Below are 115343 nucleotides of genomic sequence, written 5' to 3' on the forward strand. Positions count from 1 at the left end.
GCAGATAATGCTTGTTTTGCAGCTTTTAACTTCGCTAACACATCGCCACCTAGCTGATCGGCTAATGTAACAGCTTCTTGCTTTGGTAAACTAGCTGTGTGACGATTATCTACATGCTGTTGTTGTTTTCGTTTTTTTCCCATTGCTTTCACCTTCTTACTTACATTAAGGGCGTTGAACAATTGTTGCTACTCCTTGTCCACCACCGATACATAGTGTAGCAAGGCCTGTTTTTACATCACGCTTCTCCATCTCATGAAGAAGTGTAACTAAAATGCGCGCCCCACTTGCACCAATTGGGTGACCAAGAGCAATCGCTCCCCCGTTTACATTTAGTTTATCATGATTGAATGCTAGTTCGCGATCTACAGCAATTGATTGTGCTGCAAATGCTTCATTCGCTTCAATTAAATCTACATCTTCTAAAGATACATTTGCCTTTGCTAATGCTTTTTTCACCGCTGTTACTGGACCAGTACCCATAATGGACGGATCGACGCCTGAGCTCGCATTTGCCGAAATTTGGGCCATTGGCTTAAGCCCTAACTCTAATGCCTTTGCTTTTGACATCACTACAACTGCTGCTGCACCATCGTTAATGCCGGAAGCATTAGCTGCCGTTACTGAGCCGTCCTTTTTAAATGCAGGACGGAGCTTTGATAAAGATTCTGCTGTCACGCCTGCACGCGGAAATTCATCTCGATCAAATATAACAGCGTCGCCTTTTCGTTGTGGAATTTCTACAGCAACGATTTCATCATTAAATTTACCAGCAGCAATAGCCGCTTCTGCACGTTGCTGAGAACGTGCTGCAAAAGTATCTTGCTCCTCACGTGTAATTTCATACGCATCACATAAATTTTCCGCCGTAATGCCCATATGATAATCATTAAATGCACACCATAAACCATCATGAATCATCGTATCCACGACTTTTTGATCGCCCATGCGGAAGCCTTCACGTGCATTTTTCAGTACATACGGTGCTTGGCTCATATTTTCAAAACCACCAGCAACAATAATATCAGCATCCCCTGCTACAATTGCTTGTGCTGCTAAATGTACTGCTTTTAAGCCTGAGCCACATACTTTATTAATTGTTAAAGCAGGCACTGTATTTGGTAATCCTGCTGCTATTGATGCTTGACGAGCCGGATTTTGTCCAAGTCCAGCAGATAAAACATTCCCCATAATGACTTCATCGACTTGTTCACCTGCTACGCCAGCGCGCGCTAATGCTTCTTTAATAACGATACTTCCAAGAGTTGTTGCTGGCACATCCTTTAATGTTCCTTGGAATGAACCGATTGCAGTACGCACGGCACTAACAATCACTACCTCGTTTGTCATAATCATTCTCCCCTTTTCCCCGTTCAAAAATCAACACTGCATGCATATGCTACTAGCAGATAACTATATTTTAACAAATGTTTTGACGATTTTCGATAACAGAAATAATCGCAGTATTTCACAAGTTGTTGTAAAATGTTGTCGTGTTTTAAACAAACGTAGTTGGGAACATTACTATTAAGAAACGTGCATTTCCCTTTTAAGGACAAATGCCTAGACATACAAAGAAAGAAGTCGTGGAGGTATTGAAGATGAAAAAGAAAATGCTTTTATTTTCAGGTATTACAACGACGCTCGCCGCTGCTGCAACAGGGTTGTTCGGCTTTGCGCTTTCCAATAAATTAATGTACATTCAACAAAAAGACCCTGAATTTATTCGTGAACGCGAAACAACTGCCAAACGTTTTGACGAAGCTTGGTACAATAAAAATTTTAAATGCGAATTAAATATTGACTCCCCCAATGGTTACTCCATTCGCGGTATTATGTTCCAACCTCTGCAAACCAATAATACAATGATTATTTGTCACGGCGTTACAGAAAATAAAATCAACTCAGTCAAATACGCACGTCTTTTTGAACGACTAGGATACAACTCCGTAATTTTTGACCATCGAAGACATGGGGACTCGGGTGGTAAAACAACAAGCTATGGCTACTATGAAAAAAATGACTTAGATGCTGTTGTAAAAACCGTCAAAGCGATGATTGGTGATAATGCTATCCTTGGTATTCATGGCGAATCAATGGGTGCGGCAACAATGCTGTTGTATGCGGGAACAGTTGAAGATGGGGCAGATTTTTATATTGCTGATTGTGCCTTTTCAGATTTTTCCATGTTACTTAAACAAATTGCCAAGACAGAATTTAAATATGGTTCAATAATTCCAATTCGCTTCGCCGATTTCTTTATACGACTACGTGATGGGTATTCATTTAAAAGTGTAACGCCTTCTGAAGCTGTATCACACATCGAAAAGCCCGTTCTCTTTATCCATAGTATTCCAGATACATTTATTCCTGCTTCCATGTCACTCGATTTATATAATAAAAAGACGGGACAGAAAAAATTAAAGCTTTTTGACAAAGGTGCACATGCTCAATCCTTTAATGAAAATATGGCTGAATACGAAGATCTAATACATGACTTTTTAGAAAGTTTTATTTATCAAAAAATTAATTACGATTCTTCCTCTTCCAATGTCATCCCTTTTCATCGTTAAATGAAAAACCTTGCAAAGCAAAATGTCCATCTACATAACGGACACTTTACAATTTGCAAGGTTTTTTATTATTCTGCAAAAACGATATGCCATTCATCACGTTTTGCCAAAAATTCTTTTGCAAGCGCTTTTGCACCTTCAAGACTATGGCTTGCTGCCCAGCCACATTGCACTTCATTACATGCTGGTACAGCCGTTGCATTCGTCACATCAGTAAATGTTTTTTCTAAAATCGTAAGTAAGTCGTCATAATCATTATGATTAATCAACGATACATAAAAGCCTGTTTGACAACCCATTGGACTGAAATCGACAATATGGTCGGAATAATTGCGAATAAGATCTGCCGATAAATGCTCTAAAGAATGGAGTGCTGGCATTTCCATATGCTCCTTATTAGGTTGTTTGAAGCGAATATCGTATTTATAAACTTCATCGCCACTTTGTCCTACTTTTACACCAGCTAAACGTACATAAGGTGCTTTTACCTTCGTATGGTCTAAATCAAAACTTTCCACATTTGTTTTTTCGCGTTCCATTGCTAACAGCTCCTTTTCTTACAATACTAACTATTATAACGGGTTTTCTATGAAATGTGTAAATTTTTAAAATAGAATGATAATTAAATAGAAGTCTTACACCATTTTTCTAATTAATAACAATCTAAATCTTCTCCTTTTTGAAAAAATATTTTCTTTCTTTTATTTATCGTTTATCTAATACCCTATTTATAAAAGGTTTTATTATGTAAAAAAATTTTTCTTCTCATTTGGCAAAAAAATTTTCTGTATTTACTAACTTTTCTTGTAATAGTAGTATCATAGCAGTTTCAACTTTCTAGATCGCTGAAACCAATGGATGCGGGGGAACCAAATTTTTTGGATGAACATTCAATCCAAGGGGTGAATCCTTGTTAAGGTAGGGCTACTCAAAGGCCCGAATCCGTCAGCTAACCTCGTAAGCGTTAAATGAGAAGGAAGATGGAGCTTGTACTATTTGAAAATGATGTATCTACAGGTCTTAGGGCTTTAAAATACTTATGATCAATACAACCTCCAAAACTCCCCATCATTACTTTTTAATGAATTAGAAAGCGTGATGAAACAATCGTCGGTATCGCCATTTATTATGTTAGAGATAATTGAAAACGGATTCAACGTCACTAATCTACTAGCGGAATGCCCCGATTACTAAGTAAAAACGGAGGAAACCGATATGACTACTCAACAAGAGAAAAAAGGCATCTTTTATGGTTGGTGGATTGTAGTGGCATGTGTCATGATTATGACATTTTTATATGCACCAATTATTAATTTAGTGTCACTTTATACTGTCCCAGTAACGGAAGAATTGGGAATTGGACGGACTGAATTTATGACGTATTACACGATCATGGCTTTAGTATCCATGATTTTTTGCCCAATTGCTGGAAAAGTAATGCGGAAAATGGACATTCGTCTTTATTTGACGATATTTACAACGCTCGGCACCCTTTCCTATGTAGGATTTTCATTTGCGACGACTGCGATGCACTTTTACTTATTCGCAGTGCTAATGGGGGCTTCTTTGGCTGGAGCTGCTCTTATTCCAGCACCAGTATTAATTACAAATTGGTTTAACGAAAAACGTGGATTATGTTTAGGGATTGCACTAGCAGGGAGTGGTCTTGGTGGTGTCATTCTTAGCCCTATTCTAAACTGGCTTATTACAGATTACGGTTGGAGAAGTGCTTACCTCATTACAGGCATTTCAATGTTTGTGTTAATCGTACCTATGGCGTTGTTTGTTATTCGACTTAAGCCTGCAGATAAAGGGCTTGTTCCACTAGGGGAAATAAAAAATAGTGCGACTCCTTCACAATTAGTAGATGGGCTTTCACAAAGAGAAGCACTTAAATCTGTATCATTTTGGGCACTTTGTGCGGCAATTGTTGTCGGTGGTGTTGTCGTCAATGGGATGATTATTAACCTTGCGCCTTATTTAAAGGATATTGGTGGCACACCTCAACATGCTGCGTTATTACTCTCTTTAGGTTCAGCAATGGTAATTATCGGAAAGTTATTAGTCGGTCGCTTATACGATAAATTGGGTACCATTACGACATTACTTATTATTTGTGGTTCTGGTTTAGTAAGCTTTTTATTTTTAATGAGAGGTGACCTATTAATACCTGGTATCCTGTATACGATATTTACGGGATTTGGTGCGACGGCCGTTACAGTTACACCTGCTTACTTAACTTCATCCCTATTTGGGGAAAAAGAATATAGCGCAAAATTCGGGATTGTGTCGTTATTCTCCTCACTAGGCGCTGCACTGACACCAATTGTTTCAGGGGCCATTTATAATATTAATCATTCCTATGGATTACTGTTAAATGTCTTAATTGTACTTTCAATCGTTTTATTTGGATTGTTTGTCATTGCCATTAAAACAAAACCTAAAGTTAATACGACTTCAGATATAGAATATTCATTAGACTAGAGAGGTGTATTCATATGACGAAACATGAAACATTACTAATGGCGGAACATTTTCAAGAAGAATTCATTCAGCATCGTAGACATCTACATCAACATCCAGAGATTGGATTCGAACTACCGAATACAGTCGCTTACGTTGAAAAAACATTACTTTCTATGGGTCTAACACCTCAAAAAGTTGGGCAAGCGGGGCTTGTTGTGACGATTGGTAATGGCAATGGGAAAACAATTTTACTAAGAGGCGATATGGACGCATTACCGATGGAGGAAAACACGGATTTACCGTTTAAATCGACAAATGGATTTGCTCATACTTGTGGCCATGACATCCATACGACGTTTATGCTCGGCGCTGCGAAGCTTTTAAAAGAGAAAGAAAAAGATATCAAAGGTACTGTCAAAATCACGTTCCAGCCCGCCGAGGAAATTGGTCTTGGTGCAAGGAATATGATAGAAAATGGCTTACTCGAACATCCAAAAGTCGATGCTGCCCTTGCCCTCCATGTCACGCCAGATTTAGAAGTAGGGAAATTTGGCTACAAACCAGGCATCGCCGCTTCATCATTAGATGGCTTCTTTCTAAAAGTGCAAGGTAAAGGTGGACACAGCTCTGAGCCGCAAAATGCCATTGATCCATTAATGATTGTCAATGCGATTTACAATCAAATGAATACACTAGTTAGCAAGGAAATCGATCCTAAAGAAAGAGCGGTCCTCGTTATCGGTAAAATGGGTGGCGGTACAGTAGCAAATATTATTCCAGATACAGCCCATTTAGAAGCCACACTACGCTCTTTCAAACCAGAAGTTAGGGATCATCTATTTAATCGAGTTCAAGAAATTATAGATGCGACAGTGAAAATGATGCGTGGAACATATGAATTAAAGACTATCTCTACCCCATCACTATATAATAATGAAACATTGTGCGAACAAATCGTACCTTTTGTACAAGAAATTGTTGGCGAAAATCATTTACAAGTGGACGCTGAACCATTAGCTGGCACAGAAGATTTCTCTTACATTAGCCAGCAAGTGCCAACAATGTTTATGTGGGCAGGCTCCAATGGGTTAGGTGACAACAACTACCCATTACACAACCCTAATATTATTTTAGACGAAGGTGTTATTCCATTAGGGGTAGCAGTCGTTGTGCATAGTGCGATTAGCTGGTTAAATCAAGCTTAAAACTATCAACTTTCAAAAGTGTAGAAGGTAGACAAACTCAAAATATTTGAGTTCATCTACCTTCTTTTTCTAAAATGGTCATTGTATTTCCATAGGATGAATAGATATGTTTAGGAGCAATACGACAACAAAGCTGATTGCGACTAGTATTGTCACCGCCTTCCATTGGATTTTAAAATCACTCTTTTTCAGTAACAACAATTGATTGATAAAATGAAGGAAAAAAACGATTAGCAACACTACAACAAACTGAAATAGATAATTCATTTTTGTCACTCCTATCTTGAAAAACTGTGCGAAACCCTCTAATGTCTAGTCTTTATTTATATCGGACGTTGCTATCTCTTCTCGACAGTTCTATCTAGCAATTTCCCAATCACGGTTCGCAGATGTTCCTAAATATTCATCAGAGTAATTAGATTCTATTTCTTGTTGCGGGAATTTCTTTAAATACCATTGTTTCATTAGCACATAGTAAATAATTGCCGATAGAGGGAAACCAACGAAATACATATAATCAATATAGACAATCGCGAGTACACTACTAATGAGCCAAGCAAGCATACCTGCCACGTTTACGCCTCTATGGAATGTAAATTGCCCCTCCTGCCTATACAAATCTTTGACATGTAAACGGCGCTTGCGAAGGATATAGTAATCACAAATAATAACACCTGCTACAGCCGACATAATGGCACCGGAGTACCCTAAGAAACGGAATAACTGCTCTAAAATAATCCAAGGTTGAAACAATGTGCCGATAATTCCCGCTAATATGACACCCCATGTATAGGACAAATGAATGCGCGCACCGGCATTGACAAATGTTAACGACGCCGGAATTAAATTAGAAGCAGTATTCGTTGACCATTGCGCCAATATAACGAGCAATAAGATCATCACCATCACCCAACCTGTTGCAATTTGTTGCACGACTTCAATCGGATTCCAGTTGCCAGTGGCTAAAAAACTAACGGCACCAATAATACCGATAAAGGTTTGGACAGTTGGTAACGCTAATAAGTGAGGAATATAATTATTTTTATTGCGCCGGAACCAATTGCGCTCATTGACTGGTGCTTTTACGTAGCGCGTAATATTCGGAATATCTACGGCAAGTAAAGACCAAAAGCCCATATTTGCCGCCATAATGAGCAACCAAGTCGTTTCAGCTGTACTTCCTTCATACGTAAAAATATTTAACCCCTCTTCAGTAGCAATGCTCGATATTTTCACAAAAATCCAAATCGAAATTAAAATAATGGAAGGCGCAGCAATAACAGCAAATCGATCGATTGCTTTAATACCAATGGCCGTATTCACGATTTGCACAGCTGCAAATACAACATACCAGACAAACCAAGAATCAAAGCCTGTTAAATCTGCTACGATATAGTTGATGGCTGTGGCCCCAAGATATGTTTGAATACCAAACCAAATACAAGCAACGATCCCCCTTATTAACGACGGTATATGTACACCTACTGTGCCAAAAGGTGCTCTTAAATAAGCCGCAAACGATAAACCATGTTCAATCCCAATATCCCCGGTTAAACTAGCAACAATGGCGATTAATACATTAGCAACAAAAATAGCGCCTGCTAATTGCCAGAGTGTCATTGATTCAATACCATTAGCGCCAATTTGGAATGTGGCAATAATAACCGCCATCCCCACCCAAATATTAAAAAATCCTAGTCCTGTAATGATGCGATGCCTTCTTAAAGTGGGCACGATATCCTTTGTGATTAATGTGTTACGTTTCATAAATCTTCCCCCTGATTAAAACTTTATTCGCTTGGATGAAAAATGGCTTTATTTAAATCTCTTAAGTAAGGTACTTCTCTTCGTTGTTGAATGACTCGTTGTAAATCAATTGTTGCGACGATGCATTCATCTTCCTGTACAGCTTCGACTAAAACTTTGCCTTGTGGATCAATAATTCTACTTTTCCCACCAAATTGCGTTGATTGTTTTTCAATTCCTGAACGATTGGCTGCAATAACGTAACAGCCGTTTTCGATTGCTCTTGCTTTACTCGCAGTATCCCAGATGTAGTAACGCTGTTCGCCAAATGCCGAAGGGTAGATAAGGACATTGGCGCCTTGTAACGTTAATATTCTTGCGCCTTCTGGAAACCCGATTTCATAGCAAATTTGTAAACCAATCTTCAAATCTTCTTGATGGATAACAGCTAGTGCATCGCCTCTATTAAATCTAAGATTTTCTTGATCCCAAAGATGTGTTTTTCGATATTTGCCCAATATGCCATTTTTCGCTATAACAAAAGCGGTATCAAATATTGTGCCTCCGATTTCACCCCGTTCTAAAATACAGCCAATAATCGTGACTTCGTGTTGAGTCGCCATACGCTGTAAAAACTCGGTCGTTTCCCCTGGAATCGTCTCAGCATATTGCCAATCTTGTTCTTCCACCCGATAACCTGTATTAAATAATTCGGGTAATACAATGAGTGTTGCCTGTTGTTCAAGTGCTTGTGCTATTAATGTTTGCGCTTTTTGTAAATTGCCTTCTTTATTGCCTAGTTCACAATTCATTTGAATAGCTGCTACTACATGCTTCAAAGTCATCACTCCCCTTTAGTAATTTTTAGATTGCCGATATCATTCAATAATCCTCCTTTCCGATATAAAATTTCGAAGCAAAAATCGTGCCAACTTTTCATCAATTGACATATTGTTAAAGATGCACTTATACTGCGAATTTTTTAAAGGGAAAAATGGAAACTTTGTACCGAAGTTATGCATTTTGGCATAGTAGTAATGCAAATTCGTGTTTGTACTGGTAGAATATCTTGAATCGCGGGTAAAACTCGGGGTATCGAGGGTAAAAGCTCCTAAATCGCTGATAAAACTCGTCCTATCGCCGATAGATGCATCTAAATCGCTGGTAAAACCTGTGATATCGCCGATAGAAGCTCATGAATCGCTGATAAAACTCATCGTATCGCCGATAGAATAACGTATAGCCTGCACTGAGCGGAAAGTGACCGACATAAGGCACACCATCAGCACAACAAAAAAGTGTTAGATTGATCGCAGTCAATCTAACACTTTTCCTCTAACTATAAAATTCAATCTATAAATTTCAAAAATCTGTTATTCCATATATTTTCATAAAAATCAATTGTCTCTTGTGCTGACATAAATGGGTTATTAAGCGTAGAAGTCGCTTTACGTACCATAAAGTTTTCGTATCCTAAGCCATGTGCAAATTTAATCGTTGCATCCATACAGTACTCAGTTTGGGCGCCGCAAAATTCAATACGCTGTACAGCTAATTCGTCTAACATCGTTTTTAAGTTTGTTTTGTAAAATGAATTGGCATGTTCTTTTCTAACCAAATAGTCTTGCTCTTGCACATCTAAGTCTGCATGAATCGCCCAAAGTTCCTCTTCAGGTACGAGTTCTTCATCACAATGCTGCACAAAAATAATCGGTTTTTGCAGTTCCCGGTAGCACGCAATTCGATTATTTACTTTCGTAAGTAAACTTGGTAGTTCAACCAAATGCTCTGCACTAAAACATACACCATTTTGTAAATCGATGACGATTAAAACATCTGCATTAGCTTTCATTATTTTGCCTCTTTCATATTTAATTTATTGTTTAGGGACGTTATTACTAATAAATTTTCAATTGCGCCAAACTCCTTCTTACTCGGTCGTAATCGGCGTAAGTATTTACACATTTTAAACGTCATTACCTGCCCATGCCTTAACGTTTTCAAATTGGGCATGCGGACAGCGTTTTTTTAATTCTTCAATAAACCCCATTTTATTCTCCGTTAAAATCTTAATACGGCCAAAGCTTGTAGATTCCACACATAGCTCAAGTCCAATATCAGATGGTGTAATGCGATAGCCCGTAAATTTATCTTTTGTCGGCGCAACTTTTCTTATCGTGTGATAAGGTACGCGTCTTTTGAAGGGCCCACCTTTTATTAATAAATACTCCTTATAGAAAATACATTGAAGCGAAGTGCCGTACCACCAAACAATACCTCCAGCAACAAGAAAGAGAACAACAATCAACAGTAAAATAGGTAATGGTAATTGTTTATACAATGAAAGCAATGGAATTGAACCCATGATGACAACGACTAAAAAGATACCGATTAACAAAACCATGTTTACCTTTGTGCGAAAAACCATTCGTCCCTCCCCCTTTCTCCTTCCATTATATAGCATGTTTATCGAATATTAAATTTGGCCATTTTCCTACTAATGGTAGATTGATTCACTTCTAATAATTTTGCCATATCAACAGTTGATTGACATGTTGCAAAAGCCATTTGCAATAATTCCATTTCGGCATATTCTACACATTTTTTTAAAGGCATGATGTCCTTTACGAGAACAGACTTCTCCTTTTTATTTTCGTTTAGTGCCATTGCTAGTGTTTCACTTGTTAGATAATCGGAGTCACTCATGACATAACATCGTTCAATGACGTTTTGTAATTCTCTAATATTTCCAGGCCAGTTGTACGTTGTTAACTTATGTGCAAAGCTTGTATTGAATGTTTTGGCTGAATAATATTTGTTATTTAAATTCGTTAAAAAATGACTTGCTAAAGGCAGTATATCTTCTTTGCGGTCACGTAACGGCGGTACATGAATGGGGATAACATTTAAGCGATAATATAAATCCTCTCTAAAATTTCCTTTTGTCACTTCTTCAGCAAGATTTCGATGGGTTGCTGCGATAAACCGAACATTAATAGGGATTGTTTTGGCGCTACCAATTCGCTGTAGCGTTTTTTCTTGAATGACGCGAAGTAATTTTATTTGGAGTGCAGGTGGCATATCGCCAATTTCATCTAACAACAACGTACCGTTATGTGCTAGTTCAAATAAGCCGATTTTGCCTTCTCTATTTGCGCCAGTAAATGCACCTTTTTCATAGCCAAACAACTCGGATTCTAATAAATTTTCTGGAATAGCACTACAATTGATTTTCAAAAAAGGCTTCGTTTTACGCTCGCTCATGTTATGAATATAATTGGCAAAAACCTCTTTGCCGACACCTGTCTCTCCTAAAATTAAGACGGTCGAATCTACTGCTGCCACTCGTTTGGCAAGCGCTACTACCGCTTCGAGTTTCTTACTTTGATAGATAAGCGGGCTTATTGATTGGCTATCCTGTTGGCTCAGTTCATGTTGATAGTTATGAATTATACTTGTCAAATGATGGATTTCTTGTTGTAAATTTTTTATATTTGTAATGTCTCTAGAAGCATTGATTACCCGCATAATTTCGCCCTGCTTATTTTTAATAGGCGTTCCGACAACTAATAGCCTTTTATTATTTTTTGTTTGTTGGACCGTCGAAATTTTCTTGTTGTTTTCTAACACTAATCTTGTAATCGAAGGTTGGTACACCCCCTCCCTTTCCAACTCTAAAACATTTTTCCCTATTAGCTGTTCTTCACTTACCCCCCATAGTTGTTTACAAGCTGCACTTACCCGTAATGTTTTTCCTTGATGGTCAGATATATAAAGAGCATCATAGGTACACTTAAATATCGCATTTAATCCTTCACTCTCTTCTTTGTAGCGTTCATATTCATGTTGGTACGGCCATGTTAAATTGATAGAAACTAGTATGTAATATTTATCTTTATCTACAATCCTTGAAAAGAAATATTGATAGCTTTTGCTGGCACAAATAATATATTTCATTAACGGAATATCAGTCGACATGGATTTTCTTAATAACGGAAGTAATTTCCTATGGTTGATTATTTGTCGATTAAATTGAATGGCTTGTTGTGCTTTGGTATTTAGCATTTTAATAGAAAAATTTTCGTCATAAATAATGGATGCCAATGGCAGCTTTTCGATCGTTTCGGCAGAAATTTTTATATTTCCTAGCATAGTACCTCTCCATTCTTTAATTTTTTCAGCATTATAACATAAGCCCTATGCATTTGTGCATATTTTCTAAATTTTTTAAAAACTATATTACAAGCTTTCTTTTTTTCGTTAGACTAATGATAAAAATTTATAAAGGGATGGATGTAAGATGCGAAAAGAGATTTTAGTTGCCTATGGCATTGACGTGGATGCTGTTGCAGGTTGGTTAGGGTCTTACGGTGGTGAAGATTCCCCTGATGATATTTCACGTGGTTTATTTGCTGGGGAAGTTGGTACGCCAAGACTGTTAGATTTATTCGATAAACATAATATTAAAACGACTTGGTTTATTCCTGGCCATTCAATTGAAACGTTCCCACGGGAAATGAAAGATGTTTTTGAACGAGGGCATGAAATTGGCGCACATGGCTACTCCCATGAAAATCCTATTGCCATGACACCGAAACAAGAAGAACAAGTATTACTTAAATCAATTCAACTTATTGAAGAATTAACAGGAAAAAAACCGACCGGCTATGTGGCACCTTGGTGGGAATTTTCCAATGTAACGAATGAATTATTAATTAAGCATGGCATACAATACGATCACAGTTTAATGCACAATGATTTTACACCGTATTATGTACGTGTCGGTGATAAATGGACAAAAATTGACTATAGTAAACAAGCAGAAGAATGGATGAAGCCGTTAGAACGAGGCAAAGAAACCGATTTAATTGAAATTCCCGCCAACTGGTATTTGGATGATTTACCGCCGATGATGTTTATTAAAAAATCACCAAACAGTCATGGCTTTGTGAATCCGCACGATATCGAACAAATGTGGAAAGATCAATTCGATTGGGTTTACGAAAATATGGATTATGCTGTCTTTACGATGACAATCCATCCAGATGTTAGTGGGCGTCCACAAGTACTCCAAATGCATCATCGCCTTATCACTTATATTAATTCCCACGAACATATTCGGTGGGTTACATTTAATGATATTGCAAACGATTTCGCAAAACGGTATCCGCGCACATAAGGAGCAAGTGTATGTGTATTTTTTGCGGTGATTTTATTGCAAATGTTCATTGGACGGAGTTCAACAATGCTGTTACATCAGAAATTATCGTAGGTGAATTACAACGTGTTCGACAGCAAGCGAGAATAGAGCGCGTTCATTTCATCAATAAAATTTTAGTTTTCTATCAGTTAAAACTAACGGATTGGAATGGCAGTAAATTTATTCTTAGCGATTTAAAAGGCACTACGTCCATCGTCCATGATTTAGGTTCGTTATGGGCGGAAGTAGAAAAACGGATTGGCTATGCCATTGACCCACTGAACACTAACTTAATGGAAAAAATCGAATTGAGTGATGATAGATGAAAGCAACAAAAAAAGCCGTGACAATTATTACTGGTAGCTTAGGGAGCGGTAAAACGACATTACTGCAAAACTTATTAACGCATTATCGACTAACGGAAAATATCGCTGTTATCGTCAATGAGTTTGGCAAAGTTGGCTTAGATCATTATTTACTAAGACAAGCAGAAGAAAAAACGACATTACTTCAAGGTGGTTGTATTTGTTGTCAAGCGCGTGAAGATTTAGCGGAAGAATTGCAAAATTACTTATTTCTCTATGAACAAGGGGGTATTAAGTTTGATCGCATTATTATTGAAACAACGGGCTTAGCAGATCCCGCTCCGATTTTATTTACGATTATGACACATCCCATTTTACAGCATCACTTTGTCGTAGATGGAGTTATTACGACCGTCGATGCGAAAAACGGAGCGATGCAAGTACGCAATCACGAAACAACTGTAAAGCAAATCTCAGCAGCTGATACGGTCGCACTAACAAAAATCGATTTAGTAACGCAGGAAGAACTGGATTTTATTCGTGCTGAAATCGTAAGGATTAACCCAAGCTGTACAATACTTAATGTGGAAAAGGGCGATGTAGAGCCATCGATTTTACATGTAGCAAGAAAATATTCTAGCAACGTGTTACCTCGTAACGATCAGCTAGCACCACATACTTTACAATCGCATATTCAATCGATTTCTTTTGCTTTTTTACAACCTTTAAATTGGAATAGTTTTGGTGTATGGCTGAGCTTATTGCTCTACGCAAGAGGCGAAAACATTCTGCGCGTTAAAGGACTACTCGATGTCGGTGAAGCAGGGCCAATCGTCTTAAATGGCGTACAGCATATTATTCACCCTCCTATCCATTTACATGAATGGCCAGAAAATACGCAAGTTTCATATATTGTGTTCATTATGAAAGATATTTCTACTGAGGTATTGCAACAATCATTATTATCCTTCCAAACATTTCTCGGTACAAAAGTCGATTTACTACATGTTCACTCCCTATAGAATCCAAGAAAAAACGTGCTTAGCTAAAAATTGCTACTTTTAGTTAAGCACGCTTACTGTATTAGCCATTTCACTGTTAACTTCAAAGTAGACATAACCTGCAAAACATCTGTTTCGCTTTTAAGTACCATCAATTTATATTCGTGCTTAATCTCTCTATTATTGTAGTGGCATCGTAATATGTCCCTGGAAACGCTTCATTATGTAATTTTTCAAATTGCAGAAAATGATCTTGCGTAAACGGAGTACTTTTTATGTCACTTGCTTTGTTAAAAGCGTGTTCTGTTATTCACAATAACCGATATGGGACGTTTTTTGTTTATTCATACCCGCTAAAAACTGCGATAATTCCTCAATATCTTGTACTTTTTCGATTGTTGCATACATTCCATTTCATCTCACTTTTTATGCTTTAGTTCCTCTTTTATTTCTTCTAAAATGTCGATGACTCGACTATTTTGTTTTTCAATATTTTTTAATCTTTTCTCTACGATATTTGATGAAAAAAACACAAGAAGTATAAGTGCGATGCCGATCATTATGTCCATATGTCCCCACCCTATATGCCAATTATATCCAATTTATAATTAGTAGACAAGAAAACGAAAAAAGCAACCAGTTTACTAAACCAGTTGCTCCTTAAAAATTCCAATTATTTCTGGAATTTGTTCATTTGAGTCATCATTTGGCGTACTTGCTTTTCAGACGGCGTACGACCCATTTGTGCCATCATCATTCGAATCATTTGTTCGTTAATTGGTGGGTTTTCTTTTAAATATTTCATCATAGCTTGACGTGCAAAGTAGAAACCAAGTGCTGCACCAGCTGCTAATGCGATAATTACAATAATAATCCAGCCCCATGTAGGCATACAACCAACCTCCTCCACTACAATATACCGAGAAAAAAACTCTCCACGCTCCATTATACACCAAATACTAGCGTGTTACTATATATTATAGTGAAAAATCCTAGTGCATTGTATACTTCATCGGCTTTAACCAACCACACTCATTATCTTGTTTATTAAAGGCAATAAAACGCTCACTCATTTTTGCTAGCATTTGAAATAAATCCAAATCAAGCATTCGCGAGCCTTCACAATAGACACAGATTTTACGATCTACTAAATAAATCGCCATCTTCCCTTTTATCGGATGCTCTAAAAATAAAGCATTCCGCGCCCGTTCTAAATGAGCATATTTAGAATCTAGCTGTGCTTCTAGCATTGCAGCAATTTCATCGAAGCGGACAGTTTCACATATATACGCGAGTTCTTTTAAGGATTTCTCATTGGCATCTTCACAGCCCTGCATCATTTCTAATAACTTACGCTCTCTGCCGAAAATAAACGTTAAATGCTCTTCTTTTATTTTATATATGGAATAGGTTCTCACCAGAAATCCCCCTTCGCTCAGTTTCTTTAACGTAAGTATAGCGGATTGAAACATGTTAATTTGTCAAACGAAGGAGGTAACCATCTTCTATTTTTGTCGAAAAGCTTCTAGTTTCAGCTTATAAAAAAATGGCTCAGCCTCAAGACCTAGATGAAAATCCATTTCCAGTCCGTTTTAGATGATCTTTCAAACAGGTAACATAAAGGTACAAACGAAAGGAGCTAAAACATATGAAAAAATTTCTTTTACTAACTGGAGGTATTATTGCAGCATGTGTTGCACTTGCCTTAATCGGCCCAATTACAGGCTTATTATTTTCAGGTGTACTCGTTGCACTAGGCATGCATTTCTACATTGGCAGTAAATCGACATTTGCAAAAATCATTTGGTTTACTGTTGGATTAATTGGTGTGCTTTCAGCTGTTTCTAATATTCCAGCAATGATTGGTCTTGCAGCAATCGCCATTATTTATGTTATCTATAAAAAATGGAATGGGGAAGACGTTAAAATCCCAACAGTGGAAGCGAAAGAAGAAGACCCGTTTACTAACTTTGAAAAAGAATGGTCAAATTTAACAAAATAAAAGGAGCGAATTACTAATGAACTTATTCCAACGTTTTAGATACACAATTGAGGCTGATTTACATCAAGTATTTGATAAAAAGGAACAAAAAAATCCTATCGCTATGTTAAATCAATATATTCGCGAGGCAGAGAAGCAAACAGAGCAAACAGGCAAATTATTAGAACGTCAAGGTAAGCTAAAAGAAAAAATGGAACTTGAGCTTAAACAAAATGCCGAATTACTAGCTAAACGTGAAGCGCAACTTCAATTAGCATTAGGTAGTGGCGAACAAGACTTAATCGATTTCGCATCTGACGAAGTAGCTGCTTATACAACTCGCAATCATACGTTGCAGGCGAGCATTGAGGCGAGCACGCAAGAATACTTTGAGCTAGAGCGTAAATTTGAAACAATGAAGCATAAAATTAAAGATATGAAAGTTCGTCAATTACAGCTAATGGGGAAAGAAAATGTTACGCGTGCGCACCATCAAATGGACGGTATGCTTGCCAACAACAATAAAGCTAATTTCGAGGATTTAGAATCTTATATCGATAAGCTTGCTTACCGTATCGACAAAGATCATGAGGTAACAACTTTTGAGGCACGCCTTGTCGCACTAGAAAAAAATTCAGCCGAAGCTACTTCACCCCTACTCATTGAAAAGAAATAACATGTTATAATGAAAAGAAATAAGGGATGCCTCAATTATTGAAGCATCCCATTTCTTTGAGCATAGGGGGAAGAAAAAGAGATAAAGGATAATGATTCATGAAAAAGAATAAAAAAAGGAAACGGTTTAATCTATTGATTACTATATGTATTTTTACTTTTCTTATACTTCTATTTATGACCTTCCTATTATGTAGTTATCGTTTTATCGCACAACAACACATTAAACAAAAAAGTAGTGAACTAATGGATAATGGCGGGATTAGTGAGCTAAAAGAAGTAAATGTAAATGGAGACAGACAGTTTCTATTAGTTGAAGGGAAAGATAAGAACAACCCATTTTGTTTATTTTTACATGGTGGTCCTGGCTCTCCTTTCCCATATGGCGTCAGCGCTCGAACATTGTATTCGGAAATAACCGATAACTGTGTGGCTGTGTATTATGATCAAAGAGGTTCAGGTAAAAGTTATAACAAGGAATTATCTATTTCTACAATGAACCTTCGTCAATTCACAGATGATGCAAATGTTATCGTTGATTATATTAGAGAAACCTATCATCAAGAAAAAATATTTGTCATTGGTCAATCATTTGGTACTGCTCATTATCCGAATGCCCTCGATGCTGATATAATAGCGAATGCCATTAAAACGATGGTAGAAGCACATGACTAGAATTCTAATATTTCTCGGAATTTAATTTAGTAGAAAGAAGGGTGACCCTCTTGCAAAACTTTACAACAAATAAACTGACATTTTGGGTACTATGCTTCTTTTTACTCGTTTTTGTAGAGCTCACAATTTTCAATAATGGTGGTGCTTTTTGTTTAATCATTGGGGCTATTTTGCTCTATTTAAGCTTTTCGAAAAACATCCGATTTTTAAAATGGACTGGGATTTTCTTTATCGCCATCTCCCTCTTTACGATGTGGAGTTTGCGACTATTTATCGTTATCTTGCTCTTATACATGCTCTATCAATACTTACAACGAGAAAATGAACCGAAAATCGTTACTTTAGAATTCTTAAAGCTACCAGCCAGCAAAAATGAACTATTTGGTACAATACCTGCACCTGTAGATGCCTATAAATGGCAAGATGTGCAAATTCAACGTCTTGCTGGTGACATTACGATTGATACAACCCAAACGATTTTACCTGCTGGCCAGAGTCTAGTTACTATTCGACAAGGCATTGGCAAAGTACAAATTTATGTTCCTTATGAAATTCCGTTTCGATTACACTACACGACGTTATTTGGAGATTTCACATGTCTACAAGGTAGTCCACAGCGGCTCATGAATGAAAGTATTGTGTTCTCAGATGGCAACCCTGAAGATGCAAAGCGTACCCTCGTTATTCATGTTGCTACATGGCTAGGAGATTTGGAGGTGCTACGTAAATGATTGCATTTCTTTCGCGAGTCTTTACTTTATTTTTTATATTAATTGGGGCAGCATTCGGCCTTCTCTTCGCTGTCTGGGGCGAACCAAATGAAGAAGTGTGGCAGCCTTTATGGCAACAAAACTATGATAATATCCCGTTAGGTGGCGTTATTTTAATAAGTCTATTTGCACTTAGTTTCATCATTTCATGCTGGATTAGTATGACAGCTCGAGCGCGCGAAGCACAAGCTACCCGCTTTGTGAAGGAATTAATCGAGCCTGATTTTGTACTTCCTAAAAAACAGGCACTACCGAAGCCACTAAAAAAAGCACTTGTGCAAACGAGCGAGCTAATTGATACACAACGAAAAAGCTTACAGCGTCTTTCCAATGAACGCGCTGAAGCGAACGATAAAGTCATCCAAGAGCGTATTATTGCTGAACGACAACGTCTTGCACGTGAACTGCACGACTCCGTTTCACAGCAATTATTTGCCGCTTCGATGTTACTTTCTGCCTTAACAGAAAGCAATGAAAATGCTAAAAGTTTAAAGCAAGTAGAAAAAGTTGTACAGCAGGCACAGCTTGAAATGCGCGCATTATTATTACATTTACGCCCTGTTGCCTTACACAATAAAACCCTTGCTCAAGGCTTAGAAGAATTAATTATTGAGCTTCAACAAAAAGTCTATTTTCATATTGAATATGAGCTAGAGGAAATATCTTTATCAAAGGCAGAGGAAGATCACTTATTCCGCATTGCGCAGGAAGCTTTATCAAATACGTTACGCCATTCAAAGGCAACAGAGGTTGAATTATTGCTTGTTGCACGAGATGATTTGGCGATTTTACGGATACAAGATAATGGCCTCGGCTTTGATGTGGAAGCAGACAAATCGACTTCCTATGGACTACAAAATATCGCCGAGCGAGCAGTTGAAATTGGCTGTACGTATAAAATTGTTTCTGTACCTGGAGAAGGTACGATTGTAGAGGTAAAAGTTCCCCTACAGAAGGAGGTTGTTGAAGTTGATACAAGTACTAATAGTGGATGACCATGAGATGGTCCGAATTGGCGTATCTGCCTACTTGTCAGCACAGCCTGATATTACGGTTGTTGGCGAAGCGGAAAATGGTATAGAGGCTGTAGAACGTGCCCTTGCCCTTCGCCCCGATATTATTTTAATGGACAATGTCATGCCTGTCATGACAGGCGCAGAAGCAACTGCCAAAATATTAGAAACATGGCCAGAAGCAAAAATCATGATGGTCACAAGCTTTTTAGATGATGATAAAGTTTATCCAGCTTTGGAGGCTGGTGCAATTAGCTATATTTTAAAAACATCCAACGCTAAGCAAATTGCTGACGCCATCCGTAAAACTATCGGCGGCCAGACGGTATTAGAGCCAGAAGTCACATCTAAAATGATGCACCGTATGCGCTACGGTTCGAACACACCGCTTTATGAGCAATTAACAGACCGAGAAATGGAAGTTCTTCTATTAATGGCAAAGGGCAAAGCAAATCAAGAAATCGCCGATGACTTATACATCGCATTAAAAACAGTGAAAACCCATGTCAGCAATATTTTAGCCAAATTAGATGTTCAAGATCGTACACAAGCCGTCGTCTACGCCTTCCAAAATGGTTTGGCAAAGTAATTGTAGTGCTGTTTTTGTGGCGATTTGAGTGCTTATAGTGGCGATTCATCTGGTTCTATCAGCAATTAAAGGATAACTGAACATTTGATTCAGCTATCCTTTTTTACATATAATTTAGAACAATAAATCCCGTACAACTTGTGCAATCAACAAAAGAAAGATAGCAGGCAGTGTAATTTGAAGCCATTTCACCTTAATATATTGCACCATTCTCATTCCTACATGAGAGCCCAAAATCGAACCAGCCGTAACTGGAATCGCAATCCCCCAATCGACAATGCCAAAAAGATAATAAAATACAAAAGCGCTCATACAACTGGAAAACATCACGAAACGTGTTAATTCAACTGCCTTTACATAGCTATGTTGCCTCTTAATAAAATACATAATATTCATTAATGCTGATCCTGGACCAAAACCACCATCATACATACTAATAAAAAATGGCGTGATGGATGATGGTCTTTTTTCCTGATCGCCTTCTGTAACGATCCCTAACTTTTTATTATTTTTTAGCACAATAAAAAAGGAAAAAGTAAGAATAATACAAGCCATAATATTCATTATTTGTTCGGACAATCGTGTTGCTAAAAATGCACCAGTAACTCCCCCAAAACATGCCATCAACATAAATGGCAATATCTCTTTGAGAGAAATGTCTTTTTTAAATAATAGTGTCAGGACATTTGTAAATGAAGAAATACCTGTTGCAAACTTATTCACTGCCACCGTAGCATGAATTGGTACACCAACTAATAACATAGCTGGGAGTAAGACAAAGCCCGCTGCCCCAAACATAACACCAATCATCGCAGCAATTATTCCGATAGAAAATAACATCAATCCATTTACTGAAAACCATTCATTTAAGAAAATTACCATTTCGCTCACCTCTCTTTCTAAATTACTGCTATAATTTACATAAAACAAATATATATTTTTTTCCTAATCATAAAAAAAATTTATAATATGGTGATAACAATGAATTTACATGCACTAAGAATTTTCACAAAAGTTGCAGATTTAGGGAGCATAACGGCTGCAGCAAATGAATTACGGTTAAGCCAACCTGCTGTGACAATCCAAATTCGTAATTTAGAAAAAGAGTTGGGTTTGCAGCTAACGAAAAGTAAAGGACGAGGAATTCAATTAACAGAAGAAGGGCGCTTTGTTTATGAACAAGGACAACGCTTGTTCCACTTAGAAGCCCAAATTGAAGATAAGCTGAAAGCATTTGTCGCAAAAGAAGAAAAAATTCATATTGCGACTTCTTACATTCCGATTAATTATGTCCTACCTGAATATATCGCAAATTACAAATTAATGTATCCTGGTGTAGAATTTTACGTATCATTAGGAAATGTAAAATCAGTGGAAGATAAAATTCGAAATTACGAAGCAGACTTCGGATTTGTTGTACAAAGTAATATAGGACACGAAGATCTTTATTTTGAAAAATTAATGGAGATCGAATTTGCATTTATAGCCCATCCATCACATCCATTAGCTAATCGAAGTGTCTCGTTAAGTGCATTATCCAAGGAAGAATTAATTTATCGCGAAGAAGGAAGTTCGACACGCGATTTATTAGAGGCTGTTTTTTATGCTCAAAATTGTCCATTGCCTAAGATTGGCTTACAGATGCAAGGGCTATTTGAATCTTTAAAAGCTGTAGAAGCTGGCTATGGTATTGTCCTCGCCCCACTTCTTAGCGTAACTAACAGCATAGAAACGAAGAAATTGGCCCCTATCTTTATAAAAAATGTAGAGATTAAGCAAAGTTTATTTATTTGTATTAGAAAAAGCGAATTGACAAACCCAAAATTTGTAAGTTATTTACAAGAACATTTTATATCGAAATAACAATAGATGCTATTCCGATACATTTTAAGGTCAAACAAAAAGTACACCACTATATACGTGGTGTACTTTTTGTTTACTTGTGCTTTCACTTTTATCACTGTTTTTTTACATCTTTTTTACTTATTTGTTTGTTTTAATCTATCTAATAAAGCAAATAAACTCCAATAACCATTTATTAAATCTTCATTTGTATTTCCATTCAAAGCAACGCCAAAAGTAGTACCTTTATAATAACCAATAAAATAATCTTGAGCGTGATTTTCAAATGTATTTTGGTAAGTGTGGTTAGGAATAATAAAAGCTGAAATAGCTTTGTCAGACTGCACAAATACAATAGGTATAGAGGAATCTAAATAAAATTGTGAATATTGTTCATCGGAAGCTTCTTGTAAATAATCTTTCGTAATCATAATAGCATCAAAAGAGTCTTCATTTTTTTTATGTAAATCCTGTAAAGTAATTTTTTTAAATTTTATACTTTTGTCTTTAATTAGTGTAGGAATTTCACCTACAATTCCAATTTCAATATTTATTATTTCAGGTTTTTTGACGATATTTACATCTTCTTTATTTGAACACCCAACTAATAAGAATAAAAAAAGTAAGAGAAAAAAAAGATTTTTAATCATTTACTATCACCTTTTACATTTTTTTATGCCTTATGATAAAATTTCTTTAAATAATATTATCATATTGAAAGGATTGAGAATATGAAAAAAATATTGTTATCGCTTTTAATAGTAGTTTCCATTTTTGGTTATCAACTGATGTTTTCAGGAAAAATCGCAAAAGCACAAGAGAGTTCGAGTTCAATTGAAATTATTGATGGGACATCTTTAAGTGAATCCGATTTAGACTCTATTCGTGAAAACGACGAATATATGATAGAACTTACATATGAACAGGCTTTAGAGAGAACGGCTGAAGTTTCTGGGAAGTCAATAGAAGAATTAAAAATGCAACACCCTCCTTATAGTTTCAGAACTCAAGCAGCTTGTGGTTGGATGGAAACAGCAACAACACTTTCTGTCAAAAGTTACAGACCACAACTAATTGTTATCGTTGAAACTTGTCGACACGGTTCTTTTGGCTGGGTAACTAAAAAACAACCTTTTTTGCAAGAGTTTAAAGCGGGTAGTAAATAATTTGACGGAACAATTAAAGTAGATTTGGATAACACAGGATATACTTATGTAGTAAATGGTTCATTCTATGATCACGGAACAGTAAGTCATACTGGTACTACAGGACTTGATGCAGTATTTACTGCAACTTATGCTGTATCTTATGCGAGCAATTGGTATGGAAGCCTTTATACTGGTCTTCAGTATAAAAGAATAATTAAATAAAATTCCGTAGCTTTTGCTACCCTCAGACTGTTGCTTTTTTCACTTTTTCAAAGACACTAAATATATTTTTTGACAAATTGAATATAGGTCATCAAGAACACTCTTTCAATTAAGCGGCTTGCTATGTACATGTAGCAAGCTTTTTTTATATTCATTGCTGCAAAAATTAGCACCTCCCGCAACGGAAATCAACAATGGTAGTCGACTTTATCAATATTTTAAATAAAAAAAGGACTGTAGACAATCTCGAAAATCTCCGAGTTTGTCTACAGTCTTGCCGCAGTGCTCCCTTAGAGCATTGCAGTTTTTTTTATGAAAGCTAATCTTATAGCGCTTTTACTTTCGCTACAACATTTTCTACTGTGAAACCGTATTTTTCCATTACTAATTCGCCTGGTGCAGAAGCGCCGAACTTGTCGATAGCAAGAACGTCTCCTTCGAAGCCAGTGTATTTATGCCAACCGAATGATGCACCCATTTCGATTGCAAGACGTTTAGTGACAGCTTTTGGAAGAACGGATTCTTTATATGCTGCATCTTGTTTTTCGAAGCGATCCATTGATGGCATTGACACAACTGCTACGTCCATACCGTCAGCTTTTAATGCTTTTTGTGCTTCAATTGCAAGTGAAACCTCTGAACCTGTAGCAATTAAAATGGCATCTGCCACTTCTTTAGAAGCAGGTGATACAGTGTAAGCTCCTTTTGTAACACCTTCACGAACTGTTTCGATTGACGCGTCAAGCACTGGTAAGTTTTGACGAGATAATACTAATACAGTTGGTGTGTTTTCAGAAGATACAGCAAGCTCCCATGCAACTGCAGATTCATTCGCATCTGCAGGGCGTACTACAGAAAGATTTGGCATTGCACGTAATGAAGCTAAATGTTCGATTGGTTCATGCGTCGGACCATCTTCCCCTACAGCAATTGAGTCATGTGTGAATACATATGTTACAGGAAGACCCATTAATGCAGAAAGACGAACAGCTGGACGAACGTAATCTGAGAATACGAAGAATGTTCCGCCAAAGACGTTTAGACCACCGTGAAGTGCCATACCGTTCATTGCTGCGCCCATTGCAAATTCACGCACACCGAACCAAATATTGCGACCAGCATAATCGTCTGCTGAGAAATCGCCTGCGCCTTTCATCGTTGTTTTGTTTGAGCCTGCAAGGTCTGCTGAACCACCGAAGAACGATGGTGTTTTCTTTGCAATCGCATTAATTGCATCACCTGAAGATGAACGTGTTGCTACAGATTTACCTGCTTCATATACTGGTAATTCTGCTGCAAAGTCTTCTGGTAGCTTACCATTCATTGCATTTTCGAATTGAGCTGCTAATTCAGGGAACTCCGCTTTGTATGCTTCAAATTTCGTATTCCATGCTGCTTCTGATTGTGCCCCTTGCACTTCAGCGGCTGCATTGAACGTATCGTATACTTCAGCAGGGATTTGGAATGGCTCATGTGCCCATTCGTATGCTGCTTTTGTTAATACAACTTCATCAGTACCTAGTGGCGCACCGTGAGAATCAGATTTACCTGATTTGTTTGGTGAACCGAAACCGATTACTGTTTTCACTTCAATCAGTGTTGGCTTGCCAGTAGATTTTTTCGCTTCCTCGATTGCTTTGTTCACAGCATCTACTTCTGTGCCATCAGCAACCTTTAAATAGTTCCAGCCATATGACTCAAAGCGTTTTTGTACGTTTTCAGAGAATGATTTTTCTAAATCACCATCTAATGAAATATCGTTTGAATCGTATAAGACGATCAATTTCTCAAGTTTTAAGTGACCAGCTAATGAAATGGCTTCAGCTGCAACACCTTCCATTAAGTCACCATCGCCACAAAGTGCAAATGTATAGTGATCGACAATATCATGTCCTTGTTTATTATAAGTAGCTGCTAAATGACGCTCTGCCATTGCCATACCAACCGACATAGCAATACCTTGTCCAAGAGGACCTGTAGTTGCCTCTACTCCAACAGTATGACCGTATTCTGGATGTCCTGGAGTTAATGAATCCCATTGACGGAAGTTTTGAATTTCTTCCATTGGAAGGCCGTAACCTCCAAGGTGAAGTAGGCTATATAAAAGCATAGAGCCGTGACCTGCTGAAAGTACGAAACGATCGCGGTTATACCACTTTGGATTAGCTGGATTGTGGCGAAGTTGTTTTGTCCAAAGCGTGTAAGCCATTGGCGCTGCCCCCATCGGTAAGCCTGGGTGACCTGAATTTGCTTTTTCAATTGCATCAATTGACAATGTTCGGATAGCATTAATCGCTAGTTGATCCGCATGTTGAGTCATTATGTTGTGACATCCTTTCTCGTCCTATATATTGTTCTACTACAGTTTAGTCAACATTGTCTTAGAAAACAATGCTTTTGTTATACTATTTAAGATTTATGTCATACTTTATCATCATTCTGTAACTTGCAATTAAAAATGTAAGAACGAACAACGAATATTATCTAGCTATAACAATAGAAAATTGACTTTTCTAGCGCTCGATTAAATGTGACATATTAATTTAAGAATTTATTTTTTTTCGCTTGTTTTACCTTTTCAGGTGTAACGTCATTACCTTCTTCATCAACAATTTTAACATTTTCAATCGTATCACGCATTGACGCTCTAAATGTATCTAAATATTCTTTGCGAAGAGAAGTGCGCTCTTTCGCCTCTTCCTCAGTTAAATTGCCTGCTTTCGCTTTTGCTGCTAATTCATTAATTCGGTTAATTTTTTCTTTTGATAACATTGTTACACACCTTTCAATACCTTTATTACTTCAGTATGCAAAGTATAGCATGGTTTCCCTTAAAATGCAGTTATACCAACCCTTAAAAACACTTCTTAGCCATAATTTACATGACTTCCAGATGTTAGTCGTGTATAACTAATTATACAAGGAAAAAAATATACAATTTACTGGAGGGAAATAAGGTGAACATTACAACTAAGCGATTACATATCCGCAAATTTGAATCACATGATTTACCAGCGGTTTATAGCTATATGTCCGATAAAACGGTAATGCACTACATGCCTGAAGGTGTTCTCTCTGAAGAGCAGGTACAAAAGTTTATAACTGATAATAGCGGAGAGCAAGCACAACATTTTGCTATTGTTTTACTTGATCAGCAACAAGTCATTGGTCATCTAGTTTTCCATCCCTACTTTGGCGAACATACATATGAAATTGGTTGGGTGTTGAATCCTGCCTTTTATCGTCAAGGCTATGCTTCAGAAGCAGCGCACGCCCTATTGGATTACGGGTTTACCAAAATGAAGCTTCATAGAATTATTGCAACATGCCAGCCCGAAAATATTGCCTCCTACCGTGTGATGGAGAAAATCGGTATGCGCCGTGAAGGATACTTTAAAAAATGTATTCCGTATGGTGACGATTGGTGGGATGAATACTATTACGCTATTTTACAAGATGAATGGCTAGCTTAAATGGAAAATTAATTCATACTATCTATCTTATTCAGGAGCGTTTTTACCCATAAAAAAAGACTAGCAGTGCAAATTAATTGCCCGCTAACCTTTCTTGATATTCTTGATATCGCCTATGTACGGTTGCTTTACTTACATCGAAGCCAAGACCTCTAAGTGTCGTAGCAATTTCCTCATAAGTAAAGCCCCGATTGCGAAGCTTCACAATTTCTTCTATCGGCACTTCCTTACGCTCCTGACCATTCGGATTGCCGCGATTGGAAAGGTTGTTTTCAGGACGATAGCCATTTTCTACTGCACGGCGCATGCCACGACGAATTTTCGCATTATGGATTTTACGTTGATATTCCTCAACAATCGCTAAAATTTCGAGCAACATCGTATCCATCTCATTTAATTGTACTGGCCCTGCATCACGCATGGAAAAAACATCTGTTTCAGTTTTTTGCAATAAATGAAGTACAGCCATTCGTGCATTACCACGCCCTAAACGTGTTTCATCCTGCACAAATAATGCATCTATTTCTTTTTCTTTAATAAAATCGAGCATTTCAAGCAATCCTTCGCGCTCAACATCATACCCACTATGCTTATCCAAAAAAACATTTTTCACATCGTAGCTTTGTTCTTTAGCATACCGCAGTAATTCCTCTTGTTGTCGCTCCAATGAAGAACTTTGTGTCTCTTTTTCGGTACTCACACGGCAGTAAATAACTGCCGTTTTTTGTTTATTCATCATCTTTCACTTCTCGCAATTTCAATTGAATTGGTGGGTATCTTATTGTCACCCACTACTGGGATAACGAGTGATTTTCCTGCAACTATTTTCACGCTATGTAATTCGTTCTCGGCTTTCACAAGTTTTATCCAGTCATCCGTACCCATTTTACCACGGTATTGCTCTGCTAACGACCATAAGCTATCGCCATGTTCGATATTAATTTCTGTGTAAGTAATGTCTCCAGGATCAGTTATCACAAGATAACCTGCAAAAAGTAAAAATGCGCCTAATAAAATTGAAATATGTGTATTTTTTTTAAACCAATTCATTCATCATAACCCCTTTTTAGAATGTTTGTTCGGAATGTATGTTCTTATGATAAAGCGAACAGACGTTTTTGTCAAACACTTTTCGAACCTATGTTTGCATAAGTGTTCGCATTCTGCTATACTATTTAGTAAGAAGATAGTAAGAAGAATGATATAAAAAAAGAGGTGAGCAATCATGAAAAAAGTTTCGAAAAGACAAGAGGATATACTAGCGTTTATCAAAGAAGAAGTACGTGCAAAAGGTTATCCGCCATCTGTACGTGAAATTGGTGAGGCAGTTGGACTTGCATCAAGTTCAACGGTTCATGGACATTTAGCTCGTTTAGAACAAAAGGGCTTTATTCGACGAGACCCTACTAAGCCACGTGCCATTGAAATTTTAGAGCCAGAAGATTCGATTCAAAAGCAAAGCGTCATCCACGTACCGCTTGTTGGTAAAGTGACAGCTGGATCACCGATTACAGCCATCGAAAATATCGACGAATATTTCCCTTTACCTGATATTTACGGTACTAGTGAAGATCAGCTATTTATGTTAGAAATTATGGGTGAATCGATGATCGAGGCGGGCATTTTCGATGGAGATTTAGTCATCGTTAAGCAAAAAGCAACAGCTGATAACGGTGATATTGTTGTCGCAATGACAGAAGAGGATGAGGCAACCGTTAAACGCTTCTTTAAGGAAAGAAATCATTTCCGCTTACAACCAGAAAACGCTACAATGGAACCAATAATTGTAGACCAAGTTTCAATTTTAGGACAAGTTGTCGGCTTATATCGCCGTGTACATTAAGGCATTCTCATACTTAGCAAACAAAAAAGAGAAGCACTCACGCTTCTCTTTTATATTTTAAGCTCTCACTAGTGAAGGCGGCAAAAAGCTTCTGTGCAGCTAAATCGCCTACAATTGCTTGTTCTTCAGGATGCCACTGTACTGCTAAACAAAACGGGTATTCTTCATGAACGAACGCTTCGATTAGACCATCGCTCGATTTTGCTGCAACGATTAGCTTTTCTGCTAATACATTTACAGCTTGATGATGAAAAGAATTCACAGCAATTTTTTCTTCCTCGATAATTGATTGTAACAACGTATCAGGTGTTATCTGCACATAATGTGTTGCTACACCGCGAGCTGCTTGTTGCGTATGTTTTAACAGCTTACTACTATGATATTCGCTATCAATATCTTGGTACAAAGTTCCACCTAGCGCAACATTAAGTATTTGCATGCCACGGCAAATCCCCAAAATCGGCATTTTCCTCGTAAAGGCTGCATGAATTAAAGCAAGCTCGACCTTGTCACGTTCTGGATGTATTTGTCCGAGCTTCGGTAATGGCTCAGCGCCAAATTCAAATGGATGAACATCATGCCCACCAGATAATAATAAGCCATCTGTTAGCGATAAAATTTGTGCTACATCCTCCTCTACCCCAAGTGGAATAATAAGCGGAATGCCACCAGCTTCAAAAACACTTTTGCTATAGGCTATATTCAATCTTGACGATAAATCATCCTCTGCAAATGCTGTAATACCAATAATCGGTTTCATCCATATACCCCCTTACCATAATCCTACATACCAATTAATAATGACATCCCCATAGAAATACACGATAACTGCCGCTAAAGCAATGGATGGTCCAAATGGAATCGGCGTTTTTCGCCCTTGTTGTCGTACTTTAAGCACGAAGATGCCGACAACCATACCAATTACCGCTGCTACAAATAATGTCAATAATGTATTTATTGTACCAAGTACAAGTCCAAGTAAAAAGAATAATTTAATATCGCCACCACCCATACCACCGCGTGATACAACAGCAATACAATATAATATGCCAAAGCCAACAACGGCACCTACGATACTATCCCACCAAGGTGTTACAGGCGATAACACTCGCCCAATAGCTAATAAAGGTAAAAAAAACAAAAGCACTTTATCAGGAATAAGCATATACGCTATATCCGAAACAACAAGGATTACTAATAATGAAATGAATACTATCGCTACGACAAACTCCTCACTAAAGCCCAGTTGCCAATATGAAAAGGCAAATAATACGCCTGTGAGCAACTCCATTAGCGGATAAATCCAGGAAATTTTTTGCCCACAACTCCGACATTTACCTGCTAAAAAAACATAAGACAAAACGGGCACTAAATCAATTGCGGTTAGTTGTCTTTGACAGCTTGTACAATGCGATGGCGGCTTAACAATTGACTCCTTTAGCGGCACACGTAAGCCTACAACATTAAAAAATGATCCAAAAACTAGTCCAAATACGAATACTAGTATTGTATAAGCCATTTCCATTTTTATTGCCTCCTAAACTAACATAGCGCCCATACGTTGGAGTATGCGCGCCATTACATCATTGTTCACCCTCATAATAGAAGGTTGTTACCTGAACGGTAGCTTTAATGGATGAATCTGCATCCTCCTCAAATACAACCTCTTCCCCAGTTAAGGTAATATCCAATGTGTCGATCTTCATCACACGTTCAATTTTTTCAATTTCCTTTAAAAATTCAAGCATTGTCTTCGTATCAATAGCGATGACATCAATACTAAATGTCACTAGCTTCAACTCTGCTGGTAATGATTCTTTAGCAATAGTAGAGGTTGGTAATGCATTATCCCCTTCTTCACTATCTGCTTGCTCGCTATTTTCAGTAGGTTGTTGTGCTGTGACCGCTTGCTCCTCATTTGCTGGCGAGTTTGGGTCAATAATCGAAGAGTCCATCACGAGGGAATCATAATTATTAAATTCTACAGCTTCAACCCGTGTTCCTGTTACTGCCTCTATTTCTTCGATATTTCGGATGACTCCTTCAATGGCACGGGTTTGAGGTACCTTTTTACGCAAAGATAGCACACTAGCACCCTGTGATTGCTGTACCGTATCTAATGCCGTAATTTGCTCCTGGATTGTTGCAATTTCTTGTTGCAGTGCACGAACGTCTCGATCCTTCGCCTCTACCTCTTCCAATTTAGGTGTTAATAGATAGTAATAGAGTGCAAATAACAGTGCTGCGACTAATGCGGTAAGCAGAAGAATCGCTGAGTTTTTGCTGCTTGTCATGATTCTCTACCTCCAGCCAAATAAATAAAATCAATTGCCAACGTGATGGTTACCGAATAACGCGGTATTTCCTGATATTTATCTTTCGAATTACTTTCGTTTTGCTCTCCAATCGATAACTCAAAATTTTCAATTGTTCCAACTTGAATATCCGTGAAATAAGGGCTTACGTTTAGTTTATCAAGATAGTTTGAAATAGCTGACATCGTTTCAAAATCTGCGGTAATTTCTATAGTTGTTTCACCAAATTTATAATTGCGTAAATATGTCTGTTCTGGCAACAACGCTTGCGTCTCATCAATTAAAGGTGTCACAGGATAAGAGACATGATGAACAAATTGCACCGATTGCTCAAGCGAGCCTGCGTTCATATTTCGTAAACCATCTAATTCGATTTGTAGCTGCTCTTGCTGTGACGTCAACTCTATTTCCTGTGCATTTAATGTCGCTACCTCGCCTCTCGCCTGAAAGTATTGAATTATCATGAATGCTAAAACGATACTAACGAGTACAATAATGACTATATATAACAGTATTGGGGCTGATTTCTGTTTTTCTAAATTCGGTAAGAGGTTTATTTCAGGTACCATCAGTGCACCTCCTTCAAAGCCAGCCCTATGAGACTCGCAAACTTCTCTGAAAATTGAGGGAATGATTTTTGCACCATGTCATCATTTAACACAGTAATTGGCATCGTAAAATTATTACTTAAAAACTCAGTAATCGTAGGCAATAAAGGATTATCGCCTAAAAGGAAAATATCATCTACACTTTTCTCACCTTTATGTAACGAGAATTTAAAAAAGTTCATAATACGATCAATTTCAAGAATTTGATCCGTTAGTGTTAATTGATAATTGTCTTGATCATCGATTAAATGAAATGAGTAGCTAAACTCTTCCTGTTCTTTTGGTTGCCATTTTGCTAAGTTTGTCTCAAACGATTGATAGCGTAAAAACTCTAGTTGCCCGTACGAATAAATGCTAATCGACAATTCGTTTATCGACCAATCGGCTATTAAATAAGTTCTGTCCATTTCAAGTAAATTCATATGCTCTAATAGACGAATATTACACAATGCTCGAATATCGGCAGCTTGCGGTTCTAGCGAAACATCGAGCAACAAGCCAATCGTTTTATTTACTTCTTCTGATGGAGCCGCAAATAACATCGCTTGTCCATCATTCGGTGTTGGATCATACACATCTATAAGGGGCTCGTGAAATGGTAAATGAATCGTTTGCCCAAGCTCCATTTCCGCGTAGCTTTTTAACTCTTTTGACTCCACATCATGCGGATGCTCAAAACTTTTTAGCAACACGGAAGTATCAGGCACAAAAATACGTGCATTTTGCTTTTTGCCTGCCCATTTAGCAACATGCGTTTTCATCATTTCAAACAATGCGATTTCATCATTAATGATGGAACCTTCGACTATTCCTTGCGCCAATGGCAACTCATAGCCCTTCCACTGCGATGGATCAGCACCTTTTGCCACAAGCGCACGCAAAACATAATCCTTTATCTCAATCGACACATGCGAATTTTTTTTCTTTTTAAACATGTGAAAAGATGCCTCCTTTTGACTGCATGAAGTGTCTAAACAATTAACCATCCATTTCCCAACCAGAAGCGCGGTAGGGCTACGCTTCTGAGTGAGTTGGGAGGGTTAGTAAGGGAAATTTAAGGTGTAGTACTACTTGATTTATGTGATATTTTTACCTCTTTACCATCAGGCTTTCCACTGTGATCATTTATATCTTTTAAAGTTGATCCTGCTGTAACTGAAATCTTAATTGAACCATTAGTTCCTGCTGCTTCTACAGTGTTTCCACCTGCGACATAGGTTACTGTAGCAGTTACTAATTTACCCTCTGATTCTAAATAACCCTCTGATTTTAATTTAGTAATATCAACAGTTTTGTTACTATCATCGGCTGGATTATCTGTGAAGTAAATATTTGCTGCATTCATTACATTAACTACGTCTGACTTTAATGCTTTTCCACGACTGTTATCAATAATGCTACCAATAGCAGGAATCGCAATGGCTGCAACAATCGCTAAAATCACGATTACAGCTAGTAACTCGATAAGTGTTAAACCTTTTTGGTTTTTTAATAGTTTTTTGTTCAGTAATTTTTTGAACATCGATGTGTTCCTCCTTTAATAATGTTTTATAATTAGTGCGAAAACACGTACACCCGAAACGACCCTAGCTTTTTTCTCCATCACCTCCTTTAAATCATCAATTGTTTACATACTTTCATAGAGTGCGAACATCGGTAGGAAGATTGCTGCTACAATTACACCAACTACCCCTGCTAAAACGAGAATCATTAATGGTTCGATTAACGATTTTAAAGTATCGACCGAGCGATCGACTTCGTCCTCATAAAAATCAGCTATTTTTTCTAACATGTAATCGAGGGAACCTGTTGTTTCACCGATCGATGTCATTTGAGTTACTAAAGGTGGAAATAGCCAGCTTTTTTCTAATGGCTCTGATAATGTACCACCCTTTTCAAGATTTTCCCGTGCCTCCAAAACAACCTTCCCTACTACTGGATTGCCTACAACTTTTTCAACAATCGTGAGTGCATGTAATATCGGCACAGCACTACTGAACAAAGATGATAATGTTCTCGTCATCCGAGCAATGACATTTTTTTGCATTAGTACACCAAAGACAGGGATTCGTAGTGCCACATAATTCACATTGTAATGAAAGAGCTTATTATGGTTATAGAAATACCTAAAGAGGAAGACTGCTAACAATAAAATACCAATCACTATATACCAAAATTCAACTAACCAATCTGACACGCTAACGACAATTACCGTTAATAATGGCATTTCTAAATCCATATCCTCAAAAGTTGCCATAAATGTGGGAACGATAAAAATCATTAAAAACATGCCTACTGCGATTGTTAGCACCGATAAAATAGCTGGATAAGTTAATGCTGATTGCACTTTTTTCTTTATTTTAAATTGCTTTTCTAACGTACCTGCTAGTCGCTCTAAAGTATCATCAACATTTCCCGTCGCCTCTCCAGAACGCATCATATTGACGAACATTACTGGAAAAACTTTTGGATGTTTGGCCGCAGCATCTGAAAATGAAGTACCGCTTCGAATGTCCTCTTCAACTTGCTCCAAAGCCTTTTTTAGCGGCTTACTTTTCGTTTGCACACCTAAAATATGTGTCGCTTCAACGATTGACACCCCAGCACGGATAAGCGTTGCATATTGACGACAATAAATAACGAAATCTTGATGCTTCACTTTGCCGCCGAAATTTAATTCTTTATGCAAAAGACTTTTTGACTCTTCTAGCTCTCGTGCATTAATACCTTGCGCACGTAATTTTTCGAGTGCTGCCTTTTTATTGATTGCATCAATAATTCCCTTTTTCTGTGTACCAGTTTTAGTACGTCCGCTATAGCGAAAAACGGTCACTGATACTCACCCGCATTCATATATGGTCTTGCATCCTCGAGTGAAATTTTCCCCATCGCAATTAACTGCTGCATCGAGGACTCCAATGTATGCATGCCGAGCGCACGGCTTGTCTGCATGACACTTGGAATTTGATGGACCTTTTCATTGCGGATTAAGTTCGCAATCGACGGTGCTTGTACTAAAATTTCAGTTGCTGCAACTCGTCCCTTTGCATCTTTTCGTATAAATAAACGCTGCGAAATAATACCTACTAACACATTGGCTAACTGTACACGAATTTGTCCTTGCTGATGTGGTGGAAAGACATCAATAATACGATCAATCGTTGTTGGCGCACTACTTGTATGCAATGTTGCCATCACTAAGTGACCTGTTTCAGCGGCTGTAATAGCAGTTGAGATCGTTTCATAGTCACGCATCTCACCGACTAATATCATGTCAGGGTCCTGACGTAGTGCAGCACGCAAACCATTGGCAAAGCTTTGTGTATCGACTCCTACTTCACGTTGATTGATGACCGATTTTTTATGTGTATGTAAATACTCAATTGGGTCTTCAAGTGTAATAATATGCTTTGATTTTGTTTCATTAATGTAGTCAATCATCGCCGCTAGTGTTGTCGATTTCCCAGAACCTGTAGGACCTGTTACTAAAATAAGTCCCTGTGGTTTTTCAGCAAGCTGATACAACACTTGAGGCATATTTAACGATTCAATGGACGGAATTTTTGCTTCTATTAAACGTGCCGCGATTGTCATTTCATTTCGTTGATGATAGGCATTTACACGAAAACGACATTTCCCGGGCAATGAATAGTTAAAATCTGTTTCACCTTTAGTATGAAATTCTTGTCGTTTATGTTCAGGTAAAATAGCTTCCACCATCGTTTGTAATTCTTCTGAAGTAAGCGGTTCAGTTCCGTAATGCTCCAACTGACCATGGATGCGATATACAGGAGGAATACCTTTTGTTAAATGTAAATCTGACGCCTTTTCCTCAAATGAACGTGTCAATAGCTCTTCTATATTTCTTGATGTTGTCATCATTCGGTTCACATCCTAGTCTGCATTTGCTACACGTAATACTTCAGAAGTTGTCGTTTGTCCTTCAACCACTTTTAACAATCCATCTGCTAGTAACGTGTAATAGCCTTCTTGTTTCATATAGTCGCGAATAGCACTATCTCCACTACGATTTAAAATCATCTCTTTAATCGTCCGATCGATTGGTAAAATTTCATGGATGGCCATACGCCCGCGATACCCAGTTTGGTTGCATGAAGGACAGCCCCTTCCACGTCTGCCATGTGTTACCCCTTCAATGCCGTTTTTCTGCATGATTTCTAATTCGTGATTTGTAAATGCATATGTTTCTCCACAATCACGACATACTTTACGTACTAACCGTTGTGCCATAATCCCGACTAATGATGACGATAGTAAAAACGGCTCTACCCCCATGTCCTGCAAACGTGAAATGGATTCTACTGCACTATTTGTATGCAATGTACTTAACACTAAATGCCCTGTTAAGGACGCACGCACAGCAATTTGCGCAGTCTCTAAATCTCGTATTTCACCAATCATTACTATATCTGGGTCTTGGCGCAAAATAGAACGTAATCCAGTGGCAAATGTTAGCCCAACTTCTTCTTTCACTTGGATTTGGTTAATGCCATCGAGCTGATATTCCACAGGATCTTCTACTGTAATAATATTGACGCCCTCTTCGTTCAAGTTACTTAAAGCAGCATACAGTGTAGAAGACTTACCTGAACCCGTAGGACCAGTGATAAGCATAATGCCATTCGGATGTGCAATCATTTTACGGAAAAATGCTTCGTTACGCTCTGTGAAGCCCAACTGATCTATTGAATTTGCGACATTGCTTAAATCCAAAATACGCATGACAACTTTTTCTCCATAAACAGTTGGTAGCGTAGAAAGTCGAATATCCACTGGCTTGAAATTGACATTTGTTTTAATACGTCCATCTTGTGGAATACGATTTTCTGTAATATTTAAGTTGCCCATAATTTTAATACGAGCTAAGACAATATTTTGCATATGCTTAGGCAAAGACCGTTCCGTTCTCAACACACCGTCTACACGATAACGAACCCGTAAATCCGTTTCCTGTGGGTCAAAGTGAATATCACTTGCACGCTGCGCAACACCATTTGCAATAATTTGATTGACGAGTCGCACAATCGGTGAATCTTCACGTTCGATTTCTACTTGTGTTTCTCCAGCAGTCGTCCCAATATCTTGCAATGCCGCTTCCATTGACTCCTGTAAATCATAATATTTCGTAAGTGTTCGATATAAATCATCTTTTGCAGCAATACTTGTTTCGATTTGACAGCCCGTTGCCATGCGGACCTCTTCAATTGCAAAATAGTCCATCGGGTCAGCCATCGCGATAAATAGTTTGTTTTTCTCCCGTCGAATCGGAATAATATTTGCACGTTTTGCTAGCTCCGCGGGCACAAGTTGAAGTAAATCAGGGCTTATTGAATATTGATTTAAATGAATATGTGGAATGCCTAATTGAAACTCTAGCACCTCGATTAATTGTTGCTCTGTTAAGATATTTTCTTTGATAAGAAAATCCCCTAACTTTTCTTCCTTTGTTTTCGTCGTAAGAGCATACTCTAGCTGCTCATTCGTAATAACTCCCGATTCAACTAGTAAATCTCCTAGACGTTTACGCCCTGTTCTTACAGCCATTTGCATATGCTCCTCTCATTAAGGACTTGTTTGTACAAAATTACCGCCTTTATCGTAGTAACCATAAACAATTTCAGGATCATTCGTAGTTACTGGCGTTGTTGTGTTTGATGAAGTGTTGTCATTTGTAGATGGAGGTTGTACAGGTGAATCTGCCAACCCATCCCCATCTAAATCCACCTGTAAATCCGCATCATTGGAAGTATTACTTGTTCCATCACTGACATCAGGTTGTCTAGAAGATTGAACGACAATTCGATTAATTGGTGCGTAGTAATCACGGCTCACCAATTCTTCCCTAGAAATGCCGTTTTCCACGATTGAACGGTACACTTCTACCCGCACACCTTCTTGTCCATTTTGAAGAATCTCTTCTTGCCCCATGGCTAAGTCTTTAGAATAACGAGTAATGATTCTCGGCTGTACGATTTTATCTTTACTTACACGAACTGTAATCTCTTTTTCTTTGGTTTGAGCTAATAATTCTACTTTTAATGTGTCATTTTCAATCATTAGTTTTAATTTAGTCGGTTGGGTAGCATAATTGATAAATTGCAAATCTTTATTTAATACACTATTGACTGCTGCATCCAAGCCTTGCTGTAAATAGTCCATCTTTTTGTCTTGTGCATGGCGCTCTAAAATCTCAAATTCTGTTTGTAGTACCGTATGATAAATTAAAGATGCTACAAAATTTACCCCTTCACTATTAGCTTCCTCTACTTTTTCTCCTAAAACGTTTAATAATGAGAACGGCTCATTTGGAGCAATAATGTAGTCATTTAACGTATTTACTAATGCTAAAACACCTTTTGCATTTGTCGGTATTTGCTCGATTGATAATGCCAATCGCTCTGCTTCCATAGAAGTTGTATCTGCAACGGTTGCTTCAATGCTATGTTTATTTAAATAAGATGCTTGCGCTATAACTTCATTTAAAGTCGTTTCTGCCTCCCATACCCCCATCGATTCAAGCTGCTTTATCAGCTGCTCGTCCCCTATGACTTGTAAAGGAAGATGAACTGTTCGTTTTCCTTCCCAGAAGGCAAACCAAGGCTTATCCGTTAATGTGCGATATTCAGCTACCGAGCTTGCGACGTCAAATACTAACATTTTTGGATCGACTGTTGCTGTGACACCTCCACCTTCAACAGTAATCGGTGTATCCTGCCAAACACGAATAGCTTCTTGTATAGCTACCTCCATCGCATCTTCATCTAAATTTTTTACTAGTACGCCCCCAATCGTGGAGCCATCACCTTTTGCTAGCGCACGATCTATGATTAGGTTCGGAAGCCATATAGCTAACAGCACAACTAAACCTACTATTATCGCACCCAACTTCAAATATAATTTCATAGCCTCACGACCTTTACTAATTTATTGAAAAAATGAATGTCTATTATATTACTAAAAATCATTACTATATATCTATATTTTTATAATACTACAAAATCTACCTGTTTGAATATATCTTTTAACCTAAAAATTGTCACATTTTTGTACATTTTATATACAAAGTGTGTAATTTCATTCATTTCATTATATTGTAAATGTGTTTTTTAACCTATATAATTAGGCTGAAACTACCTATCAATCTGTAACATAACGGAATTTTTGGATAAAGCACTCTTTAATCGAGGTGAGTAGATGAAAAGGATAAAATCTCAGCGAGGATTTTCTTTAATAGAAGTTGTGGCATCTATTGTATTAATATCTATTATTTTATTAAGCTTTGCTCAAATTTTCGTTCAAGCAAATAGTACAGCAAACATTAATAATGAAAAGTTAGTTGTTATTAATTTAGCCGATGCCTATTTAGAAAGGTTAAAGGCTACAGGACTTGAAGAAAAAAGGATTACTACACTAGAAGATTATTTTAAAGATTACCCGAAAACAGTAAAAATAATAGACGATTCGAAATCGCCTACCTATACAGTGAGCATTAAACCGTCAAACACGAATGTAATTTCGAATGCTATTACAACGGAAATTAATCAAAATAAAATTAATATAGTTGTAACAGTAACTTCAAGTAAAAAAATAAATAACAGAGTAATCTCAAGCACCACAGAGGGGTATGTTCAAATTGAAAAAAAATAAACTTGATGAATATGGTTTAACACTAATAGAAGTTTTAGTAACTATAGTATTGACGGTCACTATTGCCATTTTTTCTTTCTCATTTCTTACAAATAGTATAAACACCCAAAAAAAAATAATAATAGAAAACAACATTCGAGACGAAGCTGATTTAATCATGAGTAATCTTGTGAAAAACTTTTATACATTAAAAGAAAACGAAGTACGAAACACTGAGTTTGATGACATTAACAAAAAATATTTGATCTATACTTCAATACTTGAATCTTCCTGCTCAAAGCCAACATCAGTAGAATACAAAAATAATTGTTTAATCACAGGCTTTTCTCCCGCTACTGTAGATGGAAATACAATTATGAAATTGAACATAAAAAATCAAGAATACCTTGTTTCCAATCCCTATATAACGATCCACAAAGATTCATATATAAAGAGCAGCACCAGTACAAATAAGAAAGTAAGTTACCATATAAAATTAGCGCTACAATACGATAATAAAAAGTTTTCAAAAGTATATTATTTTGAAAACCAAATACAAAGTATTCCGGATATAAAAAATTAGTACAAGGAGTGCGCCAATGAGAAAACTACTCAGTAATCAAAATGGATACGCGTTATATATTGTTTTTTGCTTGATTATTATCGTCTCAATTTTAGGTATAAGTTTACAAGTAATTACAACTAGTGGCTACACTAAAAATCATAAAAGGGAAGAGGTCGTTCTTGCCCAAGATTTATCTACCAAAGGCATAGACTATATTCAAACGGAAATTGACACATATTTTAAACAAAAAATTGGCACTACTGGATTAACTATTTTAGAATTTGAACAAATCCTTAAAGACTCGCTCGAAGATCCAAGTAAGTCTAACTATCTATGCCCTAAAACCATCAATATTAAGGGGAAATTAGGGAATACGAATATATGTATTCAAAAAACCGAAAAATTTTCTGATAAACAAGAAGATCGTTTAAAACGAATCATTACTGTAAAAAGTGAAGGAATTACAAATAAGTCAAATCAACATAATATTAGTTATGCAAAAATTGTAGTTGGCTCTAGTTCAGTCCCAGAGCAACTTAACTATGCCATCTCGACAAATGCAGATGAAAAAGGAAATGGTGGGAATTTATTTCTATTTGGTGGTATTGATGTGCTAGGTGATATAAAAGCTGATGGAGATATTTACTTAAATAAATCTGCTTTTAGTGGCTATTTAAATAGTCCAACTTGGAGAGATAGTACGTTTGCAAAACTTACTGCTGCTGAAGGAAATTCATTTCCAAAGATAATTGTAAATCCTAAAAAAAATATTATCGAAATGAAAAAAAATATAACTGGTACTTCATTTGATAGTTTTATAAAAGCTCCATCTTTGAGCTATTTAAGTAATAACTATACTTTATTTAAAGTTAATGAAATGGATGCAAATGAACAAAGCAAACTTCAAAAATTATTTAAAGACTATAATCTTAGTGAGAAGAACAAACCTAGAGTTATTGTTCAAAATGTATTGCAAGATACAATAAATATTAAGGAGGAAGTGAACCCAAGCGGAAAAACGCTATTAAAAAGCTGCGATAAAAACACTGATGCCTGTAATACCATTACTATAAAAGGTGAAAAAAATAAAAATACAACTTATGGTAATAAAAAAGATTCCTATTATATTAAGGGAAATTTATTAATCGGTCCTTATGCTGGAACAGATAATTTAGAAAATAATCAAAGCAATTATTACAATATTACTTTACAAGGGAAATATTATGTTGAAGGTTATATTGATATTAAAGGTGCTAAATTATATGGCGATGCTACTTTTTACTCTTTAAAAGATATTGATATTACATCAAGTGTTATTAATGGCTACAACGGAGGTACCAATTTCTTCTTTGCAAATGACTTTATAAATATTTCAAATATTTCCTCCGAAACAGCTATTAATAATTACAGTAATATTGATGGTTTTTTCTATACGAAAGGTCATTTTTTAATGTATGGTTTTGGGTCTAATATTAAAATAAATGGAGGAATTTCTGCAAATAGAATTGTCCTAACCGCATTAAGGGGAAAAGCAAATACAGGGGATTTAACTTCTGAATCTAGATTACGTGTAAATTATGATTTCGAAATGATTAAAAAGTTTATCGAAACACGGGATCAAAATACAATAAAAATAACGACAACAACTGAACCAATGATACTAGAAAATTTCTAAGCTATTATTAATAAAAAATAAATCACAGGCAAACATCTTATGTTAGCCTGTGATTTTTCGTTATTTCCTCAACAACCGCCCCGACAGTAGCATGCCAATTCCACCAATTGCAATGAATAGCACTGCTCTTATTAATAAGTCTAGTGCCGATAAGTCGAAGAAGATAAGCTTTATAAATGCTATGGCAAGTATGGCAAAGCCAGAAAGTCGAAGTATTCGTAAGTGACGCACTGTGCCGAGCCATAATGACAGACTTGCCGACAAGAATAGTGTAACGGTTGTTAGTGCAACGCTAAGCTTCCAATCCATCAGGTCGTTGTAAGCTAGTTGGGACAATAGACCGCAAAGTGCAATCATTGTGAACGCTACACTTGCACTGACAATTAGGTCTAAATATTTCGGCATAAGCTGTTGATAAATTTGATAAATGCGCCCCTTCATCAGTAAATCAAGGATAATCGCTACAAATGCTGCAATATAGATTAATCTAGTACCAATATTTAGCCATTCAATCCCTTGTATATTATAAGGAATCACATTAAACATGAGCGTAACAAAAAGGAAAAACACACCGACGACTGGCGTTAATGCCCTACCTTTATATTTTTCTGGTAGTAATAGCGAGCCAACAAACAGGATGACGATGCCGATAGTCATCATATGTGGGAAATTGCTCACACTTGTAACATAAACACTATCAAGCTTAGCAATATAAGCAAGGAAGTATCCAGCGGTCATAACAGCTAAAATATCAGTCACGTATAAATCCTTCATAATCTTTTCAAAAGTATTTAATGTTTCCTTCTCACGTATTGTATATAGATAAATAATTAATAGGTATACGCCAGGCAGTATTAAGCTAATATGTTCAATGCTAAAAAACGGAGTCGGCTCGTGGACGATATAGCTTAAAATAAGTGCCATTGCAAACCCAAATGAACTGACGATCTTCATTAAACTTGCTCGTAGACGTAAGCTCATCATAACACCTGCAAATGTCATGAATGGTAAAAGTAAATCATCAACCTTTTCTGGTAAATTCATAATCAATACCGTATTACAAAGTGTAATAAATGCGAGTGTTACAGCACTATCAAATGCCTCCTGCCATTTTTGCTTATAGCTATAACCCGCTACAGTTACAAACAAAATACATAGTCCAAGCAGAATTATTTCATTATATTCAAGTCGACTACTGACAAGGTTCAGAAGTAATAAACTAAAGAGCCCTAAACTAAATTGTAGCCCAGCATGAATATGCTTCCATTTTGATTCCACATTATATAAGCGACACCAACTCGTATAAAAGATTGCAAGTGTAATGAGCAGTCCTATTGCAAAAATTACTCGATTGTCACTATTCATAAACGCTACAATACTTACTGCCATAATAGAGAAAAAGGTTGTGACATAGAGCGCAATTTTTTGCTTATGCTGAAGAATAACGAATTGCAGCATTGTAAATAGGATGATGACAAAAAATAATATAATGAACGCGCTAAAATCCATGTACTCTAGTAAATAAGGTAGTAACAACGAGGTAAAGGCTACAAATAAAGTTAGCACTTCATTTTTCTTTAGGTAGCTAATAGCTATCCCATAGACAATAAACACAAAGGCGATGAACAATGCTAAAGTTAAACCTAATACCTCGTATAAAATAGCACCAGCGGCAGTTGTTAAAATTCCTACGATAAATGCTCCACCGTATAAGGAAATAGTTACGGCTGGTGATGCCTTCTTTTTATGTTCTAAAACATAAGCTATAGCCCCTAATGCGATTGATAATAAATAAGCGAGGATGATTTTCACCTCGTTCGATAGGTAGCCATAATCACTAACTAGCTTGAGCCCCCATAACACGCCCAGCACTAAAATAACCATAAATACTTTCGGGAGCGCCCACATAATTTGCTCCTCAAATGAACGCTGTGGCTGAACATTTGTTTTCGGTATTTGTTTCGGTGTTGGTGTAGGCTTTGGTGTAGGCTTTGGTGTTGGTAATGCAGGTTGTACAGTGATGGATCGGTTCACATTTTTTACAGTTGTCTTTTGTTGTGGCTGTTGTTGCTTTAACACGTCCATTTCCTGTCGTAACGCTTCCATTTCCTTTTCAAGCTTAGCGATTCGCTGCTCCATTTCAAGCGACAAGTTAATCATCCCCCTAGCTATTAGAATTTTCTTACATTATATCATATTCATTCTATTGTAAAATTACACTTTTTACATGTAATGAAATGCTTATCTTGGTCTGCGATACATTAAAGCACGTTCACTATCACTGGTGCCACTTGTAGTCGGGTCCACAACAACCCCCATCAATACAAGAATCGATAACACTGTATTCAATATGGATGTTAGTTGCTCGCTCATCCCGCTAGTTAAATCAAAGCCGAACAAAGCTCCTACTTGTTGAGCGAGTAGTAGCAGCATGGAAAACAACGCTAATACAAACGGCTTATGCATAAATCGTACCTTCCAATTAATTCTCATATTTCCTCACCTCCCCCCTTCCTCACTACAGTATATGCGCCTTTACAATTTGGCACATATGCAAAAATATAGCTTTAGCAAGACGAATTTATGATTTCATCCCAATAAATTTGTCGTATCAATTTCTATCAATATAGTTACAGGTTTATCGGCGATTTGCCCGAGCTTATCAGCGATTTACATTGTTTTATCAGCGATTGGAACCAGTTAAACTTTGATTACAGCCATTTCTATGAACGAAAATATACAGCATGACATAATATAGAAATGAACTATAGAATAAAGGGTGATGACAAAAATGTCTTACAGTGAAAGACCTGAAGTGTGGGACGAAGAAGGAAGGGATATTGATCGTTGGGAAAATGACGGTGGTCGAAGTCATGTGATAAAATAAGGCATTTCCAGCCTACCACTTGTCTGCATTACAGAAGTACTGTAAATCTAAATGGGCTGTCATTTTTTTAGCTAGCCCATTTAGATTTGTTTCGAATATGTATGAATAAAAAAAAGAGATGAGCTATTGATAAATAGCGTCATCCCTTTATTTTTTTCTTATATGTCATGAATTCGTAAAATCTTCCCTTTTTGTGTTTAAGCAATTACTCCTGAAGACAGGAGGATTATCCACATTGAAAAGACAATACAAATGACCTTTATTTTAATTACTACGCGCGCCAGTAAGCAGAGAGAGCATTCTTCAATACTTTCTTTTCACCTTGTTCAAAAGACTCTAATATTAAATTTTTTTCAAATTCATTGATGTTTAAAAGCGATATTTTATTCTCTTTTAAAAGGTCTAAAATGTTACGGTTTTTTTGAAGATATTGAGTAATTTCTAACATGTCCTTCACCTCATCTAAATATATTGTTTGAATATTTCAACATTTTTTGTTGGATAAACTTCTTTTAATAAATCTAGTGCAAGATTAAGATATTTAGATTGCATTAGATGCACGTAAACGTGTAATCCAGAATCTACAATCTGCTGTTTAGTTATGCAAATCTTCGTACTTGCCTCCCTCTGCTGTCTATAATACAATCGCAATTCGTCAAATGCCGAATCTTCGAATTGTAATAGATATAGTAATGGCAAGGTTCTTTTTTTGACTTGTAAATCTCTTTGTGAATTTAATAAGTCGTGATAATCATTTTTTAATTGGGCAACAATTGCGATATAGTACGCACTCATTTCAAGCTTTGATGTATACTTTCCAGTCGCTAATACTGCTCCAAGGGTTGATGAAAGTGCGATTAATGAACCTGATTTCTTTTTAACAACATCTATATACATTTCTTCAGATGTTATCTCGTTCATTAAGTCATGATGCTGTCCGTCGACCGCTTGTAGTAAGTAATGGCAAAATAAACGGGTAACCTCTCTTTTATAAGGTATCTCAAGCTTTTCTAGCTCCAACAATACGATACTTACTATAGCTGTCGAAGCATTCAGCAATATGTTCCCATCTATTCCCCACTTTGATTCATCACCGTCTTCAATATCATCAACGATATCTGTAAAAAGAATCCATAATTCTAGCAGATTAAAAACTTCTTCTATCGATTTCGTTAATGTGCCACCATTCATTTGAAAATGCAATTTACTTAAATCACTGAAATCACCACCTTCATGTTGATCTAATAAGTCGTTTAAACAGCGATTAAACTCATCTGATAGTTGATAATTATCGACAATTATCTTTAATGATTGCTTCATTTCCTCCATCATTCACCCTACCAATTAATTATTTTATTGAGATTTCACCTTAAGTCTTCTAACGATTAAAATGGTCGGTTAACAAAGTACGATATCTAGGTAATGGACAACAGATTATACTTAGCATATAATTCTATTCCTCTCCCAATAACGTGAAAGCGCTTACTAAAGTGACCTAAAAAATACTAAACATGCATGAAATTGAACTTCCATATGTATCATTATTGTTAAACTAGCAGAATAAAAATAATGTGTCATCCATGTCCATCCTTTATGATGTTTCTACTTTTCCTACTAATAATTAGTATATCATATACCCTTAAAATGTAAATATATACATATTTTAAACTATTATCATTTTAAAACCAATTTATATTAAAATTATGTATTATAATACCAATTTTCTTCATTGAATTCATATTCATGTTATGAAGTACGTTCAAGTTATAGAATCATAAGTAGAAAGTCATAAAAACAGCGCTTCAACAAAATTGTTGAAACGCTTTTATTTATATTAAGTCTTCAATTAGTATGCACGTGCAAACCAAACTGTATGCTTTGCTTCTTTCCCACAATGGATGCAAGTGTCCTTTGTTACTGGTGGATTGAATGGGATATTACGTGTTGTGAATTTTGTCTCTTCTTTTACGTTTTCTTCACAAGCATCGTCTCCACACCAGCCTGCTAAAATCCAACCTGGAATTGTTTCATTTTGTTCAGATTGTGCTAAATGTTGCTTTAACTGCTCCATTGAATCAATATGTGTATGCGAATTGTTCGCACGGAAAGCTTTTGCTTTTTCGAACAGACGTGTTTGCATCGTTTCAAGCTCTGTTTCAATGCTTTCAACTATAGTTTCTAACGCTACAGAAACTTTCTCCTCTTCATCACGGGCTTTCATTAATCCTTGTTGATTTTCTAAGTCACGTGGTCCTAATTCAATACGTACTGGTACACCTTTTAGCTCCCACTCATTAAATTTATAGCCTGGCGATTGATCTGAGTCATCAAGGCGAACACGAATTCCTTTTGCTTTTAACGCTGCAAAAATTTCATCTAATTTCTCGATAATAGCAGGGTTCTTTTTCCATGGTCCAACAGGAATTAATACCACTTGCGTCGGTGCAATCTTTGGTGGTAAAACAAGACCTTGCTCATCGCCATGCACCATAATGACAGAGCCGATTAATCGTGTCGATGTACCCCAAGAAGTTGTATGGACATAAACATGTTTATTTTCTTTATTTAAATATTTAATATCAAATGCTTCAGCAAATTTTGTACCTAAGTAATGGGATGTACCTGCTTGAACAGCCTTTCCATCCTTCATCATTGCTTCAATAGAGAAAGTATCAACCGCTCCAGCAAAGCGTTCAGATGGTGTCTTTTGTCCATCATATACTGGAATTGCTAGTAATCCTTCTACAACTTCTTTATAAATCGCCAACATTTGCATTGTTTCTTTACGTGCATCTTCTTCATCAACATGAGCAGTATGGCCTTCTTGCCATAAAAATTCAGAAGTACGGATAAACGGAAGTGTTTTCTTTTCCCAACGGAATACATTTGCCCATTGATTAATTAAAACTGGAAGGTCACGATAACTTTTTATCCAATTTGAATACAAATGTCCAATCATTGTTTCAGAGGTTGGACGTAAAGCCAAGCGCTCCTCTAACTTCTCACCTGCCGCTTCTGTGACCCATGGAAGCTCTGGAGAAAATCCTTCGATATGATCCTTTTCCTTTTGAAAAAATGATTCTGGTATTAACATTGGGAAGTATGCATTACGGTGACCTGTTTCCTTAAAACGCTTATCCATCTCCGCTTGAATGTGCTCCCATAATTCATAGCCGTCCGGTTTAAAAGCAATACAACCACGAACTGGCGTGTAATCCATTAAATCTGCTTTTTGAATTGTCTCTACATACCATTTTGAAAAATCGTTTATTTTTTGAGCCATCTTCTTTTCCTCCTATGTTTTAACTAATAAAAAAAGCATAAAGCATCCTCATAAAGGACGTCTTTACGCTAATTGACGTGGTACCACCTTAGTTCGACTTAAATAGATAAGCCCTCTAAACGTTTGTAACGAAACGACTCGGTTAGTTGTTAACTGACATCTCCGTGGTAGGTTTCAATAAGAAGAGGTGATATAGCTCTCAGCCTAGGCTATATTATCTGTTTCACAATACTTATTTACTTGATCACATCATCGATTTATTATTTATACATTAATATACCAATTTGCTATATGTAATTCAATCATTACTATCAATCCATGTCCAATTATTACTCTACCAGCGAAGGAAATCCAGCTCGCATTTAATAAATTGGTCAAAGGCCATAGGGTACAGGATTCAGCTTAAAAATATCATAGATATGTCGTTACTCAACATGAATGATGTTTATACTGTAATAGACTTAAACAATTATAAGAGAAGGTGCTTGTATGAATCGTCAACAAACTGAACAATTATGGCGTGAAGAAAAATATCGTGTTATGTTTCATAGCCAAAAACATTACAATCAGCTTCGGCAAGCAATGCGCGATTTACTCCCCCATGAACAAATTGAACAATTAATCGAAGCAGCATTACAACAAACACCTACTGATGGCAGCATGCGCAATGCGTGCCAGCATATGTGGGGTTATTTCCGTAAAGTTGCCACAATAGAAGAAAAGCAACAATACGAGCAACTGCTCATCACTGGTAAAATAACGGCGCTTCTTTACTTTTTACAGCAATTAGCGATACAATATAACATTACATATTTACGAGAAAGTACTATTTTAAATATTACATTTCTCTAAAATGAACCTCTTAGGAGAACCGACATGAACAAAAATCAAGACACTACAGAAGTTATCTACCTATCGAATCCATCCGAACGTATAATGCATCCATTCTATCATAAACAAATCGTCTTTACAGGGGCCCTCTCCACGATGACACGTTCTGAAGCTGCAAAAAATGCGCGAGCTTATGGCGCAATAATGCAAGGAGCCGTAACAAAAGAGACAGATTTCCTTATCCTCGGCAAGAACCGACGAGAGAAAAGCACAAAACATTTAAAAGCCGAACGCTTAATTCAGCTTGGGCATGACATTCAAATTATTGCAGAAGATGATTTTATTTGGCTTATTTCAATGCAAAAATTTTAGCGCCTCCATACAAAAGCACGTTGACCCACCGCATCCCCGCGGTCAATCAACGTGCTTTTTAATGAAAAGAGTATGAATTATTATTTTTTCACTGCTGGTGCAGGATAGTCAAAGCCCTTTGTATCCACTTCGACCTTTTTCATTTTTTGTTCTTCTAACGGCTTATCTGACGCATCTCGATCAACTGCTACAATCTCATCTACCGTTTCCAAACCTTCAATGACTTTTCCAAAAGAAGCATAATCGCCATCAAGATGAGACGCTTCTTCAGTCATAATAAAAAATTGTGAACCCGCAGAATTTGGATTGTTATTCTCCCGTGCCATTGATATAACACCACGTTCATGTTTTAAATTATTTTCAAAGCCATTATTCGTAAATTCGCCCGCAATCGAATAATCAGGACCACCAGATCCATTTCCTGCAGGGTCGCCTCCTTGAATCATAAAGCCAGGAATTACGCGATGAAAAATAAGCCCATCATAAAAACCATCTTTTACTAAGGAAATAAAATTCGCAACTGTATTTGGCGCTACTTTAGGCTCTAGTTCGATCACAATTTTTTTATCATCATCCATTGTAATCGTTACAATTGGATTTTCCTTCACTTTAGATGCATATTCAACATTTTCTTCCGCTGTCTTCTCCTCTTTTGATGTTCCACAACCTGTCAGAACAAAAACGAGTGCCATAAGGCTAACGACAAAATACAATACTTTAGATCGTGCCAAAGCTTTTTCACTCCCTATCTAGTCAGTTAATTGAATTATATATCTATAAGATAATGACCGACAACTTTATCTTACAAATAGATATTAAAAACAGAGATTTCAGGTGGAACCATAAAACGAGCAGGGATTCTAGACGTGCCAATTCCTGTATTTACATAAAGCTGCATCCCTGTACTTTTGTTAATGGTATAAAAGCCATCATTATATTTTTCAGCCAATGCAGTAGTCTTTGTTTTTATAAATGGTATTTTAATTTGTCCGCCATGACTATGCCCTGCTAATATCAAATTAATAGACGTATCTTTTAGAAGGTCTGCCATATCTGGCTCATGCATAAGGACTATTTGGTAATCATAGTCAACATCCATTGTCGATAGTAATTGATCTGCGTCTGGATTGCCCAGCAAGCCATCATCCAATCCACCGATAAATAGCTTCTTACCATTTAATACAGTGACATTCACTCCACGATTACTTAATAGAGTAAAACCTGAATTCGTTAATAAATCTTCATATATTTTAAAAGCACCACCACCGTAATCACGGTTTCCCCACACTGCATATTTCCCGACCGTAGCCTTAAGCTTCGATAAACTTTCAGTTACTTCTTGTTTATGTTGAAACGCAGAAAAATTTTCGAATAAATCCCCTGTAAAAACAATAATATCAGGTGATAATTGATTAACCTTTTCGACTAACGCGTTCAATTGGTTTACCGTATAAGTTTCACTAACTTGAATATCGGAAAGTTGAACTACTTTCAATGCTTGTCCTTTGTTTTCATGTAAATCATATGTATGAACGACAAGTCTAGTTGGTTCAATTTTAAAAGCATATCCTACAAGTAACGCTATTAATACTATAAGTAATAAAACTATTTTCACAATCCTTTTAACACTCTTCATTCGAATGTAAATGCCCCTTTCAAACCGATAACCGTTTTTATAAAGGTGCGTATTATGTCCTTTTATGATAGCCGCAAAAGTATTCAATAAATAAAAAGAACGTGCACTACATAGATGCTCGTTCTTTGTTTTATTTTGATTCAAATTATTTAAACCACAACGTAAAACGAATATACGAGTCCACTAACACCACTTCATACTGTATATCATTTTTGGCTACGATGCTAGTACGACTCTAGCATTTTTGAAGATAATCTTTATTTCGATATGTCGATAAAAGAATCAGAATTTCCCGAAAGTCATAATATGAATCTGTTCCAGTGCAAAGCCAAAGAATTATTATATATGTAAAGGCACAGTTCGTAATTTAGTACATCTAGTAATGCTTCATTAGAAAAAGATTAATAGCCAGCTTTCAGCGAACTACCGTCAACTGGCTACAAAATACTTTTTTAAGAAAGTTCATAACGTGGTGTGATACAGAATTCTCCTGCAGCAGGTAGTACTTCTGTTGCACCTGTGGCAAATACACGAATCGTATCGAATCGTGAAATTGTAAAAGTAAAAGCACCACCAATTGGGATAGCAGTTTGTCTTACGACTGTACCACCAGTACCTGCAACAGGGTCAGCTCCTTTAACAAATTGTATTGTAAGTGGAAAGTTACCTATATTTTTTATAAACCCTGATGCGAAAATAACCTCGTTTGCATTAGTAGCGTAAATGATTTCAGCGCCAACTACATCGTCACCTGCAACTGTGAAACTATTACATACTTTATCTTGTACATATTTTTTAGGTTCACAACAACTGAAATTACCAACAATATTTCCATTAGAACCTTGACACATAAATTATATTCAACTCCTTACTCACCTGATTTATTCGTTCTCTATAGTAAATGCTTTATGTTCGAAAGAATTTAGACTACTGTAACGCTAAATTAAATAGATAAAAAGTAATTAAAAGCCCATAATTTTTTTTGAATTGCCTATTCTCTCAACTACTTCTGTATAAATAATTGACAGACGAATGCTCGAACATGGCCGTGACCACATTTATGGTAAAAACATAGTCTAGATAAGACTATTACTTTGAAGGGAGGAACAAGGGGAATCATGCAAAATGAGAAACCATCCGTTCATTGTGTAAAGGTATCTAAAATATATGATTGGGTTAATAATTCCACGGTTATAAAGTTAAGAGAAATGATTCAACTAGAGCAAAAAAAGTTTGATGATTATATTTGTTGTGATTTTTCGGTTCCGAGTGGACAATTGGAACGCACCATTTTATGGACAACATACGGCATTAATCAAATCGGTGGCTCTATTTGCATAAACTTTAAAAGCGGCTATGGTAATATTTTATCTGTATTTGTAAATGGTGAAAAACAAGCAGAAGTTAACGAAGGTAGTTCATTTTCAGCAACCTTTACACATCTTGACTCGATAGAAGTCCAATGTATTGGAAATACACCAAACTGCCATGGGGAATTTAAAATTATGTTCCATTATCATCCAGGCAATGATTACAAACTAAATTCACCGAGAGATATTAAGCAAACAATTTGTTATGTATCGGATTGTCATGGGAACCCTATTTCTTCTGATAGTGGTAGCACAATTACATGCAAAGAATTGACTTGTTCAGATAATAGAGAGTGCGTTCATGTTACAGATGAGCGAGGAGAAACTATTTTATTGCATATAGTCGATTTTTTAGTAGAAGGTTTTATTTGTGTTCAATTTATGAATAATCAAGGAGAAATTTGTTCTAAATGTATTTTTCCCTTTTCTGAGGTTGAAACAGTCGCTTTATGTGCACCTCCAGGGACAGAAATTAATTTTAAAGTTATCGATGTTAATTGTAGAACTCATATTATTCCATCATCATCATTTCATAATAAGACTAATTGCATAGAGTTAGTGATCATGCTATCCATTTGTCAAAGCATTTATTCTTTTAATAAGGTAATCATTGAACTTATCGCCGCTCTTTGTCAGCCACGTAAATGTACTGACTGTCATTTAGAAGTTCATGAAAGCGTTCCATAAGTAGGTTTTTTTAATTCCTATTTTGTGCTCTGTTCCTCCCTCACCATTTCCTCGATTTTTCTTTATATCCTATAATAGTAAAATTTAATATAACCGTTATTATCGTTAAATTCGAAAGTTAACAAAGAATATCCCTCTTGTTCAAACTAGTTGAGCAGAGGGATATTTATCGCTTAACGAATATTTCTTTTTAACATAACTGCCCCAATAGCTATAAGAGCTACAAAGGAGCAAACAATAAACATCATGGCATACGATGACAGTTGCACGACTATCCCCATAGCCAAGCTCCCAGCCGAAAATCCTAAATCATAGGTTGCAAGAAAGACTCCAAGCAATATATGTTTTTTCTTTTCTGGAATGGCAAACGATATGTAGGTCATAATTGTTGGATATAGCATGGCAGATGCTAACCCATTAAAAATAGCTGATAAATAAATGAAATTGCCGAGCTGCTCTCCAAAGGCTAGCATTGTTGTTCCAATAGTTGATGACAAAAGCACAAGGACAATGAAATACGGATGCCAATGTCCGTCAGAAGGAATCTGTTTACGCAAAATAAACCGACTTCCTACAACGACAAGTGCTTGGATAAATAAATAAACTGCTATATTACCAAGATTGAACTTCAACATATATAGAGGTAAAAACGTCGATATAGCACCAATTATTGTCGAACCTAATATGATTGTCATTGATGCAATAACAAGTCCTTTATTACTTGTCGATTGTTTTACTGCACTTAATAATTCTCGAAACGAAAAAGAAACCAATATCTTTTGTTGTTGTGGTAAAGGGGCACCAATAAGTAAAAGTAGCGGCAAAATCGCTAATAAAATGATACACCCTATTAAGTAGTTACCATTTAATTGTTGCCAAAGTAGTATTGCCACAACAGGGCCATAGAGAGAAGGCATAACCGTTGAAAGTGTATACATTGCCATGCCTTGTCCACGATCTTCATTTTTTAACATATCGCTTATACCTAGTTGCATCGACATTGAAAAAAAAGCGAGCACAACACCCTGCAACAAACGCACAACATAAATGCTATCAATGCCAAATAATACATAAAGCGTCAGTGTAACTGCATGCCCTACTAAAAGCCATTTCATCATCACTTTCACACTATACTTCGCTATCATCTGTCCTGCCCACGGTCTTAAAACCATACATACAAACATAGTGATGCCCATAATAAAGCCAATTTCACCTTCAGAAATACCACTTTTTTCTGCTTGCAATGGGAAAATAATTGTTAAAATGGAAGACGCCGTGAAAAATAACATAGATAATACATATAGTTGAAGCATTGCTACAGACAGTGGTGTAAAAGGACGATTCATTAAACTACTATTTTTACCTGTCATCCGATGTTACGCCTACCTTTTGCTTTATCTCCTTATGTTCTTTTTATATGATAATGATAATCATTTTCATTTAATGATATAGTAGTCTATTCTTTTTTTTTCGTCAATATTATTTTTTAATTGCTTTGGGAGTAGACAAAGCACCTCATTAAAGGCGCTATCAAGGTACATATTTACGTTTCATTTTCTTCTCTTATTTACTATTTTCCAAGATAAATAAAACAGTTTTGCCTCGTTTCTTTTCAATTTACAAACAAAGATCTATGTATTTAAAATTGATAAAAAAGTAGTTATGGGGTGGCGTAATGCATAACAGCAATAGTTCATTCATTGTAGCGTCAATAAATATTATCATTATATCTTTAGCCCAAATTTTTTATTGGACACTTCTAGAAGACTCAATAAATATGATGATTTATCAATTTTTATTTTTCCCTTTTACTTTAGTGCTGATTAATATAATTTTTTGGTTTAGCAAATTTAGACTACAGTTTTATCAACACGTCCTTTTTGCTTATGCTGCGTTCTTTAGTTCGATTATTATTACGTTTATTACCGTTCTATCAACTCCTGCTCAAGAATTGCCACCTGGCGAAATTGTATTATTTGCAGATGTGTTATTTGTTGTTATTACAATAACAATACAGATGATTATCTTGTTGTTATTAAATTCCATAGTTTATGTGGTTTATAGAATCTATCATTCTCGAAATAAAATTTTTAATTAAGGTTGATAATATGTCAATAATGTTCCTTTAGTATTAAAGGCATTAATACATAAAAAAAGCACCCAATAAAGCAAGATATGCTCCCAGGTGTAGGTATAAAAAAAATAAAATTTTGAGAGCATATCAATTGTGATAGTGAGGTACTTTCAAATTAGCCCCTCTTTACTTCCAAAAGGTTATTTACTTTTTCTTACATAGCAGTTGTATTTTTAATGGAGGACATCATTATTATTCGTAATTACAATATTTTCTTTATTAATAGTTGCACCAACAGAATCTTGTTTGAAAACATTGATGATTCCATCTACGACGTTTTGAATGATTTGGTTATCAAATGTTGACTCCGTGCGAAGCACAACGGAACATGCTATTTCTTGATTCTTTGTAGCGTCTACAGTTGATTCAGAGGTTGCCGATACTAGCACATCTTCACCTTTTAAACCTGTTTGTTCTGCTATGAGTGATTGTATATTTGCTTTTTTTTCGTCAAGCCACTTCATTGTTTCTTCATCGACTTTTTCCATAATGGATACCTTCATTTCACCATTTGGCAATATCTCAGTCAATTCACTTGTAACCTCGGGTTTTGGTTTTGGTTGTCCAATAAGATAGTACGATACAGCAAAAGTCACAGGAAGCATCGAAAATAGTATTGTTTTTTTAGATTTGCTATTCATCGATATCACACCTTCTTCATTTACTTGTTTTAATTAGTAAACTTCTAAAGTTCCTCCCAAAGGCTTTCAAAAATAACAAATTTGAAATATGTAATCGCCCCACCCTTTCTAACGATAGGATACTTAAATTTTCATCTATTTCAACCCCCTCCATTTATTTTTTAATAATTTATCAGAATTTTTTAGTTTTTTCAATTAAAAATAGAACATTTTTTTCATTGGATATTCCATCTATAAAAATATCAATTTCATCCAAATATCTCTCTTAAAAAAAACGATTTCTCCAGTAAATTTATCGAAAATTCCTAAGAAAATTTAATCAAATGTATAAGTTGATTTTGTTTCAAGAAGAGTCCTCAACGACAGGGGCCACTACTTTGACGCTCCCTGTTTCAGTAATCGCTACTCGATACCACTTCTCATCGTAAGCGCAAATAACCCCCAGTCTATAATAGGCAGGGGTTATTATTGAATAGCTTGTTCTAAAGTATTAAAAAATTCATCACTGTTTAGTATTTTAAAATATCTAGTATCGCTACTAAAACATATTTCTTTTTCGTCTTTGAATATATAAATGTAGTAATCCTTATTAGATTTTATTTTAACCCAATAATCGGCATCACTTAACATATATATATTGTTCGATATTTGTAAATGTAAGTTTTGTACAAGGTGGACAATTTGTTTTCGCTGTTCTTCGTCTTCTATAAAAACCGTTTCATAATCCTCTATATTCCCATTTATAATCCCTATTCCTAGCTTCATTTTTTCCGTGCTAAAATCCGCATCCTTAAATATGTCCGACACAGTATAAACTTTTTCAGCTTCCGCCTTAAGAGCAGCTTCTCTTATTTTATTTTCATAAATATCTAATCCCATTAAAGCAATACTGACTAAAACTACAAAAATGACTATGAAAATTGTACGTTTCCGCATAGAGTTCCTCCTCATTTTTATTTTTTTAAAATTATAACAAATTTCATATATTTTCACTCTACTTAACTATATATTCACATAATATTATCCTTTTTCTGTATAAGTGAATTTTGAACGTTGGATGTTCCTATTATAGTTGGCAAACAACAAAAAAAGACCGTTTTTACGGTCTTGTTTGGCTATGGTTTGTTTTAGTTAGACAAATCATTAAGAGTGATTATTTAATCGCCATTTATAAAAAACTTTCAGCAAATAATCGAAAGTCACAAATATTGTTATATATATACTACTTATTGAAACAGTTAAATAAATGCTATCGTTGAACATCGCTTTGCTATTAGACATGACCAAACTAAATATTAAAGAATAGGTCAATGCACAAAGTAAATGCTTAATATACATGACAATTATATTCTTAATTTTACTATAGTGTTCAATCAGGATAGATATCAGTACGGCTACAAGCATTGCAGGTCCAGTAAATGTAATACCATAAATACCAAATGATATGCTGTATGAGTAGCCAATAAATAGTGGAACAATAAATATTCCAATTACTAGTGTAACGGCTGCTGCAATCAATTTATTTCTCAACAACTTTTCCACACCCTTTAATCACTTTTTTGTTTCAAAATGCCAGAGTCATTGAATTTGATGACCATATGTACAAACTATTTATATTACAACATACAATTCATAGTATTGCGTTTATATTAATACAAAAATTATCAATTTGAAATCCTTTTAAATTACTTATATTTAAATTCCAAGTTCCTTTTTGGTAAATATATTTTTTATAATCGAATACATATAAAGGCTATGCTAAATCTTTCAAACCTATAGCATAGCCATTTCAAATTTAAATTGTACGTTTACTAAAGGAGTAACAGGAGTGGGAAAAATCCACGCCTTTTACGATAAAAAAGGTAATCGATTCCCTGTATAAAATAATGAGGTAGTCGAATTTATTCGACTACCTCATTATTATGTATATAACTTTGAACAAACGGGAAAAATTCAGAACTATCCTCCAAAATGTATTGCTTCATCATCTTGGGCCTTTCGATAATTCCAATTATATTTCTTTCATAGTCTAAAATTATTGTATAGGATTGATCTGAATTTGCTGATTTAAAGTAAATATAAGTATCCTCATTAAAAGCTGGTCTATTAGGAATTATTTTCTTTTTCATCAAGAAGCTATCTAGTATTGAGATAAATCGTTTTGTCTCCTCTTGTTCAATATAATGCGATTGTCTCATATCTGAAATCAAAACATTATTGATGCTCGCAATATCCAATGCTGGTACAGCCTCATTAAAAGTAATTAGTGGTCTAGTGTAAAACCATATTAGCCAAATCACAACTACTATCAACAAAAACCATATTTTTTTATTGCGAATATCCATCACCCTCCGTTCCTATTAACCTTATTTTCTACTTTTAATTATAACAAATCACTAACATTACATTAAATAGAAGTCTGAATATTATGCGATTTAATCTATATATTAAGAATGTGAACACTAGATTTCACCGCTTTCTACCACACACATGGATAGAATCCACCTTCACCTCAAGTGAATCTTTATTTACACCTCACCAACTCCTGGTCTCCCAACATATAAAATCCATGTAAATTTTGCGTGGGGTGTGCTATGGTAAATTATCGAGACAATTAGATAAAGGTGGAAAATTATGTTAGAGGTAAGCGATAGTAAGTTAGCACAATATGTTATGCATTATGTAAGTGAGAGTCTTGTTTTCGGGGAGGAAGCATTTTCGCAGCCAGAGGTTATGTTAGAAGCAGCATTTACACAATTAGCCTTTAACAAACTAGACTTTGAACAGCAATATGAATTTTTTCATGAATCCAATATTGGTTTAAATGAAGTATATACGTATGTCAAAGCCATTTTTGATGAGGAAGGTAGTTTCCTTGAACAGTCGAAGCATATTGCCACGCATTTACATAGTGCATCTGGGCATCCAAATATTAAAAGTGGTGAGTTGTTTATCGGCTTATTTGACAATTGTTTGATGTCGACAGAAGCCAAAAAAGTCATAGCCATTGTGAAAATTGAAGAAAAAGAAATGTTTTTAGATGTGAAAAATGAACAAAATAAAATGACTGTCAATGGCATTGACGGCATTAATGTAAAGAAAATCAATAATATGGCCGTCATTGTAGATATGGGGGCGGATGAAGCGCCAGTTGTCTTTATGAAAACGAAAAAGAAAGAAGATGTCGTTTACTGGCAAGAGCGTTTTTTAAAAGTGAAAGTAGCTGATGAGCATTATCATAAAACAAACTTAGCATTAACTGAATGTAAAAAGTATATTTTAAAAGAAGAGAGTTATACCAATCCCGAAAAGTTGGGTCTTTTAAACAAAACGCTCGATTATTTCCGTAGTGAAGAAGAATTTGAAGTAAACGACTATATTGAAACTGTATTTGAAGCAGTTGATTCAACGCAAAAAGATATTATCGTCAATTCAGTCAAGCCCTACGAAACAGTGATTTCTGAAAGTGCTATTGCAAAGGCTGAAAAAAGCTATAAACGGAAAATCAAACTGGATTCCGCAATAGAAATTCAGGTGAACGTCCGTGATATTGAGCAAATGGATGAGCTAATTGAAGTTGGCTATGATGAGGAAACGAATCGCAAATATTATAAGATCTATTTTAATGAAGAAGTGTAATGAAGGTGTTCTATTGACTGCAATCAATAGAACATTTTTTCATTTCTGTTGAAGTTCGCTTTGAGGGCCTTCCTTCCGAAGTCTTAGTGGAGATTCATAGGTTTTTAGTGGCGTTTTCCTCCGGTTTTATGGCGGTTTCTTTGATTTTAGTGACGATTCATAGGTTTCTAGCAAAAATAGCGAGAAATTATTAACAATAATTTTTTCACTTTGCTAAAATTAATGTTAAGTATACTAGTCTATAGGAGGTTTAAAAATGACAAGTAAGCAATTACGTTTATCCATCTTTTCACTTGTTTGCATTGTTTTTTTATCTTTCTACACAATGAATTTTTTTAAAACTACATCACTAGCTAAGGACCTATTGACAGAGATTGATTTCAATAAAGTCAATTCAGGTTTTGTTGTTGATGCTGCTAATGAAACAATACGCGATTTAAACGAGGAAAGTTTAACTACTATTTTATCCACTCTAAAAACAATTGAATTAGAGTGTGTTCAAAAACGCTCAGAAACCAGAGCTATTGATTATATAGTTTCACTTAGCGGTAGTGGCGGTGCATTTAAATTATATCTTTCAAATGACGGTTCTTTGTTCATTGATGGAAAGCTAGAAGAAACATATCAAGTTGTTGATAACCAAGTATTTAATGCATTATTACATTTAATAATGCATTAAAACTCAAAAACAGCATCTCCGATTATCTAATCGGTGGTGCTGTTTTTGAAATGAACAAATATTTATTAAAAACCAAAGGTCACAATAATTTTAATATCAATTCGATTTTCCATTATACATTAACCCGGGATACTTCCCCCAATGGTATTCCATTTAACAACAGAACCCTTACCAGATATAAGTGTTGACACTTCACCTGTCGCTGTTTTTCGGAATTCTAAATAAGGTAGTACAACTTCTACAGATGTGTAGTTAGAGTTATTTTTCATTATTGAAAAAAGTTCAATAATGTAATCTAAACCTGATGAAGCAGTCGAAGCAACCGATTCTCTATATGATGTAGTGGCTGACGTCAAAGCTCCCGAAAGAACTGCAAGAATCACTCCTGTTACTGTTGATTTAAATACAAAGCCTAAAGCTGTTGCACCTAAACCAATGATGCCAGATCTGAAATTTGCTGAATTAAGCTGACCTCTCCAATACCTAACAGTATTATTTTGAGCAATTATCATATTTTCTAATGTAGACTTTGAGACTGTAATCGTTCTAACGTATTCAGTTGTTGTGAAAGACATAGTACAACCTCCATTATTATAGTTTTTCAGTTAGCTGCTAACACACCATAAAGGGATTAACTATAATTTTTTAACAACCTAATAAAAAAATTATTTACTAAAATCAGATTCCAACCAATACTGTACTAACTATCCTGAAAATAATATGTATCCGCATATAAGTTCTTCTATTTATTAAGTAATAAAATTATCATTTCCCCTTAATCTCCTACTAAAAAAAAAGATTTTTCCTTCTAAATTAATCAAAAATTCCCTAACAAATTTAATCAAATGTATAAGTTGATTTTGATTTAAGAAAAGTCCTTTATATAAATAAAAAATCATGTAGAAATAGATCTAATTTTCTTTAGGTCCCCATTCCATGAAGCATAAAGGAGTTGGTTTTTTTGATTCAAAATCAGTTACTTAAAAACTTTTTAAAAAACCCTGAAATAAATCAGCTGTATCAAAGTTATTTAGAAAAGCCTACTACTTACAAGAAAGAAATGATTGAAAAAATATTTCAAATCCATGGTAGAAAGATTCAGCTGCTTAGTTATTTTTCAAAAACTTTAACTTTTGAGTCTCAAAAATTTGATAAAAAAATTCGTCATAACAATAAATTGAATCAATTGATATTAGATAAACACATCGATGACGGAGGGGGCAAATTACTTGATTTAATCGCAGATGAAAGAAACTATTATGATTCTGAATTCAATACACCTGTTGAATCTAGTGAATTAGAAATGATTTTTGAAGATAAACAGCTATACGAAATTGTTTCCACATTAAGCGCAAAGCAAAAAGAGATTCTATACTTACTTTTTGTAAAGGATAGGACTGAAGAAGAACTAGCTTTAGAGCTTGGTGTTTCCAAACAAGCTATTAATAAGGTTAAAAATCACGCATTACGCAAAATAAGAAAAGAGTATGAATCTGCAAATAGAAGAGATTTCAATACTAATTAAGTTGCAAAAAATTTATCAAGACGGTTGATAAATCACCTTAAACTCCCCTTTTAAAAGTGTTAGGTTGGCCAACCTAAACACTTTTATATTAGAAAATTTAAGGAGGAATTACATTATGGCTATAATTAGTTCTCGACGAGGTGCTACAACAACAATTACTGTAACGCCAGCAACTTTATTAAAAATGGAGCATGCATTACTTACTGGGGTATCACATTTAGAAACTAAATACCCAGAGCATGTAATGGCAGATGCTTACTATCTTACAAGTTCAGAAGTTTTAAATATCGTCTTTGGCGAGGCTTCTGCTAAAACAGTAGCCAATCGTACCGCCTTAATCTATTCAGATGGAATGAATGGTGTAAAAGAAGACCTTATTAGTAGGGCAAGAGATGGAGCTAGACAAATGAGCGCTATTCATAGAAAGGCACTTAATAGCGGATCTAAGAATCTGACACTTAAAATAACTTATTATGTAGCCTTTAACCTTCATACTGGCAGAACGGTTTTAAAATACATTGTTGCTGCAGAAGAATAATTTACTTAATTTCACAACATAAAAACCTGCCTATAATTGGCAGGTTTTTATGTTTGAGTTAGATTCTTTAAAGCATTAAAAAAATCATCTCCATTAAGGATGGTATAGTAATAAAGATATTCACTTTCACTTCCAGTTGAATCATCAAAATCTAGAAATCGAATTTGTTTTTCATTTTCAAATACATACAATGTATAATTTTTATTCAATTTAATATCTATAAGATACGCAGTTTTTTCTAATGACGTGAAACCTTTAATCTGTTTAAGTTGTAGGTTATTCAATTCATCGATGATTCTCTTTTTCTGAACTGGATTTTCTACTTTGATTGTATTAAAAGGTTCTTGTAAAGTTGCAACCACTGCTCCAATATACAAAGTTGCATTTTCATCACTGAAGTTCGCATCTTTCATTATATCTGAAACAGTATAAATTTTTTCAGCCTCAGCCTTAAGAGCAGCATCTCTTTTTTTATTTTCATATACATCCAATCCCATTAAAACTACACTGATTACACCGACAGCAATGATTAAGAAAATTCTACGTTTCCGCATAGAGTACCTCCTCATTTTATTTTTTAAAATTATATCAAATTCTATATATTTTCACTCTATTTAGCTTAAAATTCTTGTAAATTCATCCTTTTTCTCTATCAATAGAAAAAAGGATGTTTCGATTTTTTATCAAAACATACCCTCTCCATCACCAATTCTACTTTTCTATTTGTGTATCTTTCTCTTTATCCATAAGTTCAAAAAAGGAAGGAAGTTGTTTAATTTCCTTTCTTTTTATCGTTGAAAGCACCATTAAAATCAGTTCTTGCTCCAAATCCTTTCGATTTTGCCAATCTGTTTGTCTTAACACTGATTTAATTTTTGGTGTCAACAGTTCTATCACTTCTTGTTCAAATCTGCCATCCACCACTATCACCTCAGACCTTTTATAATTTTTTTCGAATCATAGAGATTTATCGACTACATATACCATCAATTTTTATGTTCGCCCCCCTCCCTCTTTTCTTTTTGCAATAATAACTGTACAGCTTGGGTGTTGTTATTGACCGCTTCAGTCAATAACGCTAAAGACTTATCAAATTTCCAAAAGACCAATAGAAATGCCACTATTGGAAAACCAACATTACTAATGAAATTTATTAATATTGATTGATCCATATTTATACCTCCTTTGTATATATAAAGGGGTCTTTACCTGTATTTTAGCAACTTTTAATATTAATAATTGATTGTACTTTCGACCATATAGAAAACTCTAAATAATCTCCCTTTCGGTCAAACTAAATTTCACTTATAGGTTGTTATTTGGGTTACAGTAGGGGTTACAGTAGGGGTTGCATTAGGTGTTATTAGTTTCCTGGCTTCAAGCCCGTCCCAATCACACCGAAATGGTATGATTCAAGGCCTTAAAGCACTTAATAATGCGGTGCAACGCTTTGAGAGTGAATGAGTTAATTCATACCGCTATAGGCTATAGTGAAACATTCGATGTTGAGTTAGTCTTTTTAGAAGCGAGTGACTGGGCAACACAACAGCAGCTTTTCAAAGGTGCAACAGGAGTAGGTAAAATCCACGCCTTTTACGATGAAAAAGGTAATCGAATCCCAGTATAAAATAATGAGGTAGTCGATTTTATTCGACTACCTCATTATTACTTAAATAACTTTTAACAAACGCAAATAGCTCAGAACTATCCTCAAGAATATATTGCTTCAACATCTTTGGCCTCTCGATAATTCCTATGATTTTTCTTTTATAATCTAAGATTATTGTATAGGATACTTCTGAATTTTTGGAATAAAAATAAATATAAGCATCCTCATTAAAAGCCGGTCTATTAGGAATTATTTTTTTTTTTCATAAAGAGGCTATTTAGTATCGAGATAAATTGTTCTGTTTCCTTTTGCTCAATATAAAACGACTCTCTCATATCTGAAATCAAAAGATTATTGATGCTCGCAATATCCAATGCTGGTACAGCCTCATTAAAAGTAATTAGTGGTCTAGTGTAAAACCATATTAGCCAAATCACAACTACTATCAACAAAATCCATATTTTTTTATTGCGAATATCCATCTTCCTACGTTCCTTCCAAAAGCTCATTTTCTCTTTTAAATGATATCAAAACCAAGCAATGCAATAATATTGAATCTGAATCTCTTCACGGATTTCTATCGGCGTTTTCCATGAGGTTACCGGCGATTCATAGGCTTCTATCGGCGATTTCATCAAGTTTACCGGCGATTTTCCCTGATTTATCGGGGATTCCCCCTGCCTTATCGGCGATTCATGAACTTTTATCGGCGATTTCCCCTGCTTTATCGGCGATTTACTTATCGCTGCCAGCTCTTCTGTATCTTCCGAATATAAACAATTTGCCCAATATGATAGGCGTTATGTGTCGTTACATTCCCCACTACTTGCCACCAGTTTGCATTAAAGTAGCCCTGAACTTGGCTTTCTAGTTGCTGTTCCGTTAATAATTCTTGCCAATGTAATAGCACTTCTAAAAGTTGTTGTTGCAGTTCTGAAAATGTTTTATTTTTTGGAATAGTAAACGTACTGTCATTACTTTCTACCGCCTGAACTGCATGTATACTCGTTTCTTTATATCTCGTTTGCCATGTCTCATTCCAATAGAGCAAATGTTGTACTATTTCAGCAATACTATTGCTCTCATCATTTACCTTCCAGGAAGCTTCTTCTTCTGTCAGATTTTTAATCGACTCTGTAAATGGGACGTACCAACTTGGATCGTTTGCATTCGCTAATAACTGATCAGATAAAACATCTTTTGGGTGAAACATTTCTCCCCACTCCTTTTCAAAACGTTAATTATTGTTAACATTCTCTTTAAAAGAGTATTTCCCTCTTTATAACCTTTCAACTTTGAGGGAACCCACAAAAAAAAGATGTTCAAAAAGGACCAACACCCTTTTGAACATCTGTAATTTATTTTAACGGAATCTTCAATTCAATATTTTCCCCAATAGGATTGAAGTAATAGTCTATTAATATTTTGGCTTTCCCATCGTAAGTATTAAAGGTCTCCGTTGCGTATAGATACTCATCATCATCTGAGTATGAGCCCCCTGCAAATTCTAACACCGTTCCATCTGCTTTTAGAGCATTCTGAAAGAACATATGGCGCTCGCGATTATCCCATTTCTTTGCAGCAGTTTTTAGACTTTGTTGCTCTATAGATATATCCCAATCTAAATAATCTGGTTTTGAGATTATTTTCTGTGTTCCAAAATCAACTTCAATAAAGTCCTCACCCTTTGGCACAGCTTGTACAGCGCCAATCATAACTGTCAATGACTCTGGATCATCGAAATAATTACTTTGCAAGTATACCGTGAATTTTCCATCAGAATTATTTCTGTATATTGATGAGCGATTTCTAACTGTTTCTCTACGCTCACCACTTTCCGTCATGACAGCAATATCTTCCAATGCTAATATTTGCATTGTATTTTCCTCGTCTACTTCAATATCCAGTGCCAATTTTAGTGGAGTACGGCGAATTTGTTTAATCGTAAGTTTCTGACCTTGGACATCTATAGTACGATTCGCATTAAAAACTTTTTCCTGTGCGATTTCATTTTGTAGTGAAAACGGTATAGTTATTTTAATGTTCCCTTTTTCTTTATCATTAAAATGAAAAATAGCTTTAAAATCCTTTGAAGTATAGGCGATTGGCTCTGAAAAACCAAACTCAACTGAAGAAGATATGTTTGTTTGATTACTTGCATTGTGCGTGAAGGAACAACCGCATTCAATTTCATCCTCTCCCTGGAACAATTGCACTTTCTCCAAAAATAATTCAAACGGAGCATTAGCATCATAGTACAGGACAAAACCCGAATGATCTGCAATTACGCCTTGCAATGTAAGCGATAGGTCATTTTTTGTCTGGGTCGCATTGATTTCTTCATAGTAATTATTATCCACAATATCCTTTATCCCTTTATCTCTGGCAACCGCTGAGACAATCGCTTGAAAGCCAGGTATTTTTGCAATTTGACTTGCAATTGTTGGCGATACACGAATAGAAAATAAAAGACTTAGACAACACAAAAATACGATGGCAACCGAAACAATGCGCTTCTTTTTTCTTTTTTCTCGCTTCACTTTACGAAACGTATCCATTCGAATTTGTTGAAGTTTGTCCTTTGGAACGTCAATCGGTAGTTTACTCATAACCAGTCCTCCTTTTCTCTTGCGAAGGTTCTAAGTTTTTTTAGAATGTGATGAAGCTTCGACTTTACAGTACCCTCAGGAATTTGATTGAGCTCGGCAATTTCTTTGTTTTTAAGTTGCTGGAAATATTTCATATAGACGAGTTGCTGCTCTGATAAGGTTAATTGCTCTAACAATTTCTCAATATCTGAGTAAATGGCCCATTCAAATAAGTGATATTCTTCAATTTGAATTGTTTGTTGGCGTTTACGTAAATGATCTTTACAACAATTGATTAAGACGCGCACGAGCCATGTTCTGGCATATTCGAGCTGTTGAACGGTATGCATTTTTTTTAGTGCCTTATAAACTAGCTCCTGCATTACGTCTAAGGCGTCTTGCTCATTTTTCATGTATGTAAAAGCCATGCGATATAAAATATCTTCATCCATTTCAATCAGAGAAAGTATCGCTTGATGATCGCCACGTATAGCACGCTGTGTAATTTCAAATTCCATCCTTTTCGCCTCCTTCCTTCATTAGACTGTAAAATACTTCATTTCGTTCAAAAATTTTAAAATATTTATAAACTATTATGTAAGATAAATAAACTGTTCGCTAAATAAAAAGAATCCATTTTAAATGGATTCTTTTTATTTAAAACACATTTATTATTTTAATTTCTTAATATCCTCAATGAGCATTTCAACATCTGCCTTTTTCGTTGCCCAGCTCGTACAAAATCTTACGACACTTTGCGTAGCATCGACCTGTTCCCAAAAGGAAAATGAATATTTCGTACCTAATTTAGTTAACACATCATTCGGTAAAATAGGGAACTGTTGATTTGTTGTGGAATCATATCTTAATACATAACCTTCTGCAACAAACGCTTCTCGTATCATCATTGCCATTTCCACAGCATGATTAGAAATCTCATAGTATAAGCCATCTTCAAATAACGTCTCAAATTGAATTCCTAACAATCTCCCTTTAGCGAGCATGCCGCCATTTTGCTTAATAAAATAGCGAAAATCTTTTTTAAGGTTTTCATTTATAATGACTACCGCTTCCCCAAACATTGCACCTACCTTTGTTCCACCAATATAGAAGACATCACAAAGTTGAGCAATATCTTCTAAGGATAGATCGCTATCTTTGGACACAAGACCATATCCTAATCGAGCTCCATCCATCATTAACGGCAAACTACATTGTCGGCAAACTTTGCTTAATTCCTCCAATTCGGATTTACTGTAAGTCGTCCCATTCTCGCTAGGATGAGATATGTAAACTAAGCCTGGCTGAACCATATGCTCATGCGTGACATCATTCCAATGTGCATCATATAATTCTTTTACTTGCTGTGCTGTAATTTTGCCATCATCACTCGGTAAAGTAAGTACTTTATGACCAGTAGCTTCAATCGCGCCTGTTTCATGTACTGCAATATGACCTGTAGTTGCTGCAACTGCACCTTGATGTGGACGCAAAATCGACGCGATAATTGTCGTATTCGTTTGTGTTCCACCAACTAAGAAGTGGACATCTGCATTTTCAACGCCACATGCTTTTCTAATATACCCTCTAGCTTTTTCGCAATGTTCATCCATTCCATAACCAGGTGTCTGCTCTTCATTCGTTTCAATTAGTCGGCTCAGTATTTGCTTATGAGCACCTTCTGCATAGTCACTTTCAAAACGTATCATTGATTGTTCCTCCAACATATTAAATTTCTCAATTTGTTCAACTGTATTTTCATTGAGTTGATGAAAAAAGAGCTGCCTAGGCAACTCAACGAATTACTACCTCTTTTTTATATAAAATTACTTTGCATTTATAACGTAAACTAGATGATCTGTCCAATGATTGTTCTCGAAGATGAAACCTTTCCTTGTACATTCATAAACCAGACCAACACTTTCTGCCAATTTTATAGACGCCACATTATCAATATTAATGTGAGCTTCTATTCGATGATAATTTAATTTTTCAAACGCTAGACCAATCCCAGCTTTTACAGCCTCTTTACCATAACCTTGTTTCCAAAATTGATTATGGATTGTGTAACCGAATCTAGCCCATTGAAATTCTCTTCTCATAATTGTCGAAAAATCTACAAAGCCAATATGAGCATTATCGTCTTTTCTAAACACGCCAAATATATAAACTTTGTCATCAACAGCCATTTGAAAATGTTCAGCCACTAAATCACGAAACCACTCTTTTGTACAAATGCTCATATCTATTTTACCTTCATCGTATTTATGCTGAGAAGGTAGACGATTTTCATATTGCGTAAGCCAAGATGAATAATCTTCCTCTTCTAATAATCGGATAATTAATCTATCTGTTTCAGTTCTTATCTTATTCAATTGAACACCTCATCTAATATTATTTCTAATAGATATATAAGTTCTGCTGAAATATGATAAATCCTTCTTCCCATATACTGCTCCTATAAGAGGCTTATTTATATAAGCTGAGCGTTGCTAAAATTTCCTTTGCGATTTCATCCAGTTCTTCCGCACGTTCCATTTTTGTAGGATTTTCGGCTACCTTCGATAAATAATCTTTAAATTGAACTTTTGACGCTACAGGCAATTTAATCACTAGAAAGTGGAGAAGAAACCACTTCCAATTGTCATCCTCTGACGATAATACAGCTTGCACATGGGGGACAATTTCCTCGGGGAAAGTTAATAGAATTTCTAATACACCAGGTGCAACTGGCCAGTTCATATCCTGCGTAAATACGAGAAGGTCCTGCAGTAAAGACATTTGTGTATCTCTATCCAGTTTTTTAATTTCTGCTACCTTATCAACATCGTATACGCTCCTTGGTAGAAAATCGTCATATCCTTTCAACTTTAGCACTCCTTTTTTAAATGGTAATCATGCTATCATATCAATATCATATTACTAAAGTGAAGTGTTCCGTATGCTACGATTCAAGTTGTACCGATTTGTGATACAATTCCATCATTTGTTGTTTCAGTCTTTTTTGCAAAGTATGAAAATAAATAACATCCACCTATTGCAATAATACTACCTATGCCTTGTAACCAACTCATATTTTCTCCCAATAGAAGAAAAGCTAAAATGGCAGTAAATATTGGATTAAAATTTAAGAAAACACCCGATGTTGTTGAGCCTAAATGGAGAACACACATATTCCAAAATAACATACATAATACCGTTGCTAATACACCTGTATAAAGAATTCCCAAAATGAAAGCAGTATTGATATCGGCAACAGTAAATCTTGGTACGCTTATCGGTAAAAGCATTATTAGGCCAAAAATAGCTGAGTATAAAGTAGACATCAAAGCCGATGTTTTAGTCATTGCCCACTTACTACAAATCGTATATAGTCCCCATATACATACTGCAGCAAGCATCCATAAATCACCTGTATTAAACTTTAATGATAGTAAGTAGTCTATTTTCCCTTTAGATAGTACAAGTAGGACGCCACAAAAGGAGATACTCATGGCAAAGAATTGTAGCATTGTTATTTTCTCTTTTAAAAATATTACTGAACAAATAGCAATGGAAATCATATTTAATGTTGATATTAAGCCAACATTTGTTGCGGTAGTCCGCTCTAATGCTAAAAACTGTAGAACATTAAATAGCACAACACCTGTTAACCCCATGAAAGCTAAAGGAAGTATTGCATTTTTGGGAGGCAAAATCTTTTTCTCTTTCCACCATACAATAGGCACAAGACAAAAGACAGCAATGAACCACCTTAAAGTCGTCAAGGTGATAGGTGAAGCATGTTCAACGAGCGTTTTACTAACAACAAAACTTCCAGCCCATAATAAACAAGTTAAAAGCAACAAGCCATAATACTTCTTCACCTTTTGTTCCCCCACTTTCAAACAGATTTATTCTTCTACAGGATTTTTAGGACCTTGCAATTCTAATTGGTAAAAATCCAAGTCAAGCCAACGATTAAATTTAAAACCTGCTTTTTTTATAGTTCCTGAATAGACAAAGCCAAAGTTTTTATGCATATCAATACTTTTTTCATTTTGAGCATCAATTCCAGCAATTAATGTCATGTATTCTCTTTCTGTTGCAATCGCAATTAATTCTGTAAGTAATGTCGTTCCAATACCTTTTTTTCTATAATTTTTATCTACATAAATAGAATGCTCAATCGAATATTTGTAAGCTGGCCATGCTCTAAAAGGGCCAAATGTCGCAAATCCTACCACTTTCTTCTCTAATTCGTATACTAGTATTGGATTGCCCTCTTGCATCTTTTGATCATACCAACTTTGTCTATTTTCAAGAGTTTGCGGTTTATACGTGTAGACAGCAGTCGTATGGACAATTGCATCATTATAAATGTTTAAAATGTCCATTAAATCATTTGGCATTGCTTCTCTTATCATGTTTTTCTTCCTTTCTTAAGCAATCAATTTGTATTGCTCCTTTTATATTAAAACTCTTTATATACAAGGTAAAATTGAACTTTTTAACTCCTTGCTATAGACTAAAGTTATAGCAAGAAAATCGAGAGTTGGTGAGGAAATGACATTTCAGCAATTTCGCTATCTTGTAGAGATAGCCAAACATAATTCAATTAGTAAAGCCGCTTCGGCACTTTACATAACACAGCCTAGTATTAGTAAATCAGTGCGTGATTTGGAGACTGAGCTAGGAATTACAATTCTAGACCGAACGAACAAAGGGGTTTTTTTTACAAAAGAAGGAACGGAATTATTGTTTTATGCAAAAATGCTACTTGAACAAACAGAGGCTGTTAAGCATCATTTTGATAAAGACAAAAAAATTGGTCTAACGAAGTTTTCCATTTCATCACAACATTATAGTTTTGCCATAGAGGCTGTTGCGAATTTAATGGAGCATTTGAATGAACGGAAATATGAGCTAGCAGTTCGGGAGGGGAAATCCACTGACGTTATTGATGACATATCTTCAAGCAGGAGCATTGTTGGTATTTTATCTGTAAGCGAATTAAATAAACACTTTTTTGAGCGCCATTTCATCTCAAAAGCATTAACGTTTACACCACTGGCTTCATTGAAGCAGCACGTCTTTTTACGCAAAGAACATCCTTTAGCTCATTATGAAACGATTACTTTTGAACAATTACGCGACTATCCTTATCTAAGCTATCAGCAGGATGATATGCTTTTACATTTTGCAGAAGAAACGCTCCATGTTAACAATATTGAAAAGCTCGTCTATGTGACAGATCGTGGCACGATGAATAACCTGCTCTCTAATACGAATGGCTACAACCTTGGAACAGGTTGCATTGTGAACAATTACATGAACCCTAACATCTTCTCGATTCCATTAGAAGAAAGTCAGCTCATTCAAGTTGGATATGTGAAACGAAATGATGTCTTTTTGCCAGAAGAGCTTCTCATTTATCTCGATTTTGTTAAATTAGCATTGGAAAAATCAATGCCTAAAGTAAATTAAAGCACTCTTTACGCTGAAAGAGCGCTTATGTATATAAATCTTTGCAAACGTAGCACCTATACTAATAAATCAATTAAACGGGGATGTTGAACAGGCATTACATCATCAGTAGCTTGTTAAAAATATTTTTCCATTAGCTTTTTTAGAAGATTCTACTGCATCTATTGCCTTGTTTAACTCTGATAAGTCATACGTCGAATCGACGGTCATTAAACGTAATTTTTTTTCATCGATTAGCTTTATTAAATGATTAAAAGTTTCTTGCCACTTACTTGTTGAGACACTTTTATTCCAATGCCGTAAATGAAACATATTTGCTTTCACTTTCGCTTGATTTACTATAGCTGCCCAGTTTACTTGTATCCCTGATAAAAGCCCAATGGTTAAAAACTGTCCATTTGGACGAACACTAAAAGCTAAATCATTACCATCCGCACCACCAATTGAATCAATTGCGGCATCTGCCCCCCTTCCGTTTGTTAATTCCATAACAGTATTAATTAAAGCACTTTTAGAGGTATCTATAACATAAGACGCGCCAAGTTGAAGTAATTCATCTGTATATTTATTACTTCTTGTCACAGCAATTAATTGAAAGCCTATAATCTTTGATAATTGAGCAAAAATATGTCCAATAGCAGAACCACCTGCATTCACTAATAAAACATCATCTGGTTTTAATTTTAACACTTCCGTACAAACTACCCATGCAGTAACTGGATTAATATACAGTTGGGCAGCTGTAAAATCATCAATTGAATTCGGTAAAGAAACGACAAAATCTGCTGATGTCTTTACAAATTCTTGCCATGTCCCTTCCCCTCGTAAAGGTAAAACTCGTTTACCAATAAGATTCTTTGAAACAATTGAACCTACATCTTCAACAATCCCAACTCCTTCATAACCAGGAATGCTAGGTAATGATATGCGATGAGCATACGACCCTCTAATTGGAATTAAATCAGAAGGATTGATAGGACGGGCAAGCATTCGTACAAGAACTTCATTATTAATTGGTGGTTCAATTGTTTTATAGTCAATGTTCAATACATCTTTGGGACAGCCAAATTCGCTAAATTTAATATATTTTGCTTTCATAGAATAATGCTCCTTACTAGTAAAATAATTAATTAAATTATAGCATTTCGAACTAAATCGCATTGACAGTATATTTTTTCGCAATCTTTATCTTGACCTAAATAGAAAGAACCTTATAAAAAATCCTCTCATCTGAAATGATATAGAGATGAGAGGATTTTTAAATTTAATAGTATGAAAGATTTGTTCAACTTATTATCAGTCTAATTTAACAGGTTATACTAGGGTGTTTTAGAGAATACTTTAAACCTTTGTCGTTTCATAGTCAAAACGGGTTAGTCTCTTCTCTTTCCGTACTTCTAATATTTGCGGTATAAAAATCCCTAATAAAATACACACAATTCCAAACCATCGCAAAGGAGAAACGACTTCATGAACAAGTGTAATAGAAGCGATAACCGCTGTTGGTAGTTCGACAGCTCCTAAAATGGTTCCAAGGCCTGTCCCTACTTTTGGTATACCAACAGAAAAACAAATGACAGGTATAACAACACCAAAAAAACCAAGTATTAATGCATATTTCCATAATCCTGCCTGCAGTGTACCATCAATCAAGTATGTCGGTGGGAAAACTAAACAAACAAAAAGAGTTGCACTCGTTGTCATAAGAAAGCTTTTTGAATAAATTGGTACTTCGGTGGAAACTCGTCCACTTGCAAAAATATAGAGTGAAAAGGTTATAGCTGCTAGTAATCCAAAGAGTATACCTTTCATCGATAATTGCTGTCCTAAACCTTCAAATATACCTCCAGCAAACAATGTTCCTACAAATAAAATGATAATTGAAATTACCTTTTCACGACTTGGAACAGTTTTATTTGCAATTGCTTCAATGAGAACGCCCATCCATGTGAATTGAAATAACAACACAATCGCAATAGAGGCGGGTAGTTCTTTTACAGAAAACCCGTAAAAAATGCTTGTTAAACTCATTGTGATCCCAACCGCTAACAGCGATAGTATATTTTTCAAAGATACTTTATGACGAGAAAAAATAATAACGAGCAATAATAGTCCAAACCAGCCAAATACATATTGTCCACCTAAAAGTTCAGGAAAGGTAAAGCCATTTGAAAATCCAACTTTTAGAATAGAAGATAGGACCCCATAGCTACAGGCACCTAATAAAACGACTAAAGAAAACTTCAATTTTTGCAAAAAAACCCCTCCAAAAAATAAAAAATCTCGTCGACTATAAATAGACGACGAGCGAATGAAACAGAGCTAAAACTCTACAAAATTCCGCCACTCACGAACTCGTGAGTGTTTGCTTATAAAATTAGGACTATTATATGAAAATATTATATAAGTGTCAACACTATTTGCGATTTTTTTGCAATTTAAATAGTATTTCTCAATAGCTTTAATAGCATTAACAAGTTTTATAAAACATTTATTTATTGGCAAATACAAAGTGCTTTATACCCAATAGACCGATAAGAAACACCTTAAATACTAGTACCTCTTTTAATAAAATATTTCCTTGAATCTTCTCTCATTTTTTCCGATAACGCTGAATCGAGTTCCTGATTCAACCAATCAAGTGTCTTTTTTTGAAGAAACAATCTCATTTGATTTTCTGCTTCTAACATAACCATGTTAATTGTACAAGTAGAGTTAGTTGTACACGATTGGCATTTCTCATCGTCTTGATACATCACATTATTTTTTAAGATATTTTTGCATTGAAAAATTGGCTTAATACCTTCGACTGCTCGAATGACATCCCAAAAAGAAATATTAGTTGGTTCCTTAGCCAGTTTATAACCCCCATTCACACCAGGAACCGAAATTACAATGCCAGCCTTTGATAATTTACTGAAAACTTTCGAAAAATAGGTTTCTGATAATCCTTGAAACTCTGCTAAATCTTTAATTCCAATTGTTTCTTTAAAAAATGCTGCAACTGAAGCACAGCAATTAGCGTCACAATTAGCTACTAAATAATGAAATTAAAAAGGGAAGAAAGCTTTATTTTCTGCTTCTTCCCTTTCTACTATTTATTTCCGAAAGACATTATCGTTCAACACACTTTTTCGATTATGGCTCTTGCAGGTTGTTTAGGGGATATTAATCTTGATAACAAGTGTCATAATCGCCTTTCATTAACAAACTTTTACAAGCCAATCCATTTTCGTGATAAATCTCTTTACCTACTTTTAATTTAATACTTCGATTTGAATTTGGAAAATCTGGGTCATCATTTATAATAGACAAGATATCCTCATCAAGCCATTTCATAGAAAAATTACTTTTTGCATCACTATAATAAATTGTATGTACATTATTGTTCTCACTATTGTTTTTAATTTCTACCCAGACATTCACTCCACCTGCTGCACCACCATATGGCTCGTAATAAGCATTGGCAGTATACTTTTCTGTTGGGGATACGACAGGGCCAGGTCCCTTTTGGACGAATTCTCGATCTATATCATTAAATGTAAAAAAATATGTTTCATATAGATAGATTGTAGATACTAAAGCCATCCCACATAGCATTGCCATCAGCATTTTTTTAGGAAAGGGTTTCTTTTTAATGACGGAAATTATGACATTCGTACAGAAAATGAAAAATAAAAGAATAGTAATAAATGCAATTAAGATACCAAATAAAATGAGTATAATAATTCTCCCTTTCTGAAAGTGAAGTACATGAAACTAAAATATTTTAAAGTAAATGTTCATTGAATGGTTATGTAATTTTTTTCAGAAAAAAACTATATATCTATCTATAAAGATGCAAATTGATCTGTTTTGGTTCCCACATAATTGTAATTAATAATAGCAGCTTTTCTTCGTGGTTTTTGAAAAGTTGTGCTATATTCAAAGTGTCAGGAGTGAGTGAATGAAAAAGTTTTTAACAATTACCGCGATAATGCTTGTTTTACTCGGAGCAGCTGGCTATGCTGTGTGGCATTTTGGGACAAATATCGCTTCCGAAAAAATAATCGAAAAAGTGGAATCTAATTTAGATGATGCAAATTTAGAAGAAGTAAAATCGTATATCGAGAATGATTCGATGGTTCAAGAAATTGTAAGTGAAGCAGCAACTACAAATCCAGAAACTCTCCCCTTCCAAACTAAGGAAGAGGCGACACGTGTGTTAATAAAAAAAGTAGGCATTAATCGTATACTTGAAATTCAGGAACAAGTGCAAAACGGATCTATTAGTAAGGATGAAGTATTATCTGAAATTGAAGGAAAACTATCTGAAGAAGAAATTTCTGCTTTAAAATATGTATTATATAAGGAATTGAATAAATAAACTTAGCCATTAATAATATAGACTCGATTCCCCTTTAGTGGAATCGAGTCCTTTTTTCCTTACATATTGACATCAAAGGCTACTACACAATGTTTAAATGCGTTGTTTTTCATACTCAAAGGGTTCTTCACACGAATAGATTTCATTGAAAAACCCCTTATACGGGATATCATCTTCCAAGCATTTTATGAGATATGACAGCCCCTCATCACACTCCCGCTCTTCGCCATTATTCTGCATTATTTCAAATCTATCTAGAATATTCTCCATAAGAGTTGCTTTTATAAATAAGGGTAATTGATCTACCATCGTATTACTAATATGAGTTTCGGAACGATATCCTTCAAGGACGATTTTAAAATAATCATCCATCATCAATATATTCTATATATTACCATATATACCTTTTTATTAAAATAGTTGTTTGACAAGTATCCATACTCCCATGAATAATGTAGCTTAGTAAATCTTAAAGCGTTTTTGTGTAATAATATCGCTTCCCCGTTAGCGGATAATGATTGAGGACAAATTCTTCTTGATAGCCTAGCTTGATATAAAAATCGGGTGCTTGAAAACTAAACGTATTTAGGAAAGCATATTTGCATCCTCTGTTCATAGCAATCTTCTCAGCTTTCATCATCAATTCGGTACCAATATGCTGTCCACGAAGTTCTTCACTTACCCATAAATACTCAACTTCCAACCAATTTCCATGTGTATCCCCAATCAAACCCGCAACCCTTTTCCCCTCTTCATCTTCTACAAATAGACCAATATCTCTTATTAGCTTTTCTTCAATACTTTCAAGATTGTATTTTAATAGTTCTTGAAAAATATATTCTTTTTCCTGTTTAGTCACATTATCTGATTCAATGTATTTCATTTTTCCGCCTCCTATTTGTGTGTCACTAATTGTTTAAAGTAGAAACTCTTTTTTAAAATACTTCTGCCTTTTTGCACCTGTTACAGCTTTCAATGCCAATAAACCTAATAATAAAAAGGCAAATGACCCCATTAATCCAACAGGACGGATGGCAGTCCATTCAGCAGCTAACCCTATTACAATTGTTAAAGCTACAATGCAACCCGCTTCAATGACACTAAAGATGCTGCCAAATCTCCCCATCATCTTCACAGGAACATGATTTTGGTAAAACGTCAAAAATCCTGTATTTGCAAATGTAACTGCAAACCCTATTATAAATACCCCTGTTGCTGCACTCATAAAGCCACTCGAACTATAAAGGACGACATAACCTATTGAGGTAAAAATAGTCCCCATACCAATTAATAAATTCACTGCAAGTTGTTTTGAAAATACTGAGTTAATAATTGATCCTATTATAATACCCGCTCCAAAGATACTTAATAAAAAGCCATAATTGGTGTCTGATATGGAAAGGATGCCTTTAGCAAACGCTGCCTCAAGGGAATCAATCGCAGTCATAAATATCGTAGTCCCACTAAATATTAAATATATTTTTGTGATATAGGTATCGTTCTTACTAAAATGATATACCATGCGAAAATCTTTTTTTATCAAGTCCCATGTAAATCTTTGCGCCTCTGTCTCGTTGAGTCTTGTATCAACATTCGGTAGCATCATAATTATGAATGCTGAAAAAAATAAAGCCACTGCATTAATATGAATGGCCGTATAAGGAGTCCCCATCCAAAACAAGATTCCAGCGATGACAGGGCCAATTAGTGAACCACATGAGTTAATAAAACTACGTAGCGCATTAAAACGTTGCCGATCGTTTTCTGGTATAAGTTTTGTCATATACACCATAGAAGTAGGCTGAAAAATAGCACTGCCCATATTAATGATAAAAGCTAGTACATAAACATAAATAAATGAAGGTAAAAACGGAATTAACGCAATACAAATTGCTCGAAAAATATCTAAACACATCATAAGTCGTCTTGTATTTATCCGATCAATTAAACTACCTGCCCAAGCATTCGAACATATTGTTGCAATGGGACCTAATATATATAAAATAGCAATTGCAAGTGGAGAACCTGTTTCATTCAATATAATTAAATTTAGTGCGATTAGGTACACCCATGCACCGACATTTGAAATGCCTATTCCCCCTAAAAGGATTAAAGGATATTTCCATCTGGACATCTTCACCACTCCATTTTTATTTTTAGTCAAACAAAATAAAAAAACTCACCCCCAAGATTTTCATCTTGGGGGCGAGTCATATCGCGGTGCCACCCCAGTTCATTTCTACATCGCTGTAGAAGTCTTATCGAGTACGGCATTGTGAAATAAAACACCTGCGATACTCTATCTCGTTAACGTGAGAATACGTTGCATCATCATTGCTTTAACAAACAAATCCAATGCACAGCTCCGAGGCTTGTTTCAACATATTTCCTATCCCTCCTTTTCAGCTTCCAGAGGTCTCTGTAGATAGTACGTATATTTACTCTTCTTTTCATAGCTTTTTATATGTAATTTTGTAAATCTTATACTATTTCAAATTAAAATTCAATACATACACGGCTTTTTGTTCATGCATCATTAAAACTATTCCATAGATTTTCATCAACGATAAAAAAACCTTCATGCGAACATGCTGCTAGTAAACATTGATCATCTTGATAAAACATCAAATCCTCTGGTAATTTTGGAGTAATCCAACCAAAAAGTGAGTTGCTTCGCTCCTTTAAAAATTGTGTCGTAACGTTATTTAAATGAAAATAAAAAACAAATGCTGTACTTTCACCAAGTATTGTTGTCTCCCACTGTCGTTGAATTTTCCTGTCGATAATTTGGTCTTTTATTTCTGCCATTATTTCATCGACAAAGGCTAGCCTCAGTTTTTCATCATCCATTAATTGTCTGTTCTCTACAAACGCAAAACGGTTACATCTCGTTGCAAGAAACTCAATAAGATGTTGGTATCGTTTCCCTTCAACTTTTTCTCTAATCATAATCAATAGTAAAACCTCCTCACTTCAATATCCAAATTATAGCATTGATACTATATCGTACGAATAGGATGTAAATAAAAAACAAGTTGCAGTAAAATTTGAATTATAAAAAGAACACAGCTTGGTTATGAAACATACCAAGCTGTGTTCTTTTTTAACTTTTACGGATCATAACAGTAGAGGTTACGTGAGACACAAATCACCAACTGTAGAGAGCGTAGTGATTAACATTACAAGTCTATCGGCTTGCCACCTGTCACCCCATAAATCTGACCGGTAATATAACTTCCTTCATCAGAAGCTAGAAGAACATATACCGGCGCAAGCTCCACTGGTTGTCCTGCACGACCGAGTGGCGTATTTTGCCCAAATTCAGGAATTTGTCCTTGCAATTGTCCATTATCTAATTGCAATGGCGTCCATATTGGTCCTGGCGCGACACCATTGACGCGCACACCCTTAGAAGCAAAGTATGTGGATAGCGATACCATAAAGTTGCTTATCGCACCTTTTGTAGCGGCATAATCCATTAAAGATGGGGACGGATCGAAAGATTGAACTGAGGTGGTGGTAATAATCGCACTTCCAGGTTCCAAATGTTCTTCAGCAGCTTTTACGGTCTCAAACATGCTGATGATGTTTACTTTGAAAGTGTCTTGCACTTGTTTGATTGTTAAATCACTTAGGGAAGGCTGTGCGATTTGTTGCGCAGCATTCAATACAAGCGTGTCCAATCCGCCAAAAGCTTCCACTGTTTTTGTAACAATCTCTGTCGCTGAGCCATCTTCTCGCAAGTCATATGGTAGCAGTAAGGCTTTTCTACCTGCTTTTTCAATGTATTCTTTGACTTCGTTAGCATCTTCCTCTTCGCCAGGGAAGAATTGGATGGCTACATTAGCTCCTTCACGTGCATAGGCAATGGCGGCGGCACGACCAATACCAGAATCGCCTCCAGTAATTAAGGCATTACGCCCTTCTAACCGATTGTATCCTTTATATGATTCTTCTCCACAGTCAGGTTTGGGTCTCATTTCATTTTGTAGCGCTGGAGTGTTCTGTTCTTGATCCGGGAATTTTCTCGTTTGAAATTTCTTACGTGGGTCTGTTAGATGTGGGTTTCCCATCAATTATCATCTCCTATTTTGTATAATTTTTAAATTGTCATAAAAAAATCGAAAACACTTTGTGAGCTTACACTCACCAAATCCTGTTACATTGTTTGAATACCCTGTGACTATTTACTTTAAACAGCTTCAGTTCTATTCCTCCCTATGCTTTAGCTATTTACTTATTCTTGCAAAAGAAAAAACACCTCATGTAAGCGAGCAGACTAGTCCATTTTGTAATGGATAGTTTGAACACTTACAGAAGGTGTTTTAAGTACCTCTATAATGATGTTTATAATGGTTAGACAAATGTTTGTGCTTATGCTTGTAACGCCTTAATTGCTTGAGCTACTTGCTCTTCTGTTAAATTGTGACGCACGATGTAGCGATTACGCTCATGCTTCGTACATTCGATTGTACAGCCACCTAAATGCTTTGCTTCATTTTCTTCAGATGCGATGATTTGCTTGTTACATTCAGGGTTTGCACAGTTAATGTAACGTTCACAAGGTTCACCGTCATAATGATCACGACCGATAATTACATGCTCTACTTGATTGATTGGCACTGTTAAACGCTCATCAAAGACGTACATTTGACCGTCCCATAATTGACCTTTCGCAACAGGGTCTTTTCCGTATGTTGCAACACCGCCATGTAATTGACCGACATTACCAAAGCCTTCACGTTTCATCCATCCTGAAAACTTCTCACAACGAATTCCACCCGTGCAATATGTTAAAACATTTTTCCCTTCGAAAAGCTCACGATTTTCACGTACCCATTCTGGTGTGTCACGGAAGTTTTCTACATCTGGTCGAATCGCGCCACGAAAATGGCCGACATCGTATTCATACGTGTTACGTACATCTAATACTACTGTATTTTCATCTTGCATTTCAGCAAGGAATTGTTCTGGTGACAGGTAGCGACCTGTTAATTCATGTGGGTTAACGTCTTCCTCTAAGCCTAAGTTTACTAACTCAGGACGTGGGCGTACGTGCATTTTTTTGAATGCATGGCCATCTGCCGCATCTATTTTGAAGACTATGCCCTCAAATAAAGCATCAGCTTGCATATTTGCCATGTATTGTTCTGTTTGCTCAATCGTACCTGAAACAGTACCGTTAATGCCCTCATTTGCTACTAAAATACGACCTTTTAAACCGATTTCATTACACATTGCTAAATGCGTTGTAGAAAATTCAGCTGGATCTTCAATCTTCGTGTAATGGTAATACAATAAAACTTGATAATTCATACTTTTCACCTATCATTTCATATATTTGCAGGATATACCTGATAGTCTCTTTTACGACCTATTAACCATAAATGATAATCACTTAATATGCTATCGGTAATTAGGCTGAAATGTGTATAATTACATTTTTTAATAATTCAGAAAGTCTGGGAGCGATTAAAATGCAATACATGCTTACGATACTCGATTTTAAAGTCGATGTTATTCTTTTTCACTAACCTCTAAAATTTTTAAACCCTCGGATGCTTCTGGCGCTTCAAAAAATTTTGTCACTTGTATAAACGTCGCTTCCGTATCAAAAACTGCTCTTTCAGGCTGTTCGTTACGTCTTTGTGCAATTTGACGTAAGCATTGCTCGTTATTTAAATTAAGAAAAATTAGTTGATGATTTGCATTGACCTCTGACGCGATATCCAAAAACCACTTTCGCTGTTTTTGCGTGTTACCTGGAAAATCCATCACTACATCCGTACCAACACTTAATATATTTTGGACATGCTTTTTCAATATCGGCTTGAGCTGTGCTGAAAATTTTAGATAGTCCTCAAATGAATTGATCTGATTGGGATAAAGAGATGACAGCCATTCGTCCTCAGATAACAGTACCGCATGTTTTTCTATAGCCAATTGTTTTGATTTAGTTGATTTCCCTGCCCCCATTTTTCCACAGAAAAAGTATAGATTTCCTAATTTTTTCATATTTTTATTCCTCCGAGCTTTTTTTATTTGTTGTTGCCCTACCTTGTAAAACTATAATTTACAAATGAGCCGATAGTTCAAAAACTTCATTCCTTTTTAAGCAACAGAAAAAAACGAATTCTAAAATCAAAATCCGTTCTTCATAAATTCTTATATTAACTCTAACATAATGTTTATATGTGACAACACATTGGTACAGAAGTGTTTAAGCTGTTAAGACGTTATCAAAAGCGTTCCATCGTTAAATCAGTATTTACTGAAACCCCAGCTTTATTTCCTTTAGCAGCTGAAATCATTAAAGAGGATGGTTTAGATCTTTCGGTTTCCCCTGCAATATATACGTTTTTTTGAGTTGTCCTACCAACACCATCAGTTATAACTTTTCCATCTTCATGAATATCACAGCCAAGCCTCTCAGCAAAATGATTTGGACGATAATAAGATGGGGCAACAAATCCACCTGTTCTTCTAATTGTTGCTCCTGTTTCAAACTCTATTTTTTGTAAGTAACCGTCATTTCCTATTAAGTCTTTTATCTTTTCCGATATCATTTTGATATTGTGTTTTTGCAACTCCATTGTACCTTCTTTAGATAATTGAGCTCCATTCGTTAAGACAACCAAATCTTGCGACCAATTATAAACTAACTTAGTCAAATGCAGTACATGCTCTTCTTTTTCCGCAATAACTACTAATGGCTTATCTTTCTGCTCCCAGCCATCACAATACGGACAACTGAATAGACTTTTCCCATAAAACCTTCTTATACTTGGAATAGTAAATATTTCTTGAATACCTGTGGCGAGTATTATTTTTTCAGAAACAAATTCCTCACTATTAGATGTTTTGACTATAAATCGCTCATTACCAAAATCCTTAATAATTTCATTCACTGTTGCAGTAAAATATGATACGGTCGGATAATTCTCCAACTCTTTTAACGCTGTTTCTTTAAACGCTTGTGGTTTTATCCCATCACGGGTAATAAATCCATGTGACGCTTGTGTCACACTATTCCTATTCGTGCTATTGTCAAATAATGCAATATTTCTTCTAGCCCTTCCTAAAGTTAAGCTAGCACTTAACCCAGAAGGACCCCCACCTATAATGATACAATCGAGGATATTCATTTTTTACCTCCGTATTGAATTGGTTTTATTGTGAATTGTTCTTTCATAATAGAACTACATTATTTCCCACATTATAGATTTCCATTCTTTACACCACTATTATAGGTTTTCTTGTTTTTATAACGAAGAAGTTTTGTTTATTCCACTATTCTGACCCGTTAGCTGAATGCACCAATTGTTGAACACAAGTGCTACTTAATGAATAAAACCAATCTTGAATTTTAAAATTAGCCATAAATGCTACCTTGAGATCTAAGAATGTCCACCATACTTCCACTAATTTTTATCTTTTTTTCTCTTTTAAGTTTGAAGAGGTTTAATAAAGGTTATTAAACACTATAGCGAAATATTTAAAATACAAAATAGGAGATGGACAGTATGAGTTTCATTTGGTTTTTAATAATTGGCGGGATTATCGGTTGGCTTGCAGGTATAATTTTAGGACGAGATATCCCTGGTGGAATTATTGGTAATATTATCGCAGGTATTATCGGTGCATGGATTGGCGGTATGCTTCTTGGTAGTTGGGGTCCTAAAATTTCTGATTTCTATATCTTCCCAGCACTCATTGGAGCAATTATACTAGTTTTCATTGTGAGCGTAATTTTGAAATCAATGCGTAAAGCATCGTAAGCTAAAAAGATTTTTTAGTTGCTATACGGTGAAGAGTGATTGTATTTATAATAAAAAAGGCGATCTTCCACAAACAAATCTGTGGAGGACCGCTTTTTTTATATTTATTTACTTAACAATCCTCGGCTCTCTGATTTAAGAAGAATAGCACAGTCTCTTCAATAATCAAGCACAATTAATGAAAATTGAATTAATTTTTTGGCGGAATATATTCTCCTGTTGTTACATTAAATCCTACTGCTGTCATTTCTGTTTGATCGCGATTCCAACCGATTACTAACATTAAGGAAATATTTGTCTCTGTATCTTTTCTCAGCATGAAATTGTAACCTTTTGCCCAATCCTTACCTGGATAAATATTGCCCATTTTTAATGCTTTTTTTAGTAATTCAGGTGAATCATATTTGATATCATTAACACCTATAAACTCCTTTTTAGGATAAGGGGAAGTACCTTCTGTTGTTAAATCATTTAGTCCATCTATTTCTCCATTATGGATAGTTACTAAAAAATATTTATTCGTGTCTGGCACTCCAAACGATATATTCCAATTTTTCCTTTTACCGTTTGCACCAATCCCCTTACCAGGTTTATCTAAATCTATATTGATCGCATCTAATAATTGCGCATTTTCATTCCATTTTATTGCTGAAGGATATGCTAATTCAATAGCTTGTTTTATTGATAATTCTTGGTGTTCACTGACTACTAACGTTTTTCCAGTTGATTGTGATGTACGAGCTGATACTTTCTCAATAGTACCTATTAAAGTTAATAATATTAAGACAGAAATAACTATTTTTTTCATTTTCTTAACCTCCTTTTTAGAGGTATTCTTTCCAAAGCTTTTTCAATTATCCTGCCTCTTTAATTTAAGTGTAATCCATCACTTTCTCGCGTTTTAATTGTGAAAACTTAAAATTCATTAAGTTTGTCTACTGTTTAAAAGTGCTCATTATTGACCACTATTCTCTGGTTTTAATGGTTTTGTAAAATGAAAATTTGATGTGCGATTTTTCTTCTTCGGGCGTTAATAAACGAATCACCTTTCCAACCTCTCCATTTTGCATTTCCCAAATAGAATTATGGTCATCAACAGCATTTGAAAAATCGCCTACCGACCATCTCTCCAGTATTTTTACATATGCATCCCCATTGTCGTAATTTTTCATATTGAGCTTTGCTATTTTTATATGCTTACCCTCGATTCTTCGCTTTTTTCAGTAAGACAACGTATAATAAAAGAAGCAGAAGAAGAATTCATTTTTCCTCTAGTTAAAAAAAGAGGTGCAATTACTTGAAACAGTTTGAAGCAACATTACCTGAGCATTATGAAACATTAAAAAAACAGGCCAATTATACATCTAGCTGGCGAGAGCGTTTAGAAGCAGTCGAAATATTATCGGCTTATCATCATGACAAAATCATAGATTTATTAAAAAATCGTATGCAGCATGATACTGTCCACAAAGTGCAATTAGCAGCCTATGAAGCACTTGTTGCGCTTGGCGAGGACGTAGAGAAACCATCACCTGCACGTTTTGATATTATCAAAGGAACAGACAAAATTTTCCTTCGAGTTAAAAAGAGCTTGCCGAAGGACCATACAGTGGCAGACTTTGCGGATAAACTAAAACGTATGCGTTTAGATGTCTTTGATGCGTATGAAGGCGACAAAGGTGTTCAATTTATGAGTTGGTTAGAAGAACGTTGGGCAAAACTGTAATCAATAGTATTACGATTTATAAAGGAAAGTCATTCTCTCCGCTTGTGGAGGGAATGACTTTTTCTTATTTTTCGCTGCGGCTAATCTTAATAAACTTACCTTTTCCGTTAGTTCAATAAATAGATAGATTTGAGTCTTTCAAGCTTTTTCAGCTAATTTGTATAAGATGTTTCATCAAATCACTTCGTTACTCTCTTCATATACATCTGAAAAAATTATATTAAAAATATACCTCTAAAACAGAGATTACCAATCCAATAATGCTATTAGAATTGCACTTTGAAATTGTCCTAAAAGTCATTGCCTTCGAATAAAATGCAAATACATCTGATAATTGGAGGCTATTTTATGGATTCTATAGTTACCTATATCTTTTTAGGTATATCAATGGCTGCAACGATTGGACCTGTTAAGTCTATCCTAATAAATACAGGTTTAAAAAATGGCTTTTTTCATGCATGGTTTTTTAGTCTAGGTGCCATAACGACCGATATTATCTATATGTTTATCGTATATTATGGAATTGGACAATTTATCAATTCCATCTGGCTAAAAACAATTCTTTGGTCTTTCGGCTGTTTTGTTCTTTTGTATACAGGAATCGAAAGTTTACTGTCGTTACATAAAATTGAAATAGATTCGAAAACGGGTAAAAGAACAAGACTGAGACACTCGATTATGTCTGGTTTTTTCATGTCTTTTTTGAATCCGTTAACCATCCTTTTTTGGCTGGGAATTTACGGCTCCATACTTGCAAAAACGTCTGATATTTCAACAGGGTATGAAATCATTTTAGTCAGTACTTCTATTTTAATTGGCATTATTTTTATAGATTTTATTTATTCTTTTTTATCCAGTGTCGCTCGAAAATTACTATCCATAAAGCTTTTGAAAACAGTCTCTTTTATCTCAGCCTTATTAATGATTGGTTTTGGAATCTACTTTGGCAAGCAAGCTTACCAAGCATTATTCCAATAAAGTCAACAACAGCGCATAAAATGAACACGAAAGGAAACCATACCTTAAAAAGAATATTAGACGAGGTGTGGTAATGGACAAAGAGAAGGTTAATGTTAGTGTCTGGTGTATTGTAAGTTTGACTTCCATTCCACTTATCATGACATTGGGAAATTCGATGCTTATTCCCGTGCTCCCAAAACTGGAAGATAAGGTCGGGATTACTTCATTTCAGTCCAGCATGATCATTACAAGCTATTCAGTCGCAGCGATTTTTCTTATCCCAGTAGCGGGCTATTTATCGGACCGCTTCGGCAGAAAAATAGTAATATTACCGAGCTTAATTTTAGCTTTAATCGGTGGTCTAATTGCTGGATTTGCTTCATGGAAAATGGATGACCCTTATACAATGATTATTGTGGGCAGAATTATTCAAGGAATAGGTGCTGCTGGTGCCATGCCAATTGTATTGCCTCTTGTAGGTGATCTTTATCAGGATGATGACGAAAAAATAAGCTCTACATTAGGGATAATTGAAACGTCTAACACGTTTGGGAAAGTGTTAAGCCCCATTCTAGGTTCAATATTTGCAGCTTTTTTATGGTTCCTTCCCTTCTTCTCCATTTCAGCGCTTAGTCTGATTTCGATTGTACTTATTTTTTTCTTCGTTAAAGCTCCGAAAGATGATGATGAACCATTGAAGTTCAAAGAGTTTTTACAAAATACTAAAAAAGTTTTCAAGGAGGAAGGAAAATGGTTGTATACCGTATTCCTTAACGGGATCCTTGTGATGCTCATATTATTTAGTATGCTATTTTTCTTGTCCGAAAACCTCGAAAAAGTTCATGATATAAAAGGTATTAAAAAAGGGTTTGTCTTGGCCATCCCGCTATTATTACTTTGTATAGCTTCATTTATATCCGGGCGGAAAATTAAAGGAAACCTTGGAAGAATTAAAAAAATAATCATTACCTCCTTAATCGCAATGTCTGTCGGTATTATCTTTGTTGGGTTTACAAGCAAAAAGCTGATTCTTTTATTAGTGATCACAAGTATAGTGGGGATTGCTATCGGTGCCCTATTACCTGCACTTGACACAATTATTACTGACAATATTAGAAAAGAATTAAGGGGAACAGTATCCTCTTTTTACAGTTCGGCACGATTTATAGGCGTTGCAGCTGGCCCTCCCATTATGTCACTAGTCATGAAAAACTATCTCAATGCAAGCTATATTACGGCAAGTGTATTGGGATTTATTCTCCTGTTCGTTGTCTTGAAGTATATCAAAGTAGAAGATATTGAAAAAACCAATAAAATGGCATAAAAATAAGGACCTGACAGCTATTGCAGCCAAAGTTCTTTTTTTGAATTCCAGAAAAGTGGCCGATTGTAGATGATTGTTTTTCAACTATCCTTCTGTAATTATGAACGATAAAAAATGCAGGTATACAGCTTAAGTGATTGCCTTTTATCACATAAGGTGACTTTTTCCATGTTTTATTTATTCAATTTTGTGGAATAGATTAAATGTGAACATAAATAGGAGGGATATATTATGACAGTCAAATTAACAGTAGAAAACGTCGTACAAGCGAAACAAGAAGTGGAGAAATTAGAAGCGCAAGGATATCTTCGAGATAACATTTACATCTTTGCACACTATGAAGATCGTGAAGATGATATTAACGAAGCACTGGGGACAGAAGAAGCTGGTATTAGCGAGCAAGGGTTCCTGACTTCTATGAAGAACTTGGTGAATTCCCGTGGAGATGAACTCCGCAATAAATTAGCTTCTGTTGGATTAAGTAAATCGGAAGCTGCTCACTACGAAGAGGAACTGGATACAGGTAAATTAGTCCTAGTTGCCAATAAGTAAAAACAAACCCAGGAATCCAATCCTGGGTTTGTTTTTCATTTTACAAGTCCTCCTCGTATTGCTAGAATTCTGTCTTCCAGACGGCCTTTCAAGAAATTGGAATAAAAACCCATCCTTCTTTATTGGAATATGGCCCTTTAATGAAAACGAGCGTTGATTCTTGCTACAGAATCGGATCCTTATATGGAAGACTTGATTTCAAGATAATACAATTACAATTTCAAAGTTTGTCTATCACCCGACAAACTGAATTAGACTAACTCGTAAAAAAAGCAGTGACGGACTAGGAACTCGAAAGACCTAGACTGCCGCTGCTTTTATTGTGCTAACGTAATCTTGTTAGCGTAATCTATTTTAGGTGACAAGGTCATCTAACCGTCTGGTAAACGAGACCTATGGCTCCAGAATCAAATGTCTTGTTTTCGATAAGTTTAAGATTGACCTTCTCCTTGAGACCTTGGAATAACGGCAACCCGCTGCCGACAAGGACGGGAGAAACCGTAATTTTATACTCATCAATTAAATCAAACTGCATAAGGTAGTGTGCGAATCTAGGACTTCCTAGGATGACCATATCCTTGCCTGGCTGCTGTTTGAGGTTCTTGATCTCTTCCTCGACATTTTCTTTCACCAGACTAGAATTGTTCCATTCGACTTTCTCCAGCGTCGTGGAAAAAACGATTTTGGCTGTCTTTTCGATCCACTCGGCATGATTCCGTTCGTACTGCGAAGCTGATGGGTTCGAAGGCACAGATGGCCAGTAACTGTGCATCATCTGATAAGTCCCACGTCCCCAAATGACAGTGTCGGCAGTACTCAGAATTTCTTTCGCATGTTTCTCCAAATCAGAATCGTAGGAAACCCAACCAATGTCCATTTCACCGTTTGGCCCTTCTACAAAACCGTCAAGTGATGTGTGCAGAAATAGAACAAGTTTTCTCATTTTCAGTTCTCCTTTGTTCATGAGGGATGTCACATTATACTTTGCAGTTTTCATTAATGTCATGTGCAAAGTCAAGTATAGCACACATAACAATCAATAATTTCTTCTAGATTGCAAAATCTCTTTATTAAACAATTTGGTCCTATAATAAAAAAACACCCATTTCTACATGAGTGTCTTAATTGAATGAAAGTTCTTTACTTCATGTGACCATCTAAATAGTGATTTAACACAACGACCCCTATGTTCTACTGCTTTTTATTATGATTCAGGAAATAAAATATAGTAGTCAAGCGCAATCTTTGACTTTTAAATCCTATAAATTTACTCTTGTTTTAGAAGGAGTGAATAACATGACAACTTATTTAACACCATTTACTTTTAAAAACGGCGTCACAATTCGTAATCGTTACATGATGGCGCCCATGACAACTTACTCAGCAAATGCTGATGATACAGTATCAGATGCGGAGATTACATATTACCGTGAGCGCTCATATGGCGTCGGTATGGTGATTACAGCATGTGCGTACGTGATTCCTAATGGGAAAGGCTTCCCAGGTCAAATATCTGCGCATAGCAATGAATATATTCCTAGCTTAAAACGTATTGCTGATGCGATTCACGATGGTGGAGCAAAAGCAATTTTACAAATTTATCATGGTGGACGCCAAGCAGTACGTGACCTTGTGCCAAATGGCGATGTCGTAAGCGCAAGTGAAACCGTTGCAGCAGATGGCGGTGTGGCTCGTGCATTAACGGTAGAAGAAATTGAGGAAATAGTCTTTGCATTTGGTGAAACGACACGTCGTGCAATTGAAGCAGGATTTGACGGTGTGGAAATTCACGGTGCCAATACGTATTTATTGCAACAATTCTTCTCAGGTTTTACAAATAAACGTACAGACAGTTACGGTGGCTCTGTTGAAAAACGTATGACATTTTTATTAAAAATAATCGATAGTATAAACCGTGCAAAAGTGCAATATGCTGATGACCAATTTATCGTTGGTTATCGTTTTAGCCCAGAAGAGCCTGAAGATGACGGTATCACTCTAGATGAAACGGTTCAACTTGTAGATCGTTTAGCAGATGAAAAGCTCGATTACTTACACATTTCATTAGGTGATTTCCGTGCAGAAGCGCGTCGTTATAGCGGTGAAAAAGAAAACCGTATTAAAATTATAAAACGCGTGATTGACGGTCGTGTCCCGTTGATAGGCGTTGGTTCTATTTATTCACCAGAAGATGCGAAAGAAGCGATGAAAACGGGTGCTGATTTACTTGCACTTGGTCGCGAGCTATTAATTGAACCACATTGGGTAGAAAAAGTAGCAGCTGGTGAACCAGTTATTACTGAAATGGATATGAGCCGTGATAATAACATTCCAGAACCGCTAATGAACATGATGAAACGTAATGTCGGTTGGGTGCCAGGCGTAAAATAATTGTAAAAAAAGGAACATCTAAGGCGAACTGACCTAAATACTGATGCTAGCGATTGTCCAAATCCATTGTGGGCGTTCTTTTTAATTAAGCGTCTTATGCCATTTTCATTAATTATTTTTATGTCACTATCTGTAAATTTGGTGATGTTCCATTTATTTTTTAGAGCTATTCACAGGCTTCTGCAAACTCCCTTTTCTTAATGAAAGTTGTATTAATGGTGAAGCATTTACTGATTTATCGCAGGTTATTACATGCAAAAAACAGTAGCTTAATATTGGTATAGATAGGAGTAAGAAAAGTTTGATCATTGAAACAGGTAGAACTAGTATTATTTATTGATACTGTCCTATCTGTTTTTTATTTTAGGGGCCTTCCCCTATTTCAGGAAAGCGCCAGATTGTGGATTATCATTTTACATTCAAAGGTGCTGTGCGGTAATTGAAGTATAGAAAAGATAAAAATGCCGATTGCTTTAAATCTTGAGAACGATGCCGAAACTGTCCACATATGCTTAATATGCAAAAAAACAAAAAGACGCCCAACAATTGGACGTCCCCGCTCGTGAAAAAATACTTAATGCTTGGATAAAGTATCTTTCAAGTAAGAAAAAAAATTAAGCAGCTAGCTTTCTGCAAGCCTCTGCACATTTGAAGCAAGCTTCCGCACACTGCTGGCAATGTTCATGATCATGTTTCTTACACTCATTGCCACACGCCTCGCATACTGTCGCACATACTGATGCAAGCTCTGAAGCAAATAGTGTATTTCGTGCTAACGCCTGCTCTAAAAAGTTACAGATATCTGCACATTCTCGGTCTAATCTGATGCATTCAGCCATCATCTTTACATCGTCTTCCTTTAGACAAGCATCAAAGCAGTGATTGCAGGCAGCCATACATTGGTGTAAAGCCTGGATTAATTCTTGGTGTTGTTCATGTGACATATTCTATTCCTCCTAAATTTTAAATGGTACTCTCTATACGTATACCCCTACAGCGTATCTCTAAACTTAAAATTAAATAACGGATGAAGAAGAGGACCTTTTGGGGATATTTCTTTGCTTACGTTGTAAATCCGTATGACGCCTTATTCTATAATCTGGTCCTTTAATGAAAACGAGTGCTAATCCTTGTTACAGAATGTACTGCACCCCAAAAGTTAGAGTAAAAAACGAACTTTTGGGTGATTTTTTTTGACTAAATGTATTGAAGAGTTGAAATTGATGATGGTTCAAGAAGATTTAAGTGGCTCTCTAGGATATAGAGCGATAGCGAAGAAGTATGGGAAAGGTGATTCTCCATTAAGGCGATGGGTAATGCTTTTAAAGAGTTTGGGCATAGTGGCTTATCCGTTAAGAAAACGAAGCAGTTTTATTTTGTTAAATTTAAATTAGATGTATTAAACTATATGAAACGAACAGGTGCAAGCACATGTCTTCTTTAACTAACTTATCATTAGTTGAAGAAGATTCATTTTATTCCCTTAAATCCCCAATAGTTTTTTGGGGAAAATAATAATTTAACCCATATAATTAAATGTATGATGAGACTTTGTGATAATTCAATATCATGCGCCTTTTCTGTCTCGAACTTTTCTCGATTTAAGTAAATATGAGGAAGGGTTTATTACTAATAGGAGTAGTACCACGTGTAGTTTGGGTCAATTCGAATTAAGTAATTAAATTTAAAGTTCTATTTTATATTTTTTTTAGCTGCATAATCTCCGTAAAAGTAAGAGTAATCTAAATCATCATATTTAGGAGTAGCAATTATGGTATAGTTACCATTTTCATCGACTTCAAACAAAGCTACATTATTATATTCCCATCCCACAAAATGATCTGGATTTGAATCATCTACTAACATATCTATGTTGTATATTCCTTTTGTTAATACCCCACTTTTTTGAAAGTCCTCAATTAGATCTTTGGCCTTTGGAATAGGAAGTTTATTTTTATTCATATCAAATTCAAATAGAAAATTCACCACACCTACATACCTGCTATTATAATTTTCACGTCGGGGGTCACCTGGTATTAATGTAGGTAAAAGTCCAGTAGTATCAATCTTTTGAGTCTTTGTAAAATCATCTAGTAGTTCTTGAGAATTATTTATATTTAACTCCATGTTATCATAAGGAAATATACGAACAGGCTTATGCCCTTCTACTACAACTTTATTAGGATATTTCACTAGCCCATATTTTTTAATGATCTGTTTCATTACTTGGACTACTTCTGGGTGCTGCTCAATATATGCACCCTTGAATTGTTCAAGATAGATATCGTCACTATCATCTTTTAAGACTTTCAAAGTATCTCTTTCAATCATTAAGAACGGATAAGTACGATATGGCTTTTTCATTTCTACATAAGTTTGATGGTCAATCCCTTCAAACGAATTATTAGTTGTCTGAATAACAGAAAATTCACCTTGTATTCCATAGTTTGTTTTTAAATATTCTTGTATTGGTTGATTCAGATCATCTTTAGAGAAACATCCACTAAGAATTAGGATTAATGTACTTGCTAAGAAGATTTGAATCAGTCTTTTAATACTCTTCATTTTCCAAACTCCATTTCTTGATTTTTAATAATATTATAACATTTTCCATTCAACTAAACTGCCACGCTGGCATAAGTACACTTTTTCACAATCTTAACGAAACAATAATAAGGTCACTCAATAATCTGGTCCGATTGTTGAATAACAGGACTGGCGTTTTTTTAAACTACTTTATTATCTCTGTATATCTAATTGTTCTCGATTTAACCTATAAGACAAATAAGTTAATATTTATCAATTTCCAATAACGATAATTATGTGAACACGAAAGTCCTCCAGTTAAACAATCTGGAGGACTTTTAATAGTCTTTTAAATATAGTGAATTCCAATAATAGGAGGTTATCTTATTTTTTTGCTCTTATTCTTGATTGAGATAACACTCTTTTTGCCATATCCTAGGATCTCGTCCTACACTTTTTATTCCACTGCTTACGTTCATATTATTGAAAATTCATATCTTCACCATCTTCACCAAATTATCAAAATTTCGCTCTTCTCAAAAACTTTATTATTGGACCAGTACCAGCATTCTTGTAACCAGGGACAACGAGTAAAGTTAAGTTCATAGTTTATTTGTAATTCATAAACTCGACTGTTAAACGTTTATAAAAAACCAGATATTTCCCTATCGGGGTAGAGTGAACTTATTAGAAACACTTCTATTTTAAATTACTTCTTTGAAGCGATCTAGACTATGATAATATAAAGGATCCATACTGCCTAGAATTGCACTGTAAGTATACACCGTTCCTAAGTCATCTCCAAAAAAACTTATAATATCTAGGTTAATACGATGATTAACTATAAAATCATCATATTTTTTTAGTTTATCATTAACAAGTTTTTGGATTATTTTTGCTTGATGTGAAATATCAACAAAATTGATATCAGGATTAAAACCTGGCGCATTAAATGTCATTGTGTTTGAATCAATCCAAGGTAAATTTTCATCAACCATTTCGCTTTGTACATATTGTGCCAAGTACCCACCAAGTGAATGACCTGTAATATACATATGACTCATCATTTCAGAATCAGTTTGTATTAATTCTCTAACATAATCAACAGCATCACCAATTTGTAATCCTCCAATGTTTCGCACTACTTGTAAGTAATCTACTAGAAAGTCCTCCCACTCCTGTGAACCTCTAAATGCAACTGTATACGCATATTTCCCTACGGAAATTTCTTTTCTATACACATGTACATCAAAAGAAGTAAATGAATCTGGATTTTTTTTGTATAATTTCCATCCTTCTGAAATTTCATATCCTATAGGTCGATCATAATACGCATTTCTCGCCATTTCAGCAAGCTGAAGTATAAAGGATAACTTCTTAATTTCTGTTTTAGTAACACCATTATCTCTACCTGATTTAATATTATTATCTATTTCGATAGCACCACTACCTGATCCCACTTTAATCGTTGAAATTTGATCAAAAGCCCAGTTTTTTGGTAGCGGATATCCTAAATTCCCACTAAATCCTGTAGACATCCCACTAACAAAACTTGTCTTTGCATAACCTTTCTCTGAAACTTGAATACATACGCTTCGAGGCCCATAAACACCTATTTTATAAAATCCACCAAGTTGAATCATTTTCTTATTTATAGCTTTGAAATGAGGAAGAATATTATCCGTAATATCTGTCCCGTATGCATCAAAATCAACTGCAAAATAAATAGTAGTACCATCTTTGAATCCATATTTTATTGCTGCATCGTATGCAGCTATTGCATCCAATCCACCTTGTTCCGCACTAAAACTTGAAGCCTGTCCACCATAAGTTTGGAAAATTGGAAATACAGATAATCCCGCATCAAAAATATTTTTCAATTCACCTGGTTGTAGTTTTTTGTTTATACCACCTGAAACATTAGTAAGATAACGTCCTACAGTTTCATAACCAGCAGCTTTTAAAGCTTTGCCCCTCTCTAAAGTGACTTCCGTTATACAATCACAAGCCGTTCCTTTTCGACTTGGATCTCCCGTACTAACTAATGCTGATAACCAAGTTGACTTATTAGCAACGCCATCAACAGGAATTAGTATGAATTCTTGGAATTCCTTAACTTTATTTACTATAATAGAATTATATGTTGTTGAAAATGGACTAGAATCATATCCATTAAAATATAACGCATATTGGAATAATGTAACAAATCTACCTGAACTACCTTCTTTTAGAATTGGTAATCCATCCTTTGTCGCAGGACCAATCGAGCCAGTTTGAGAAGCTGCAGGAATTCCCATTTCTGTTTGCAAGCCATACACTAAAGCTTTATTTGTACCACGTTGATAATGACCATCTGTTGGTTGAACTCCAGCAGTTTGGTAATACTTATTATTTAAATCTTGTTGAATTTGTCTGATTTTTGCATCTCCACCTTGAGTGAGGCGATAAGCATCCATTGTTAAGAAAGCTTTAAAAACATAGTCATAAACTTTCCCATCTCTCACAGGTAATCCAGCATCGGTTTGTAAATTAATAATCCCTGCTTTTGTCCCCTCACCAAATGTTCCTGTAAATCCAGTTGGATTATATCCCTTGCAATACATTGCCCCCTGAAGTATCATTACGATATTTTTAGCTTGACCAGTATCTGGAACTTTTCCTAATTCAAGAATACCGAAACGATTATACTCACTAGCAGTTGTTGGGCCAAAGCTATTGGCAGTATTAGTAATTCCTAATTCAAGTTGCAACGCTCTGGTTAAACCGTACATCGTTGGCCAGCCTGGTTTTCCATTTTCCGGGACCCTTTCGTTAAAGCCTGGTAAGTGACTATACTCTTGATTAACCCATCTTTGAACTCTCAATACCATTTCATCCATTGTTATCTCTCCTTTTCCTTTTTTATGAGCAGATTTGAGATCCCTTCTCTTGTAATTTCTCTCGTCTCACCAAAATGAGCATTAAACTCACCTTAGTGAAAGAACCACTCACTACTATGAAATGTGTGGTTCTTTATTAATTTTGTGACTAAATAGGTAAAATATGTTTCGTAAAATTAGGAACGTACGTTTTTAAAATATGCTACTAAATTTTAATTTTTTTACATTTTGTTGTAATAATTATTAATAGATTGTGAGAAATTAAATAATTAAAAATGAAAAAAGCCTTTCCAGAATGGAAAGGCTCAGACTGTAGACAAACTCGAAATTTTTCGAGTTTGCCTACAGTCTTTTTTCATTTTAAAATAAAAATAGATGTCTACTGCCGTTGATTTCCGCTACGTTCGGGCGCTTTCCGCGGGCACACACGTATGCCGCAACCCTCGCTAAGGCGCGGTTTGTTGCGTCTTACGTTCTGTGCTTTCCCGCAGGAGTCGCCCGCCCTTCGCTCCAATCAACTTGATATGAATTGCTATCAATCAACTATAAATAAAATAATCTATTTGAGGTGATGGAAAATGATGTCGAAAAATCAAATCAATGAACGTGACCAATTAGAAATGCTGACAATTGACCAATTGGTGCCACAAGACCATTTAGTTCGAAAACTAGAGGCAGCGACTGATTTTTCGTTTATCTATCCATTAGTGGAAAACCTCTATTCATCTATAGGACGTCCAAGTATTGACCCCGTTGTTCTCTTTAAAATGACCTTTATTCAATACGTTTTTGGTATTCGCTCTATGCGTCAAACTATCAAAGAAATTGAAACGAATATGGCCTATCGCTGGTTTTTAGGTTTTGGCTTCCATACAGAAGTTCCTCACTTCTCTACCTTCGGTAAAAATTATGCACGACGTTTCCAAGACACAAATGTGTTTGAACAAATATTCTATCGTATTCTAAAAGAAATTATGAATCGAGGGCTCCTTCATGCGGACCATGTATTTATTGATTCGACGCATGTAAAAGCGAGCGCCAATAAACGAAAGTATGATAAAAAAGTCGTTCGAAAAGAAACACGTGCTTATGAAGAGAAACTCCAACTGGAATTAAATATTGATCGTGAAGCAAACGGAAAAAAGCCCTACCCTCCAGAGAAATTTGAAAAAGCAATGATTAAATAATAATTTCACAAAGGGTTCGTATTTTCATTACGGATCTTTTGTTTTGTTAGTATATGGGAAAGGGGATTGTTACAGACTAGTAAATGGCTTACAAATAGAAAAATAGCACTCATCGCTGAGCGCCATAGTTTGTTTCATTTTGAATGTCAGATTTATTTCCGAAATATTCTTTTTTATAATATTCTTCCTCCTCTGGAGTCGACAAACGAGTTGCTTTTCCTGGAGCGTTTTCATTTCCGCCTTGATGCATTTTCCATATTTGATTATGGTCGTCAACGGCGTTTGAAAAATCACCTTTCGACCATCTTTCCAAAATGGGAATGTAAAGATCGTTATGTTCATAATCGTTCATTTTACATACAGCCAACAATCGGTCAACTTTTTCTTGTGTTATTTGCGTGTGACCCCACTGAGCACCAGATTGAACCTTTTGGTGAGACATGCTGTGAATGGCTTCGCTCACCTTTTGTTCACCTAAATTATTAGGATATAGCAGTTCTTCCTCTGTAACTTTTTTATCTTCAAGTGGTTCTCCAGAATTTTCAACAACAGGTGATTTTTCTTTTTCAGGAACAGGTTTCTCCGTTTGTTCGGTGAATTTAATGTAACTAAAAATCCCAAAAATGACCATCATTACAATGATAACGATAGTCGCCTTTGTTTTTCTTTTCATGTTATTACCCCTCAATAATTTTTTATTGGTTTATATTATGTAATTAGGATAATAATAACACAACATTGAAATAACCTGTAGTTATGGCAATGAAAACTCGACACATACAGTATACGTGACAGGTACTCTCCGGTATATAAAGTACCTATATGAGCGCAGAATTACACTGATTAATTTAAATTTCAACACTTATGATAAATGTTGAAATTCTAATCGTCATTATTCATTTCATCTTACCTTTTATAAAGCCTAATAGAAACTTAAATGGCGTATTCCAGCCCTAAAAAAGAACGTATGTTCTTTTTTAGGCAGTGTAATACAAGCAGATTCATTCTTTAACCAGCTTAAGTTCAATATTAAAAGGAGGTTAAAGGTGGGAAAAAGTACCGATTATAAAGAAGATCTTTCGTTCATGAATTTTGCAAATGATTCTTTTGATCGCTGAATCAGTTTTCTAAACTTCGGATTGTTAGAATCTGCTTCCCCTGTTGCAATAGCTAAAGCATCTCCCTTGTAACCTAACGCCATGAATCGAATTATATTAGCATACCTTTCGTTTACTCTTGCGAATTCAGAAATAATTGAAGCTTCTTCTATTTGGTCAAGAAATTTGTCTTCTGTTGAAACTACTTTCCAGTTTAAAAGATTTGCAAGCGTTGTTTCTTCCTCTGACTCAGAACCTCCTATTTTTCTGTCCAGTGAGTCCAATCTTGCTGATTCGTACGAAACACCATCTTTATCATCTTTGTTTCCCTTTGTTTTATATTGATTCCATGTATGCTTTTCAGCAAAGTCAAACCTACGAATTACGATATTCTTGAAAGTGGAACCACCAACTTGAAATGATTCAACTGCTTCCCACAGATTTTGCATGAATCGTGACTCGAAGTCTTCTTTTGGAATCTCTAGACCGTAGTTTCTTGGTTTTAAATACGCATTGTTTATGCATTTACTAATATAACTCTTCATTTCTTCGAATACGTTTGATAGAATCGTTTCTTTTTTGTATATTTCCGTCTCTTTTGCATATAATTCCACCATTTTTTCTAAATCACACCATAATGAAACGTTTGATTTATTCATTATTTTTACCTCCTTTTGGTAAATATGGTTATAAAAGGAGATGTGTTTGTTTTTTTTTTTTTGTGACACTCGGTGTGTAAAAAAACTATTTTTTAAACTAGTAACAATATTCAATATGAAAAATTATCCACTAGGATTATTTAGAGAACGTACGTTCCTGTTTTAATTGTATACAATTTTATATTAAATTTCCACAATGTGATGTGAGAAAAAATGAGTATATATAATTTAAATGATAATTTTTCTTATTAATCATTAGGCTAATCCTCCATACTTCATTTTAAAAACGAAAAAGCCTTTCTCGAAGGAAAGGCTTTTTTTAATCTTCCGTGCTACAGTAAAACGAACAAATTTTACATTTTAGTATTAATTCTAAGCTTTTTTACAACGTCGTTAGGTAAGGGTAATAGATTAAATAATATTCTCAACATATTTACAGACATCGACTCTTTTAATAGATGTTGGCTTGAAATAAAGCTTAATTAAAAATTTTATTCCATCTTTATTAATAGCAAATACAAAACCTCCATTTTGAAGGAGGTTTACATTTTATCTAAGTATATTTCTATCATTGGACTGTTTATATTTTCTTTTGAAAAAGTAATATTTTATACTATAATCGCTACAAAAAACATACTACCAACAATGTTGTCCTCTACTTATTACAAATTCTTTCTATGCTATCAACACGACCTTCAAGTGTAGCTAGAGTTGAATTTATCGATAGCAAAGCTGTTATGGTTTGCTCTTGAGATTCATTACTGCGTTCCAGGTGAGACATTAGTTGTTGTTCACGTATTTTTGATTCTTTTCGATACTCTTCGTAAAGATCAATTAATTTAATTTCCCTTTTTACATTTTCAATCCGCATTTCCCTTATAACTGCCACTGTTAATAAAATACACAAAATTGCCCAAACCACTTGTGATGTTGCTATTTCTGTTAAAAATTCCATTTTGCACCTCCTATTCTAATCAAAATAATAAGAATGTAGATATAGGCGCTAAATATTTCAACGCCTTCAAATCCTAGTTCGCCCTTATTAGATGTGAAAAGGTTTTTGTAATCTGTGACTACAAGGAAATTTCCACATTTGTATATTTGGATATTCTCTTATTTATTACAATTTTTTGTATCTGATTACTTAAATACTTCCACTAAGCCAGAAAGACTGGTAAAATGCCGACGATATCTAAATCAGCGTCATAATCGTCAATAATGATTGCAGGTAACCAGTGAACACTTCTGCCCCCTGCAAACTACGCTCTTAACCACTACTAAATCAGAAGTAATCATAGCTGCATCTGTAATGATTGAAGTTGTTGGCGGTACATCAATAAAGATAAAATCGTAATCTTTTTTTTATGGTTCAATTAACGAAGAAAAATATTGAACACGGGCTGTAGGGGACTTCTTCTCTAAGAAGCGAGGGTATAATGCGAAATCGCTAAAGCGTAGCAGTAGATATAGATTTCTTTTACCTCTGTCACGATTTGAGGGAGAGGTCCTCTTCTTGAATCGCAGTCATTGCATTTACTTGAGGACCCCAATCACATAAAAGCACCTTATACCCTTTCACTGATAATGCATGTGCAATCATTGTACTTGTTCGTCGTCTTGCCTGTCCTAACTTTCGAATAAACAGTCCTGACTTAAAAGTACATTTTGTTATAAAGATCGAACCCTACGAAGTGTTTGATTTTTGTCTTGAATTTTTCACATTAAAAAGAATTCATTCCTGTAATTACAGATGAGTTCTTGAAATATTACAAAACATAAACCTCTTCATTTACATACCATTATCAACGTTAAAGACTGTTAGAATATTCCACCATCTGCTCCTCTTGTATATTTTTTTGGTTTCAAACCCTTCTGAATTTTAAAGAACGCTATACTTTTATGTTGTATGTACTAATCTTTTATTATGCGTTTTGACCCCCTTTTGAAGTCGGTGATTAGACCCGAATTATTTGTACGGCATTTTTTTCTTGTTCATAGCTAAAAGCTCTTTGTAATCCCTCGCATAACAAAGGGTTTTAAAATTAAAAAACGACGAATAGTTTTCATCGTCAACGCATCCGCTATCATCCCTATTTGACAAACTTTTCAATTTCAGAAAACCTTTCCGCGTTCAGTTGATGCGTCACAGCATATATTTCGCCTTCTCCATTATGGATAATCTCAACTTCAATATCATTCACTATCTGATTCATATTTCCCAATTCTTTAAGCATATTATCATCGGTCGGTTTCCATTGATCGGCAAATTCCGCTGATTCCTTCGCTTCGCCGTTAGATTCTATATGTGCCTTACGAAGGAATTGACTATGTGAGATGTAACTTGATGGAAGAAATTCGAGAGTTCCTTTTCTATTTCATTGCTTTCTTTAATCAATTGTTTCGGAAATTCTCTAATGACACTTGTACCTTCAAGTAAAATTCGAAACCTTCGTCGTTGTTCGTCTCCTTCAATTTTTAGTCGTTCATCGGTTCAGAAAGCATCACATTCATTTGCGAAGCCTATTCGTCCAATTCTTTGTCATACAATTAGCAGAATTTTTATTCATGGAAGGACTAGTATTAGGATTTGAAAATTGTCGACCAAGTCGATTATGGCATCCTTCGGGTCGTCTTTCTTTTATTTTAATATTTTTTCCATGTAACGTCACAGAAGGAGATATTCACGTTACATATATAGTGTAAGCAGTAAAGCAAACGCCATTTCTCGTAGTTAACTCACTTGTACACATTTTATGGGTGAATTTTGACCTAAATATGTCGTTAAACTGTTAAAAACTTTGGAAAGAAGGTATTTTATTATGTCAACATTTTCTCGTAGTAAATCTATCAAAGGTGCAGCAAATGCAGGAGGACAAGGAGTTTTCACTCTTACCGTAGTAGGTAGCGACAAAAGTGGCTCAAATTACGATGTAGCTTGTACATTGGACACTGAGTTTTTCAGTGGGGTACAAGGAACTTTACGAATTCAATCTATCGTAAATGGCTCGTGGTATACTCATCGTGAATACACTGGTAATATTCCTGTTGCAAATTTCCCAGCAAATTTCAATGGTGATGGTCGTTTGAACTACACGTTTGCTAGCGTTACTGATGCCAACCGCAGTCAAATGCGTATTCAAGCAACAGTGGCTGGTATAACTTGGGCTATCGACCCTTGGAACGAAGGTAATATGTAATATCCGAGCACGAGTCCATTAATTGGGCTCGTTTTTTGTGTTTAGTAAGAAACGAACGGAGAAGTGATTTATTCACTATAAATGCTATTGGTGGTATGTTAATTGTTTTACCTGGATAATTCACCTTCTTATTTGCCCTTCCCAACCAAGTAAAGATTTATTTGCAAATAAAAAATAAAAATTAATAAAAATTACCTTCAGACTTTATTTATCACCAAATGCAAAAACTCCATTTTGAAAATAGCTTAATCAAAATGCAGTTAAACTTTATTCCACTCTATATTTAACAATAATATCCATAAATATTCCTCAACAATTTGGTCCTATTGTTGAAGAAAAAAAGATGAAAGGTCTATTCATTATTCCTTTAGACTTATTCATGACCATAATCACTTTCGATAATACGACTAATCGCTACCGTACTATGTTGATCATGCAATACAAATAAACAAAAATATTTCTCCAAACTTCGCTCTGTAAGCGAGTTTTCCCTTTGATTTTTTACTCGTCCTCAATCTTTTTCTCTCTTCCCCCGCGCTCAATCTCCTATTATTGTCTTATGAATTCTGCTTTGAACTGAACTTTCTCTCAGCTTCCAGCATATCCTTCACCTTTTTCAAATCTGTAAGTCTTTCACAGTATTTATGGTAGACCTTTCCATCTTCTTTTCCATAACAGTAAACCTTATTTACTGATTCCAACTTTATTCGTTCCGCACATTTAAAGAAAAATTTACCAACTATAAATTGACAATTTAATTATTACGTTGTATGGTTAGTTACATAAGTAATGAACCAATTAACTAGGAGGTGGATTGTGATTTATTCTTTAAGCAATGAAAAACCAATTTTCCAACAAATTCGTGAACGGATTGTAGATGCAATACTTGATGGGCAACTACAATCTGAAGATCGCATTCCATCGACAAATGAATTTGCAAAAGAATATCAAATTAATCCTGCAACTGCAGGAAAGGGCGTGAACGAATTAGTGGAAAAGGGTGTCATTTATAAAAAACGAGGTGTAGGTATGTTTGTTAGTCCTGACGCACGGAAAATTTTAATAGCCGAACGGAAGGAAATTTTCTTTGCTCAACATATTGAACCATTAAAAAAAGAAGCAATCCGTTTAGGTATCTCAGATGAAGAATTACAAAATATGTTACAGAGGGGATAACGTATGAAGATCGATGTGAGTAATGTAAGTAAGTTGTATAAGCAAAAGTATGCTTTAAAAAATGTATCATTCACTCTAGAAGGGCCTAAAATTATTGGTTTGTTAGGTCATAATGGCGCTGGTAAAACAACATTCCTCAATCTTTTAGCAGGGCTTATTGCGACAACCGAAGGACAAATTTGTTTCAATGGCGAGAATGTTTTTAATGCTCCAGTGATATTGCGAGACATTTGTTATGTCGCTGAGAGTAGGAATTTTCAAGAAGATATGACAGTTGCGCAAAGTTTAAAAGCCAATAGTTTTTTCTATCCAAAGTGGGATGGTGAGCTTGCAAATGAGCTTCTGCAAGTGTTTGCTCTTCATCCAAAATATAAGGTGCGCAATCTTTCGAAAGGGATGGCCTCTGCACTCGGTATTATAACAGGGTTTGCTAGTAATGCAACAATCACAATATTTGATGAACCCTATATTGGATTAGATGTTGCTGCAAGAAATACATTTTATGATTTATTAATAGAACAACAAATAGAAAACCCAAGGCTATTTCTTTTATCGACACATTTAATAGATGAAGCTAGTGAATTGTTTGAGGAAATTCTTATCCTGCACGAAGGTGAAATATTGCTTCAAAAAACCGTAGAAGAATGGGAAAAATATATCGTTGCAGTTAAAGGCAGCACACAAGATGTCGAGCACGCAATCAAAGACTTTGAAGTAATTTACATGCACACTTTTATGCAGGAGATGACCGCCATTGTATATGCAGATGGTCATGTTATTGAAGGAGATAACATCACGCTAGAAAATGTATCTTTACAAGACCTATTAGTGTATTTAAGTAAGCAGCAGAAAGCGAGGCTAGCGAAATGAAAACAGTACAAGGTAGCTTATACGTTTTATTTCAAAGCTATAAAAAAAGTAATATTATTTTTTGGATGATTGTGTTTTCAATCGTCATTTTATCTTTTTTCATCGACGCCTTTTTTGGACAGTATGTATCCTTTGCTATGACGATTTCAATACCTGTTTATATTTTTTACAGTATAAAGGGAGCAAAAATTTTAAATAACACTTTGCCTTATTTTTTGAAGCTTGGTTTAAGTCGTATGCAGTATATGTGCAATGTTGGCTTATTTTTCATCGTATGGAGCCTTGCTGGTGCATTTGTAATCGCTTGTACACATAAAATCATAGCCCTCATTTCTAACCTATTAAATTATGACAATATGATCATCGTCCACCCTATTTTATTTTTCAGCAATTCTGATTCATTTTTATTAACAATGTCGATGGATACCGTGTTACTTCTATTCTGTTTAACTTCAAGCTTGCTTTTAAATGTCATCTTTTACCGCTTTGGTACATTGGGTGGCTATAGCTTTATTGGATTACTTGCGTTGATTCCGATCATGATGGTTATTTTCGAATGGTATACACCGCTGTTTGAATTAGTTTCGAACACTTCTGCTTTTTCTATCATCGCTAGCTTACTAGCTATTATCATTTTTATCTATATCTTAATCTCTAGTGCGTTACGAAAAGCTTCTGCAATCCCATCATAAAACCGTGCATTCAAACATTAAATAAAGAAAAGTAAAATCATTAACTTTGAAGGGAATCGACGAAATGAAAAAAATCATTTTGAAAATTATTGGTTTAGAAATGCTTCTCATAATTTTTTATGTTGTAAATGGGGCATTCGTATCCATTCAACAGCCATCAAGCCCTTTTTTACAATTTGCTTTGTTGATTCCTTTGGCAATTGGCCTCTTTCTTTATATTGCTATCAAAAAGAAATGGCGCCATTACTTCTTCATTGGCATCAATAAAGAAAATATTATCGTATACTCACCGCTCCTTATCGTGTTATGTATTATTTTAATTGGTACAAAAGGTTTGAATTTTGCATCCATTAGCGATTTACTACTTATGTTGTTGATGCAAATGTTTATTGTTGCGTTTATTGAAGAAACCATTTTTAGAGGCATCCTACTTCGTATGTTACTACCTAAGGGAACCTTTGTTGCGGTATGGATTTCGAGCATACTGTTTGGCATCACCCATGCATTGCAGCTAATTGGAGGGCAATCTATTGAGGATACAATCATTCAAATTATATATGCACTCCTAGTAGGTCTCGTTCTTTCGTTACTAATTATCGATGGGCAATCCATTATTTTGACGATTCTCTTCCATGGTTTGAATAATTTCTTTAACTTTATGGGAAATGCAGAAAGTTCTATGCTAACTGCGTATATTATCATTTTTGTTCTATTTGTTTATATGTTGGTTTTATGGCGACGTGTTAAGAAAAAGGCAGCCATCCAACCGTTGCCAACTTTATAATCTTATAAAATAGCACCTTCGATGAGGAGTTGTTTTTTTGATTAATAAGATACAGATTGTTGTAGTGAAAGGAATAGGGCATTACTATGGGCTTGTCCTGTAAAGGATGCCCGCTAATAATGCCCGAATTAAATCATTTTATTCAACATTAAAAATTACTTTTGATAAACACCTTTAGATGTAATCTCGTCAACACTAACTTTTCGATCTTCATTCAATGACAATGTAAGAGCATCTGCTGTCGCAATAGAGGCTCTCGCTGCAGTACCGTCCAATAGAGGAATAAATTCTTCTTCTACCTCTGCACCTTGCATAATGCTATGGAAATACTTCATTTCTTTTTCCATAATCGAGTTCAGCCACATTGGCGGTGTTTGATTTGGTTTACCATAGGCAATCGCTTGATCAGACTTTAACCCACTATAGATTCTTGTACGATCCTCATCTTCTTCTTTCGATTCATGCAGTAAATATCTTTCTTCTTTTTCTGGCGTTTTTAAAACGACTTTTACATCTTGCAAATCGATTAAAATGGCACCTTTTGTTCCTTGGATTTTTACAAAATGATCGCTCCATCTAAAGGCAGATCCATATTGTAATGTTGCAAATCGTTTATTTTCAAATTCAAGCGTGATTAGCAGCATATCATCTTCATCACCAAATTGTTCCCCTTGATGCGCAACATTTCCGCCAACCATCGATACACGTTTAGCTGGACCCATTAAAAACTGAATAAAATCAAGTTCATGAATATGATGATATAAATGACCGCCTGAAAGTTCTCTTTGTTTTTTCCAGCTTACTTCTTTTTGTGCTTCTTCCCAGCCATTTCGTTCTGCATGGCAGAAAAGAATTTCACCAATTTCACCTTCATTAATCAATCTTTTCGCTGTCCGTACCCCGTTCATAAAATTCATAACATGCCCTGCCATAAACGTCACGTCGTTTCGCTTCGTAGCTTCAATCATCTCATTGCAATCTTCATAGGATAAAGCAATTGGCTTTTCACAAAATACATGTTTGTTATTTTGAGCAGCACTTAACACGGGATGCTTATGAAATCCATTTGGTGAAGCGATAATAATCGCATCTATATCTGAACGTTGACACAATGCTTCAACATCAGGTTCAACTTCACACTCTAGCTCTGCAGCTACAGCTTCTGCATTATTTGGATCATATACCGCTACAATTTTTGCATCTTCTAAACGGTTCAGTATTCTTGCAAGACCAGCGCCAAAATAGCCAGTCCCTACTACTCCATAGTTGATTTGACTCATAATTAATCTCCTCTCAATTTAAACAATTATTATTTTCCTGCTCCATCCGATAAACCGCCTGCAATCTTATTTTGGATAATCATGAAGAATATAATAGAAGGTAAAATGACAATTACCGATGCGGCCATCATTTCTCCCCAGTCCAAAACTTCTGAGCCTGTTAAGGAATACAATGCCACTGATATAGGCATCTTTTCAGAACTATTTATAAGAAGCAAGGCAAATAAAAACTCATTCCACGTATTGATAAAAGTATAAATAGCAGTTGCCACCACACCTGGTGCTACAATTGGCAGCACGACTTGCAAAAAGGTGCGCACTATTCCAGCTCCATCTACCTTTGCCGCTTCCTCTATTTCTAACGGCACAGTTTGAAAGAATCCAATAAGCATCCATATCGCATAAGGAATGGAAAAGGAAAGATATGTGATAACTAGTCCTGTCCATGTATTTACTAAACCTACTGATACGATAATAATCGAATATGGAACAGCCAAAAGAATAGGCGGGAACATATAAGTAGTAATTAAAATTTTCGTCATTTTCTTTCCAGCCTTTGGAAAGAAACGGACAATGCCGTATGCCCCTAATGCGGACACTACGATGGTAATGAAAGTCGCTGAAAATGATACTAATAAACTATTTTTTATATTGGTAGTAAACGATAAGTCATTTAATACTCTGAAATAGTAATCAAATGTTATATTTTCAGGTAAGAATGAAAGTGGATTATTAGCCATTTCCCCTGAGGACTTTACTGACGATAAAATAATCCACAGTAACGGGAAGACCGACACGATGGCTAATAAAGTCAAATAAATATAATTCAATGTTGTAGATAGTTTGCTTTTTCCTACCATTATCGATCCTCCCTTTCCCATTTATCGAGTAATTTAAAGTATAAGAAACAAATACCAAGTAAAAACAATAATAGAATAACAGTAATAGCAGAAGCGACACCAAGCTGCTTCATTCCCCATCCTGCTTTAAATGCGAAGATTGGTAGCGTTGTCGTAATATCTGAAGGTCCCCCACCAGTAATTAAGTATAGGATATCAAAGTTATTAAAGACCCAAATCGTTCTTAGAACTAACAGTAACCCGATAACGACACGAATATGTCTAAGCGTAATATGCCAAAATACTTGGAAGGAGGATGCCCCATCCATTTGGGCTGCTTCGTACTGTTCTGATGGAACTGTCTTTAAGGCTGATAAAATATTTACCATAAACAATGGTGCACCAAACCAAATATTGATTAATACTACAACAATAAAAGCTAAATCTGGATTAGCCAGAAAGTTAATATTTGCGTCTGTTATTCCGAGCTTCGTAAGTAAATTAGGTATAAAACCGTATACATCGTTTAGAATATACTTCCATGAAAAGGCAATGACGATTGCTGGAAATGCCCACGGAATAATCAATAAAGTTCGGTAAAGTCCCGTGAATTTTGGAATTCTATTTAAGGCTAACGCAGCAGTGAAACCAACAAATAATTGCCCTGCTAACGACAAAACAGTCCATTTGATTGAATTGAGAAAAGCCCTATAAAAATCTGGATTAGTTAAAACAAATTTGAAGTTATCTAACCATACAAAATCATAAAATGGACGGATTAAATTTTTCGAAGTAAAACTAAAATAGATACTCGAAAAAATCGGATAGATTAATAGTAAAATAACGATTAGTACAGAAGGTAAAACGAACAGCATACCTGTCCAATTAAAAGACTTAAGCTTTTTTTCCATGTCACGTCTCCTTCCCTGTTATGTAATGACCTGTTACTGCAGTTACACTTTAGCTAAATTGCTTCCACTTTATTTCGAGACATCACACATTGAAAAAGTGGAGAACTTCTGCAAAACAAGTTAAAAAACAAACGCTCTCATCATTTATGAGAGCGTCGTAAGTTGTGTAGTCCGAGCTCTGCTTATTTACCTAACATCTTAAATAAGTCATTTAATTCCTTTTCGGCCTTTTCCGCAGCTTCGTTTACAGGTACATCTTTCAGTACAATATCTTGGAACATTTTCTCAATAACGCCTTGACTCACGATAATACCTGATTGTAAGGTTGGACCATTCTCCATACCGATTGCAGTCCCTTTATCTACGGCTGCGCTAATTACTTTAACGGCATGATCAAATTTCTGGATTGTCGGATTATTTAAGAATGCTGGGTCCTCCGCAATGTCTTTTAAAGCTGGTAACATACCCGCTGGTACTGAATGTAAAAACTTAATGTATTCTTCTTTTTCATATAAGCTTTCTACAAATGCCTTAGCAATTTCAGGATGCTTACTATTTTTCCACACTACAACTGGAATGTTTGATGTTTCAATTCCGTTTTCTGGATCATTCGCATTTATTTTTGGCATAGGTGCAGCATCAATTTTATCCAGCAACTGTGGAGAATTCGTTTCTACTCCGCCGATTTGGAAACCGCTATTAAAGTCAAATGCAGTTTTTCCTTGATAGTATAAATTAGCCTGATCTAATACTTTGTAATTGACTGAGCCTTCAGGCGATGTCGTTTTATACATATTGATCCAATAATTGATACCATCAATTGCAGCTTTACTCGTTAAGTTTGCTTTTCCATCTTTCGTTATTAACGTTTCACCAGCAGAACGCACATAAAAATTTAGGAATCGTGTTGCCATCATATCGCCCGATCCCATCGGCACTGATAATCCATACACATCAGGCGCATTATTTAACTTTTTAGCAGTTTCATATAGCTCATCCCATGTTTTTGGAACTTCCAATCCTGCTGCTTCTAATAAATCTTTTCTATACCACATAACTTGAGCATGAGAATACAGTGGTATCGAGTAATTATTTTCATCCACTGTTCCTTCTTGTAATGGAGCTTCATAAAAACGATCTCTACCAATGTTATCAATAACATCATTCAATGGTACAAGCGCATCAACATCGATTAATTCAACGACATGGTTTGGTAATGCTGTACTCACATCTGGAACTTGTCCAGATTGCAAACCTGTCGTCCATTTCGTATAAAATTCAGGCCATGCAAACGTTTCAATTTTTATTTTTACTTTCGGGTGTTCTTTCACAAATGAATCTGCAGCTGCTTGCATAAATTCAAGTCTCGGCCCTTGTGTAAAGGAATGCCAAACTGTAATTTCCCCTTCAAATTCCCCTGAAGAACTTTGGCTGGTTGTAGCTTCTTTTTCTCCACTGCTACAAGCAGTAATAATCATCATAGCTAATACGGCAAAAAGCACTAATAATTTCTTTTTCATTCAAATACCTCCCATTAAATATTTTTAAATATGAAAAGAACAAATTTATAACAATGCTTGTATTACGATTAGCAATTGCTCCATCAATTCAATTAGTATGTAATTCCTTGCTGGAATTTCTTCAATGGAGCACTTACACTTCCCACGAGAAAATAGAATGCACCAATACCTGTTTTAATTTCTATCAACTTCTTACTAGATAGATTAGGTAAGCCATAAGACTGAACTTTCAGAAATATCCAGTTAAAGAAAAGCGTGCAACGCCATACATTCCTCTGTTAACGATGTTCCTAGGTATGCAAATCATGTAAGTTTTTATTTAAGATCCCAACTTCACTAAACTATAGTTCCCAGTTCTCTTACAGCAGAATACATGTATACACCATCGTCACAACAAGCATAAAAAGCTGGAAAAATTCATTTTAATCTCTCTAATGTCATTTTTCACCCTCCCAATATTCATTTTTTATCTGTTACCGCTTTCAACTGAAATATACCAAATTAAAATTTAATTGTAAATAATTTTCTTTATATTTTAAAATTTTGAAAAAAAAATCCACCAAAATTCAGCATCTTTTCATCCATTGCTTTTAAGGAAAATTGTAAGCAATGTATGGTTTCATAGCGTTTTTAGTATGAATAATTATGTGCTTTTATTTAAGTATTTATTAAAAATGTTAATGTTGAGAATTTTCGGAATATATGTATAATTCACTTGTGTACGCATTTCATTTGAGAAAAATATATTCCTATTTTGCAATATGTAGGTTTAAATACTTATTACTCAATATGTTTCATGCGTTAATTTTATATGGAGGTGGTACTATTCATTTTTGTCTTTTTACTGTAAAAACACAAAACAAATCTAGTAACTTACAGCTAAAATGTTCTAACTTTCGCTTTACAAATTTAGCCTGTAGGAGTATAGCGTAAATCTTGGAAAATCTAAAAATTTGAGGAGGCTTAATATGAAATATCCTTTTAAAGTAATCGGTATCTCTACACTGCTTTTAGGGCTAGGCTTTAGCCAAATAAGTCCAACTTATGCAAGTGCAGAAACTAATGTTATTAATAATCAAGTGCAATCTGTTAGTACACCCATTTTTGAAAGAAATAATATAGTGTTAAATAGCCAAGGTTTAGATGTGACAAATGACCTGCAACAAGCCCTGACATCGGATAGTTCCACAATAATTATTAAGTTTAAGTCTAATAATCAAAATGCATTACAAGCTTTGTTTGGCATATCAAATAAAAATACTGGTTATAAAAATAATTATTTTGATATTTTTTTACGAAATAACGGTGAATTGGGTGTTGAAGTTAGAGACGCTAATGCAAATATAAATTATTTGATTGCAAGGCCTGCATCACTATGGGGCAAGGACGAGAATGGAGAAGTGTCTAACACGGTAGCATTTGTTTCTAACGCACAACAAGGTAGTTACGCGTTGTATGCAAATGGTGAAAAAGTTGTAGAGAGTAAGGTTTCATTGTTTAAAGCGATTAACAACATTACTGGCGCAAATTCCATTGTTTTAGGTGGCGTTAATCGAGCAGGGGCACTAGACTTTAAATTTAATGGAGAAATAGAGTCACTCAAAATCTATAATGAAGCACTACCTGATGCCCAACTACTAAATGACACAACCAATGCAACTACGGACAATTTGATTTTCAAGGCTGGGGATGCAACAAAAGCGAATTATTTCAGAATTCCTGCTTTATATACGCTAAGTAATGGCAGAGTTCTGGCAAGTGTGGATGCTAGATACGGAGGGACACATGACTCTAAAAGCAAAATAAATATTGCTACCTCTTATAGTGATGATAATGGGGTAACTTGGTCCAATCCTAAACTAGCCTTAAAATTTGATGACTATGCAGAACAAACAATTGATTGGCCTAGGGATGATGTAGGAAAAAATATTCAGATAAGTGGTAGTGCTTCTTTTATAGATTCCGCATTAGTACAAGATAAACAGAATAATAAGGTCATTTTAATGTCTGATTTTATGCCAGCAGGAATAGGAAATCAAAATGCATTAAAAACGGATTCAGGCTACAAATCTATCAATGGACAGTTCTATCTAAAATTAAAGTATGGCTCTGAAACTGCCTATAATTATTCGATTCGTGAAAACGGTGTAATTTATAATGATACTTCAAATACACCAACTGAATATAGTGTGGATAATTACTACAATTTAAAAAAGAACAATGAATATTTAAATGTGGAGCAGTACTCTGTTAAATTTGAAAATGGTAATCTCATTGAGTACAAAAATGGCAATCAAGTGAAAATGAATATCTTTTATAAAGATTCCATCTTGAAAATCACACCTACAAATTATATTGGGTATACGACAAGTGATAATTCAGGGGAAACTTGGAATGCACCTGTATTATTACCGCCATTCCTTGGCGTAAATTCTAACGCTTCGTACTTAAGCCCTGGACAAGGTTTGGTCTTAACAGACACGAATCGTATAATTTTTTCCTCATATGCAAGTAAGCAAATGGTCTATATTATTAGCGACGACAACGGACAAACTTGGACACATAAAACCGCTCCACTGCCGTTTACTAATGCCACGGCTGAAGCACAAATGGTGGAAATTCAACCAGGTGTTATTCAAACGTATTTAAGAACAACAACAGGTAAAATTGGCTATATGACGAGTTTAGATAGTGGAGATAGTTGGAGTGAAGTGAAATATCTCGACATCGTGCAAAATACCTCTTATGGTACACAACTGTCAATTATTAAATATTCTCAGCTCATCAATGGCAAAGAAGCAGTAATATTAAGTACGCCGAATTCCACAAATGGCCGAAGAAATGGACAGTTATGGGTAGGTTTTATTGATAAAGCTACAAACACAATCGACTGGAATCACAAGTATGATGTCGATTATCCGCAATATGGCTATTCGTATTCCGCACTTACCGAGTTACCAAATCATAAAATTGGCTTATTGTATGAAAAATACGATGCGTGGTCTCGAAATGAGTTACATTTAAAAAATGTTTTAAAATACACTACTTTAACTATAGATGACATTATGAATTGAATTAGCTAAACTATTCTTGATTCATCGAGACGGAGTAAAAGCATGTCAAGGCGCTTTTAAAGCCCTTGACATGTTTTAACTAATTGGTAGCTCCTATTATTTAAATCAATTTGCCATTATGAGCATCTATCATGACTGTTGGATTTCTATTATCAAATTGCAACATAATCACCCATTCTTTACGATTAAACATTTGATTTAACATGCCCGTTTGATGATGTAATCGAGTATTTATTTGTTCAGCAGTCGGTTCCATTACATTCACATTCAATTGCTCAGTATATGTCTGTTGAGGAGGATTATTTAAATACATTTCTGCCTTTAAAACGGCATCTTTAGTATCTAAAATTGGTGTTTTATAAAAAAAAAATAGAAATAGTAATAGGCACATCAAAGATAAAATGTTTTTCAATAACCTATCTCCTTTGTTCTCATATATAATTGCCGTTCCCCCCATTTTTATGGTGATTTCTTCGCCCCTCTCAGCGATCATCTACCTGGAATAAGGAATAGTCCATATTGTCTGAACAACCTGCAATATAGTATTCTATTTCCCCATTTACTTTACCTTTGCTCGTTATCCCTGTACAAATTTCAGTTTTAATTCCTTTATCTTGTCCACCAAAAGCATCGTTTGTATTATCATATGCATATTGAATGTTCTTTCCATCATAATGTAGATCTTTAAAAATAGGATCACCTTCGAGTGTATAAGATGTCACCCGAATAGTATCTTCTTGCTGCTTTGATATACTCTGCAAAAATTGCTCAAAACGCTCCAAGTTGTAAACATCACTCGGCGTAACGGTAATATCCCCTTTTTCGATGGCATCTGCTGTGCGATAAGCACTACTTTTTGAACAGCCAGTTAAAACAAGTATACTTATAAAAACAAACGTTAAAAATACACCCTTTTTCATCATCGATTCCCTTCTTCTTTTTTTATATTATACAACTAATTTTCAATATATTGTAAAATGGATACTGTATCCTTAAGTATATTGGAGATGTGATAATCGTGAAAAAAACTGCCGTATTGTTATACCCCTTGTTTAGTGAGTATGAATTAAGTGTAGCATTATCAATATTAATGCAAGGTAATAAACCAATTGTGACAGTTGGTTTAAATAATAATAGTATTAAAGGAGAGTCAGGTTTATCTTGTTTAACGGATATACAATTGAGCGAGGTCAAATTAGAAGAGTTTGATAGTCTGTTATTACCTGGCTGTTTGGACATTATGACATTAGTAGATGAGCAAGAGCTAATTGATTTTATTCGAAAAATGAGTGCTAACGGGGCAATCATTGCGAGTATTTCAAGCTCTCCTTACCTTTTAGCTAAAGCTGGTGTCTTGAAGGACAGAAACTATACGGTTGGCTTATCACTTGAAGGTATGAAGCAATTAGGGGTTTTTGACCTTACCTATTACTCTGATGATTTAATTGTCCAAGATGGTCCGATTATTACTGCAAGAGGAAGAGGTTTTATTCAGTTTGGAATCGCTTTTGGGAAAGCGTTACAGCTTAATTTTGATGAAAATTGGTATCGACCATAAAATAAAGGATAGTTCTTTCGCCAAGCTATTGACGAGAACTATCCTTTTTCTCTAGGCATTTCCATATCTACAATGAAAAAGAATTTTTCACTTTTTGGCTGGACGCATCAAAAAATGATTTAGCCTTTCATTATGACAATTAAACATTGTATGGCACGAAATTTCATTACTTTGTGGCAGTTAAGAGATTTAACTAGCCCTTAATAGGCATACAAATAGACCACTTAGTCTTACATCTCATATGTTAATTATGAACCACAACTTATCAAAACAGGAGGTAATAACATGTTTAATCGTAAGCGTCACCATGGAAGAGGACCACAATGCTGCTCACCACAAACAATGCCAACACAATTTGACCCGCCACAATTTTTACCACCAGAGCAATATGTTCGCACAAATTATATCCATACAGTTGTACCACACGTTCAGCCAGCACATATTACAACAGTTAACAAACATATCATTGATCATCAATACTACTTCCCATGCACTGAAAACGTAGTAAATGAATGCTGTGAAAACCACACACTATGCGGTATGCCACACAATCACTGCCATATGCCACAGCACCA

122 protein-coding genes, 2 pseudogenes, 1 riboswitch and 2 other annotated features (2 of these 127 only partly in view) are annotated in these 115343 nt (G+C 35.4%); of the genes and pseudogenes, 44 read left to right on the forward strand and 80 right to left on the reverse strand.

The window, feature by feature from the left end:
* Positions 1–143: the 5' portion of a YqkE family protein gene (locus tag JNUCC52_RS07200; protein ID WP_173478254.1), read on the reverse strand. It extends 124 nt beyond the left edge of the window; the window shows 143 of its 267 coding nt (coding positions 1–143); it begins with the start codon at positions 141–143; its stop codon lies beyond the left edge, outside the window.
* A 22-nt stretch (positions 144–165) separates the two neighbouring features.
* Positions 166–1350, reverse strand: a complete 1185-nt coding sequence (locus tag JNUCC52_RS07205) for an acetyl-CoA C-acetyltransferase (RefSeq protein ID WP_173478253.1) — start codon at positions 1348–1350, stop codon at positions 166–168.
* Between the two features lie 251 nt (positions 1351–1601).
* On the opposite strand from JNUCC52_RS07205, the gene JNUCC52_RS07210 reads away from it, so the two are divergent.
* The gene (locus JNUCC52_RS07210) at positions 1602–2573 is read left to right on the forward strand and encodes an alpha/beta hydrolase (RefSeq protein WP_337981797.1); all 972 of its coding nucleotides are present in this window, start codon (positions 1602–1604) and stop codon (positions 2571–2573) included.
* Positions 2574–2641: 68 nt separating this feature from the next.
* Here JNUCC52_RS07210 and JNUCC52_RS07215 read toward each other — a convergent pair whose 3' ends face one another.
* Positions 2642–3112 (reverse strand): S-ribosylhomocysteine lyase, encoded by a 471-nt coding sequence (locus JNUCC52_RS07215; protein ID WP_173478251.1) that lies wholly within the window; start codon positions 3110–3112, stop codon positions 2642–2644.
* 294 nt (positions 3113–3406) lie between these two features.
* A riboswitch (cyclic di-AMP (ydaO/yuaA leader) is annotated at positions 3407–3553 on the forward strand.
* A 235-nt stretch (positions 3554–3788) separates the two neighbouring features.
* Between JNUCC52_RS07215 and JNUCC52_RS07220 the strand changes: the two genes are divergently transcribed.
* Together JNUCC52_RS07220 and JNUCC52_RS07225 are read left to right on the forward strand one after the other, a co-directional pair.
* Positions 3789–5057 carry an MFS transporter gene (locus JNUCC52_RS07220; RefSeq protein WP_173478250.1) on the forward strand — a complete coding sequence of 423 codons (1269 nt, stop codon included), beginning with the start codon at positions 3789–3791 and terminating at the stop codon, positions 5055–5057.
* 14 nt (positions 5058–5071) lie between these two features.
* Positions 5072–6244, forward strand: coding sequence for a M20 metallopeptidase family protein (locus JNUCC52_RS07225; protein ID WP_337981798.1), 1173 nt, complete (start codon positions 5072–5074; stop codon positions 6242–6244).
* A 78-nt stretch (positions 6245–6322) separates the two neighbouring features.
* On the opposite strand, the gene JNUCC52_RS07230 is transcribed toward JNUCC52_RS07225, so the two are convergent.
* The 6 genes from JNUCC52_RS07230 to JNUCC52_RS07255 form a co-directional block, all read right to left on the reverse strand.
* A complete protein-coding gene (locus JNUCC52_RS07230) occupies positions 6323–6511 on the reverse strand; it encodes a hypothetical protein (RefSeq protein ID WP_173478248.1) in 189 nt (62 codons plus the stop codon).
* Between the two features lie 90 nt (positions 6512–6601).
* Positions 6602–8011: an NCS1 family transporter gene (locus JNUCC52_RS07235; protein WP_337981799.1), complete on the reverse strand. Its 1410-nt coding sequence runs from the start codon at positions 8009–8011 to the stop codon at positions 6602–6604.
* A 23-nt stretch (positions 8012–8034) separates the two neighbouring features.
* A complete protein-coding gene (locus tag JNUCC52_RS07240; protein WP_443136911.1) occupies positions 8035–8829 on the reverse strand; it encodes a carbon-nitrogen hydrolase family protein in 795 nt (264 codons plus the stop codon).
* Positions 8830–9338: 509 nt separating this feature from the next.
* A complete protein-coding gene (locus tag JNUCC52_RS07245) occupies positions 9339–9842 on the reverse strand; it encodes a cysteine hydrolase family protein (RefSeq protein WP_173478245.1) in 504 nt (167 codons plus the stop codon).
* 114 nt (positions 9843–9956) lie between these two features.
* Positions 9957–10418, reverse strand: a complete 462-nt coding sequence (locus tag JNUCC52_RS07250; protein ID WP_173478244.1) for a PH domain-containing protein — start codon at positions 10416–10418, stop codon at positions 9957–9959.
* A gap of 38 nt (positions 10419–10456) precedes the next feature.
* A complete protein-coding gene (locus tag JNUCC52_RS07255) occupies positions 10457–12142 on the reverse strand; it encodes a sigma-54 interaction domain-containing protein (protein WP_337981801.1) in 1686 nt (561 codons plus the stop codon).
* A gap of 148 nt (positions 12143–12290) precedes the next feature.
* On the opposite strand from JNUCC52_RS07255, the gene JNUCC52_RS07260 reads away from it, so the two are divergent.
* Genes JNUCC52_RS07260 through JNUCC52_RS07270 form a run of 3 tightly spaced genes read left to right on the forward strand, consistent with a single transcriptional unit; the run spans position 12291 to position 14517 of the window.
* Entirely contained in the window at positions 12291–13169 is an 879-nt protein-coding gene (locus JNUCC52_RS07260; RefSeq protein WP_337981802.1) for a polysaccharide deacetylase family protein, read from the forward strand.
* Between the two features lie 11 nt (positions 13170–13180).
* On the forward strand, positions 13181–13516 hold the full coding sequence (locus JNUCC52_RS07265; RefSeq protein ID WP_337981803.1) for a hypothetical protein: 336 nt from the start codon (positions 13181–13183) through the stop codon (positions 13514–13516).
* Complete coding sequence (locus tag JNUCC52_RS07270; RefSeq protein ID WP_337981804.1) at positions 13513–14517, forward strand: CobW family GTP-binding protein; 1005 nt, start codon at positions 13513–13515, stop codon at positions 14515–14517. The genes JNUCC52_RS07265 and JNUCC52_RS07270 overlap by 4 nt, the downstream gene beginning before the upstream one ends.
* Positions 14518–14915: 398 nt before the next feature.
* Here the strand turns inward: JNUCC52_RS07270 and JNUCC52_RS07275 are convergent, their stop codons facing one another.
* The 3 genes from JNUCC52_RS07275 to sirA form a co-directional block, all read right to left on the reverse strand.
* Complete coding sequence (locus tag JNUCC52_RS07275; RefSeq protein WP_173478239.1) at positions 14916–15065, reverse strand: hypothetical protein; 150 nt, start codon at positions 15063–15065, stop codon at positions 14916–14918.
* Between the two features lie 104 nt (positions 15066–15169).
* The gene (locus tag JNUCC52_RS07280) at positions 15170–15388 is read right to left on the reverse strand and encodes a YneF family protein (protein ID WP_024361518.1); all 219 of its coding nucleotides are present in this window, start codon (positions 15386–15388) and stop codon (positions 15170–15172) included.
* 100 nt (positions 15389–15488) lie between these two features.
* Positions 15489–15914 carry a sporulation inhibitor of replication protein SirA gene (gene sirA, locus JNUCC52_RS07285; protein ID WP_173478238.1) on the reverse strand — a complete coding sequence of 142 codons (426 nt, stop codon included), beginning with the start codon at positions 15912–15914 and terminating at the stop codon, positions 15489–15491.
* Between the two features lie 230 nt (positions 15915–16144).
* Between sirA and JNUCC52_RS07290 the strand changes: the two genes are divergently transcribed.
* The 6 genes from JNUCC52_RS07290 to JNUCC52_RS07315 all read left to right on the forward strand — a co-directional run bounded on the left by JNUCC52_RS07290 (position 16145) and on the right by JNUCC52_RS07315 (position 20199).
* A complete protein-coding gene (locus JNUCC52_RS07290) occupies positions 16145–16498 on the forward strand; it encodes a lmo0954 family membrane protein (protein WP_173478237.1) in 354 nt (117 codons plus the stop codon).
* Positions 16499–16514: 16 nt separating this feature from the next.
* Entirely contained in the window at positions 16515–17153 is a 639-nt protein-coding gene (locus JNUCC52_RS07295; protein ID WP_337981805.1) for a PspA/IM30 family protein, read from the forward strand.
* A gap of 98 nt (positions 17154–17251) precedes the next feature.
* Positions 17252–17827: an alpha/beta fold hydrolase gene (locus tag JNUCC52_RS07300; protein ID WP_337981806.1), complete on the forward strand. Its 576-nt coding sequence runs from the start codon at positions 17252–17254 to the stop codon at positions 17825–17827.
* A gap of 41 nt (positions 17828–17868) precedes the next feature.
* A complete protein-coding gene (liaF, locus tag JNUCC52_RS07305; protein ID WP_337981807.1) occupies positions 17869–18558 on the forward strand; it encodes a cell wall-active antibiotics response protein LiaF in 690 nt (229 codons plus the stop codon).
* Positions 18555–19592, forward strand: coding sequence for a sensor histidine kinase (locus JNUCC52_RS07310; protein WP_173478233.1), 1038 nt, complete (start codon positions 18555–18557; stop codon positions 19590–19592). Before liaF ends, JNUCC52_RS07310 begins: the two co-directional genes overlap by 4 nt.
* Positions 19567–20199: a response regulator transcription factor gene (locus tag JNUCC52_RS07315; protein ID WP_337981808.1), complete on the forward strand. Its 633-nt coding sequence runs from the start codon at positions 19567–19569 to the stop codon at positions 20197–20199. Before JNUCC52_RS07310 ends, JNUCC52_RS07315 begins: the two co-directional genes overlap by 26 nt.
* 114 nt (positions 20200–20313) lie before the next feature.
* Here JNUCC52_RS07315 and JNUCC52_RS07320 read toward each other — a convergent pair whose 3' ends face one another.
* Positions 20314–21081 (reverse strand): sulfite exporter TauE/SafE family protein, encoded by a 768-nt coding sequence (locus tag JNUCC52_RS07320; RefSeq protein WP_337981809.1) that lies wholly within the window; start codon positions 21079–21081, stop codon positions 20314–20316.
* Between the two features lie 99 nt (positions 21082–21180).
* Between JNUCC52_RS07320 and JNUCC52_RS07325 the strand changes: the two genes are divergently transcribed.
* Positions 21181–22062: a LysR family transcriptional regulator gene (locus tag JNUCC52_RS07325; protein ID WP_337981810.1), complete on the forward strand. Its 882-nt coding sequence runs from the start codon at positions 21181–21183 to the stop codon at positions 22060–22062.
* Positions 22063–22178: 116 nt separating this feature from the next.
* Here the strand turns inward: JNUCC52_RS07325 and JNUCC52_RS07330 are convergent, their stop codons facing one another.
* On the reverse strand, positions 22179–22691 hold the full coding sequence (locus JNUCC52_RS07330; protein ID WP_337981811.1) for a hypothetical protein: 513 nt from the start codon (positions 22689–22691) through the stop codon (positions 22179–22181).
* 81 nt (positions 22692–22772) lie between these two features.
* Here JNUCC52_RS07330 and JNUCC52_RS07335 point away from each other — a divergent pair, with 81 nt between their 5' ends.
* Positions 22773–23207 (forward strand): hypothetical protein, encoded by a 435-nt coding sequence (locus tag JNUCC52_RS07335; protein ID WP_337981812.1) that lies wholly within the window; start codon positions 22773–22775, stop codon positions 23205–23207.
* A gap of 529 nt (positions 23208–23736) precedes the next feature.
* Here the strand turns inward: JNUCC52_RS07335 and tkt are convergent.
* Positions 23737–25731 carry a transketolase gene (tkt, locus tag JNUCC52_RS07340; RefSeq protein ID WP_337981813.1) on the reverse strand — a complete coding sequence of 665 codons (1995 nt, stop codon included), beginning with the start codon at positions 25729–25731 and terminating at the stop codon, positions 23737–23739.
* A 218-nt stretch (positions 25732–25949) separates the two neighbouring features.
* Positions 25950–26183 (reverse strand): DUF896 domain-containing protein, encoded by a 234-nt coding sequence (locus tag JNUCC52_RS07345; protein ID WP_173478226.1) that lies wholly within the window; start codon positions 26181–26183, stop codon positions 25950–25952.
* Between the two features lie 185 nt (positions 26184–26368).
* On the opposite strand from JNUCC52_RS07345, the gene JNUCC52_RS07350 reads away from it, so the two are divergent.
* On the forward strand, positions 26369–26884 hold the full coding sequence (locus tag JNUCC52_RS07350) for a GNAT family N-acetyltransferase (RefSeq protein WP_337981814.1): 516 nt from the start codon (positions 26369–26371) through the stop codon (positions 26882–26884).
* Positions 26885–26957: 73 nt separating this feature from the next.
* Here JNUCC52_RS07350 and JNUCC52_RS07355 read toward each other — a convergent pair whose 3' ends face one another.
* Both JNUCC52_RS07355 and yneA read right to left on the reverse strand, forming a co-directional pair.
* On the reverse strand, positions 26958–27623 hold the full coding sequence (locus JNUCC52_RS07355; protein WP_173478224.1) for a YneB family resolvase-like protein: 666 nt from the start codon (positions 27621–27623) through the stop codon (positions 26958–26960).
* Positions 27620–27934: a cell division suppressor protein YneA gene (gene yneA / locus JNUCC52_RS07360; RefSeq protein ID WP_173478223.1), complete on the reverse strand. Its 315-nt coding sequence runs from the start codon at positions 27932–27934 to the stop codon at positions 27620–27622. The genes JNUCC52_RS07355 and yneA overlap by 4 nt, the downstream gene beginning before the upstream one ends.
* 175 nt (positions 27935–28109) lie before the next feature.
* Between yneA and lexA the strand changes: the two genes are divergently transcribed.
* A complete protein-coding gene (lexA, locus tag JNUCC52_RS07365; protein ID WP_173478222.1) occupies positions 28110–28727 on the forward strand; it encodes a transcriptional repressor LexA in 618 nt (205 codons plus the stop codon).
* A gap of 37 nt (positions 28728–28764) precedes the next feature.
* Here lexA and JNUCC52_RS07370 read toward each other — a convergent pair whose 3' ends face one another.
* The 10 genes from JNUCC52_RS07370 to JNUCC52_RS07415 form a co-directional block, all read right to left on the reverse strand.
* Entirely contained in the window at positions 28765–29487 is a 723-nt protein-coding gene (locus JNUCC52_RS07370) for a gamma-glutamyl-gamma-aminobutyrate hydrolase family protein (RefSeq protein WP_337981815.1), read from the reverse strand.
* 12 nt (positions 29488–29499) lie between these two features.
* On the reverse strand, positions 29500–30252 hold the full coding sequence (locus JNUCC52_RS07375) for a prepilin peptidase (protein ID WP_337981816.1): 753 nt from the start codon (positions 30250–30252) through the stop codon (positions 29500–29502).
* A gap of 58 nt (positions 30253–30310) precedes the next feature.
* A complete protein-coding gene (locus JNUCC52_RS07380; protein WP_337981817.1) occupies positions 30311–31021 on the reverse strand; it encodes a potassium transporter in 711 nt (236 codons plus the stop codon).
* Entirely contained in the window at positions 31018–31611 is a 594-nt protein-coding gene (locus JNUCC52_RS07385; RefSeq protein ID WP_337981818.1) for a PilN domain-containing protein, read from the reverse strand. Before JNUCC52_RS07385 ends, JNUCC52_RS07380 begins: the two co-directional genes overlap by 4 nt.
* Positions 31611–32585: a type IV pilus biogenesis protein PilM gene (gene pilM / locus JNUCC52_RS07390; protein ID WP_173478217.1), complete on the reverse strand. Its 975-nt coding sequence runs from the start codon at positions 32583–32585 to the stop codon at positions 31611–31613. The genes JNUCC52_RS07385 and pilM overlap by 1 nt, the downstream gene beginning before the upstream one ends.
* A 119-nt stretch (positions 32586–32704) precedes the next feature.
* On the reverse strand, positions 32705–33172 hold the full coding sequence (locus tag JNUCC52_RS07395; protein WP_337981819.1) for a prepilin-type N-terminal cleavage/methylation domain-containing protein: 468 nt from the start codon (positions 33170–33172) through the stop codon (positions 32705–32707).
* A gap of 105 nt (positions 33173–33277) precedes the next feature.
* On the reverse strand, positions 33278–34483 hold the full coding sequence (locus tag JNUCC52_RS07400) for a type II secretion system F family protein (protein WP_173478215.1): 1206 nt from the start codon (positions 34481–34483) through the stop codon (positions 33278–33280).
* Positions 34480–35529, reverse strand: coding sequence for a type IV pilus twitching motility protein PilT (locus JNUCC52_RS07405; RefSeq protein WP_337982199.1), 1050 nt, complete (start codon positions 35527–35529; stop codon positions 34480–34482). The genes JNUCC52_RS07400 and JNUCC52_RS07405 overlap by 4 nt, the downstream gene beginning before the upstream one ends.
* A gap of 15 nt (positions 35530–35544) precedes the next feature.
* Positions 35545–37215, reverse strand: a complete 1671-nt coding sequence (locus tag JNUCC52_RS07410; RefSeq protein ID WP_337981820.1) for a GspE/PulE family protein — start codon at positions 37213–37215, stop codon at positions 35545–35547.
* An 18-nt stretch (positions 37216–37233) separates the two neighbouring features.
* Positions 37234–38574 carry a VanW family protein gene (locus JNUCC52_RS07415; RefSeq protein ID WP_337981821.1) on the reverse strand — a complete coding sequence of 447 codons (1341 nt, stop codon included), beginning with the start codon at positions 38572–38574 and terminating at the stop codon, positions 37234–37236.
* Between the two features lie 291 nt (positions 38575–38865).
* On the opposite strand from JNUCC52_RS07415, the gene JNUCC52_RS07420 reads away from it, so the two are divergent.
* From JNUCC52_RS07420 to JNUCC52_RS07430, 3 genes are read left to right on the forward strand one after another with little or no spacing between them, the layout of a single operon-like run.
* Positions 38866–39318, forward strand: a complete 453-nt coding sequence (locus JNUCC52_RS07420) for a type IV pilus modification PilV family protein (RefSeq protein ID WP_173478212.1) — start codon at positions 38866–38868, stop codon at positions 39316–39318.
* The gene (locus tag JNUCC52_RS07425) at positions 39305–39880 is read left to right on the forward strand and encodes a PulJ/GspJ family protein (RefSeq protein ID WP_173478211.1); all 576 of its coding nucleotides are present in this window, start codon (positions 39305–39307) and stop codon (positions 39878–39880) included. The genes JNUCC52_RS07420 and JNUCC52_RS07425 overlap by 14 nt, the downstream gene beginning before the upstream one ends.
* A gap of 16 nt (positions 39881–39896) precedes the next feature.
* Positions 39897–41537 (forward strand): hypothetical protein, encoded by a 1641-nt coding sequence (locus JNUCC52_RS07430; RefSeq protein ID WP_337981822.1) that lies wholly within the window; start codon positions 39897–39899, stop codon positions 41535–41537.
* A gap of 60 nt (positions 41538–41597) precedes the next feature.
* Here JNUCC52_RS07430 and JNUCC52_RS07435 read toward each other — a convergent pair whose 3' ends face one another.
* The 5 genes from JNUCC52_RS07435 to proS form a co-directional block, all read right to left on the reverse strand.
* Positions 41598–43697 carry a DUF2339 domain-containing protein gene (locus JNUCC52_RS07435; protein ID WP_337981823.1) on the reverse strand — a complete coding sequence of 700 codons (2100 nt, stop codon included), beginning with the start codon at positions 43695–43697 and terminating at the stop codon, positions 41598–41600.
* Positions 43698–43778: 81 nt separating this feature from the next.
* On the reverse strand, positions 43779–44030 hold the full coding sequence (locus JNUCC52_RS07440; RefSeq protein ID WP_173478208.1) for a phage holin: 252 nt from the start codon (positions 44028–44030) through the stop codon (positions 43779–43781).
* Between the two features lie 665 nt (positions 44031–44695).
* On the reverse strand, positions 44696–44872 hold the full coding sequence (locus JNUCC52_RS07445) for a competence pheromone ComX (RefSeq protein WP_173478207.1): 177 nt from the start codon (positions 44870–44872) through the stop codon (positions 44696–44698).
* A 14-nt stretch (positions 44873–44886) separates the two neighbouring features.
* The gene (locus tag JNUCC52_RS07450) at positions 44887–45756 is read right to left on the reverse strand and encodes a polyprenyl synthetase family protein (protein ID WP_337981824.1); all 870 of its coding nucleotides are present in this window, start codon (positions 45754–45756) and stop codon (positions 44887–44889) included.
* A gap of 514 nt (positions 45757–46270) precedes the next feature.
* Complete coding sequence (proS, locus tag JNUCC52_RS07455; protein ID WP_337981825.1) at positions 46271–47707, reverse strand: proline--tRNA ligase; 1437 nt, start codon at positions 47705–47707, stop codon at positions 46271–46273.
* 50 nt (positions 47708–47757) lie between these two features.
* Positions 47758–47969: a binding site (T-box leader), on the reverse strand.
* Between the two features lie 227 nt (positions 47970–48196).
* On the opposite strand from proS, the gene JNUCC52_RS07460 reads away from it, so the two are divergent.
* Positions 48197–48559 carry a YbgA family protein gene (locus tag JNUCC52_RS07460; RefSeq protein ID WP_173478204.1) on the forward strand — a complete coding sequence of 121 codons (363 nt, stop codon included), beginning with the start codon at positions 48197–48199 and terminating at the stop codon, positions 48557–48559.
* Positions 48560–48583: 24 nt separating this feature from the next.
* Positions 48584–48910 (forward strand): BRCT domain-containing protein, encoded by a 327-nt coding sequence (locus JNUCC52_RS07465; RefSeq protein WP_337981826.1) that lies wholly within the window; start codon positions 48584–48586, stop codon positions 48908–48910.
* A gap of 80 nt (positions 48911–48990) precedes the next feature.
* Here JNUCC52_RS07465 and JNUCC52_RS07470 read toward each other — a convergent pair whose 3' ends face one another.
* The 3 genes from JNUCC52_RS07470 to JNUCC52_RS07480 form a co-directional block, all read right to left on the reverse strand.
* Positions 48991–49602, reverse strand: a complete 612-nt coding sequence (locus JNUCC52_RS07470) for a peptidylprolyl isomerase (protein WP_337982200.1) — start codon at positions 49600–49602, stop codon at positions 48991–48993.
* Between the two features lie 110 nt (positions 49603–49712).
* Positions 49713–50546 (reverse strand): metallophosphoesterase, encoded by an 834-nt coding sequence (locus JNUCC52_RS07475; protein ID WP_173478202.1) that lies wholly within the window; start codon positions 50544–50546, stop codon positions 49713–49715.
* A 452-nt stretch (positions 50547–50998) separates the two neighbouring features.
* Positions 50999–51397, reverse strand: a complete 399-nt coding sequence (locus tag JNUCC52_RS07480; protein ID WP_173478201.1) for a DUF3992 domain-containing protein — start codon at positions 51395–51397, stop codon at positions 50999–51001.
* Positions 51398–51664: 267 nt separating this feature from the next.
* On the opposite strand from JNUCC52_RS07480, the gene JNUCC52_RS07485 reads away from it, so the two are divergent.
* Positions 51665–52603: a BMQ_0737 family morphogenetic spore coat protein gene (locus tag JNUCC52_RS07485; protein ID WP_337981827.1), complete on the forward strand. Its 939-nt coding sequence runs from the start codon at positions 51665–51667 to the stop codon at positions 52601–52603.
* Between the two features lie 173 nt (positions 52604–52776).
* Here JNUCC52_RS07485 and cntE read toward each other — a convergent pair whose 3' ends face one another.
* From cntE to JNUCC52_RS07505, 4 genes are all read right to left on the reverse strand, one after another.
* A complete protein-coding gene (gene cntE / locus JNUCC52_RS07490; protein ID WP_337981828.1) occupies positions 52777–53973 on the reverse strand; it encodes a staphylopine family metallophore export MFS transporter CntE in 1197 nt (398 codons plus the stop codon).
* Between the two features lie 937 nt (positions 53974–54910).
* Positions 54911–55378: a hypothetical protein gene (locus JNUCC52_RS07495; RefSeq protein ID WP_337981829.1), complete on the reverse strand. Its 468-nt coding sequence runs from the start codon at positions 55376–55378 to the stop codon at positions 54911–54913.
* Positions 55379–55843: 465 nt separating this feature from the next.
* The gene (locus JNUCC52_RS07500) at positions 55844–56314 is read right to left on the reverse strand and encodes a hypothetical protein (protein ID WP_337981830.1); all 471 of its coding nucleotides are present in this window, start codon (positions 56312–56314) and stop codon (positions 55844–55846) included.
* Between the two features lie 965 nt (positions 56315–57279).
* Positions 57280–57723, reverse strand: a complete 444-nt coding sequence (locus JNUCC52_RS07505) for a hypothetical protein (RefSeq protein WP_337981831.1) — start codon at positions 57721–57723, stop codon at positions 57280–57282.
* A 289-nt stretch (positions 57724–58012) separates the two neighbouring features.
* On the opposite strand from JNUCC52_RS07505, the gene JNUCC52_RS07510 reads away from it, so the two are divergent.
* Positions 58013–59017, forward strand: a complete 1005-nt coding sequence (locus JNUCC52_RS07510) for a nucleoid-associated protein (RefSeq protein ID WP_337981832.1) — start codon at positions 58013–58015, stop codon at positions 59015–59017.
* 256 nt (positions 59018–59273) lie between these two features.
* Positions 59274–59696 (forward strand): hypothetical protein, encoded by a 423-nt coding sequence (locus JNUCC52_RS07515; protein WP_337981833.1) that lies wholly within the window; start codon positions 59274–59276, stop codon positions 59694–59696.
* A 119-nt stretch (positions 59697–59815) separates the two neighbouring features.
* Here JNUCC52_RS07515 and JNUCC52_RS07520 read toward each other — a convergent pair whose 3' ends face one another.
* Entirely contained in the window at positions 59816–60271 is a 456-nt protein-coding gene (locus JNUCC52_RS07520) for a hypothetical protein (RefSeq protein WP_337981834.1), read from the reverse strand.
* Positions 60272–60657: 386 nt separating this feature from the next.
* Here JNUCC52_RS07520 and JNUCC52_RS07525 point away from each other — a divergent pair, with 386 nt between their 5' ends.
* Together JNUCC52_RS07525 and JNUCC52_RS07530 are read left to right on the forward strand one after the other, a co-directional pair.
* Entirely contained in the window at positions 60658–61221 is a 564-nt protein-coding gene (locus JNUCC52_RS07525; RefSeq protein ID WP_337981835.1) for a sigma factor-like helix-turn-helix DNA-binding protein, read from the forward strand.
* 115 nt (positions 61222–61336) lie between these two features.
* Positions 61337–61759, forward strand: a complete 423-nt coding sequence (locus tag JNUCC52_RS07530; protein WP_337981836.1) for a hypothetical protein — start codon at positions 61337–61339, stop codon at positions 61757–61759.
* Positions 61760–61806: 47 nt separating this feature from the next.
* On the opposite strand, the gene JNUCC52_RS07535 is transcribed toward JNUCC52_RS07530, so the two are convergent.
* The 3 genes from JNUCC52_RS07535 to JNUCC52_RS07545 all read right to left on the reverse strand — a co-directional run bounded on the left by JNUCC52_RS07535 (position 61807) and on the right by JNUCC52_RS07545 (position 62931).
* Positions 61807–62313, reverse strand: a complete 507-nt coding sequence (locus tag JNUCC52_RS07535; protein ID WP_337981837.1) for a hypothetical protein — start codon at positions 62311–62313, stop codon at positions 61807–61809.
* Between the two features lie 157 nt (positions 62314–62470).
* A complete protein-coding gene (locus JNUCC52_RS07540) occupies positions 62471–62680 on the reverse strand; it encodes a hypothetical protein (RefSeq protein WP_337981838.1) in 210 nt (69 codons plus the stop codon).
* Positions 62681–62745: 65 nt separating this feature from the next.
* Positions 62746–62931, reverse strand: a complete 186-nt coding sequence (locus tag JNUCC52_RS07545; protein WP_337981839.1) for a hypothetical protein — start codon at positions 62929–62931, stop codon at positions 62746–62748.
* Between the two features lie 278 nt (positions 62932–63209).
* Between JNUCC52_RS07545 and JNUCC52_RS07550 the strand changes: the two genes are divergently transcribed.
* Complete coding sequence (locus JNUCC52_RS07550) at positions 63210–63386, forward strand: hypothetical protein (protein WP_337981840.1); 177 nt, start codon at positions 63210–63212, stop codon at positions 63384–63386.
* A gap of 721 nt (positions 63387–64107) precedes the next feature.
* Here the strand turns inward: JNUCC52_RS07550 and JNUCC52_RS07555 are convergent.
* From JNUCC52_RS07555 to JNUCC52_RS07590, 8 genes are all read right to left on the reverse strand, one after another.
* A complete protein-coding gene (locus JNUCC52_RS07555; protein ID WP_337981841.1) occupies positions 64108–64581 on the reverse strand; it encodes a DinB family protein in 474 nt (157 codons plus the stop codon).
* Between the two features lie 145 nt (positions 64582–64726).
* Complete coding sequence (locus JNUCC52_RS07560; RefSeq protein ID WP_337981842.1) at positions 64727–65977, reverse strand: DUF4179 domain-containing protein; 1251 nt, start codon at positions 65975–65977, stop codon at positions 64727–64729.
* Positions 65974–66474, reverse strand: coding sequence for a sigma-70 family RNA polymerase sigma factor (locus JNUCC52_RS07565; protein ID WP_337981843.1), 501 nt, complete (start codon positions 66472–66474; stop codon positions 65974–65976). The genes JNUCC52_RS07560 and JNUCC52_RS07565 overlap by 4 nt, the downstream gene beginning before the upstream one ends.
* A 153-nt stretch (positions 66475–66627) precedes the next feature.
* On the reverse strand, positions 66628–67665 hold the full coding sequence (locus JNUCC52_RS07570; protein ID WP_337981844.1) for a threonine aldolase family protein: 1038 nt from the start codon (positions 67663–67665) through the stop codon (positions 66628–66630).
* Between the two features lie 117 nt (positions 67666–67782).
* Positions 67783–68331: a GNAT family N-acetyltransferase gene (locus tag JNUCC52_RS07575; RefSeq protein WP_337981845.1), complete on the reverse strand. Its 549-nt coding sequence runs from the start codon at positions 68329–68331 to the stop codon at positions 67783–67785.
* Positions 68332–68425: 94 nt separating this feature from the next.
* Complete coding sequence (locus tag JNUCC52_RS07580; RefSeq protein WP_337981846.1) at positions 68426–68824, reverse strand: DUF5071 domain-containing protein; 399 nt, start codon at positions 68822–68824, stop codon at positions 68426–68428.
* Between the two features lie 83 nt (positions 68825–68907).
* Positions 68908–69822, reverse strand: a complete 915-nt coding sequence (locus JNUCC52_RS07585; protein WP_337981847.1) for a DMT family transporter — start codon at positions 69820–69822, stop codon at positions 68908–68910.
* A 27-nt stretch (positions 69823–69849) separates the two neighbouring features.
* Positions 69850–70362 (reverse strand): GNAT family N-acetyltransferase, encoded by a 513-nt coding sequence (locus JNUCC52_RS07590; protein WP_337981848.1) that lies wholly within the window; start codon positions 70360–70362, stop codon positions 69850–69852.
* Between the two features lie 139 nt (positions 70363–70501).
* Here JNUCC52_RS07590 and JNUCC52_RS07595 point away from each other — a divergent pair, with 139 nt between their 5' ends.
* Positions 70502–71422 (forward strand): LysR family transcriptional regulator, encoded by a 921-nt coding sequence (locus JNUCC52_RS07595; protein ID WP_337981849.1) that lies wholly within the window; start codon positions 70502–70504, stop codon positions 71420–71422.
* Between the two features lie 105 nt (positions 71423–71527).
* Here the strand turns inward: JNUCC52_RS07595 and JNUCC52_RS07600 are convergent, their stop codons facing one another.
* From JNUCC52_RS07600 to JNUCC52_RS07615, 4 genes and pseudogenes are all read right to left on the reverse strand, one after another.
* Entirely contained in the window at positions 71528–72520 is a 993-nt protein-coding gene (locus tag JNUCC52_RS07600; protein WP_173478185.1) for a zinc-dependent alcohol dehydrogenase family protein, read from the reverse strand.
* A gap of 243 nt (positions 72521–72763) precedes the next feature.
* The gene (locus JNUCC52_RS07605) at positions 72764–73678 is read right to left on the reverse strand and encodes an EamA family transporter (RefSeq protein WP_173478184.1); all 915 of its coding nucleotides are present in this window, start codon (positions 73676–73678) and stop codon (positions 72764–72766) included.
* Positions 73679–73968: 290 nt separating this feature from the next.
* Positions 73969–74412 (reverse strand): annotated as a pseudogene (locus tag JNUCC52_RS07610) (Rrf2 family transcriptional regulator); the annotation flags it as partial.
* A gap of 178 nt (positions 74413–74590) precedes the next feature.
* A complete protein-coding gene (locus JNUCC52_RS07615) occupies positions 74591–75010 on the reverse strand; it encodes a DUF5412 family protein (protein ID WP_337981850.1) in 420 nt (139 codons plus the stop codon).
* A gap of 358 nt (positions 75011–75368) precedes the next feature.
* Between JNUCC52_RS07615 and JNUCC52_RS07620 the strand changes: the two genes are divergently transcribed.
* Positions 75369–75788 carry a hypothetical protein gene (locus JNUCC52_RS07620; RefSeq protein ID WP_173478181.1) on the forward strand — a complete coding sequence of 140 codons (420 nt, stop codon included), beginning with the start codon at positions 75369–75371 and terminating at the stop codon, positions 75786–75788.
* 93 nt (positions 75789–75881) lie between these two features.
* Here JNUCC52_RS07620 and JNUCC52_RS07625 read toward each other — a convergent pair whose 3' ends face one another.
* The 8 genes from JNUCC52_RS07625 to JNUCC52_RS07660 form a co-directional block, all read right to left on the reverse strand.
* Entirely contained in the window at positions 75882–76163 is a 282-nt protein-coding gene (locus tag JNUCC52_RS07625; RefSeq protein ID WP_337981851.1) for a hypothetical protein, read from the reverse strand.
* Positions 76164–76257: 94 nt separating this feature from the next.
* Positions 76258–76671, reverse strand: coding sequence for a GNAT family N-acetyltransferase (locus JNUCC52_RS07630; protein WP_337981852.1), 414 nt, complete (start codon positions 76669–76671; stop codon positions 76258–76260).
* Positions 76672–76704: 33 nt separating this feature from the next.
* The gene (locus JNUCC52_RS07635; protein WP_173478178.1) at positions 76705–77922 is read right to left on the reverse strand and encodes an MFS transporter; all 1218 of its coding nucleotides are present in this window, start codon (positions 77920–77922) and stop codon (positions 76705–76707) included.
* A 64-nt stretch (positions 77923–77986) separates the two neighbouring features.
* Positions 77987–78251: a binding site (T-box leader), on the reverse strand.
* A 63-nt stretch (positions 78252–78314) separates the two neighbouring features.
* Positions 78315–78737, reverse strand: coding sequence for a stage III sporulation protein AH (locus JNUCC52_RS07640; RefSeq protein WP_337982201.1), 423 nt, complete (start codon positions 78735–78737; stop codon positions 78315–78317).
* Positions 78738–78967: 230 nt separating this feature from the next.
* On the reverse strand, positions 78968–79861 hold the full coding sequence (locus JNUCC52_RS07645; RefSeq protein ID WP_337981853.1) for an SDR family oxidoreductase: 894 nt from the start codon (positions 79859–79861) through the stop codon (positions 78968–78970).
* 301 nt (positions 79862–80162) lie between these two features.
* The gene (gene trhO / locus JNUCC52_RS07650) at positions 80163–81104 is read right to left on the reverse strand and encodes an oxygen-dependent tRNA uridine(34) hydroxylase TrhO (RefSeq protein ID WP_173478176.1); all 942 of its coding nucleotides are present in this window, start codon (positions 81102–81104) and stop codon (positions 80163–80165) included.
* Positions 81105–81305: 201 nt separating this feature from the next.
* The gene (locus JNUCC52_RS07655) at positions 81306–81803 is read right to left on the reverse strand and encodes a P-loop nucleotide/nucleoside kinase family protein (RefSeq protein WP_173478175.1); all 498 of its coding nucleotides are present in this window, start codon (positions 81801–81803) and stop codon (positions 81306–81308) included.
* Positions 81804–82027: 224 nt separating this feature from the next.
* The gene (locus JNUCC52_RS07660; protein ID WP_173478174.1) at positions 82028–82933 is read right to left on the reverse strand and encodes an NAD(P)/FAD-dependent oxidoreductase; all 906 of its coding nucleotides are present in this window, start codon (positions 82931–82933) and stop codon (positions 82028–82030) included.
* A gap of 378 nt (positions 82934–83311) precedes the next feature.
* Between JNUCC52_RS07660 and JNUCC52_RS07665 the strand changes: the two genes are divergently transcribed.
* A complete protein-coding gene (locus JNUCC52_RS07665) occupies positions 83312–83566 on the forward strand; it encodes a GlsB/YeaQ/YmgE family stress response membrane protein (protein WP_173478173.1) in 255 nt (84 codons plus the stop codon).
* 190 nt (positions 83567–83756) lie between these two features.
* Here the strand turns inward: JNUCC52_RS07665 and JNUCC52_RS07670 are convergent, their stop codons facing one another.
* Positions 83757–84374: a hypothetical protein gene (locus JNUCC52_RS07670; protein ID WP_173478172.1), complete on the reverse strand. Its 618-nt coding sequence runs from the start codon at positions 84372–84374 to the stop codon at positions 83757–83759.
* 157 nt (positions 84375–84531) lie between these two features.
* The gene (locus JNUCC52_RS07675) at positions 84532–84738 is read right to left on the reverse strand and encodes a DUF6241 domain-containing protein (RefSeq protein WP_337981854.1); all 207 of its coding nucleotides are present in this window, start codon (positions 84736–84738) and stop codon (positions 84532–84534) included.
* Positions 84739–84863: 125 nt separating this feature from the next.
* Here JNUCC52_RS07675 and JNUCC52_RS07680 point away from each other — a divergent pair, with 125 nt between their 5' ends.
* The 4 genes from JNUCC52_RS07680 to JNUCC52_RS07695 all read left to right on the forward strand — a co-directional run bounded on the left by JNUCC52_RS07680 (position 84864) and on the right by JNUCC52_RS07695 (position 88128).
* On the forward strand, positions 84864–85292 hold the full coding sequence (locus JNUCC52_RS07680; protein WP_173478170.1) for a HEAT repeat domain-containing protein: 429 nt from the start codon (positions 84864–84866) through the stop codon (positions 85290–85292).
* A gap of 348 nt (positions 85293–85640) precedes the next feature.
* Positions 85641–86270 carry a LysE family translocator gene (locus JNUCC52_RS07685; RefSeq protein ID WP_173478169.1) on the forward strand — a complete coding sequence of 210 codons (630 nt, stop codon included), beginning with the start codon at positions 85641–85643 and terminating at the stop codon, positions 86268–86270.
* A 73-nt stretch (positions 86271–86343) separates the two neighbouring features.
* Complete coding sequence (locus JNUCC52_RS07690; RefSeq protein ID WP_337981855.1) at positions 86344–87576, forward strand: MFS transporter; 1233 nt, start codon at positions 86344–86346, stop codon at positions 87574–87576.
* A 231-nt stretch (positions 87577–87807) separates the two neighbouring features.
* Complete coding sequence (locus JNUCC52_RS07695; RefSeq protein ID WP_173478167.1) at positions 87808–88128, forward strand: YflT domain-containing protein; 321 nt, start codon at positions 87808–87810, stop codon at positions 88126–88128.
* A 367-nt stretch (positions 88129–88495) separates the two neighbouring features.
* Here JNUCC52_RS07695 and JNUCC52_RS07700 read toward each other — a convergent pair whose 3' ends face one another.
* Positions 88496–89071 (reverse strand): dihydrofolate reductase family protein, encoded by a 576-nt coding sequence (locus JNUCC52_RS07700; RefSeq protein ID WP_173478166.1) that lies wholly within the window; start codon positions 89069–89071, stop codon positions 88496–88498.
* 353 nt (positions 89072–89424) lie between these two features.
* Between JNUCC52_RS07700 and JNUCC52_RS07705 the strand changes: the two genes are divergently transcribed.
* Positions 89425–90519, forward strand: coding sequence for an NADH-dependent flavin oxidoreductase (locus tag JNUCC52_RS07705; RefSeq protein WP_337981856.1), 1095 nt, complete (start codon positions 89425–89427; stop codon positions 90517–90519).
* A 614-nt stretch (positions 90520–91133) separates the two neighbouring features.
* On the opposite strand, the gene JNUCC52_RS07710 is transcribed toward JNUCC52_RS07705, so the two are convergent.
* The 3 genes from JNUCC52_RS07710 to JNUCC52_RS07720 form a co-directional block, all read right to left on the reverse strand.
* On the reverse strand, positions 91134–91463 hold the full coding sequence (locus JNUCC52_RS07710) for a four-helix bundle copper-binding protein (RefSeq protein WP_173478164.1): 330 nt from the start codon (positions 91461–91463) through the stop codon (positions 91134–91136).
* Between the two features lie 748 nt (positions 91464–92211).
* Positions 92212–93084, reverse strand: coding sequence for a hypothetical protein (locus tag JNUCC52_RS07715; protein ID WP_337981857.1), 873 nt, complete (start codon positions 93082–93084; stop codon positions 92212–92214).
* Positions 93085–93749: 665 nt separating this feature from the next.
* Positions 93750–95924, reverse strand: coding sequence for a glycoside hydrolase domain-containing protein (locus JNUCC52_RS07720; RefSeq protein ID WP_337981858.1), 2175 nt, complete (start codon positions 95922–95924; stop codon positions 93750–93752).
* Positions 95925–96502: 578 nt separating this feature from the next.
* On the opposite strand from JNUCC52_RS07720, the pseudogene JNUCC52_RS07725 reads away from it, so the two are divergent.
* Positions 96503–97096, forward strand: a pseudogene (locus tag JNUCC52_RS07725) (transposase); the annotation flags it as partial.
* A 124-nt stretch (positions 97097–97220) separates the two neighbouring features.
* On the opposite strand, the gene JNUCC52_RS07730 reads toward JNUCC52_RS07725, so the two are convergent.
* The 4 genes from JNUCC52_RS07730 to JNUCC52_RS23175 all read right to left on the reverse strand — a co-directional run bounded on the left by JNUCC52_RS07730 (position 97221) and on the right by JNUCC52_RS23175 (position 100211).
* Entirely contained in the window at positions 97221–97784 is a 564-nt protein-coding gene (locus tag JNUCC52_RS07730) for a DUF6241 domain-containing protein (protein ID WP_337981859.1), read from the reverse strand.
* A gap of 390 nt (positions 97785–98174) precedes the next feature.
* Positions 98175–98867 carry a BacL2 family protein gene (gene bacL2 / locus JNUCC52_RS07735; protein ID WP_337981860.1) on the reverse strand — a complete coding sequence of 231 codons (693 nt, stop codon included), beginning with the start codon at positions 98865–98867 and terminating at the stop codon, positions 98175–98177.
* Positions 98868–99522: 655 nt separating this feature from the next.
* Positions 99523–99822, reverse strand: coding sequence for a hypothetical protein (locus JNUCC52_RS07740; protein WP_337981861.1), 300 nt, complete (start codon positions 99820–99822; stop codon positions 99523–99525).
* 257 nt (positions 99823–100079) lie between these two features.
* On the reverse strand, positions 100080–100211 hold the full coding sequence (locus JNUCC52_RS23175) for a hypothetical protein (protein WP_443136921.1): 132 nt from the start codon (positions 100209–100211) through the stop codon (positions 100080–100082).
* Between the two features lie 1475 nt (positions 100212–101686).
* Here JNUCC52_RS23175 and JNUCC52_RS07745 point away from each other — a divergent pair.
* The 5 genes from JNUCC52_RS07745 to JNUCC52_RS07765 all read left to right on the forward strand — a co-directional run bounded on the left by JNUCC52_RS07745 (position 101687) and on the right by JNUCC52_RS07765 (position 105586).
* Positions 101687–102064: a hypothetical protein gene (locus JNUCC52_RS07745; protein WP_337981862.1), complete on the forward strand. Its 378-nt coding sequence runs from the start codon at positions 101687–101689 to the stop codon at positions 102062–102064.
* Between the two features lie 816 nt (positions 102065–102880).
* Positions 102881–103240 (forward strand): GntR family transcriptional regulator, encoded by a 360-nt coding sequence (locus JNUCC52_RS07750; RefSeq protein WP_337981863.1) that lies wholly within the window; start codon positions 102881–102883, stop codon positions 103238–103240.
* Positions 103241–103243: 3 nt separating this feature from the next.
* Positions 103244–104110, forward strand: coding sequence for an ABC transporter ATP-binding protein (locus tag JNUCC52_RS07755; RefSeq protein WP_337981864.1), 867 nt, complete (start codon positions 103244–103246; stop codon positions 104108–104110).
* The gene (locus JNUCC52_RS07760; RefSeq protein WP_337981865.1) at positions 104107–104802 is read left to right on the forward strand and encodes a hypothetical protein; all 696 of its coding nucleotides are present in this window, start codon (positions 104107–104109) and stop codon (positions 104800–104802) included. Before JNUCC52_RS07755 ends, JNUCC52_RS07760 begins: the two co-directional genes overlap by 4 nt.
* A 64-nt stretch (positions 104803–104866) precedes the next feature.
* Entirely contained in the window at positions 104867–105586 is a 720-nt protein-coding gene (locus JNUCC52_RS07765; RefSeq protein ID WP_217270248.1) for a CPBP family intramembrane glutamic endopeptidase, read from the forward strand.
* A 155-nt stretch (positions 105587–105741) separates the two neighbouring features.
* Here JNUCC52_RS07765 and JNUCC52_RS07770 read toward each other — a convergent pair whose 3' ends face one another.
* The 4 genes from JNUCC52_RS07770 to JNUCC52_RS07785 all read right to left on the reverse strand — a co-directional run bounded on the left by JNUCC52_RS07770 (position 105742) and on the right by JNUCC52_RS07785 (position 110136).
* Positions 105742–106866 carry a Gfo/Idh/MocA family protein gene (locus JNUCC52_RS07770; protein ID WP_139860578.1) on the reverse strand — a complete coding sequence of 375 codons (1125 nt, stop codon included), beginning with the start codon at positions 106864–106866 and terminating at the stop codon, positions 105742–105744.
* Between the two features lie 29 nt (positions 106867–106895).
* Complete coding sequence (locus tag JNUCC52_RS07775; protein ID WP_337981866.1) at positions 106896–107726, reverse strand: carbohydrate ABC transporter permease; 831 nt, start codon at positions 107724–107726, stop codon at positions 106896–106898.
* Positions 107726–108616, reverse strand: coding sequence for a carbohydrate ABC transporter permease (locus JNUCC52_RS07780; protein WP_173478158.1), 891 nt, complete (start codon positions 108614–108616; stop codon positions 107726–107728). The genes JNUCC52_RS07775 and JNUCC52_RS07780 overlap by 1 nt, the downstream gene beginning before the upstream one ends.
* Positions 108617–108798: 182 nt before the next feature.
* Positions 108799–110136 (reverse strand): ABC transporter substrate-binding protein, encoded by a 1338-nt coding sequence (locus tag JNUCC52_RS07785; RefSeq protein WP_173478157.1) that lies wholly within the window; start codon positions 110134–110136, stop codon positions 108799–108801.
* Between the two features lie 968 nt (positions 110137–111104).
* On the opposite strand from JNUCC52_RS07785, the gene JNUCC52_RS07790 reads away from it, so the two are divergent.
* Positions 111105–113210 (forward strand): sialidase family protein, encoded by a 2106-nt coding sequence (locus JNUCC52_RS07790; RefSeq protein WP_337981867.1) that lies wholly within the window; start codon positions 111105–111107, stop codon positions 113208–113210.
* Positions 113211–113310: 100 nt separating this feature from the next.
* Here the strand turns inward: JNUCC52_RS07790 and JNUCC52_RS07795 are convergent, their stop codons facing one another.
* Positions 113311–113622, reverse strand: coding sequence for a hypothetical protein (locus tag JNUCC52_RS07795; RefSeq protein WP_337981868.1), 312 nt, complete (start codon positions 113620–113622; stop codon positions 113311–113313).
* Between the two features lie 70 nt (positions 113623–113692).
* On the reverse strand, positions 113693–114133 hold the full coding sequence (locus tag JNUCC52_RS07800) for a DUF4362 domain-containing protein (protein WP_337981869.1): 441 nt from the start codon (positions 114131–114133) through the stop codon (positions 113693–113695).
* Positions 114134–114228: 95 nt separating this feature from the next.
* Between JNUCC52_RS07800 and JNUCC52_RS07805 the strand changes: the two genes are divergently transcribed.
* The gene (locus JNUCC52_RS07805) at positions 114229–114768 is read left to right on the forward strand and encodes a DJ-1/PfpI family protein (RefSeq protein ID WP_337981870.1); all 540 of its coding nucleotides are present in this window, start codon (positions 114229–114231) and stop codon (positions 114766–114768) included.
* A 285-nt stretch (positions 114769–115053) separates the two neighbouring features.
* On the forward strand, positions 115054–115343 hold the 5' portion of the coding sequence (locus JNUCC52_RS07810) for a CotD family spore coat protein (RefSeq protein ID WP_337981871.1). It continues 43 nt past the right edge of the window; 290 of the gene's 333 nt are visible here — the first part of the coding sequence; the start codon lies at positions 115054–115056; the stop codon falls past the right edge of the window.

The organism is Lysinibacillus sp. JNUCC-52, from assembly GCF_015999545.1.
Classification (GTDB): domain Bacteria; phylum Bacillota; class Bacilli; order Bacillales_A; family Planococcaceae; genus Lysinibacillus.

Bases quoted from the DNA above. Each gene is read 5' to 3' on its own strand.
- JNUCC52_RS07395 (WP_337981819.1), bottom strand. From the start codon at position 33,172: ATGTTCAAAAAATTACTGAACAAAAAACTATTAAAAAACCAAAAAGGT.
- JNUCC52_RS07705 (WP_337981856.1), top strand. From the start codon at position 89,425: ATGACAACTTATTTAACACCATTTACTTTTAAAAACGGCGTCACAATT.
- JNUCC52_RS07380 (WP_337981817.1), bottom strand. From the start codon at position 31,021: ATGACAAGCAGCAAAAACTCAGCGATTCTTCTGCTTACCGCATTAGTC.
- JNUCC52_RS07720 (WP_337981858.1), bottom strand. From the start codon at position 95,924: ATGGATGAAATGGTATTGAGAGTTCAAAGATGGGTTAATCAAGAGTAT.
- JNUCC52_RS07590 (WP_337981848.1), bottom strand. From the start codon at position 70,362: ATGATAAGAGAAGCAATGCCAAATGATTTAATGGACATTTTAAACATT.
- JNUCC52_RS07515 (WP_337981833.1), top strand. From the start codon at position 59,274: ATGACAAGTAAGCAATTACGTTTATCCATCTTTTCACTTGTTTGCATT.
- JNUCC52_RS07495 (WP_337981829.1), bottom strand. From the start codon at position 55,378: ATGAATAGCAAATCTAAAAAAACAATACTATTTTCGATGCTTCCTGTG.
- JNUCC52_RS07295 (WP_337981805.1), top strand. From the start codon at position 16,515: ATGAACTTATTCCAACGTTTTAGATACACAATTGAGGCTGATTTACAT.
- JNUCC52_RS07615 (WP_337981850.1), bottom strand. From the start codon at position 75,010: ATGGCTTTAGTATCTACAATCTATCTATATGAAACATATTTTTTTACA.
- JNUCC52_RS07325 (WP_337981810.1), top strand. From the start codon at position 21,181: ATGAATTTACATGCACTAAGAATTTTCACAAAAGTTGCAGATTTAGGG.
- JNUCC52_RS07535 (WP_337981837.1), bottom strand. From the start codon at position 62,313: ATGCGGAAACGTAGAATTTTCTTAATCATTGCTGTCGGTGTAATCAGT.
- JNUCC52_RS07760 (WP_337981865.1), top strand. From the start codon at position 104,107: ATGAAAACAGTACAAGGTAGCTTATACGTTTTATTTCAAAGCTATAAA.
- JNUCC52_RS07470 (WP_337982200.1), bottom strand. From the start codon at position 49,602: ATGGCACTCGTTTTTGTTCTGACAGGTTGTGGAACATCAAAAGAGGAG.
- JNUCC52_RS07630 (WP_337981852.1), bottom strand. From the start codon at position 76,671: ATGAAATACATTGAATCAGATAATGTGACTAAACAGGAAAAAGAATAT.
- JNUCC52_RS07645 (WP_337981853.1), bottom strand. From the start codon at position 79,861: ATGGGAAACCCACATCTAACAGACCCACGTAAGAAATTTCAAACGAGA.
- JNUCC52_RS07600 (WP_173478185.1), bottom strand. From the start codon at position 72,520: ATGAAAGCAAAATATATTAAATTTAGCGAATTTGGCTGTCCCAAAGAT.
- JNUCC52_RS07410 (WP_337981820.1), bottom strand. From the start codon at position 37,215: ATGGCTGTAAGAACAGGGCGTAAACGTCTAGGAGATTTACTAGTTGAA.
- lexA (WP_173478222.1), top strand. From the start codon at position 28,110: ATGAAAAAAGTTTCGAAAAGACAAGAGGATATACTAGCGTTTATCAAA.
- JNUCC52_RS07440 (WP_173478208.1), bottom strand. From the start codon at position 44,030: ATGAGAATTAATTGGAAGGTACGATTTATGCATAAGCCGTTTGTATTA.
- JNUCC52_RS07245 (WP_173478245.1), bottom strand. From the start codon at position 9,842: ATGAAAGCTAATGCAGATGTTTTAATCGTCATCGATTTACAAAATGGT.
- JNUCC52_RS07505 (WP_337981831.1), bottom strand. From the start codon at position 57,723: ATGGATATTCGCAATAAAAAAATATGGTTTTTGTTGATAGTAGTTGTG.
- JNUCC52_RS07250 (WP_173478244.1), bottom strand. From the start codon at position 10,418: ATGGTTTTTCGCACAAAGGTAAACATGGTTTTGTTAATCGGTATCTTT.
- JNUCC52_RS07300 (WP_337981806.1), top strand. From the start codon at position 17,252: ATGAAAAAGAATAAAAAAAGGAAACGGTTTAATCTATTGATTACTATA.
- JNUCC52_RS07210 (WP_337981797.1), top strand. From the start codon at position 1,602: ATGAAAAAGAAAATGCTTTTATTTTCAGGTATTACAACGACGCTCGCC.
- JNUCC52_RS07555 (WP_337981841.1), bottom strand. From the start codon at position 64,581: ATGTTTCACCCAAAAGATGTTTTATCTGATCAGTTATTAGCGAATGCA.
- JNUCC52_RS07800 (WP_337981869.1), bottom strand. From the start codon at position 114,133: ATGATGAAAAAGGGTGTATTTTTAACGTTTGTTTTTATAAGTATACTT.
- JNUCC52_RS07235 (WP_337981799.1), bottom strand. From the start codon at position 8,011: ATGAAACGTAACACATTAATCACAAAGGATATCGTGCCCACTTTAAGA.
- JNUCC52_RS07385 (WP_337981818.1), bottom strand. From the start codon at position 31,611: ATGGTACCTGAAATAAACCTCTTACCGAATTTAGAAAAACAGAAATCA.
- JNUCC52_RS07715 (WP_337981857.1), bottom strand. From the start codon at position 93,084: ATGAAGAGTATTAAAAGACTGATTCAAATCTTCTTAGCAAGTACATTA.
- JNUCC52_RS07510 (WP_337981832.1), top strand. From the start codon at position 58,013: ATGTTAGAGGTAAGCGATAGTAAGTTAGCACAATATGTTATGCATTAT.
- yneA (WP_173478223.1), bottom strand. From the start codon at position 27,934: ATGAATTGGTTTAAAAAAAATACACATATTTCAATTTTATTAGGCGCA.
- JNUCC52_RS07625 (WP_337981851.1), bottom strand. From the start codon at position 76,163: ATGATGGATGATTATTTTAAAATCGTCCTTGAAGGATATCGTTCCGAA.
- JNUCC52_RS07220 (WP_173478250.1), top strand. From the start codon at position 3,789: ATGACTACTCAACAAGAGAAAAAAGGCATCTTTTATGGTTGGTGGATT.
- JNUCC52_RS07225 (WP_337981798.1), top strand. From the start codon at position 5,072: ATGACGAAACATGAAACATTACTAATGGCGGAACATTTTCAAGAAGAA.
- JNUCC52_RS07730 (WP_337981859.1), bottom strand. From the start codon at position 97,784: ATGAAAAGAAAAACAAAGGCGACTATCGTTATCATTGTAATGATGGTC.
- JNUCC52_RS07595 (WP_337981849.1), top strand. From the start codon at position 70,502: ATGACATTTCAGCAATTTCGCTATCTTGTAGAGATAGCCAAACATAAT.
- JNUCC52_RS07280 (WP_024361518.1), bottom strand. From the start codon at position 15,388: ATGCCTACATGGGGCTGGATTATTATTGTAATTATCGCATTAGCAGCT.
- JNUCC52_RS07270 (WP_337981804.1), top strand. From the start codon at position 13,513: ATGAAAGCAACAAAAAAAGCCGTGACAATTATTACTGGTAGCTTAGGG.
- JNUCC52_RS07215 (WP_173478251.1), bottom strand. From the start codon at position 3,112: ATGGAACGCGAAAAAACAAATGTGGAAAGTTTTGATTTAGACCATACG.
- pilM (WP_173478217.1), bottom strand. From the start codon at position 32,585: ATGTTTAAAAAGAAAAAAAATTCGCATGTGTCGATTGAGATAAAGGAT.
- JNUCC52_RS07620 (WP_173478181.1), top strand. From the start codon at position 75,369: ATGAAAAAGTTTTTAACAATTACCGCGATAATGCTTGTTTTACTCGGA.
- JNUCC52_RS07690 (WP_337981855.1), top strand. From the start codon at position 86,344: ATGGACAAAGAGAAGGTTAATGTTAGTGTCTGGTGTATTGTAAGTTTG.
- JNUCC52_RS07265 (WP_337981803.1), top strand. From the start codon at position 13,181: ATGTGTATTTTTTGCGGTGATTTTATTGCAAATGTTCATTGGACGGAG.
- JNUCC52_RS07700 (WP_173478166.1), bottom strand. From the start codon at position 89,071: ATGAGAAAACTTGTTCTATTTCTGCACACATCACTTGACGGTTTTGTA.
- JNUCC52_RS07430 (WP_337981822.1), top strand. From the start codon at position 39,897: ATGAGAAAACTACTCAGTAATCAAAATGGATACGCGTTATATATTGTT.
- JNUCC52_RS07755 (WP_337981864.1), top strand. From the start codon at position 103,244: ATGAAGATCGATGTGAGTAATGTAAGTAAGTTGTATAAGCAAAAGTAT.
- JNUCC52_RS07480 (WP_173478201.1), bottom strand. From the start codon at position 51,397: ATGTGTCAAGGTTCTAATGGAAATATTGTTGGTAATTTCAGTTGTTGT.
- JNUCC52_RS07740 (WP_337981861.1), bottom strand. From the start codon at position 99,822: ATGGAATTTTTAACAGAAATAGCAACATCACAAGTGGTTTGGGCAATT.
- JNUCC52_RS07355 (WP_173478224.1), bottom strand. From the start codon at position 27,623: ATGATGAATAAACAAAAAACGGCAGTTATTTACTGCCGTGTGAGTACC.
- JNUCC52_RS07685 (WP_173478169.1), top strand. From the start codon at position 85,641: ATGGATTCTATAGTTACCTATATCTTTTTAGGTATATCAATGGCTGCA.
- JNUCC52_RS07695 (WP_173478167.1), top strand. From the start codon at position 87,808: ATGACAGTCAAATTAACAGTAGAAAACGTCGTACAAGCGAAACAAGAA.
- JNUCC52_RS07475 (WP_173478202.1), bottom strand. From the start codon at position 50,546: ATGAAGAGTGTTAAAAGGATTGTGAAAATAGTTTTATTACTTATAGTA.
- JNUCC52_RS07420 (WP_173478212.1), top strand. From the start codon at position 38,866: ATGAAAAGGATAAAATCTCAGCGAGGATTTTCTTTAATAGAAGTTGTG.
- JNUCC52_RS07520 (WP_337981834.1), bottom strand. From the start codon at position 60,271: ATGTCTTTCACAACAACTGAATACGTTAGAACGATTACAGTCTCAAAG.
- JNUCC52_RS07330 (WP_337981811.1), bottom strand. From the start codon at position 22,691: ATGATTAAAAATCTTTTTTTTCTCTTACTTTTTTTATTCTTATTAGTT.
- JNUCC52_RS07670 (WP_173478172.1), bottom strand. From the start codon at position 84,374: ATGAAAAAAATAGTTATTTCTGTCTTAATATTATTAACTTTAATAGGT.
- proS (WP_337981825.1), bottom strand. From the start codon at position 47,707: ATGGCTCAAAAAATAAACGATTTTTCAAAATGGTATGTAGAGACAATT.
- JNUCC52_RS07275 (WP_173478239.1), bottom strand. From the start codon at position 15,065: ATGGACATAATGATCGGCATCGCACTTATACTTCTTGTGTTTTTTTCA.
- JNUCC52_RS07345 (WP_173478226.1), bottom strand. From the start codon at position 26,183: ATGTTATCAAAAGAAAAAATTAACCGAATTAATGAATTAGCAGCAAAA.
- JNUCC52_RS07640 (WP_337982201.1), bottom strand. From the start codon at position 78,737: ATGATTAGAGAAAAAGTTGAAGGGAAACGATACCAACATCTTATTGAG.
- JNUCC52_RS07375 (WP_337981816.1), bottom strand. From the start codon at position 30,252: ATGGAAATGGCTTATACAATACTAGTATTCGTATTTGGACTAGTTTTT.
- JNUCC52_RS07570 (WP_337981844.1), bottom strand. From the start codon at position 67,665: ATGATACGTTTTGAAAGTGACTATGCAGAAGGTGCTCATAAGCAAATA.
- JNUCC52_RS07530 (WP_337981836.1), top strand. From the start codon at position 61,337: ATGGCTATAATTAGTTCTCGACGAGGTGCTACAACAACAATTACTGTA.
- JNUCC52_RS07765 (WP_217270248.1), top strand. From the start codon at position 104,867: ATGAAAAAAATCATTTTGAAAATTATTGGTTTAGAAATGCTTCTCATA.
- JNUCC52_RS07450 (WP_337981824.1), bottom strand. From the start codon at position 45,756: ATGATGGAGGAAATGAAGCAATCATTAAAGATAATTGTCGATAATTAT.
- cntE (WP_337981828.1), bottom strand. From the start codon at position 53,973: ATGACAGGTAAAAATAGTAGTTTAATGAATCGTCCTTTTACACCACTG.
- JNUCC52_RS07445 (WP_173478207.1), bottom strand. From the start codon at position 44,872: ATGTTAGAAATTACTCAATATCTTCAAAAAAACCGTAACATTTTAGAC.
- JNUCC52_RS07710 (WP_173478164.1), bottom strand. From the start codon at position 91,463: ATGTCACATGAACAACACCAAGAATTAATCCAGGCTTTACACCAATGT.
- bacL2 (WP_337981860.1), bottom strand. From the start codon at position 98,867: ATGAATAAATCAAACGTTTCATTATGGTGTGATTTAGAAAAAATGGTG.
- JNUCC52_RS07545 (WP_337981839.1), bottom strand. From the start codon at position 62,931: ATGGATCAATCAATATTAATAAATTTCATTAGTAATGTTGGTTTTCCA.
- JNUCC52_RS07675 (WP_337981854.1), bottom strand. From the start codon at position 84,738: ATGAAAAATTACGACAATGGGGATGCATATGTAAAAATACTGGAGAGA.
- JNUCC52_RS07230 (WP_173478248.1), bottom strand. From the start codon at position 6,511: ATGAATTATCTATTTCAGTTTGTTGTAGTGTTGCTAATCGTTTTTTTC.
- JNUCC52_RS07460 (WP_173478204.1), top strand. From the start codon at position 48,197: ATGAATCGTCAACAAACTGAACAATTATGGCGTGAAGAAAAATATCGT.
- JNUCC52_RS07465 (WP_337981826.1), top strand. From the start codon at position 48,584: ATGAACAAAAATCAAGACACTACAGAAGTTATCTACCTATCGAATCCA.
- JNUCC52_RS07775 (WP_337981866.1), bottom strand. From the start codon at position 107,726: ATGGTAGGAAAAAGCAAACTATCTACAACATTGAATTATATTTATTTG.
- JNUCC52_RS07785 (WP_173478157.1), bottom strand. From the start codon at position 110,136: ATGAAAAAGAAATTATTAGTGCTTTTTGCCGTATTAGCTATGATGATT.
- trhO (WP_173478176.1), bottom strand. From the start codon at position 81,104: ATGAATTATCAAGTTTTATTGTATTACCATTACACGAAGATTGAAGAT.
- JNUCC52_RS07485 (WP_337981827.1), top strand. From the start codon at position 51,665: ATGCAAAATGAGAAACCATCCGTTCATTGTGTAAAGGTATCTAAAATA.
- JNUCC52_RS07655 (WP_173478175.1), bottom strand. From the start codon at position 81,803: ATGAAAAAATTAGGAAATCTATACTTTTTCTGTGGAAAAATGGGGGCA.
- JNUCC52_RS07790 (WP_337981867.1), top strand. From the start codon at position 111,105: ATGAAATATCCTTTTAAAGTAATCGGTATCTCTACACTGCTTTTAGGG.
- JNUCC52_RS07745 (WP_337981862.1), top strand. From the start codon at position 101,687: ATGTCAACATTTTCTCGTAGTAAATCTATCAAAGGTGCAGCAAATGCA.
- JNUCC52_RS07335 (WP_337981812.1), top strand. From the start codon at position 22,773: ATGAAAAAAATATTGTTATCGCTTTTAATAGTAGTTTCCATTTTTGGT.
- JNUCC52_RS07260 (WP_337981802.1), top strand. From the start codon at position 12,291: ATGCGAAAAGAGATTTTAGTTGCCTATGGCATTGACGTGGATGCTGTT.
- JNUCC52_RS07770 (WP_139860578.1), bottom strand. From the start codon at position 106,866: ATGAGTCAAATCAACTATGGAGTAGTAGGGACTGGCTATTTTGGCGCT.
- JNUCC52_RS07665 (WP_173478173.1), top strand. From the start codon at position 83,312: ATGAGTTTCATTTGGTTTTTAATAATTGGCGGGATTATCGGTTGGCTT.
- JNUCC52_RS07635 (WP_173478178.1), bottom strand. From the start codon at position 77,922: ATGTCCAGATGGAAATATCCTTTAATCCTTTTAGGGGGAATAGGCATT.
- tkt (WP_337981813.1), bottom strand. From the start codon at position 25,731: ATGACTCAACATGCGGATCAACTAGCGATTAATGCTATCCGAACATTG.
- JNUCC52_RS07560 (WP_337981842.1), bottom strand. From the start codon at position 65,977: ATGAGTAAACTACCGATTGACGTTCCAAAGGACAAACTTCAACAAATT.
- JNUCC52_RS07370 (WP_337981815.1), bottom strand. From the start codon at position 29,487: ATGAAACCGATTATTGGTATTACAGCATTTGCAGAGGATGATTTATCG.
- JNUCC52_RS07565 (WP_337981843.1), bottom strand. From the start codon at position 66,474: ATGGAATTTGAAATTACACAGCGTGCTATACGTGGCGATCATCAAGCG.
- JNUCC52_RS07405 (WP_337982199.1), bottom strand. From the start codon at position 35,529: ATGACAACATCAAGAAATATAGAAGAGCTATTGACACGTTCATTTGAG.
- JNUCC52_RS07500 (WP_337981830.1), bottom strand. From the start codon at position 56,314: ATGCGGAAACGTACAATTTTCATAGTCATTTTTGTAGTTTTAGTCAGT.
- JNUCC52_RS07310 (WP_173478233.1), top strand. From the start codon at position 18,555: ATGATTGCATTTCTTTCGCGAGTCTTTACTTTATTTTTTATATTAATT.
- JNUCC52_RS07290 (WP_173478237.1), top strand. From the start codon at position 16,145: ATGAAAAAATTTCTTTTACTAACTGGAGGTATTATTGCAGCATGTGTT.
- JNUCC52_RS07205 (WP_173478253.1), bottom strand. From the start codon at position 1,350: ATGACAAACGAGGTAGTGATTGTTAGTGCCGTGCGTACTGCAATCGGT.
- JNUCC52_RS07320 (WP_337981809.1), bottom strand. From the start codon at position 21,081: ATGGTAATTTTCTTAAATGAATGGTTTTCAGTAAATGGATTGATGTTA.
- JNUCC52_RS07780 (WP_173478158.1), bottom strand. From the start codon at position 108,616: ATGGAAAAAAAGCTTAAGTCTTTTAATTGGACAGGTATGCTGTTCGTT.
- JNUCC52_RS07415 (WP_337981821.1), bottom strand. From the start codon at position 38,574: ATGAAATTATATTTGAAGTTGGGTGCGATAATAGTAGGTTTAGTTGTG.
- JNUCC52_RS07255 (WP_337981801.1), bottom strand. From the start codon at position 12,142: ATGCTAGGAAATATAAAAATTTCTGCCGAAACGATCGAAAAGCTGCCA.
- JNUCC52_RS07660 (WP_173478174.1), bottom strand. From the start codon at position 82,933: ATGAATATCCTCGATTGTATCATTATAGGTGGGGGTCCTTCTGGGTTA.
- JNUCC52_RS07435 (WP_337981823.1), bottom strand. From the start codon at position 43,697: ATGATTAACTTGTCGCTTGAAATGGAGCAGCGAATCGCTAAGCTTGAA.